Below are 114,471 nucleotides of genomic sequence, written 5' to 3'. Positions count from 1 at the left end.
CTGCCGAGCTATCTGATCGGCCGGGATCTGGCGTGCGGGCGACTGGTGCCGCTGCTTGGCGATTACCGTTTGCCGCAGGTCGAGATCACGATTGCCTATCCGAGCCGGCTGCATCTGCCGGCAAAGGTGCGTACGTTTATCGATCACCTCGTCGAGCATTACCAGCAGGCCGGTGATCACGCGCGGGATGCGCGGATCGTGACGATGGCGAACGCCGTTGCTGGCGTGTCCGCCGAGAGGAATGAAGTGGCGTTGCCGCGCGAGGTGGCGCGCCGCGTACCCAAGGCGGTACGCACGCGGGTCGTGGCGGCGTCGCAGGTTTGAGGGTGACTGCGGCTTGGGTCGGGCGCGGCGCCCCGCCGCCCGCTTAAGCCCCCAGCCCCGGACCGTAATTGCCGCTGATCAGACGCGTGACGGACGCAATGTCCGCGTAATCCTGCTCCGGCATTCCATCGAGCATAGACAGCACTTCGTTGCTCGCGCCGGCTTCGCGTGCGGCGTCGACCAGCGCGTCCTTATTGGTCGGGAAATGGACTTCGCTGAGAAGGTCGGTGATCTGCAGGTCGATCGATTCACCGGGGATAGCCGAGGCAGTCATGCAAATGCTCCTGTGAGAACGCGATTGGAATCAGTTGTTGGGAGTGTTGGCGCTGACGCAGGCGCGGGACAGCAAAGGCACAAAAGAACCGGCCCGTTCGGCGCCGCCAGCCATTTAAGTCGTGCACGCTCATGACCTGCACCGCGCGGCGCATGAAAGGCTAACGAAGGGTTCACGACAACCGCCGCGACACACAAGCGCCCATGACCACGACGTCGCGAGCGCGGCGTCGCCAGGACACCGGCCGCCGTCAGGTCTGCAAATGCTCGTTCTTCCCCATGACGCTACGATCCAGATGTCGAGACTTCGGCAGCGCGATGTGCTGCCATTGCTGCGGCCGGTTATTGTCGATGGCGGCGACATCCGGCGCTGCGGGGGCGACCGGTGCGGCGTTGGCGCGTTCGGCAAGGCTACTCGCATTCGTGCTGTCGACGGCGGTATGAACCGGCGCGGCAAAACACGAGGCGGACAGCGTCACCATGATCAACAGTGTCGAGGTTTTCATCGCCCGACCTCCTAAGCTCATGCGGCGCTGACAATCAAGCAAACGCTGTGCCGTCCCCGCGTCGAAAGGACGGCGCAAGCTACACGCGGCACTGCGATGCGCGACCTGCATCTACCTACCATCTTAGATGGCAAATACTGCAACGCGCGGACATTTGCGACAAAACGGTATTGCTGTTTGGAGATGATCGCACGAACGCAATGACGGCGGGGTGTCCGGCTGGGTGGGGCCTCTGGCGGGGAAGTGTGGTGCGGAGCGGCTCGGCGGGCTCGGCGCAGCGCCTCGCCGCAGACCCGCGCCCCCGTCGGCATACCCCTATCGCAACACATCAAACCGCGTCCACGGCCACGACGGCCGGTCGCGCATATACCCGTTCAGCCAGTTCCACTGCGGATGCCGCTTCATGAACGCCTGCGCGTCGAACGGCCGTCCGCACGGATGACCCCAGCGTGCGGTGAACGCCATCGCGCGTGCCATCTCGCTATCGACCACCTTGCCGTCGTTGGCCCCCCAGGGATTGAACGGCCCATGATCGGTGCCGCCAAATCGCGCGTCATCCAGTTCCAGATGGCCGCAGATGGTGCGCGAGCAGGGGTTGTCGTTGCGGTCGAGATAGACGTCGTGATGATCGGCGATCATCTCCTTGGCGAGTTCCACGTCGATCCTGCCGCGATGCATTTCCTCGAGCTGCATGAAACGCAAGCGCCGCGCGCCGTTCTTGCGCACGTCCGTGTAGTCCTCGCCTTCGCCGATGCATTCCTGATTGCGAATCTTGAGGTCGGTCGCCGTGTTATAGCCGCTGTAGAAACCATCCTTCGTGGTCTCGAAGCCCGAATAGTGCAGCCCCAGTTCGTAACGCGCGATCTCGCCGGTCTTCGCGTCACCGAGCAGCCAACTGTTCGCATAGCCGCCGTTGTTCGCGAGCGCGAACATCTCGCACCATTCGCCAATGCTGTTCGCATACTGCGACGCGCGCCGCGAGCGGTAGAACTCGGGTGCGCCTGCCGCGTTGTAGCCGACGAAGTTGGAGATCGTGGTTTCGGTCACCATCAGCCCGGCGGCCGTGACCCAGAAGTCGGTGAGGCTGGAGATGCAGCCCGGCAAGCCCTGCATCAGGATGCGGTTGCCGCGGTCCGGCACGATGTCGAATACGACGTTGAACGCGTCGCCCGCCGCGTAGCGGTCCCAGGAGTTGTGCGCCATCACGATGCGGCCGTCGCGCGTCGCGTTGCCGGTGGCGATGAACGCGCTGCAATGGTGCCCGCGCCGGCCGCGCCACGGCTTCACGCCGAGCTGCGGCTGCTGCCGCGCCGCGTGGCTCGGCCACCAGCTTTGCAGCAGATCCATGTAGCCGTTCCACGCCAGCACTTCGGCGAACGGCAGCTTCGCGCCGTCGGCGATGCCCTGGATTTCGTCGGCAAATTCGGTGTCGAGCTTGCTGGCGAACTGGGCGCTCGCGGCATCGACGAAGGTGTCGAACTCTTCGCCCGTGTCCCACTTTGCGAGATAGCGGGCGGTATGGATCGCGTTGCGGATTTCGGCGGCGAGCAGCTGGCCGTGCTGCTCGCCGCGATCGTAGGGCTCGCCTTCGATATGCAGGAAGATCCAGCCTGCCTGGTCGCGGCGCACGGCATCGAGGGACGGTTCGCTCATCTTCGCTCCGATCGCACGGCGGGCGTCTCGGCGCGCCCGTCCTGACGTCACGCGCGCTGCGGTATCGGTGGCGAAAGCGTGCCGGTTTTGTGCCGCAGCGATCTCCCCATTGTAGAGAATTTGCGGCGCTTTGCACGGCGCCGCCGGGCCGTGCGCCGGACGGGGTGACGCCGCCTAGTGGGTCGGATTCATGCGGAAATAGGCGTCGAGCAGCGAGGTTTTGTAGACCACGCCGGCGAGCTTCGGATGCGCGGCGCTTTCGACCACCGGCAGACGCTCGCCCTGAAACGCCATGAAGTGCTGCAGCGCGACGCCGAGCGACATGTCCGGCGTGAGCACGTCGAAGTGCGGCTGCAGATAGTCCGCGGCGGTTTTCGCCGACGTATCGCTTTTGTCGAGCAGATCGGACGTGATGTCCTTGAGCGCGACCACGCCGAGAAACGCGCCGGACTCGTTGGCGACGTACAGATACTTCACCGGATATTCGAGGAACACGCGCGTCATGTCCTGCACCGTCGCGTTCGGCAGCACGACGGTTTCGGCGGGGCGGATCAGCTCGCGCATCTGGGTGGCGCGCAGGCGCGTGCGCTCCTGTTCCTCGCGGTTGCGGTGCAACGTGATTTCGTACATCGAGGTCTTGCCGATCGCACGCGCGATGAAATAGGCGACCACGCACGAGAGCATCAGTGGCAGCACGACCTGGTAGCTGAGCGTCATCTCGAAGATCATCAGGATCGCCATCAGCGGCGCCTGAGTCGCGCCGGCGAGGAACGCGCCCATGCCGACCATCGCGTACGCATACGGCTCCGAGGTCGCGTGCGGCCACAGCGCGTGCATGCCCTGGCCGAACAGCGAGCCGACCGCCGCGCCGACGAACAGGGTCGGCGTGAAGACCCCGCCGACCGCGCCGGAGCCTGCCGTGGCCGCGGTCGCGGCGAGCTTGAACACCAGCACGAGGACGAGCGCGGTCCAGGTCCACGGCGAATGCAGAATCGAGTTCACGACGCTATAGCCGTTGCCCCACACCTCGGGTGTCCAGATGGAGATGACGCCGACCACGAAGCCGCCGAGCGCGAGCCTGACGGGCAGCGGCACCGGCAGTTTGCGAAAGGCGGCCTTCGACGCGTCGAGCAGCCGCAAAAACTGCGGCGCGGCGAGCCCGCACAGTGCGCCGAGCGCGACGAACAGCAGCACTTCGAGGCCCGCCACCGCCGGAAACACCGGCATCTCGTACGGCGGCTTGTAGCCGGCGAATTCGCGCATCGTGATATTGGCGACCACGGCCGACACCACCACCGGCCCGAAGCTCTCCATCGCGATCGAGCCGAGCACGATCTCGGTGACGAAAAACGCGCCCGCGATCGGCGCGCTGTACGCCGAGGTAATCCCCGCCGCCGCGCCGCAGGCGACCAGCAAACGCAGCCGCGACGGATCGAAATGCACCCAGCGTCCGATCAGCGACGAGGCGAGTGCCGCCAGTTGCACCATCGGCCCTTCGCGGCCGATCGAGCCGCCGCTCGCGATCGTGAACAGCGACGACACGCTGCGCCACAGGCTCAGCTTGACCGGCACCACGCCGTCGCCGATCGCGACCGCTTCCATGTAGTCGACGTGATTGCATTTGTCGGCGTGACGCTGCGCGATCAGCAGAAAGAAGCCGGCGATCAGACCGCCGGCGGCCGGCAGCCAGATCCGCACGGTCCACGGCAGGCTGCGCGCCATCTCGACGAAGCTGCCGGCGCGGCCCGCCACCAGCAGTTGCAGCAGCGCGATGGCTTCGCGAAACAGGATCGTCGCAAAGGCGCCGGCGATGCCGACCACCACCGACCAGACCAGCATCGTGTGGGCGTCCGAGAGACGGAACAGGTTTTGGGCGCGGGTGCGCAGCTTCAGCAGGAATGAAAGCACGTCGACGGTACAGGGCGTGGGAAAGGATTCGGGAACGCGCCCGGCGACAGCAACGCGCCCGCTGCGCACGGCGGGCGCGTTGCTGTCGTTGGGCGAAGGGGGGCGGCGCGGCTCAAGTCGCCGCCTTGTCGAGTTCCGGATAGTGCCGGAAGATGCAGGCCTCGTTGTGTTCGATGCGCCGCTCCGACTGCAGATACGCGGCGATGTTCGGTCGCGCGATCACCGCGTCGTGCAATGCGGCGAGCCGCGGATAGTGCTCGCCGAAGCGCTTGAGCGCGCGCGGAAACGCGTACAGCAGGCCGTCGATCAGCTGGAACATCGACAGGTCCACGTAGCTGAGCGCGTCGCCGACCAGGAAGGTATCGCCGGCCGGATTCTGCTTCAGCACGCGCTCGAAATACGACATGAACTTCGGAATCCGGTTGTCGATGAAGTCGTGCGCGCGCACTTTGGCGGCGTCTTTCTGGTCTTCGTAGTAGAGGCCGCTCGCGAGCGGATGGTGCGTGTCGTGCGCTTCGGTGACCACGTCGGCGACCGTCAGTTGCAGGCCGTTGGCGACGTAGCGCAGGCTGTCGACCGACGGCGCGAGGTTCAGCCGCGGTCCCAGATAGAACAGGATGTTGGCGGTCTGTGCGATCACCAGATCGCCGTCTTTCAGAAACGGCGGCGCGAACGGCGGATGGGGCTCGTCGCGGCTTTTCATCAACTTCATCATCGCGCCCGTGCCCAGGCCTTCCGCCTCGTCGCCGCGCGCCACTTCCACGTAGTCGGCGCCGGCTTCCTCCAGCGCGAGCCGCACGAATTCGCCGCGGCCTTGCAGGCCGTCCCAATAGTAAAGTTCCAGGCTCATCGATTGATCCTCATTCCGGTCGCTCATGCGCGCAGCATGAGCGGATTGCAGGAGCAGGTGACGCCAGCAACCAGTATGCCGCGCGAGCGCGCCCGATGGGTCGCCAGAATGCGCAAAACCCCGCGCGCGGCGGGGTGGGTTCGAAGGCGGGGGCGGTTTAGCCGAGCAGGTGCTGGACGGTCCATGTAATTCCCAGTCCGCCGGCAATCAGCCAGACATACAGGATCAGGCCGGTGGTCAGCGCACGCGGTCCGGCCTGACGGATCTGCGCGATGCGCGTTTCGATGCCGAGCGCCGTCATGGCCATGGTCAGCGCGAAGGTGTCGAGCGTGTTGAGCGTGCTGGTCGCGGTGTCCGGCAGCACGTGCAGCGAGTTGATCACGACGCAGGCGAGGAAGCCGAGCGCGAACCATGGAATCGCCAGCTTGCGCGGGGCAGCTTCGTGCGAGCCGTCCTGGGAACCCGCCGCCGCGGCGCGGCGCGCCGAGCGGTTCACCCACATGCCGACCACGAGCAGCACCGGCACCAGCAGCATCACGCGCGTCATCTTGACGATGGTGGCGATGTGCTCCGCTTCCGGGCTCACGTTGCTGGCCGCGCCGACCACCTGCGCCACCTCGTGGATCGTGCCGCCGAAGAACAGACCCGCGCCGACCGTGTCGAGATGCAGCCAGCCCGCGTTGAACAGGACCGGGTAGAGGAACATCGACAACGTGCCGAACAGCACCACGCTGCCCACGGCCATCGCGCTCTTGTGCGGCTTCGATTGCAGCGTCGACTCGAACGCGAGCACCGCGGCCGCGCCGCAGATCGCGCTGCCGGCGGCGGTCAGGAGCGCCGTATCGCGGTCGAGCTTCATGATTTTCATGCCTGCCCACGTTCCGATGACGAGCGTGCTGACCACGATCAACACGGATTCCGCGAGGCCGGGCAGGCCGACCTGGGCGATTTCCTGCAGGCTCACGCGCAGTCCGAAGAACGCGACCGCGATACGCAGCAGCTTGCGCGCCGAAAAGTTGACGCCGGCCGCCCAGCTCGCGGGCATGCCGTCGCGCAGCGCGTTGCCGTAAATGGCGCCGGCCACGATGCCGACGATCAGCGGGCTCAGGCCGAGGCCGGCGATCGCGGGAATCGATGCGATACGGGTCACAGCGGCGGCGAACAGCGCGACGAACAGAACGCCATTGAGCTGTCCGCGCGTGGAATGCGCTGCGGCGGGTGGGGCGGCGGTAGTCGCTGCGTGAAGCGGAACGGGTGTGGTGGACATAGTGCAGTCCTTGATGACTGACGGAATTCGATGGGGCTAATCCTAAATTAGATATATCGATATGAAAAATCATGATTTAGAATGTGAAGTATCAGATAGGCCGATATTTCAAACCCATGACCCCTGATCAACTTATAACGTTCGCCGCTGTCGCCGAGCACCGCAACATTAGCCGGGCGGCGGTGGCGCTGCATCTTTCGCAACCGGCGGTTTCCGGACAACTGCGGCAGTTGCAGGACGAATTCGGCGAGCCGCTGTACCAGCGCGACGGCCGCGGCGTGCGGCTGACGCCCGCCGGCGAGCAACTGGCGAACTACGCGACGCGGCTGCGCGAAACCTGGCGTCAGGCGCACGCGTACCGCGACGCGCTGCGCGGTCTCGAACAGGGCACGCTGCGAATCGGCGCGAGCACCACGCCAGCGAGCTACCTGCTGCCGTATCTGATCGCCGATTTCCATCGCCGCTATCCGGACGTGAGCGTGCATACCGCCGACGGCAACACCACGGAGATCGTCGGTGCGCTCGGCTCCGTCGACATCGCGATGATCGAAGGGCCGGCCGGCGCCGATCTGCCGCCGGACACCGCCGTGCACGCGTGGCGCGAAGACGAGATCGTCGCGATCGTGCCGCGCTCGCATCCGCTCGCGCAGGCGGCGCAGGAAGCACCGGAGGGCGCGTGCGGCCGCGTGGAGCTGGCAGCCTTCGGGGCGTATCCGCTGGTGTTGCGCGAGGCGGGCTCGGGCGTGCGGCAGAGCGTCGAGCGCGCGTTCGCGCGGGCGGGCGTGCCGATGCGGGTCGTCCTCGAGATTGCCGGCGTCGAAGGGGTGAAGGAGGCGGTACGGGCCGGCATGGGCATCGGCTTCGTCTCCGCGATGTCGATGCGCCACGAGAACGGCGCGTTGTGCATGTTGTCGCTAAGCCCGGAGCCGCTGACACGCAGGCTGTCGATTCTCGTGCCGTATGCGAGCGCGCCGTCGCGAGTGGTGGAGCAGTTCCTCGCGCTGTGTCTCGCGTACGGGGGCTGAGTGCTTCCACGCCGGCACGACACCGAGTGGAGATGCACGCTCCCACTCGCGGCGTCCCTCGCCCTCAGTCGCTCGCCACTGACGTAGGGCCCACCCCTTACCGTGCCCGCTAAGCCTGGGGATTTCCTCTATGGTGCGGGCCGCGACTCCCGGCGCACTATTCGGGCATCGCAAGCGCCTCGGCGCTTTTTTTTAAAACGCATCTGGAACCGGTTCCAGGCGTGGTTAAGCGGGCAGAACCGGGTAAATTCGACATGATTCCAGCAGTAGACATCGTGATCGTCGCAAGCGCATTCGGAATGGATGCGGTCCACGCGGACGGTCATCTGAAGTGGGCGCAAGCGAGCAAACGGGCCGGCGCAGCGGGTTTCGAAGTGCGTCGCGAGCTGTTCGCCGACGAGGCCGACGCCGCTGCGCCGCGTCTGCGCGCACTCGGCGAGGCGATCGTCGGGTTGGGCATGTGGGCTGTGTATTCGACGCCCGCGTCGCTGTATGCGTCGGACGGTCGGCTCGACGCCGCCGCACTGCGCCTCGCACTCGACGAAGCGGCGGCGCTCGGCGCGCGCGTCGTCAAGCTGCAACTCGGCGGCTTCGCCGGTGAAGCACACGGCGCGGCGATTGCTGCGCAAATGGATGGCTCGCACGTGCGGCTCGTCGTCGAGAACGGGCAACTGGCGGAAGGCGGCTCGCTCGCGCAATTCACCGGCCTCTTCGATGCGCTGGCGCGCGACGGCCGCGCCGGTTTGCTCGGCATGACTTTCGACATCGGCAACTGGGCCTGGCGCGGTGTCGCGCCGCTCGATGCCGCCCGGCTGCTCGCGCCGCACGTCGAATATATCCATTGCAAGACGACGGTGGGCGAGGGGGCGCGGCGCTTTCCCGCCGCCCCGGAGGCAGACGATGACCGGTTCATCGCGGTGCTCGACAGCTTGCCGCGCGATGTGCCGCGCGGCATCGAGTTTCCGTTCGATGCAAGCCGCCTTGAGGCGGACGCGGCGCATTACGTCGAATGGCTGGCCGCCGCGTCGACAGAACCCGTAGTAAAGGCAACACCCGCAACACCCGCAACACCCGCAACACCCAGGAGCCACGCATGAGCACCCCAGCCGCAGCACTCGATGTCATCACCTATGGCGAGGCGATGGCCATGTTCGTCGCCGCCGAAACCGGTCCGCTCGCGGGCGTCGGGCAATTTACGAAGCGCATCGCCGGCGCGGATCTGAACGTGGCGATCGGTCTGTCGCGGCTCGGCTTCAAGGTGGGCTGGATGAGCCGCGTCGGCAACGATTCGTTTGGCCAATACGTGCGCGACACGTTGACCCGCGAGGGCATCGACCAGCGCTGCGTCAGCACCGACGAGCGTTATCCGACCGGTTTCCAGTTGAAATCGAAAAACGACGATGGCAGCGACCCGGCGGTCGAATACTTCCGCAAGGGTTCGGCGGCGAGCCATCTGTCGCTCGCCGACTATGCCGCCGATTACGTGCTGCCCGCACGTCACCTGCATCTGACCGGCGTCGCGCCGGCGATCTCGGCGAGTTCGCGCGAACTCGCGTTTCATCTCGCGCGTGAAATGCGCGCGGCGGGCAAGACGATTTCGTTCGACCCGAATCTGCGCCCGACCCTGTGGCCGTCGCGCGCGGCGATGGTCGAAGGTCTGAACGCGCTCGCCGCGTTGGCCGACTGGGTGCTGCCCGGCATCGGCGAGGGCGAGATCCTGACCGGCTACACGCAGCCGGAAGACATCGCCCACTTCTATCTGGAGCGCGGCGCGCGCGGCGTGATCATCAAGCTCGGCGCGCAGGGCGCGTACTTTCGCACCGCCGACGATGCCGGCGTGATCGCCGGTCAGCCGGTCGCCAAAGTCGTGGACACGGTCGGCGCGGGCGATGGCTTCGCGGTCGGTGTGGTGAGCGCGTTGCTCGAAGGCAGGACGCTGCCGCAAGCGATCGCGCGCGGCAACCGTATCGGCGCGCTGGCCATCCAGGTGATCGGCGATTCGGAAGGCTTGCCGCAGCGCGCCGAGCTCGATGCGCTTGAGCGGGGCGATGTGGATGCGGATAAGGCCGGCGCATCGGCTGGCGCTGCGCGCATTGCAACTGCGGCCTGAACGCGCGCGTTATCGGCACGCATCTGGCCGCCTCGATAACAGCAAGAGCGCTCGACAGCGCCCCAGCACTGACCATCATTGTTTCAGGATGCCGTCAGTAACTATCTGCATGGACCAGAGCAGGCGCTAAAGCGCCGACTTCGGTCGACCGCTGTGCATGGGACCGGCGTAAGCGCTAAAGCGCCAGCGCCGGTCGACAAAGGAGACATTCATGACCTCATCGCTTGCGATTCGCCGTTGGTGGACGATCATGCCGATCGTATTCATCACGTACAGCCTCGCTTATCTCGATCGCGCGAACTTCGGCTTCGCGTCGGCCGCCGGCATCAATCAGGATCTCGGCATCAGCAAAGGGCTGTCGTCGCTGATCGGCGCGCTGTTTTTCCTCGGCTATTTCTTCTTCCAGATTCCCGGCGCGATCTACGCGGAACGCCGCAGCGTCAAGAAGCTGGTGTTCTGGAGCCTGATCCTGTGGGGCGGCTGCGCGGCGCTCACCGGCATGGTCAGCAATATTCCGTCGCTGATGGTGATCCGCTTCGTGCTCGGCGTCGTCGAAGCCGCCGTGATGCCCGCGATGCTGATCTTCATCAGCAACTGGTTCACCAAAAGCGAGCGCTCGCGCGCCAACACCTTCCTGATTCTCGGCAATCCGGTGACGGTGCTGTGGATGTCGGTGGTGTCGGGCTATCTCGTGCATTCGTTCGGCTGGCGGCAGATGTTCATCGCCGAGGGCGCGCCCGCGATTCTCTGGGCGGTGTGCTGGTGGTTCCTCGTGAAGGACAAGCCGCAGCAGGTCTCGTGGCTGACCCAGCAGCAGAAGGACGACCTTGCGCAAACGCTGCGCGCCGAGCAGGCCGCGATCAAGCCGGTGCGCAATTACAGCGAGGCGTTCCGCACGCCCGCGGTGATCAAGCTGAGCGCGCAATATTTCTGCTGGAGCATCGGCGTGTATGGTTTCGTGCTGTGGCTGCCGTCGATCCTGAAGAACGGCTCGACGCTCGGCATGGTCGAAACCGGCTGGCTGTCGGCGCTGCCGTATCTCGCCGCGACCATCGCGATGCTTGCAGCTTCGTGGGCATCGGATAAACTCAACCGCCGTAAAGTGTTCGTGTGGCCGTTCCTGCTGGTCGGCGCAGTGGCGTTCGCGGCGTCGTATGCGCTCGGCTCCACGCACTTCTGGCTGTCGTACGCCTTGCTGGTGATCGCGGGCGGCGCGATGTACGCGCCGTACGGTCCGTTCTTCGCGATCGTGCCGGAGCTGCTGCCGAAGAACGTCGCGGGCGGGGCAATGGCGCTGATCAACAGCATGGGCGCGCTCGGTTCGTTCGTCGGCTCGTACGTGGTCGGTTATCTGAACGGCGCCACCGGTTCGCCCGCGGCGTCGTATGCATTCATGAGCGTGGCGCTGCTCGCCGCCGTGATCCTGACGCTGATCGTCAAGCCGCAGCCGCGGACCGAAACGTCAACAGCGACGCGCACGCTCACCACACCGTTGCAAGGAAAATAAAGCTCATGAAGAAGATCGTCGCATGGAAGTCGCTGCCCGAAGATGTGCTCGCGTATCTGCAACAGCATGCGGAAGTGGTGCAGGTCGATCCCGCGCAACACGACGCGTTCGTCGCCGCGTTGCGCGATGCCGACGGCGGCATCGGCGCGAGTGTGAAAGTCACGCCGGCGATGCTCGAAGGCGCGAGCCGCCTGAAGGCGTTGTCGACCATCTCGGTGGGCTTCGATCAGTTCGACGTCGCCGATCTCACGCGGCGCGGCATCGTGCTCGCGCACACGCCGGACGTGCTGACCGAGTCCACCGCCGACACTGTGTTTTCGCTGATCCTCGCGTCGGCGCGCCGGGTCGTCGAGCTCGCCGAATGGGTGAAGGCGGGGCAGTGGCGCGACAGCATCGGAGCGGCCCAGTTCGGCGTCGACGTGCAGGGCAAGACGCTCGGCATCGTCGGGCTGGGACGGATCGGCGGCGCGGTTGCGCGGCGCGCGGCGCTCGGCTTCAACATGAAGGTGCTGTACACCAATCGCAGCGCGAACCCGCAGGCTGAGCAGGCGTATGGCGCGCGGCGCGTCGAGTTGGCGGAACTGCTGGCGACCTCGGATTTCGTCTGCCTGCAAGTGCCGCTCACGGCGGAGACGAGACATATGATCGGCGCGGCCGAACTCCGGTCAATGAAGAAGAGCGCGATCCTGATCAATGCGTCGCGCGGCGCGACCGTCGATGAACAGGCGCTGATCGAAGCGTTGCAAAACGGCACGATTCACGGCGCGGGGCTCGACGTGTTCGACACCGAACCGCTGCCGGCCGACTCGCCGTTGCTGAAGCTGGCGAATGTGGTCGCGCTGCCGCATATCGGCTCGGCGACGCATGAGACACGCCACGCGATGGCGCGAAATGCGGCGGAGAATCTGGTTGCGGCGCTAGACGGGACGCTGACGGTCAATGTCGTCAATCGGGACGTGTTGGGTAAGTGAGTTCGGTTGCGTGAGCGGGCTCAAGGGGAAGTGACGCGGATGGCCAATGCTCATGGGCCGACGCGTAAGCCCATGTGCATGGGCCCGGCGTGATTGGGCCAACACGAGCCCGCCCACGACTGTCAGGCGACACGAGTGGGTCGATATGTATGGACCGACGCGAGCGGATCGATGCGAGTGCGTCGGCACGCATCAGTCGACACGAGCGAACCCTCACACGTCAGGCGGGCTCCCGTGTGTCGACATGAGTGAGCCGCTGCGAGTGAATCAATACAAGAGTGAGCCACCACGAGCGGGCCGAGACGAATGAGCCAACATGAATGACCCAACGCGTGAATCGCCGCTGACCACTCCGCAGCCGCCACCGCGCCGCGCGACGATCACCGATGTCGCGCGCGAAGCCGGCACCGGCAAGACCAGCATCTCCCGCTATCTGAACGGCGAGACGAGCGTGCTGTCGGCGGAGTTGCGCGCGCGCATCGAAGCCGCGATCGCGCGGCTCGACTATCAGCCGAACCAGATGGCGCGTGGGCTCAAGCGCGGCCGCAACCGGCTGATCGGCATGCTGCTCGCCGACCTGACGAATCCGTACACCGTCGAAGTACTGCAAGGTGTGGAAGCGGCGTGTCATGCGCTCGGCCTGATGCCGCTGATCTGCCACGCGGCGAACGAAGTGGAGATGGAGCGGCGCTATCTGCAACTGCTGACGACGTACCGGGTGGAAGGCGTGATCGTCAACGCGCTCGGCGTGCGGGAGGAAACGTTGCGGCCGGTGGGCGGCGGGGGAATTCCGGCGGTGCTGGTCGACCGTTCGGTGGATGGACTCGTCGCCGACATGGTCGGGCTCGACAACCGGGCCGCGGCTGAACTCGGTACGCGTCATCTGCTGGAGCAGGGTTTTGACGACATCTGGTTCGTCGTCCAGCCGTTCGAGCAGGTCAGTTCGCGGCAGCTGCGCGAGGTCGCGTTTCGTGACGCGATGCGCGCTCAAAGCGCCGCACGCGGACATACGCTGGTGCTCGATCTCGCGGACGCGGCCGATGTCGAGCGCGGGCTGGCCAAATTGGACCGTGCAATCGATGCGGCTGGCGGCGATGGTGACGCGGCCAAGGCAACCGGCGCTGCGAACACAGCGAACACAGCGAACACAGCGAACACAACCAACGCGGCCCCCGCGGCCAATCCAGACCACCCGACCCCGTCCTCCCGCATCGCGCTGTTCGCCGCCAACGCCCCCGTCGCGTTGCGCCTCGCGTTGCATCTGAAAGCCCGCTACGGCGCCGACTGGCAAGCCCGCGTCGCGCTCCTCTCGATCGACGACCCCGACTGGGCGGAGCTGGCCGGCATCACGACGATCCGTCAGCCGACCTACGACATCGGCTATCGCGCGGTCGAGTTCCTGCACGAACGCATCGAAGGCGTTCAAACCACCGCGCGCGACTGTCTGCTGCCGGGCGAGTTGATCGTTCGCGCGTCAACTTCGCGCTGATCTGCGATCATTCGGGCTGCGGCGCGCAGCGGGTGCGCGCCGGTCATCGCAAGGAAACTCATGGTTGTTGCACCGCTTACCCTCTCGAGCCTCGCTGTCGCGACGCTGTTCGTCGCCGCCTTACCGTTCCTGATTTACCGGCGTCTGCGCCGCCCGCTCGCGCTCAAGCCGCGCGACGCAATCACCGGCATCGCCGTGTTCGCGCTGTTCGCGATGGTGATCGAGCGCGCGCTGAACGACTACGTGCTGCATCGGAACGCGGCGACGGCCACCTTCCTGTCGAATCCGCTCGCCTTCGTCATGTATGGCGCGCTGGCCGCGGGCATCTGCGAAGAAGTGGGGCGGTTCATCGGCATGCGCTTGCTGCTCAAGCGCGCCGCGGCGAAATCGCCGGCTGCCGCTCACGCCGCGCGCACCGACGACGGCACTGCGCTCACTTACGGTCTCGGCCATGGCGGCGCGGAAGCCTGGCTGGTCGGCGTGCTGGTGCAGATTCAATGGATCCTGTTCGCGGTGTTCGAGAACCGCGGCGAACTGGACAGCTACCTGAGCAATCTGCCGGCCGATTCACTGATGCGCATCCACCTGATTCTCGCCAGCCTGACGCCGCAGACGGCCGGCATTTTCGCGCTCGAACGGGTGGCCGCGCTGGTGTTCCAGATTGGTCTGTCGGTGCTGATGTGGCGCGGCGTGCGCGCGGGCTGGCGCGGTATCCTGCCGCTCGCAATCGTCCTGCACGCGCTGGTCGACGTGCCCGCCGCGCTGTTCCAGGCGCAGCTCGTGCCGCTAGCGGCCGTGGACGCGGTGTATGCGCTGGGCGCGCTGATCGTCGCGGGTCTGCTGTTCAGGACTTTCCGGCGTCCCGTGGCGGTGGTGTGATCCGGCGTCTCGCTAAAGTACCGGCCTTTGCCTAAAATCGGTTCCCTTTTCGGCATCACTTCTGGACCACGTCCGGCGGACCCATGGAAGCTTACCAATACGACTGCGCCAATCCCGAGTTCGAGGAGTTGGCGCGCGTCATCAGCGATCTGTTTCCCGAGCAGACGCAGTTCATCCAGCGCGCGGCCGAAGACGGCACGCCGACGCTGGCGATTCACTGGGTAGCGATGCGCTTCGGCGCGACCGCGCGGCGCATCGTGATGACGGTGGTGATCGCGCCGGCGGCGCTGGCGCGCTACCGTGCGTTGCCGGCGCGGCTGCGCGGCCGCGGTTTCGCGGTGTTGCGTGCGTATGTCGAAGCGAGCCTCGGCTCGCTCGAAGAGCAGTATGCGAACGGCGAGGCGGTGCCGCGCGAGGTCACCGTGGACCTCGGCGACGAGTTTGCCTGAGAGAGTCGTTTGAGACGGCCGGTTGAGGCGATTGCCTGAGACGGCTCATGAGATCGCTCATTGGCCCGCTCATGCAACGGCTCAGTCCGCGAGCCGGTAGACCTTCGCGAAGCGCGCGGCCTGGACCACGCCATAGTCGCCGGGCGCGTATTGCATGACCCAGTCGCCGGCGGCGCCGCGCAGCACGTCGCCGCCATTCGCGGAACGGGCGAGCGAGAACGCTTCGTTCATCTGTTTGGCCAGTACCACGGCGGGACGGTTGCGGTATGCGCCGGTTTCGCCGTGCGCGAGGGTGGCGTCGGCGGGAAGGTACTTGGCGTCGAAGCGCTCACGCGACACGACCCAACGGTCGCCCGTCGATCCGGTAATCAGCGCGTCGCCGCGCACGTAGCGGTTGGGGCCTTCGAGGCTCATCAATTCGCCTTCGGCAGCGGCGAATTCAACGCTCACGGTTTCGTCCTTGACGACGCGTCGAGCGCGCGCGTCAGTGCGCAGATCGAGATTCTTGAGTTCGGTCATGAAGCAGAGAGGAGTGGAAATATCGACGGCGTGCCGACGATGCGGACCGTGTGTCGGGGCAGAGCATGGGGACGTCATGTCCCGATGCCGCGAACCCGCATCATGCCAGATGCATCTGGCGACCGGCTGCTTTTGCACGCGCGACACGCTGGTTCGCTGCGCCTTTGGCGAGCTCGATCACGGCATACGGGGAGTAAGACGGGATTTGCCGCGTGATGGACACGTGGACACGGGGAGCGGGAGTCGGGTGGAACCTGGGCGAGACCCGGCGCGCGTCGTGCCTGCTTATCGCAAGTCCACTGCAAAGGATCGGCACGCGCAGCGCGACCCACCGCGCTGCGCGCAAGCAAGCTGCTTACGGCTTCACAATCGCGTCGCTAGCGGGCGTCGACTTGCCGACCTTGCCCTTGCCGTGGCGGTGACGATGGCCGCCATCGACCGCATCCGAATGATGGAACGTCGCATCGGCGAGCTTCTTCTGCTCCGGCGACAGGCTGCTGTACAGCGGATCGAACGCGTCGACCAGCTTCTTCATGCCGTCCGCATGCGCTTGCGCGATGGTCGCGTACTGCTTCATGTCGTCGAGCGCGGTGACGTTGGTGGCGGCCTTGCGTTGCTGGAACAACTGGCTCATCGTCTCGCCGTTGCCGCGCATCACGTCGGCGAAGGCATTCCATTGCGTTTCCTGCGCCGGCGTGATCTTCAGTTGCGCGTGCAGATAGGCGATGCGATCTTCGACGTTGCGCTCGTGGCCGGCCTTGCCCGCGGGCGCCGAGGCGGCGCTCGCCGGTGCCGGAGCGGGGGCGGGGGTTTGTGCGAACGCGCCGCTCATGGAAACTGCGGTAGCCAGCATGACAAGTGCTTTTTTCATCGAAACTCCTGATGTCTATTCGAATTGGGACAAGGCGTGTGGCGAGCGGCCGGGTTGCGTCAGCCATCGCGACGTACGGCGGCCGGCTGCCCCATTTCGCCGTCGCCGCTATTAGTATCACGATATCCCTACAATGCGGCTCCAATGCGACAAACGCTTACAACCGAAACGAACGGGAAATAGCCGGTGGATAAATTCGTCAGCATGGAAATTTTCGTCGCCGTGGTCGAGGCAGGGAGCCTGACGGCGGCGGCCGAGCGCTTCGACATTTCCTCGGCGATGGTGGGCAAGCATCTGCGCGCGCTCGAAAGCCGGCTGGCCGCGCGGCTGCTGACGCGTAGCACGCGTCGGCAAAGTCTGACGGAAATAGGCCGGCAGTATTACGAGCAATGCAGACGCATCCTCGCCGATGTGAAGCAGGCCGAGTCGCTCGCCGAGGCGATGACCGCCTCGCCGCGCGGCGTGCTCAAGGTGACGGTGCCGCTGACCTACGGCGTTGAAGTCTTCGCCCCGGCGATGACCGATTATCTGAGCGCGTGGCCCGACGTGAGTCTCGAACTCGATCTGTCGAACCGCATCATCGATCTGGTGGAAGAGGGCTTCGACGCGTCGGTGCGCATCGGTCAACTGGCGGATTCGAGTCTGGTCGCGCGGCCGCTTAAACCTTACCGGATGCGCGCATGCGCGTCGCCGGCGTACCTGGCGCGCGCTGGCACGCCGCGCACGCCGGCTGATCTCGTCCATCATGAATGCCTCGGTTTTCTGCACTGGGGCCGCGAAGGTCTGTGGCGTCTCGACGGCGAGAGCGCCGACGACAACCCGCTGCGCGCGGGCCGCTTTCGCGCGAACAACGGCCAGGCGCTGAAGGTGGCGGCGCTGCGCGGCTTCGGCCTGGTGCTGCAGCCGGAGGCGCTGCTCGCGCGCGAGATCGCCAGCGGCGAACTGGTGTCGGTGCTGGAGGACTATCTGCCCGACGGCGCGCCCGTGCATCTGATCTATCCGCGTGATCGCCAGCCCACGCCCAAGCTCACCAGCTTCGTCGATTTCGTGATCGAGCGGTTCGGGGCGTGAGTGCGGCGGCGCGGCCGCCAACGCCACTAGCGCCATCACACGCTCAAGACGCGCGATAATCCGCTCGACCACAGATCCACTCCACCCACTTCCCCAAGCCTCCCGATGAGACCTCCGCGCCTCGACCAGCTCGACGACCTCGACCGCAACCTCGTTGCACTGCTGCAAGCCAACGCCCGCGAAAGCGTCGCCAGTCTTGCGCGCCAGCTCGACGTGGCGCGCACCACGGTGATCGCGAGAATCGCGCGGCTGGAGCGCAGCGACGTGATCGCCGGCTATAGCGTGCGGCTCGGCCAGGACGTGCTCGATTCGAGCATCATGGCCTACGTCGGCATGATCATCGCGCCGAAGCACGGGCCGTCCGTGCAGAAGCGTCTCGGCAAGATGCCCGAGGTGCAGTTGCTGTGCGCGGTGAGCGGCGAGTTCGACTACGTCGCGTGGCTGCGCGCCGATTCGCCTGACCGGCTGAACGATCTGCTCGACCAGATCGGCGGCATGGAAGGCGTCGAGCGGACCACGACGTCGATCATCCTCGCGCGCAAGATCGACCGTGGGATGGTTTGAGTGCGGCGTGTGAACGCGCGCGGCCCGTCCAATCGGCGCTGGTTTTTACGTGGTTTTTATATCGTTTCGACAGTTCGACCAACATCTTCGTCATAACGTCGAAACCGGTGGTCATAACGCATCATTTTGCGCGTATGAACTGTTTTTGCTTCTCCCTAAACTGTTGCTCAAGGGTTCAGCCCGAGAGGCGCGGCGCCTAAGCGCAGCGCACTTCCCGAGCTGCACACAGCACACACATAACAAAGGAGAAGCGCATGAAAGTAGCCATTGTTGGTGCCGGTCTGATCGGACACACCATCGCGCATATGCTGCGTGAAACCGGCGACTACGACGTCGTCGCATTCGACCGCGATCAGCACGCGCTCGACAAGCTCGCCGCCCAGGGCATTCCGACACGCCGCGTCGATTCCGCCGATGCCGGCGCACTGCGCGCCGCGATGCAAGGCTTCGACGCGCTCGTCAACGCGCTGCCGTATTACCTCGCGGTGAACGTGGCCTCGGCGGCCAAGGGTGCGGGCGTGCATTACTTCGATCTGACCGAAGATGTGCGCGCGACCCACGCGATCCGCGCGATCGCCGACGACGCCGAGCATGCGTTCATGCCGCAGTGCGGTCTCGCGCCGGGCTTCATCGGCATTGCCGCGCACGAACTGGCGAACCGCTTTAGCGAAATCCGCGACGTCAAGATGCGCGTCGGCGCGCTGCCGGAGTTTCCGACCAATGCGCTGAAGTACAACCTGACCTGGAGCGTCGACGGTCTGATCAACGAATACTGCCAGCCTTGCGAAGCGATCCGCGACAGCCGCACGCAGTGGGTGCAGCCGCTAGAAGGCCTCGAACACTTTTCGCTCGACGGCACAGAATACGAAGCCTTCAATACGTCCGGCGGACTGGGCACGCTGTGCGAGACGCTGGCGGGGCGAGTCGAATCGCTCGACTACAAGTCGGTGCGTTATCCGGGCCACCGCAATCTGATGCAGTTCCTGCTCGAAGACCTGCGCCTGTCCGGCGACCGCGACACGCTAAAGACCATCATGCGCCGTTCGGTGCCGTCGACCGCGCAGGACGTCGTGCTGGTGTTCATCACGGTGAGCGGCATGCGCGACGGGCAACTGGTGCAGGAAGTGTTTACCCGCAAGATTTTCGCGAAGACGGTGTGCGTCGTGCCGATGAGCGCGATCCAGATCACCACGGCCGGCGCCATGTGCGCGGTGCTCGATCTGTTCCGTGAGCAGAAGCTGCCGCAAAAGGGCTTCGTGCGTCAGGAGCAGGTGTCGCTCACCGACTTCCTCGCGAACCGCTTCGGCAAACTGTACGAAGGACAGTCGCTGGAGGCGCTCGCTACGGCCTGAAGCGCGGCCGTCGCCGGTATGGCCGTGAGGCCGCAAACGAGGGCCGTGGCAAGGCGAGCTGGTGTGCGCCGCTGAGAGCCGCTGATGAGCGAGGAAGGTCCCGCAAGAGGACCGCTGAAATGAAAATGCCCCGTTTGACGGGGCATTTTCATTTCTGGCCGACGTGTGCCGTGCGCGGCTAAACGGGCAGCGGCGGCATCATCTTGCACGCCGGCTGCGGCTCGCCGATGATGCGCGCGAGCAGGCCCTCGTCGTCCGCCGGCGTGGGCGCGGTGTTGTCGAACATCAGCAGATCGTCGCAGGTCTCGCCCCCGGGCACGAAGCGGCGCTGCCGGTATTCGTCCCAATGCGCGAGCTTGTAGGCGTCGTTCGGATTCGCGCGCGCGACGATCCGCTGCCGCGCGACTTGGTCCGAGGTATGAACCCACACGACCCGCAGCGTCACGTCCGCCCCGACACCGAGCCAGGCGCGGTCGAACAGGCGCCGCTCGCGCACTTCACGCGAGAGCGGCGCGACCACCAGCGCGCTTACGCCGAGTTCGAGATTGTCGCGGGCGGTGTCGAGCAGGCCGCGGTACTCGGGGTCGCGCAGATGCTGCAGAAAAAGCGGGCTGTCGCGGTCGTTCGGGTCGCCGGTCAGCATGGCCATCGCGGCCGCGCTATAGCCGCCGAACAGCGTGTCTTTGTCGAGCAGGCAAAAGGGCGTGCCGCTCGCCTTCATCAGCGGACCGATCAGCTTTTTTGCGACCGTGGTCTTGCCGGTACCCGCATGACCGCAAAAGAAAACCAGAAACGTCACGAAGGCGTGCTTCCGTCAGGGGCGGGCGGCGTGCCGGCGGAGTGCGGATCACGGGCGAACTTGCCGTTGGTCTCCAGCCACATCACGTTGATGATGCCGAAGGCGAGCGCCACGCCGACGCCGAGAATCCAGGTGAAATACCACATCGCAGTCTCCTTGATCGTAGGTCCGGCGAAGCGGAGATACCGGCTCGCCATCGCGGCACGCGATCCAACCAGGGCTATATCCGTCGCGCGCAGTCCGCTTGGGTCGAACCCTTTGCAACGATCATGAAGAAGAACGCCGCGTCGTGCAAGGGGAGAGATGGTCGGCCGGGTTGGTCCCGCGTTGGCCGTTCGGCCAGGCTGGCGCGACAGCCGCGCGTTGCTATCATGCTTGGCAACGCGCCGGGCTGCGCCACGCAGGATCGCCAGGCAGCGCGTGAGCTGTCACGACAGGCGGGACCAGAATCGACGATGGGGAAGGACCAGCATGCCGATGCGCTTGCATTGCCACCGCAAGAGCGCACTCGCGGCACTCGCGGCGCTCATCATGCTCGCCTGCGCGGCGCTGGGCGGTTGCGCGTCGACACCGGCCGAGCCGGTGCCGTTCAAGCAGGTGCCGGCCGAGCGCATCGTGCGGCCCGGCTATACGGAACCGCTGGCGGGGCTCGTCGCCGTGGACGTGCGCCGCGAACGTTCGCGCGACGTGATCGTGCGGTTCCGCAATGCGCTGGTGTACGTCGACGGCGAACGGGTCACCGACCTGATGAACGGCGAGCACGTGGTTTTCTACCTCAGCCCGGGCGTGCATCGGATCGGCGTCTCGACGCAGTTCGATCCGGTGGTCGCGTTGGCCTTTCTGGTGACGGCCGACCCGCGCTTACCGCGCTCGCCGGCAAGGTTTAACAATTGGATACGTGACGTTTTCGCGCAGCCCCGTAACATGGCGGCTACGCTCATCCGTCAAACGCAGGCCCTGCGCGCGGCACACGCGCAGGGCGAGGCCGGGCGGTCTGTTTCCGTTTTCAAGGTAATCCGAACATGCTGATCAATTGCGCCGCCTATCAGGACGGTCGAAAGCTCGCTGACATCGACATCGATAGCATCAGCGACTACGTGGCGCGGCCCGAGTGCTTCGTCTGGGTCGCGCTGAAAGACCCGGGGCCGGGCGAGCTGGCCGTGATGCAGCACGAGTTCGGCCTGCACGAGCTCGCGATCGAAGATGCGCAGCATGGTCACCAGCGTCCCAAGATCGAGGAATACGGCGACTCGATGTTCGCCGTGATGCACACGGTCGAGATGGACGACGACGGCGAGTTGCTGATCGGCGAAGTCGACGTGTTCGTGGGGCGCAACTACGTGCTGTCGGTGCGCCGCGGCACCCGCACCGGGTTTCAGAACGTGCGCGCGCGCTGCGAGCGCGAGCCGCGTCTGCTGAAGGAAGGCTCGGCATTCGTGCTGTATGCGTTGCTCGACGATGTCGTCGATCGCTATTTCCCGATTATCGAGGCGATGAGCACCGAGATCGAAGAGCTCGAAGACCGCATTTTCGACTACAACAATTCGGCGCAGTCGCGCGCGATCATCCAGGATCTTTACTCGTTGAAGCGGCGCCTCGTGATCCTCCAGCACCATATCGTGCCGCTGCAGGAAGCCGTCAGCAAATTGACCGGCGGGCGCATTCCGAGCGTCTGCCAGGGCATGCAGGCGTATTTTCGCGACGTCTACGATCATCTGGAGCGGATCGTCAGAACCATCGAAGGGCGGCGTGAAATCGTCGTGACTGCCGTGCAGGTCAATCTCGGCATGATCTCGCTCGCCGAGAGCGAGGTGACCAAGCGGCTCGGTTCGTTTGCGGCGCTGTTCGCGGTGCCTACCATGATCGCGGGCATCTACGGGATGAATTTTCAGAACATCCCCGAGCTGCATTTCAGGTTCGGCTATCCGCTCTGCATCGCGGTCATGCTGACGGTCGATCTCGTGCTGTACCGGCGCTTTCGCAAGGCGGGCTGGCTGTAAGCAGGCCTGGCGGTTGCGCGATCCAACTCGCCTCCCTCGCGGGGGGCGTCCCGTCTCGCTCGCCTCGCGTTGTCCCCGCTTGCACCACGCGCAATAAAAGGCCAGCATAAGCGGCCCACCGGCTGCCCATCTTGCAGCCGGTGGCAAAACCCGCCATGCACGGACCGAGCGAGGGACCCTTGCCACACGCTGCCTGCCAGCGCGCTTACCCAGCGCGCCGGCCAGAACCGATCGAGCGCCCGGCACCGCCGCAGATTCGGCGCGCCGGTGCACTGCACCACTGCGTATCGTTGACATTCTGAAACGACTGCGTTGAGAATAGCCCTCGCAAACGTTTGCGCGCCACTAAAAATACGGCTCGATCCGAGCCAGAAAAACTTCGGAGATACGCATGAACCATCGCATCCGCCGTCGCATCCTTGCAGCCGCAGTGCTCGCCGCCGCCACCGCCGCGCTGCCGTTTTCCGCCGCGCACGCGCAGAACGCGCCGGCCCATAAGCCGAAGGTCGCGCTCGTGATGAAGTCGCTCGCCAACGAGTTCTTCCTGACCATGGAAACCGGCGCGAAGGAATATCAGAAACACAATCCCGGCCAGTTCGACCTGATCACCAACGGCATCAAGGACGAGACCGACACCGCCAACCAGATCCGCATCGTCGAGCAGATGATCGTCTCGAAGGTCGACGCGATCGTGCTCGCGCCGGCCGACTCGAAGGCGCTCGCGCCGGTCGTCAAGAAGGCGGTGGACGCGGGCATCATCGTCGTGAACATCGACAACCGGCTTGATCCGGACGTGCTCAAGTCGAAAGATCTGAACGTGCCGTTCGTCGGCCCGGATAACCGCAAGGGCGCGCAGATGGTCGGCGACTACCTCGCCAAGCGGCTGAAGGCGGGCGACGAGGTCGGCATCCTCGAAGGCGTGTCGACCACCACCAACGCGCAGCAGCGCACCGCGGGCTTCAAGGACGCGATGCAGACCGTCGGCGCAAAGGTCGTGTCGGTGCAGTCGGGCGAATGGGAAATCGACAAGGGCAATGCGGTGGCCTCGGCCATGCTCAATGAGTATCCGAACCTGAAGGCGCTGCTCGCCGGCAACGACAACATGGCGATCGGCGCGGTCTCGGCCGTGCGCGCGGCGGGCAAGCAGGGCAAGCTGCTGGTGGTCGGCTACGACAACATCAACGCGATCAAGCCGATGCTCAAGGACGGCCGCGTGCTCGCCACCGCCGACCAATACGCGGCCAAGCAGGCCGTGTTCGGCATCGACACCGCGCTGAAAGCGCTCAGCGAGCACAAGAAGCAGTCGCAGTTGTCGGGCGTGGTGGAAACGCCGGTCACTCTGGTGACCAAGTAAGCGCGCTTTCCCCAGGCCCGGAGCCGCACCGGGCCTGCGGATTCGAGCCTGCGCCGCTGCATGCCGCCATGCAGCGCCCAACGCGCGCATCCGCGCCTATTCAATAAACGCTCAATGAGCGCTCAAGAAACCCGCCGAGCCGCCGTTAATTCCAGAGATAAGCGTCATGACGGGGGCCGAACGGCGAGAGAGCGTTGCGCGGCCATTAGCGCCTGCGCATTACGCGCATTGGGCCGGCATGACGCGTGACGGCTGGACGTGGCTTCATTCGCATCAGCGTTTGAGCTCGCGCCGGCCGCCATAAAACCAGGATCGCGATGGATTCAACCGACCACGACGCCTTGCCTGTCGTACTGTCCGTCAGCGGCATCGGCAAGACCTATGCCGAGCCGGTGCTCGCCGACGTCTCGCTGTCGCTGCGCGCCGGCGAGGTATTGGCGCTGACCGGCGAGAACGGCGCCGGCAAGAGTACGCTCTCCAAAATTATCGGTGGGCTGGTCGATCCGAGCGCGGGCACAATGCGCCTCGCAGGCGACCCCTACGCACCGGCGAGCCGCACCGAGGCCGAGGCGCTCGGCGTGCGCATGGTGATGCAGGAGCTGAATCTGCTGCCGACCTTGTCGGTGGCCGAGAACCTGTTTCTCAACCGGCTGCCGCGCGCGGGCGCGTTCAGCTTCGGCTGGATCGACCGCCGCAGGCTGCGCGAAGACGCGCGCCACGCGATGGCGCAGGTTGGCCTCGACGCGATCGATCCCGACACGCTGGTCGGCGAACTCGGCATCGGCCATCAGCAGATGGTGGAGATCGCGCGCAATCTGATCGACGACTGCCGCGTGCTGATCCTCGACGAGCCGACCGCAATGCTGACCGCGCGCGAAGTCGACCTGCTGTTCGAACAGATCGACCGGCTGAAGTCGCGCGGCGTCGCGCTGGTCTATATCTCGCACCGGCTCGAAGAGCTGGCGCGGGTGGCCGAACGGATCGCGGTGCTGCGCGACGGCCGCCTCGTGCACGTCGACGCGATGGCCAACCTGACGAGCGAGCAGATCGTCACATGGATGGTCGGCCGCGAACTCGGCGAGCGCATCGATCTGGGCGTGCGCAACATCGGCGCGCCGCTGCTGAAGGTAGACCGGCTCGCGCGCGGCAAGGTGGTGCGCGACGTGTCGTTCGAAGTGCGCGCGGGCGAGATATTCGGCGTCAGCGGGCTGATCGGCGCGGGCCGCACCGAGCTGATGCGGCTGATTTACGGCGCGGACCGCAAAGACAGCGGCACGGTCGCGTTGGCCGCGACGCCGGGCGCGCCACCCACGCCGGTGCGGATCGACTCGCCGACCGACGCGGTGCGCGCCGGCATCGCGCTGATCACCGAGGACCGCAAGGGCGAAGGCCTGCTGCTGCCGCAGCCGATTGCCGCCAACGTGTCGCTCGGCAATATCGGCAGCGTCGCGCGGCACGGCATCGTCGACGCGAAGCGTGAGAACGCGCTCGCGAAGAAGCAGATCGATGCGATGCGCATTCGCAGCTCGGGGCCGGCGCAGATCGTCGGCGAGCTGTCGGGCGGCAATCAGCAGAAGGTCGTGATCGGCCGCTGGCTCGCGCGCGATTGCCGCGTGCTGTTATTCGACGAACCTACGCGCGGCATCGACGTCGGCGCGAAGTTCGATATTTATGGCCTGATGGGCGCGCTGGCTCGTGAAGGGCGCGCGCTCGTCGTGGTGTCGAGCGACCTGCGTGAGCTGATGCTGATCTGCGACCGGATCGGCGTGATGTCCGCGGGCAGCATGACGGGCGTGTTCGAGCGCGATAACTGGTCGCAGGATGCGTTGCTGGCCGCCGCGTTCGCCGGCTACCGCAGCCGCGAAGCCTTGCTGCACGCCCCCGACACCAACGAAGCAGGGAGTCTGTCATGACCGATCGATCGTTGCGCGACGCGGCGGGCGGCAAAGAGGACGCGGCCAGGGCCAATGCGGGCGCGAATGCGGTGCCGCCGGCCGATCCGTCGGCGCCGCTCGCGAGCGGCAAGCCGGCCGGCACGCGGCTGGGCTTTTCGAACTACCTGGGGCTGGCCGGTGCGCTGCTGGGGATGATCGTGCTGTTCTCGCTGCTGAGTTCGCACTTTCTGACCTACGACACGTTCAGCACGATCGCCAACCAGATTCCGGACCTGGTGGTGATGTCGGTGGGGATGACCTTCGTGCTGATCATCGCCGGGATCGATCTGTCGGTGGGTTCGGTGCTCGCGCTGGGGGCGTCGGTGGTGAGCGTGGCCGCGCTGAAGTGGGGCTGGGGGCCGTTGCCGTCGGCGCTGCTCGGGGTCGCCGCGGCGGCGCTGACCGGCACGATCACCGGAGCGGTGACGGTGGGCTGGCGGATTCCGTCGTTCATCGTGTCGCTCGGCGTGCTCGAAGCCGCGCGCGGCATGGCCTACCAGATGACGAATTCGCGCACCGCCTATATCGGCGACGCGTTCGACTTCCTGTCGAACCCGATCGCGCTCGGCATTTCGCCGGCGTTCCTGATCGCGGTCGCGGTGATGGTGATTGCGCAGTTGGTGCTCACGCGCACGGTGTTCGGCCGCTATCTGGTCGGCATCGGCACCAATGAGGAAGCCGTGCGGCTCGCGGGCGTCAATCCGCGACCGTACAAGGTAATCGTGTTCGCGCTGATGGGCGCGCTTACGGGGCTCGCGGCGCTGTTCCAGATTTCGCGTCTGGAAGCGGCCGACCCGAATGCGGGCGTCGGCGTGGAACTGCAGGTGATCGCGGCGGTAGTGATCGGCGGCACGAGTCTGATGGGCGGGCGCGGCTCGGTGATCAGCACGTTTTTCGGCGTGTTGATCATTTCGGTGCTGGCAGCCGGGCTCGCGCAGATCGGCGCGAACGAGCCGACCAAGCGGATGATCACCGGCGCGGTGATCGTGGTGGCGGTGGTGCTGGACACCTACCGGAGCCGGCGCAAGCGCGCCTGAGCCGAGGCGGGGAATGAACGACATGGCATTGACAGACTGATTAGCGGTACAGCATCGGTATTCATGGGTTGGATCTGTCTTCGAGGAAGACGTCCGGCGGGTCGCCAGGTGGCGCGGCCGGCGAAAAAACAGGCAGGGAGCAACAGGTTATGGCGACGATCAAGGATGTGGCGGCCGTGGCGGGCGTGTCGTTCACGACGGTATCGCACGTGGTGAACAACTCGCGGCCGGTATCGGCCGATGTGCGCGCGAAGGTCGAACACGCGATCCGTCAACTGCACTATGTGCCGTCGGCGGTGGCGCGCTCGTTGAAGGCGCGCGCGACGGCGACGATCGGGCTGGTGGTGCCGAACGCCACCAACCCGTATTTCGCGGAGCTGGCGCGTGGCATCGAGGACGGCTGCGCGCGCAACGGCTACTGCGTGTTCTTCTGCAACTCCGACGACGACCCGGCCAAGCAGCGCAACTATCTGCGCGTGCTGCAGGAAAAGCGCATCGATGGGCTGATCATCGCGTCCGCCGGCGACGACACGGTGCTCGCGCAGACGCTCGCCGACGCACACGAGCCCCTCGTGATCGTGGACCGCAATATCGAAGGCCTGAACGCGGACCTCGTGCAGATCGACCACGAGAAGGGCGCCTATCTCGCGACGCGTCATCTGCTGGAACTGGGGCACGTGCGGATCGGCTGCATCACCGGGCCGGTTCAGACGGCAGTCAGCGCAATGCGCGTGCACGGTTTCATCCGCGCAATGACCGAGCGCGGTATCGAGATTCCGCCGGGGGCGATCGTCGAAAGCGATTTTTCGGGTACGGGCGGCCATCGCGGCGCCTCGCAACTGTTCGATACGGTCAAGCCGTCGGCGATTTTTGCCGGCAACGACATGATGGGCATCGGCGCGCTGCGCGCCGCGGCGGAACGCGGCATCAGCGTGCCGCGCGACTGCTCGATCATCGGTTTCGACGACATCGAACTGGGACGCCTGACCTATCCGGCGCTCTCGACGGTCGGGCAGTCGGTGCGCGCGCTCGGCGATATGGCCGCGCAGACGCTGATCGAGCGGATCGCCGGAACCTCGGCGGGCCATGTGCGCGCGCCTGGGCCTGGGCGTCGGCGCGTGGTGTCGCCGCGGCTGATCGTGCGTGAATCGACGGCGACCTGGGCTGGTGCGGCGCAGCGTGATCTGGCGGCGTGAGGCCGTGGCGCTAATGGGCCTGCAGCGGGAAAGCGTCAAGTTGACGGGGCGAATAGTGGGGCACGCTCCGGCGTGATCCAGCGCGACACAACGTGATCTGGCCGCAAGAAGAGTCGGCGGCGCTTATGACCCCGCAGCGAGCAATCGAGGAGGCAGCAGTGGCAAGTAACGAAACGCGCTCACGCGTGGCGGTGGTCGGCAGCCTGAACATGGATCTCGTCGCGCGCGCGCCGCGTCTGCCGCATCCCGGCGAGACGCTCGCCGGCCGCACATTCGCGCAGGTCGCGGGCGGCAAGGGCGGCAACCAGGCGGTCGCGGCCGCGCGGCTCGGCGCACAGGTGTCGATGCTCGGCTGTGTCGGCGCGGACGGCAACGGCGCGCAATTGCGCGCGGGCCTCGAAGCGGAAGGCATCGACTGTGCGGCGCTCGAAACCGGCAAGGCGGCGACCGGGGTCGCGTTGATCATCGTCGACGATGCGAGCCAGAACGCGATCGTGATCGTCGCGGGCAGCAACGCCGAGGTCACGCCCGCGACCATCAGCCGTCACGAGTCGGTGCTGGCCGCCGCCGAGGTCGTGATCTGCCAGCTCGAAACTCCGCCCGATACGGTGCGTGCGGCGCTGGCTGCCGCGCGGCGGCTCGGCAAGACAGTGATCCTGAATCCCGCGCCGGCCACCGGGCCGTTGCCCGCCGACTGGCTGCCGCTGATCGACTATCTGATTCCGAACGAACTGGAAGCGGCGGCGCTGACCGGCTTGCCGGTCGACACCCCCGAGGACGCCGCCAGGGCCGCCGCCGCGCTGCGCGCGGCCGGTGCGCGCAACGTGCTGGTGACGCTGGGTGCGCGTGGTGTGCAGGCGACGCTCGACGGCGCGCTCGCCGCTACGCTGTACGAAGCGCCGAAGGTCAAGGCCGTCGATACGACCGCGGCGGGCGATACCTTCATCGGCGGATTTGCGGCGCAACTCGCGCAGGGCGCGAGCGTCGAGACGGCGATCCGGTTTGCGCAGCGCGCCGCTGCGCTCTCGGTGACGCGCGCGGGCGCCCAGCCGTCGATTCCCACGCGCGCCGAACTGGACAGTTCGGACTGATTGCGCGGCGCGGCGTCGTGCGCGCGGTTTTGTGTCGAATGCGCGTGCGACGCGCGTTGCTTCGTTTGAGTGTTGCACTGAGTTGTGTGGCACCGCTCCCGAGCGCTCCCGTTTTGGCCCACGTTTCCTTGCCGCCGGTCGTCGGCGCTCATGCCGGGCAGCCATTCTTCCCTATTGGCGTCAAAAATCCGCCAGCGCGGCTAAAACAGTGCCGGATGCATGGCATCTACATTGAAACACCCGTCCTGGCAAGGCCTCCGGCCCAATCTGCCTCTACGGGCGTCTCTTCGTGAATTCTCGAAAACAGCCTTCCAATTGCTTACAACGCCTTTCTTCATACTTTATAAATACTTCAAGTATGTATTTCCCTTGCCGTAAACGAGGTTATTAGAGCACTCATTCAAAAAGTGTCGCCACGCAGACGCCACACATTACTTAGCGCTGCGCATGCAGCCTCTCATTTGCAAAGCACAGGGAACGAACGAGCATGTTGAACAAAGGCATTACGATCAAGGCACGGATTGGCCTCACGATGGCTTTCCTCGCCGCGCTGCTGGTCGCCATTGGCGTCTTCGGTTTGTTCGGCATGAGCCGTTCGAACGATGCCTATAAGGACACCTTCACCAATGCAATGCCGAGCGCGGTCAATATCGGCAACGCAGAACTGTACGCGGCGCGCGAGCGCCTGGCACTCGATCGCGCCGCATTCATGGCCGGTACGCCGGAAGCCGCCGCGACGCTCGAGCGCGCGCGTGTGATGCGCACGACGTCCGACATGTGGTGGAAAAAGTATCTCGATCTGCCGCGCGAAGCCGAGGAAGACCGCCTCGCGCAGGACGTCGCCGCCAAACGGGACACGCTGCATCGCGAGATGGACGCCTTTGCGGCGATTGTCGCAGCGAACGATCCGAGCAAGATTCTCGACGGCGCCAAGCGCCTGCAGGCAACCTACAACGAACTCTCCGTCGCCGACGACGCAGTGCGCAAGCTCCAGTTCGAATCGGCGAAAAGCGGGTACGAGAATGCACAGGGCAATTTCGACGTGTTCCGCGTGGTCAGCCTCGGCGCCTTGGTCGTGGGCGTTCTGGCAGCGGTGTTTTCCTATCTGACGCTGAGCCGCGCGATCGCCCGGCCGCTCAATGAAGCGCTCGGCCATTTCGACGCGATCGCCGCCGGCGATCTGCGCCGTCCGGTGATCGTGACGTCGCGCGACGAAATGGGGCAACTGCTCGACGGAATCGCCAGAATGCAGCGCAGCCTCACCGAAACGGTGCGCACCGTGCGCAGCGGCAGCGAATCGATTGCGACCGCGACGCGTCAGATCGCGGCCGGCAATATCGATCTGTCGTCGCGCACCGAAGAGCAGGCTTCGGCATTGCAGGAAACCGCGTCGAGCATGGAAGAGCTGACCGGCACGGTCAAGCAGAACGCCGACAACGCCCGCCAGGCGAGCGCGCTCGCGGCCAACGCGTCGGAGATCGCCAACAAGGGCAGCGCGGTGGTCGGCCAGGTGGTCGGCACGATGGGCGAGATCAACCAGAGTTCGGCGAAGATCGCGGACATCATCTCGATCATCGAGGGGATCGCGTTCCAGACCAACATCCTCGCGCTGAACGCGGCTGTCGAAGCGGCGCGCGCCGGTGAAGAAGGGCGCGGTTTCGCGGTGGTGGCGGGCGAAGTGCGCAGCCTCGCGCAGCGTTCGTCGGCGGCGGCCAAGGAGATCAAGGAACTGATCGACACGTCGGTGGAGCGGGTGCAGTCCGGCTCGGCCCTGGTCGACGAAGCCGGCCGCACGATGACCGAGATCATCGGCGCGGTGCAGCGCGTGACCGACATCATGGGCGAGATCGCGGCGGCTTCGGAAGAGCAGAGCGGCGGCATCGACCAGGTCGCGCGCGCGGTCACGCAGATGGACGAAGTCACGCAGCAGAACGCGGCGCTGGTCGAGGAAGCCGCCGCAGCCGCGTCCTCGCTCGAAGACCAGGCGGGCAAGCTGCGCACCGCGGTCGCGGTGTTCCACCTCGAAGAAGGCGGTTATAAGGCGCCGGCGAGCGCCGCGCCGGCTCGCGTGGCAACGCCGGTGCGCTCGACGGCTGCACCTGCGCGCAAGGCCTCGTTCGCCGGTTCTACGGTGAAGGCGCCGGCCGCAACCGGCGCGACGCCGCAAGCCGCCGCTGCGCCGACACGCGCTCCGGCCAGAGCAACGGCGACGGCGGCAACGGCAAGCGCGACCGCAAGCGCCGGCGGCGACCAGGATTGGGAGACGTTCTAACCGGCCTCAGGCGGTTCCGAACCAACCCGTAGTACGTCGCAACAATCATTCCCGTCGAAGCAGCCACGCACGATGCTTTGCCGTGAATGAGCGCCTCACCCCCGCAAGACCGCGATTGCTCACGCATTCGCGGTCTTTTTTTATAGTGTGCGCATCAACTAACGTTTGCGCCGACAGTCCGCCCCCTGGCGCGTGTCACGATCCGGTACATTGAGGGTCGCGGCCATTGCTTGTCGCGGCGGCATGGCTTGTGCAGCGCGGCGATCAGGCACGCGCGAGCGCCGACTTTTGCGTCGCGGCCATGCCAGCGCCTTTCCCAACCTCACGCCACCATGAACCGCTCAATGCGCCAGCCAGAAAGGACCGACATGACGCCACACGATCTCGCGCACCGCCTCGTCGAAGCACGCCGGCTGCATCGCCCGATCGATGCGCCCGCACCCGACAGCCTGCCGCCCGATGCCGCGACCGCGTATGCGATCCAGCAGGCCGTGATTGCGGGCTTGGGCGACTCGACCGGTGCCTGGAAGATCGGCGCAAGAGCCCCGGGCGGGGCCGCCGCGGGTGCGCCGATCCCGGCTTCGCTGGTGCTGCCGTCGCCGGCGCGGGTCGCGCATGACGGATTTTTCCGGGTGCTGGTGGAGCTCGAAATCGCTTTCCGTTTCGCCGAGGCGATCGAGCCGCGCGGCCGCGCCTACGCGCGCGACGAGGTCCTCTCGAAGGTCGGCGTCGTGCTGCCCGCCATCGAGATCGTCGATAGCCGCTTCAGCGAATGGCCGAACGTTGCGCCGCTCGCGCAACTGGCCGATGCGCAGAACAACGGCGCCTTGATCACCGGCCATCCGCTCGCCTATGCGGGTCTCGCGCGCGGCTTCGATTTCGTTTCGCCGGAACTGGAGTTGAGTTTCGACGGCAACTCGCTGGTGCCTGACGCGACCGGCAACCCGGCGGGTGATCCGCGCGAACTGCTGGTGTGGTTCGTCAACCATTGCGCCGCCATGGGCATTACCATCGAGCCCGAATGGACGCTCACCACCGGTTCGTACGTCGGCGCGCACAGGGTGCACAAGGCGGGCATCGTGCGCGGCCATATCGACGGTCTTGGCGAAGTGGAGATTGAACTGACCTGACGCCATCGCGACATTGCTCGTGTTGCACGTCATCGCGCATTGCTTGTAACAGTACATTACGACGCGTCATGCTTCATTCAAACGGCTGCCTGGGGCGGCCGTTTTCTTTTTGTCGCATCCGCGCGAGCGGCTTTGCCGTATACACCTATGAAAACAATTCGTTGCGTTGTCGTGATACAGGCAGGCACGCGGCAACCCTGCGGGCGACGCGGTTAATCCAAACGGCGAGCAGCGCGTCGCTCGCTCAACGAATCATCGTGTGCCCGTCGGATGGAGCGGAACCAAATGGTGTCGCGCGTTGACGAACCGCCTGACGATGGATGAGCGCACATGTAACAGTCGCGTGCGCGTGTCGACCGGATGCAAGTGCCGCGCGTTGAATGAAAAAAGCGACCGGGCATGAAAAACGCATGACGTCTGTGCGTTCAGTAAGAAAGTGTGCGTACGCAGACAGCATGTCCGATGCTGCAGCGAAATCGTTCGATCACGACGATGAAGTGGAGCAGTGGAGTCGTGCAGGAGCACTGAGCAGAAATGTGCGGACCGGAAGGCCGACGCATGACCATGACGACGGGTGCAGCAGGCGTGTCACATGAGGCCAGAATTGCTGCGATGTGAGTGCAAGATTGTAGGTGGTCGAAACTTGGTTTCCAAGTGATGAATGTCGGGAGGCGGGTACGGCGCGATTTTCGCAACGTAGTTCGTGAAAAAAAATTTAAAAGGGTTTAGGATGAATTCGAGCGATGTCGTTTCCGAATAGCGCGCCGCGCACGACATCGGTCTAGACTTCGGCGAGGAGGTAGCATGGATATCTACGGCAGTTTCGCGACCCGCTTCGAGAAAACGCGAGAGGATGAACTCTCGCTCGAGGAGTATCTCGCGCTCTGCAAAGACAATCCCGCCGCGTACGCCACGGCTGGCGAACGCATGTTGACGGCAATCGGAGAACCGGAACAGATCGACACTCGCAACGATCCGCGCCTGTCGCGCATCTTCGCGAACAAGGTCATCAAGGTATACCCCGCATTCCGTGAGTTCTACGGAATGGAAGAGGTGATCGAGCAGGTGGTCGCCTACTTCCGGCACTCGGCCCAGGGGCTCGAAGAAAAGAAGCAGATTCTGTATCTGTTGGGACCGGTCGGCGGCGGCAAATCGTCGATCGCGGAACGTCTCAAGCAGCTCATGGAACGCGTGCCGTTCTACGCGATCAAGGGCTCTCCCGTGAACGAGTCGCCGCTCGGTCTGTTCGACTACGAGGAAGACGGCCCGATTCTCGAAGAACAATACGGCATTCCACGCCGCTACCTGAAAAGCATCCTCAGTCCGTGGGCGGTCAAACGCCTGCACGAATACAACGGCGACATCCGCAAATTCCGCGTGATACGTCGCTACCCGTCGATTCTTCGCCAGATCGGTATCGCCAAGACCGAGCCGGGCGACGAGAACAATCAGGACATCTCGTCACTGGTCGGCAAGGTCGACATCCGCAAGCTCGAACAGTATGCGCAGGACGACGCGGACGCTTACAGCTACTCCGGCGGCCTGTGTCTCGCCAATCAGGGCCTGCTCGAATTCGTCGAAATGTTCAAGGCGCCGATCAAGGTCCTGCACCCGCTGCTTACCGCGACCCAGGAAGGCAACTTCAAGGGCACCGAAGGCTTCGGCGCGATCCCGTTCGACGGCGTGATCCTTGCGCACTCGAACGAGTCGGAATGGAAGGCGTTCCGCAACAACCGCAACAACGAAGCCCTGCTCGACCGGATCTTCGTCGTGAAGGTGCCGTACTGCCTGCGCTACGGTGAAGAGATCAAGATCTACGAGAAGCTGCTGCGCAATTCGTCGCTGGCGAATGCGGTGTGCGCGCCGGGCACGTTGAAGATGATGGCGCAAATGTCGGTGCTCACGCGTTTGCAGGAGCCCGAGAATTCCAGCCTGTTCTCGAAGATGCAGGTCTATGACGGCGAGAATCTCAAGGACACCGATCCGAAGGCCAAGTCGTATCAGGAGTACCGCGACTTCGCGGGCGTCGATGAAGGGATGACCGGCGTGTCGACCCGCTTCGCGTTCAAGATCCTGTCGCGCGTGTTCAACTTCGATTCGACCGAGGTCGCGGCCAATCCGGTGCACCTGATGTACGTGCTCGAACAGCAGATCGAGCGCGAGCAGTTCCCGCCGGAAACCGAGCAGAAGTATCTGTCCTTCATCAAGGACGTGCTGGCGTCGCGCTATGCGGAGTTCATCGGCAAGGAGATTCAGACCGCGTATCTGGAGTCGTATTCCGAGTATGGTCAGAACATCTTCGATCGCTACGTGACGTACGCCGACTTCTGGATTCAGGATCAGGAGTTCCGCGACCACGACACCGGCGAAAGTTTCGACCGCGCGGCGCTGAACGCCGAACTGGAGAAGATCGAGAAGCCCGCGGGCATCAGCAACCCGAAGGACTTCCGCAACGAGATCGTGAACTTCGTGCTGCGTGCGCGTGCTGCCAACGCGGGGAAGAATCCCGCATGGATCAGCTACGAGAAGCTGCGCGTCGTGATCGAAAAGAAGATGTTCTCGAACACGGAAGAACTGCTGCCGGTGATCTCGTTCAACGCGAAGGGCTCGGCGGAAGAGCAACGCAAGCACGAAGACTTCGTCAATCGCATGGTGACGAAGGGCTATACGCCGAAGCAGGTGCGCTTGCTGTGTGACTGGTATCTGCGCGTGCGCAAGTCGTCATGACGGGCGTGGCGTGCCGCCCGCGCGGTCCTGTTGCGCGGGCACCCTGCGAGGCGCAAGCTGCATGGACATAGCGTTGCTGACGCTGCACCAGGCGGCGTGTGTCTCGCGCACCGGAAATTACAGTAGCTGCGTGGGATGGGAGCAAGTGCTTTGCAGGTGACCGGAGTGACGCGCTAAAGCGCAAACACTGGTCGACGGCTAAAGCGCCGACTCCATCGACGTGCGCTGCATCGGACCGGAGTCAGCGCCAAAGCGCTAGCTCCGATCGACAGGGAGACCGGGCGTGCTTCATCAAATCATCGACCGCAGGTTGGCTGGCAAGAACAAGAGCATTGCAAATCGCGAGCGTTTTTTGCGCCGCGTCAAAAACTACATTCGTCGCGCCGTGTCGGAAGCGGTGCGCGACCGCAGCATCAAAGACATCCAGAACACCCAGAGCATCACGATCCCGCGCAAGGACATCGCGGAGCCTTCGTTCCGCCACGGTCCTGGCGGCAAGCGCGAGATGGTGCATCCGGGCAACTCGGACTACATCCGCGGCGACAAGATCCAGCGCCCGCAAGGGGGCGGCGGCGGAGGCGGGGGCAACCAGGCCAGCAACGAAGGCGAAGGTCAGGACGACTTCGTGTTCGAACTGAGCCGCGAAGAATTCATGCAGTACTTCTTCGACGACCTCGAACTGCCGCGTCTCGTCAAAACCCATCTGATGGCCGTGCCCACGTGGAAGAGCATCCGCGCGGGCTGGGCCGCCGAAGGCACGCCGAACAACATCGACGTGGTCCGTTCGTTGCGCAGCGCGCTCGGCCGGCGCATCGCGCTCGGTGCGCCGCTCGTCAACCAGCTGCACGAAATGGAGCGGCAGCTCGAGGCGATGAAGGCCGATCCCGCGGATCGCCGCGACGAGATCAAGCTGCTCGAAGAGGAAATCCATCATCTGCGCGGCCGAATCTGGCGGATTCCGTTCATCGATCCGTTCGATCTGCGCTATGTGAACCGCGTGAAGCAGCCCACGCCGTCGAGCCAGGCGGTGATGTTCTGTCTGATGGATGTGTCCGGTTCGATGGACGAGCAGCGCAAGGATCTCGCCAAGCGCTTCTTCATCCTGTTGTATCTGTTCCTCAAGCGTAACTACGAAAAGATCGAAGTGGTCTTCATCCGTCACCACACGCGCGCCGAGGAGGTCGACGAAGACACGTTCTTCCATTCGACCGAAAGCGGAGGCACGGTGGTGTCGAGCGCGCTCGAACTGATGCAGAAGGTGATGGACGAGCGCTACTCGCCGACTGAATGGAATATTTACGGGGCGCAGGCATCGGACGGCGACAACTGGACCGACGACTCGCCCAAGTGCCGCAAGATACTCGCGGATGACATCCTGGAGAAGGTGCGCTATTTTGCGTATATTCAGGTCACGCCGGAGGAACAGAATCTGTGGCTCGAATACGCGCAGCTGGCGCTGAGCCAGCCGCACATGGCGATGAAGAAGGTCGAAACCGCGGCCGACATTTATCCGGTGTTTCGCGAGCTGTTTGAAAAGCAGGTGGCGTCCTCATGACGAACGAGCACCTGCACAACGAAGCGCGCGGCTATCAGCCGGAGCGCGGGAAAGGCGTGCCGCAGCAACAGTCGGGGCATGCCGAGGCCGGGGCGGACCATGCTGGCGCCGCCGCGGCCGCAGCAGTCGACAGCGCTGCAGCACGGGGACACACCGGAACGCCCACTGAGGGGCAAAGGGAAGTCCGTATGAACGTAGCCGATAGACGGCCTCTGCCGTGCCCGTCCGACTGGACCTTCGAATTGATCGAAGAGTACGACTCGCATATTGCCCGTGTTGCAGAGCAATATGAACTCGACGTGTATCCGATCCAGCTCGAACTCATCAGCGCCGAACAGATGATGGATGCGTACGCGTCCGTCGGTATGCCGGTGAACTACCGTCACTGGTCGTTCGGCAAGCACTTTCTCTCCACCGAAAAAAGCTACCGTCGCGGGCAGATGGGGCTGGCGTATGAGATCGTCATCAACTCCAATCCCTGCATCGCGTATCTGATGGAAGAGAACACGATGACGATGCAGGCGCTCGTCATCGCGCATGCGGCTTACGGGCACAACTCGTTCTTCAAGGGCAACTATCTGTTCCGGCTGTGGACGGATGCGCATGCGATCATCGACTACCTCGTCTACGCGAAGAACTACATCGCCGAGTGCGAGGAGCGCTTCGGGCTCGACCGCGTCGAGGAGCTGCTCGATTCGTGCCATGCGTTGATGAATTACGGCGTGGACCGTTACAAGCGTCCGCAGAAACTGTCGCTCGAAAAGGAGTTTGCCGCGCGCCGTGAACGCGAAGCCTATCTGCAATCGCAGGTGAACGAACTGTGGCGCACGCTGCCCACGCGCCATACGCCGCTGCCCGAAGAGATCGAGGAGCGCTATCCGCCGGAGCCGCAGGAAAATCTGCTGTATTTCGCGGAGAAAAACGCGCCGCTGCTGGAGCCGTGGGAGCGCGAGGTGATCCGCATCGTGCGCAAGGTCGGTCAGTACTTCTATCCGCAACGGCAGACCCAGGTGATGAACGAAGGCTGGGCGACCTTCTGGCACTACACGCTGCTCAACACGATGTACAACCAGGGCAAGCTGGAAGACGGCTTCATGATGGAGTTTCTCCATTCGCACAGCAACGTGGTCTATCAGCCGCCGGTGACGAAGCCGTATTACAGCGGCATCAATCCGTACGCACTCGGCTTTTCGATGATGAGCGACATCCGCCGTATCTGCGAATCGCCCACTGAAGAAGACCGCAGGTGGTTCCCGGAACTGGCCGGCAGTCCGTGGCTGCAAGCGATGCACTACGCGATGCGCAACTTCAAGGACGAGAGTTTTGTCGCCCAGTATCTGTCGCCGCATCTGATCCGGGAAATGCGTCTGTTCTCGGTGCTCGACGACGACATGCGCGATGCGCTCGAAGTGTCGGCGATTCATGACGACAGCGGTTATCAGTACGTGCGGCAGGCGTTGTCACGGCAGTACGACATGCATCATCGGGAGCCGAACATCCAGGTGTGGGCGGTCAACACGCGTGGCGACCGGAGCCTGACGCTGCGGCACTTCATGAGCGACAACCGGCATCTGTCCTCCGATAGCGACGAGGTGCTCAAGCACATGGCGCGTTTGTGGCAGTTCGACGTGTTTCTCGAAAGCGTCGACGAGAACGGCACGGTGCGCAAGCGCTACGAATGCCGGTACGTGCCGCCCATTGTGAGAGTGTGAAATACGCGGGATTGGCGGCCGGTCGAACGCCATTCGATGTCTGTTCCCAAGCCCCTGACGGTCGCCAGACTGCCAGGGGCTTTTCTCATCAGGCCATGGCGCAGGCGCACTCGCACGGCCATGCGCCGAACCTCGTCATAAGATTGACTGACAAACACCCATCTTCCGCTTGCAATTCTGTAAAATTCGCGCACGCGCACGGCTAGCACCTCGCGGCGCACGTTGTGAAGGCGGCGACACGACCGCCATCTTCGTTTCAAGACAAGGACAGACACCAGCAATGACCGACCTAACCGACCAATCCGTGGCCTCGGCTCACGACACACGGCGCCGCATCTTCGCGATCGTTGGCGCTTCATCGGGCAATCTCGTCGAGTGGTTCGACTTTTACGTCTATTCGTTCACCGCGCTGTATTTCGCGCCGGCCTTCTTCCCGAGCGGCAACACCACCACGCAGCTGCTCAACACGGCCGGCGTGTTCGCGGCGGGCTTCCTGATGCGTCCGATCGGCGGCTGGTTCTTCGGCCGCCTCGCCGACAAACACGGCCGCCGTACCGCGATGATGATCTCGGTGTTCATGATGTGCGGCGGCTCGCTCGTGATCGCGATGCTGCCCACCTACGCGCAGATCGGCGCGCTGGCGCCGACGCTGCTGCTCGTCGCGCGGCTCTTCCAGGGGCTGTCGGTGGGGGGAGAATACGGCACCAGCGCGACTTACATGAGTGAGGTCGCGCTCAAGGGCCGGCGCGGTTTCTTCGCGTCGTTCCAGTACGTGACGCTGATCGGCGGCCAGTTGTGCGCGCTGCTAGTGATCGTGATCCTTCAGCAGGTGCTGTCGCCTGCAGAAATCAAGGCGTGGGGCTGGCGCGTGCCGTTCGTGATCGGCGCGATCGCCGCGTTGATCGCGCTGTATCTGCGCAAATCGCTCGACGAAACCACCACCGCCGCGACGCGTCAGCGCAAGGAAGCCGGCACGCTGCGCGGCCTGTGGGTGCACAAGGGCGCGTTCATGACGGTGCTCGGCTTCACGGCTGGTGGCTCGCTGATTTTCTACACCTTCACGACCTACATGCAGAAGTACCTCGTCAACACGGCGGGCATGCAAACGAAAACGGCCAGCTCGGTGATGACCGCGGCGCTGTTCGTCTACATGCTGATGCAGCCGGCGTTCGGCGCGCTGTCGGACCGTATCGGCCGGCGTCGTTCGATGCTGCTGTTCGGCCTGTTCGCGACGATCGGCACCGTGCCGCTGCTGCATGCGCTCAAAGACGTGACGAGCCCGTATGCGGCGTTCGGCTTCGTCGTGCTGGCGCTCGCGATCGTCAGCTTCTACACGTCGATCAGCGGCCTGATCAAAGCGGAAATGTTCCCGCCGGAAGTGCGCGCACTCGGCGTGGGCCTGTCGTACGCAGTGGCCAACGCGATCTTCGGCGGCTCCGCGGAATACGTGGCGTTGTGGCTGAAGTCGGTCGGTGTCGAGACGATGTTCTTCTGGTACGTCACGGTGATGTGCGCGATCGCCGGCATCGTGGCGCTGCGTATGCGCGATCCGTCGACGGAAGGGTACTTGCGTCACGAACCTTGAGCGTCCACGGGACAGCAGGGCCGCGCACGGGAGTGAGCGGTTGAAAAGCGGCGGCCTGGGGCGACCCGGCCGCCGTTTTCATTGCATGAACGAAGCGGCCGGTGACACGCTCAACTGACGACGATCTCCGTGCCCCATGCATGCAACAGATCGCGCAGCGCCTCCGCCTGCGCCATCTTCGTGCCGCTGCGCAAATGAATCTGCAGCGCGCGACCCGCGATGCCGTCGACGGGCTGCACGAGCCACAACTCCACCGCAAGCCCCAATCCTTCCGGCTGATCGACGACCACCGGTTCGATCACACGCGGCTTGAAACAGGCACTGTCCGACATGGCGAATCACCTCCGGGCTGATGACGGTTCGAGCTCATCGTAATCAGCGTCCTGCGCCGCACCAAGCAACAAATACGCGTTTGCTAAGCAGAGGATGCTTAGCAGGATATGCGCATAGAGGTGGGGTCGGCGGCGGTGGGGCACGAGGCCGCGTGGTGAGAGACGTGCGGCGAAAAACGCGTAACGGCTAGCTGCGCCACGCGCGCGCATCCTCAGTTGTGCTGACGGCGACGACCGCGGCGACACGCAACCGATGCGCCATCGCCACGTCAGCACCTGCGCACCGCGAATCACACCGGCTCGGATCGATCCGTCACGAGCTCGTTGACGAGCTCCTCGACGACGGCCGCCGGATCGGCCACCACCGCGGGCGCGGCAGCCACTGCCGCCGCCGTAGCCGCTGCAACGGCCTGTTGCTGCGCGCTCAAGGACCCCCGTGCAAGCATCAGAAGGTGATAGTAGAACCGCGCACTGAGCCCATAGTTGTACGCGTACAGATGGGCGAGCGCGATCTGCAGACCGCGCAATGGCTGGCGGTTGCGCGCATGAACCGACACGACGATCGGCGCGAGACGCCGCAGCGCAAGCTTGCGCGACGGCTCCAGTTGCGGCGGCAGTGGTAACGCCTTCACGAACGCATACGCGCTGACCGTCGCCGCCGTCTCTGTGCCGCGCGTGCTGCGCGAGATCGAGGTCGCGGTCTTGCGATACACCGACACATAGTCGTGCAGATAGAACACTTCGCGCGCCGCGAGACAGAGCTCGGTGCCGAACACGAAATCGCAGCACGTGCCGTACTGATCCTTGTAGCCGATCCGCTTCACGAGACGGGCGTCGGCCATCCAGCCGTTGTTCGGGAACATCTGGATCAGGCCGGTTTTGCCCGGCAGCGGTTGCAAGCCTTCGGCGTCCTTCGTGCGCCGGAACGCCGCATTCAGCCGCGTGCTCGCGTCTAAGTCGACGGCGCCGTCGTGATCGGCTTCGTACTGGTCGCCGAAAGCGGCCCCGAGTTGCGGATGGCGTGTCCACAGCGACACGAGTTTTTCGACGCCGTCGGTGGTGAGCAGATCGTCGTCGTGAATCAGCAGGATCTTGTCGCCGCTCGCGCGCTCGAACAGGCTCGCGACGTTGCGGGCCTGGCCGAGCGGCGGCTGATTCAGCGTGTAGCGCACGCGCGGCTCCCGCCCATAGCGGGCCGCGATCAGTTGCTGGGTGCGGGTGTCTTTCGAATCGTCGCCGATCACGATTTCCAGATTGCCGTAGCGCTGACCGAGGCACGAATCGATGCAATCGGCGATCAGCTCGGGGCGATTGCAGGTCGGCAAGCAGATCGAGACTTTGGCGAGACGGGGAGGAGCCTGGGGGATGGACATGGGCGTCGCCTTTTTTATGGATTAAGGGGCGGCAGCCGGTTCGCGTGGCGCGCGTATCGCTGCAAGCAGCAAAATAGTCCATTATGCGAAAAAAATATTCGGTAAAAATCAGGAAGAAATGTTTGCCTTCCGAAAGCCGATGAAAGGGAAAAAATTGACGCGGCTTCGCTGCCGAATTACAGCAAAGCCGCTTGACAAAACGCGCTTATTTTTTTAACTGACCGAGGGCTCGCCCTCGCCGGGCTTCTTGCCGGGACGGTCCGCGGGAGACTGGTCGCGGCCCTCGTCGTGGCGTTCGGGCAGCTTGCTCTTTTCGTTATCGCTGTGCTTGACGGGCTGCGGGTGTTCGATGTCAGCCGGTTTGCCCGCTGCATGTTGCTGGGTTTCGCTCATTGCCGCTCTCCTGGGTGGAAGACAGCTTTGATGCAGCAAGGCGCAGGCCTGGTGCCGCGCGGCTGCTTCATGCAGCCGCGTCGCGCGGCGCACCGCCCGTCAGCGAAACGATGAATTCGAAAAACGCCCGCACCTTGGCCGGCGGATGATGCCGCGACGGATAGAGCGCATACAGCGGATACACCTCGTCGCCCCATTCGGGAAACAGCTCGACCAGCTTGCCGCTCGCCAGCAACGACTCCGCGCCGAGCGACAGAATCTGCGCGACGCCCTGGCCCGCCGTGCACACGCTATGCAACGTGCCTACGTCGTTCACCGTCAGGCGGCCTTGCGGCGTTATCACGAGCTTCTTGCGGCCGCGATGAAACTCCCACGCGAACGGGTAGCCGGTCAACGGATCGCGGAACTTGATGCATACATGCTGGCCGTTTTCGAGTTCGGCCGGGTTGGCCGGATGTCCATGTTTCTTCAGGTACGACGGCGCCGCCACCGTCAGAATGCGCGTGTCCAGCAGCTTGCGAGCGATCAGCGTCGACACCGGCGGATCGCCGAAGCGGATCGCGAGATCGAAACCGTCGGCGACCATATCACCCAACTGATCGCGCGTGATCAGTTCGAGTTGCAGATCTGGATGCCTGTCGATGAAACCGCCGAGGCGCGGTCCGAGCACGAGGCGCGAAAAGAATGGGTCCATGTTGACGCGCAGGCGTCCGCGTACGGCGGTCGCGCCGTGAGCGGCTGAAGCCGCCGCTTCTTCGAGCCCGCCGAGCAGCGGCACGATCTGTTCGTAGAAGCGCCGGCCTTCATCGGTCAGCATGACCGAGCGCGTGGTGCGATCGAACAGGCGAATGCCCAGGCGCGCTTCGAGCCGTGCGACCGAACGGCTAACCCCGGATTGCGACATGTCGAGCGCTTCGCCGGCCGCCGCAAAACTGCCGCAATCGACGATCGCCGTGAGCACGCCCATGCCGTTCAGCATGCGCTCGTCAAATGGCATGTGAATTTCCTTTTGTTATGACTAATGGACGACATGCTAACGCGAAATTCTGTTTGAATTCATGCCCTCGCGCAGGGGCGTAAGGGCTGTCGAGACCAATAAATGATCGCGTGTCATGAATGCAATGATGGCGACGCTATTGCGTCAGTCGCGCTGTCGCCGTTGATTTGCGCGAGCGCAACCCGGAAACACGATGGGATGCGTTTCTCGCTATGCAGTGCACATATTTTGTCGCGGCAACGGAGGGCGCAACGTGTCGCGGCCGTGCAGGAGGGCGCGGTTCAGGCGTGCGATGGCTTTGCGGCTATCCATAGTTTGCCGGATAGGGGAAGGAGGGGATAGCAGGGCACCGGATCTATGCAATCAGATCAGGCCCGGCCAGTTGCGGCGACATGCGCCACGGGTTGGTGAACCGGCGGCGATCGACAAGCCGCCGACCGGCAATCACGAAGAATGAGACAGGGAACAGAGAACGCCTCACCGCCCCGCGCTCGGCGCCGCCTGTCCCCGCACGACGCGCGTGCCGGACGGCTCGTCGAGATGACGGAACACCCACGCCGACAGCAGCGTGATCACGCCGACGCACACGAAGGCGAGGCGAAACCCCAGCGCGCCCGAGCCCGATTGCGCGGAGAACAGATTCACCAGCCCGCCGCCGATCGACACGCCCAGCCCGATCGCCAGCATCTGCACCATCGAGAAGAGACTGTTGCCGCTGCCCGCATCTTCGTGCGAAAGATCCTTCAGCGTGACGCTGTTCATCGCCGCGAACTGCATCGAGTTGGCGGCGCCGAACACGGCCAGAATCGCGATCTCGATCACGAGCGGCGTGCCGCGCGAGATCAACGCGAACCCGACGATCGCCGATCCGACGATGATCGTGTTGACCAGCAGAAACGTGTCATAACCGTAGCGGCGCACGAGCGGCGCGATCCAGCGTTTGGCGAGCGTGCCGGCAAGCGCCGCGGGCAGCATCATCAGACCCGAGTGCAGCGGCGAGTAGCCCAGCTGCAGCTGCAACAGCAAGGGTACGAGAAACGGCACGGCGCTCGAGCCGACCCGGCACACGAGGTTGCCGATCAGTCCCACGCTGAAGTTCGGCTCGCCGAAGAGCGACAGCTTGAAGAGCGGATCGCGCCGCGACCGGGCGTACGGAATGTAGGCGAGTGCGCTGGCGACGGCGAGCGCGAACAGCCCCGCCGACCAGGCCGCGCGATGCGAGGGAACCGGCGCGTCGATGGCAAGCGAAAACGCGATCATGCACAGCGACAGCAAACCGCAGCCGATGAAATCGAACGGCGGCGCCTGCGTGGTGTCGTGCGACGGCAAAAACCGCTGCACCGCATACAGACCGGCCGCGCCGATCGGCACGTTGATCAGGAAAATCCAGTGCCACGTGATCGCCTGCACGAACCAGCCGCCGAGCGTCGGTCCGGCGATCGGCCCCAGCTGGCCGGCAATCGAAATGAACGCGAGCGCCGACACGTATTGCTCGCCGGACACGCTGCGCAGCACGGCGAGCCGGCCGATCGGCAGCAGCATCGAGCCGCCGAGACCTTGCAGCACCCGCGCCAGCACCAGTTGACCGAGCGTGTGCGCGCTCGCGCAGCAGACCGAGCCGAGCACGAACACGAGGATTGCGACGAAATAGACGCGCCGCGTGCCGAAGCGGTCGGCGAGCCAGCCGGAGGCGGGCGTGAGCATCGCCATGGTGAGCGTGTAGGCGACGACGATCGGTTGCATCGCGAGGGGCGCGACGTGCAGGCTGTTGGCGATCGACGGCAACGCGGTGTTGACGATCGTCGTGTCGAGCGACTGCATGAAGAAACCGGCGGCGACGATCCAGAGCAGCGCGGTGTGGGCGGAATCCTTGGTCATCTTTTTTTCACGGGCGAAGCGGGCTGAGGGCGCTCGCGCGGGGCAATCATGCGGGGAATTCCGTCATCATATTGACATCGTCGTCAATCGGGAACCCCACTAGGGACGCTGACTGTTATCGACTTTGCCGATAAGCAGCGCGACAATGCCGCATGCTCAATCCCATCTGGCTCAAGACTTTCGCGACCGTCGCCGCCTGCCACAGCTTTACCGAAGCGGGACGGCGGCTGAACCTCACACAGTCGAGCGTCAGCGAACACATCCGGCGGCTCGAAGAGAGCGTGGGCCGGCGCCTCTTCGTGCGCGACACCCATTCGCTCGCGATGACGCCGGACGGCGAGGCGATGCTCGCGCATGCCAGCGTGATTCTGCAGGCGCTCGCGCGAGCCGAGTCGCAGTTTCGCGCGCCGCGCCTCAAAGGCCGCGTGCGCCTCGGCTCCTCGGACGACGTCGCGCTCGGGCCGTTGCCCACGGTGCTGGCGGCGTTCCGCGACGCGCATCCGGACGTCGAACTGGAGATCACCATCGGTATGACCGGCAAGCTGTACGAACTGCTGGACGCGGGGTCGATCGATCTGCTGGTCGGCAAGCGGCGGCTCGGCGACCGGCGCGGCGTGCCGCTTTTCACGGGACGGCTGGAGTGGCTCGCGCGCGCCGGCACGCTGGTCGATCTGAGCCAGCCGCTGCCGCTGATTCTGGTCGCCGAGCCGAGCGTGACGCGCGCGGTCGTGCTCGACGCGCTCGCCGAAGCGGGCTTCAGCTGGCAGGTGGTCTGTACGAGCAGCAGCCACGCGGGCTGTATCGCCGCCGCGCGCGGGGGCCTGGGCATCACGGTGCGTCCGCAGTACCTGGCCGCGCGGGGGCTGGCGCCGCCGCTGAATGCGGCCGGTCTGCCGGCATTGCCGTCGGTGGAGTTCATCGCGCTGGCGGCGAAACGGCTGAGCCGCCCGGCCGGCACGCTGCTGCAATTGCTGCATGACAGCGATCTGCGCGGGTCGTGGATTGGCGAATGACGACGGCGGCGGGCGCGCTCGGGTGATGTAGGGCGCGGCCGGGTCGGTTCTGCTTCGGCTGCGACAACGCCGCATCATCCTTCAGCGTCACGATCTCAAACGCCGAGTTCGTCAAGCAAGACGGCCGCCGCGCGGCGCCATAGCTCGTCGAAGACACAAGCAGCCGTTGCACCGCGTTCTGCGCGCCCCCTCTCTCTGTGCGCAATCACGCGCCACCCACCTGTTGCGCGTTTACGTCGCGTGTCTCCGATTTATTTTGTCACCTAAGCGCCCATCGCTATACTTTCCATATGTGGTTATATGTTCCATATAAGGAACATAAAGCTGCCCAAAACGACAATACATGGACCATGAGAAAGGCGCCGGAGACCGTCCGCCTTTCGCCCGTGCGCCGGGGCCGCACATCATGAGCCAGAGCGCGAGACCAGCCAGAACGACAACCACCACGATGACCAAAAACCTGACGATCAATCTACGGATCGCGATCACGATCGCGTTTCTCGGCGTGCTGCTGATTGCCACCGGCGCGCTCGGCATGCTCGGCATGAGCGAAAGCAACCAGGCGCAGCGCGATGCGTACACGGTGCATTTCGCGTCGGTGGTGGCGCTGGGCAAATCGGGCACGGCGATGTCGCGGGCACGCTTCGGGCTCGACTGGGCGATGAGCAATCCGCATTCGCCGCAGTTGGATGCGCAACTCGAACGTGCGCGCATGCTGCTCGGCGAGTCGGACAAGTGGTGGAACACCTTCCGCGATCTGCCGAAAACGCCCGAACTGCAACGTCTCACCGGCGACCTCGACACGAAGCGCACCGCCGTGCGGCGCGACGGCATCGACAGACTGATCGAGGCGATCCGCGGCGGCGACGCGAGCTGGATGGACGAAAGCCGCGCGAATCAGCTGATCGGCCTCTATACGGCGATGAATACGAGCCAGGGCGCGCTGGAAGACTATCTGAACCACCAGGCGAGCGACGCGAACGAGCGCTCGGCTGCGCTCTTTCATGCGCTGCTGCTCGCGTGCCTTGGCAGCGTGCTGGTGGGGTTGACGGTGGCGTTCATCAGCTGGCGCATGCTGCGCCGCGCGATCATGACGCCGCTGAACGACGCGCTGCGCCAGTTCGATGCGATCGCCGCCGGTGAGTTGACGACCCGCGTGCCGATTCGTTCGAACGACGAAATGGCGATGCTGCTGCGCGGCGTCGCGTCGATGCAGGACAAGCTCGGCGCGACTGTCACCACCGTGCGCGCCGGTTCGCATTCGATTGCCTCATCGACGCAGCAGATCGCCGCGGGCAATCTCGATCTGTCGCAACGCACCGAGGAGCAGGCCGCGTCGCTCGAACAGACCGCCGCGGCGATGGAGCAGCTCACCTCCACCGTGCAGTTGAACGCGGAGAACGCGCACCACGCGAGCGAACTGGCGTCGCGCGCGTCGGAGATGGCCGCGCGCGGGCGCGATTCGGTCGGCAGCATGGTCGAGACGATGCGGGTGATTCACGCGGGTTCGTCGAAGATGACTGGCATCATCACCGCGATCGAAGGGATCGCGTTTCAGACGAATATCCTCGCACTGAATGCCGCGGTCGAAGCGGCGCGCGCCGGAGAGGAAGGGCGTGGTTTCGCGGTGGTGGCAGGCGAGGTGCGCAGCCTCGCGCAACGCTCGGCGGCGGCCGCGAAGGAAATCGGCTCGCTGATCGCGGAGTCGACCGCGCGCGTGCAAAGCGGCGCGGGCCTCGTCGACGAAGCCGGCGGCACGATGCAGGAGATCGAAGCCGCGATCGGGCGTGTCGCGCGTATCGTCGGCGAGATCGCGGCGGCGTCGAAAGAGCAGAGCGAGGGTATCCGCCAGGTGAGCCTCGCCGTCACGCAGATGGACGAGGTCACGCAGCACAATGCGGCGCTGGTCGAGGAAAGCGCCGCGACCGCGAACTCGCTCGCGGATCAGGCGCGGCAATTGAGCGAATTGACCGCGGCCTTCAAGGTCGCGAATGAGGCGGCGCTGCGCGAACCGTCGTTCTGAATCTCGCCGTCGTAGAGATGCAGCGACGCAGCGACGTAGCGATGTAGCGACGTTCAGACCACCGCCGCTTCAGCCCGGCAGCTTGCGAAACGAAATTGCAAAGCGGTTCCACGCGTTGATCGCCGACACCAGCAGCGTCAGGTCGACCAGTTCCTCGTCGCTGAAATGCGGGCGCACTGCGTTCCACACCGCGTCCGGCACATGCTCTTGCGACACCAGCGTCAGCGCCTCGGTCCATTCGAGCGCGGCGCGTTCGCGATCCGTGAAGAACGGCGTTTCGCGCCATACCACCACGGTCGCGAGACGGCGCTCGGTTTCGCCGCCCTTGCGGGCATCGGTGGTGTGCATGTCGACACAATACGCACAGCCGTTGATTTGCGACGCACGCAGACGCACCAGTTCGGTCAGCGATTTTTCGAGCGCCGATTTGCCGATGCGCTCTTCGACGCCGATCAGCGCCTTGATCGCGGCGGGGTTGGCTTTGTAGAAGTCGAGACGTTGTTCCATGATTCACTCCTGAGTCGGGTTGGACGCATTCCGTGGTGCGATGGAGGTAGCTTAGTCCGATGACTGGATTCTCAAAATGACCGATTCTGGTTATTTTTAGGTGACCACTTGAGACTGACGCCAGCGCGCCGCCGCGGCCTGCGAGCGTCCTTGCCCCTTATCGCGGCAAACCACCGGAATGAGGAGAGTCGTGAGATTCGCTGTCAGTCACAGACTTTCGGAGCTCTCATGGTGGGGCGGACCGACGATTGTGAAGACGCGTTGCTCGCCGGGAAAGTCTGCTTTTTGACTTCTGGCAGCTGGCATTTCCCTGGCGAAAGCCGATACCTGAGCTGCGCAGCTAGAGTGCAGTTTTCCGATAAGGAAGCTGAGTATCGAGTCGATATTGCCGGCCGCTTTGGATTGGCTAGGGATGTGCGGCACGACGGGACGGGGGATGCCTGCCGACGAACTTCAGGAATCGGCCATGAAGGGACACTCAACCTCGGCGCGGAAACCGTTGACAATTCTGCCGCCTGCGAACGCCGATCGGCGGCACCGAACTGACGGTTGCAGGCTTCGTTAAAATTACTGTCGTATCCGCGCCTCTTATGCGCGACTGGGGCGATGCTGTGCCGACAACTGAAGTGGTAAAACTATACGGAGCCGCATGGAGTGTCTATGTGCGGATCGTCCGGCTTGCGCTGGAAGAGAAGCAGGCCAAATATGACCTGGTCGAAGTGGATGTCTTCGCGGAGACGGGAGTTCCGCAGGAGCATTTGACGCGTCACCCGTTCGGCCGTATTCCGGCCTTCGAGCATGGCGATTTCCAACTTTACGAGACAGGCGCGATTGTTCGCTATATCGACGACGCTTTTCCCGGATGCAAACTGCAACCGACAGATCCGAGAGACCGCGCCAAGGTAAACCAGATCGTTGGAATCCTGGACGCCTATGCATATCGAACGCTAGTTTGGGACATATACGTTGAACGCGTGGTTTCAGCTCGCGAAGGCCGGTTAGCAGATGAGCGGAAGATCGCCGCCGCCCTGCCGCGTGCCGCAGTATGTCTAGCTGAATTGACCCGGTTGTCCGACGACAGAGAGTTTCTGATCGGCAGTGACGTGACAATTGCCGATCTGTACGCCGCACCAATGTTCGCATGCTTCATGCAGGCACCTGAAGCCGTTTCATTAATGGAAGGGCACGAAAAATTGACTTGCTGGTGGCAGCGATTCGCCGCTCGCCACAGCATGTCCCGAACAACGCCATGAGCAGCCACGTGCGGCGCGCAACGGCCAATAGCCGTCATTCGAGGCGTCCGCCTAGATCGTCGACGATCGGCCGATGTAAGAATGGGCCCGTCTTGCTCGCGTTTCGCATTGCCATAGAATGGACTTCCTAGATCACTCCGGTAGAGGGAAAATACGATGAGCATTCGCGTTGGGGTTGTGGGGATCAGCGGCTTTGGCGGTGGTGAGGCGATGCGTCTCATCGCAAGCCACCCGTCTTTCGAGCTAGTCTACGCCGCGGGCGAAGGCAGCGCGGGTAGCCGGTTGGCCGACCGTTTCCCCGGTGTGCCGGCGAGGCTCGCCGAGCTAGTTATCCAGAAGTGGGATCCGGCGACCCTGCCAAAACTCGACGTACTGTTTGCGTCTCTGCCCACGGGTGCGTCGGCCGAGGCGCTGGCTCGCGTTCCACGCGAGGTGAAGATCGTCGACATTGGCGGTGATCACCGATACGTCGAAGGTTGGGTGTATGGCCTCGCCGACGTCTGGCCAAGCCAGATAGAGGGGCAGCTCCGCATCGCCAAACCCGGCTGCTTCCCCGTGGCCACGCTGAATGCCTTGGCGCCCCTTCTTGTGGACAAGCTGATTGAGCCTGCGAATATTGTGATTGATGCCAAGACCGGCATCTCGGGTGCTGGTCGGGGAGGCGCCGACAGCAAGTTCGGCTACGCGGAGACCAACGAAAATTTGGTGCCCTACGGTCTGCTTAAGCACGTCCATATGCCCGAGATTGCCAAGACGATTGAGCAGCTGAGTGGCGGCAGTGCGGCCGGATTAGTCTTCACGCCACACTTAGTGCCGATGACTCGCGGCGTGCTCGTGACCGCCTATTGCCGTGGCCGCGCGACCACGGAACAGTGCCTGGATGCAGCCCGACGCTTCTACGCTGGGCGCGCGCTCGTCCGCGTGACCGACAAGCCGCCGCAGACCAAATGGGCTACCGGTTCGAGCCTCGCGTTCGTCAGCTACGCTGCTGACCCAGAACGCAACTTGGTGATCGCTATGGGCGTGGTCGACAATTTGGGTAAGGGCGCTGCCGGTCAGGCGGTTCAGAACGCGAACCTAATATGCGGCTTGCCCGAAACCGCAGGGCTGGACGGCGTACCTGTCTGGCCGTGAGCAACGTCTGTTGCCGCAGGCTCTTCAGAGCAGTAACGCAGACGAGAAGCAGAACCGCCGAATCGGGCGCAGGTATGATCCCACTTTAAACCCGCTCAATTTCGGCATGCTTGCGCTCAAACTCACGCTTGTCCCGCTGTTCTTGCTTGTCGTTTCGATGTCGGGTAAACGGTGGGGGCCATCGATTGCAGGCTGGTTGGCCGGTCTGCCTGTGGTTGCTGGCCCCATACTCTTCATCCTCGTGCTCGCGCATGGCCCAGTCTTCGGGGCGCGTGCTGCAACGCTTTCCCTCTCCGCGATCCTCGCGTCAGAAGCATTCAATTTCGCGTATGCGTGGACCTGCCGCTCGCGTACGTGGCCAGTTGCACTAGTTGTCGGGCTCACCGCGTGGTTTATATCCGCCTGTGGTCTATCAACGTTGCCAACTTCACCTACGTGGGCCGCAATCGCCGCCCTCGCGGCCGTGTGCTTCGGTCAGTCGTTCTTGCCGCGCAGCTCGACCATCGCAGCGGGCGCACCACTCACCCGTTCCGACCTGATAGGTAGGATGGTTGCCGGCGCGGTTCTGACCGTACTGGTTACCTCGTTGTCCGGATGGGCAGGGCCGGCATGGAGCGGTCTGCTCGCAGTATTTCCACTGCTTGGAATCGTCCTATCGGTGTCGTCACACCGTGCACATGGGTCCGCGTTTGTGATTTCGCTGCTTCGGGGCATGGTGCTTGGCAGGTTCTCGTTTGCAGCATTTTGTCTGCTGCTTTCATTCTGTCTGCCTTACCAGCGTCCACTTGTGGCCTTCGCCGAGGCGTCAGCCTTGGCAATGATCGTGCAATGGAGCACCAAGCGAATGGCAACGATGCAGCGCGTAAAAATCGTGAAGCCGGACGTCGTTGCTACGGACTGAGGTTTCAGCATAGCTGCTCTGGTCGAGTGCCCGCTGAGCGTCCGTTCTGAGGTAAATCGACCGTCCCTTGTGGGTCGCTCTATGCCGCTTGCATGGAAGGCCGCACCTGCGGCGATCGCCACGCTTGGTCGTCGGGCGCTACCGGCCATTTCCGGACACTCGGCAGTACTGGTTAGATCGTGAGCAATCGGTTATCGTCAGAGGATAAAACGACGAAACTGAGGGTTCCCCATTTGCTTGAAGCAGATACAAAGATAAAAAAACTTTGAAAGCCAAGGAGCATTGGTGACTAACGACATGACAGAGACTGTGTGGGCAACGGCAACATCACGGAATGCAAGCAATGGTCGCATAATCATCCTTCGATACATCAACGATTTTGGAAAAACTTTCGATCGTCTCGATTATCCGATCCGAGTCATAATTGCGTGGCAATACGAATCGGAAACAGGAATGCCGTCGACCGACGTGCGAGAATGGATGGACGCCACGGAGGACGCACTGAATCCAGTAGTTGAAAAAGATAGGTTTGCAACCCTCGCTCTCGTTTCTACCGGAGAAAACTTGAGAGAGTGGACATACTACGTGTGCTCTGAAACCGAGTTTCTGGCTAGCCTTAATCAGGCATCGGCTGATCGTCCAACTGTTCCCATCGATATTCACATCTGCGAGGACAAACAATGGGCGATGTACGATGAATTCAAGCGCAACGTACGGGAGTAATTCTCTCCGGCGGGATTGTCCCAATGTCTGACCTCAGAATTGCAGTTGTCTGTTAAGGATCGAACGGAGCCAATATGCCTCGGACAGAATTCGGCCAGAGAGGGACACTCGACGACCTGGGACAGATCGTCGACAATCGATCACCAGCCGAATTATTGATCACGCCGTATTACATTTTTCGCCGATACAAGAAATCGTAGAGACGCTCGATGACCAAATATCAGCCACTTGCAGAACACTTGGCCGCGCAATCCGTCAGTGAAGTGACACTCTCGTTTAATGATGTGGAGAAAATAATCGGCGAGGAACTGCCACCGACCGCTGACCGATTTAAACCATTTTGGGCAAACTCTCGAACCAAGGATGGTCATCCGGGGCGATTCTGGATGGAGAAAGGCTGGCGGCAGGTAGGGCTGGACCAAGCCAATCGACTCGTCACATTCAGACGATCAGATGCCTGGCCAACAGAATCACTGGAGAGCCTTGAGCCAGTATCGAAGGACACGCTTTACGATCTTTTACGCGAAGCAGGCGTGTCGACTGATGGTTGGAATGAAGACTTCAAGTCAAATCCTAATTTTTGCTACGAATGGTGCTTCGGATCGTTGACCGAAGGCTTCGTGCTTTGTCTCTGGTACAGCGAATTCAAGATCAACGAGGACGGGTGGATTTACTTCGATCGGAATGCTCGTGTTGAGAAAGAGGAACGGACCAGAATAGCCAGCAATCCCGGACTGGATACAAAGGTGCGCAATCGGGCAAAGACCCAAGCGCAGCGCGGAGCGGCATTGGACGATGCCATTCGGGAGTCTTATGAGCGGCGACTTCCAGTGCGAGTAATTGTTGGCGCGGGAAAACGCCCAGAGGGCGAAGAGCGGGCCGAGCGCGCAGCGAAGGTTGAAAAGCGCTATCTAGACGGCCAGGAGTGGTACGTTCACTCTTACGATTTTTCCAGCGGGGCATGCGTGATCGTACGTGGGATCGAAAAGCCCGTCGATGGCAATGTCGATCAAACCAACAAAGACGAGGGCCCTTACGACGAGGTACAGAACCGCGCCATCAAGACACGCCGTGGTCAGGCAAAATTCCGACGCGCGCTTTTGGACGCGTATCGAACGCGGTGTGCCGTCACGGGCTCACGGATTGAGGAACTTTTGGAAGCTGCGCATATCGTCCCACACTCGTTGGTCACGGACTACAACTTGCGCAATGGACTGCTACTCAGAGCAGACATCCACACTTTGTTTGACCTCTATCTGCTGTCCGTCGATTCACGATCGATCGTTCATGTCGCACCCCAGCTCCGACTGACTGACTATGGGAAGTACGACGGTAAGTCGCTAGCGGTCGTACCAGATCGCTTCACTGACGCTCCTGCTGCGGACGCGCTCGACAAGCACTATTCGGCGTATGTAGAGATGCAGCGGCAAAAAAGGGCAGTGACTTAGCGACCGAGAGTTCGGCTGGGTAAAATTTTCATAGGGAAAACCGGACGGGACCAGGATGATCGAATTTCAACCTCTCGAAATCATCGAGTATCTTTTAGACATCACCAGAAACTACGCGCCAAGATGAACTCAATCAAAAAAATGCCGACGATTAAGTACATTCCTGATCTTCTTGGAAATATCGAGGGATTAAAGCGGCATTCATTTATTTGTGTATTCGTTCAAGACCCAGCACTGTCTGAAGATGATAGAAAGTTACGATCATGGCTTCTTCATACAGTGTCGAGCGCATCAAGACATTACTCGAAAGCTTGAGAACTAGTCGAGCGGCAAGATAATGCGGATCAGTCAAGAGATGGAGGTGCAGTATTCCATATACTTGATGTCTCGGAGCAGATAGAGGATTGTGTTACTGCTACGTTTCGAGCTTGCATGGCAATCATGAGGTTAGATTCGTCGCAAGCAGCTCAGGAATTTTGTAAGCATCACAAAAATTCAATTGCGGAATTGCGCTCCATACGAAACCAGTTTGACCACATGCATTCTCAAGTCACTGCCGGTGAAACTGGCGGCGGCCCAATATCCATTATTTTCGCCGACGAGGGAAAATCTATCAGATTTAGAAAACTGAGCATGGAAACTTCTGCGCTTCATTCGATTATTGATGGAACATTTCGAGTAGTGGCTAGCCTGTACCCTGCCTTTAACGTGAATTCGGCAAAAGAAGCTGGAGGACCAATGAAACTTACCATGAGCGCCTCTATTACGATCACGGATGCCAACGGGACCCAACGACAAATTGGCTAGTGCGTCACCGGATAGTCTTTCGGCGCAAATGGTGCGCTCCTGCCGCGAGCGGACACGGTGCCTCTATTGCGGACTAAAACAACATCTGCGGTCAGGCAACTACTCACCGAAGTCGGGTTGCGAACGCCAGCTTTCGAGACAGGCGAATGTCCCTTGTGGGTCGATTGTCGACTCCAGGCCAAGGCAAGCCACACCATGTCAGGGTTCCGCTAATAACTCTGGATGCCGCTAACTTCGGCTCCCGACCCGATATCCAAACCCAGTTTTTTTTAACCGTCAGTGCCCACACTCATAACGCCAGCCCGCCAGCCCGCCAGCCCGCCAGCCCGCCAGCCCGCCAGCCCGCCAGAGCGTGAACCTCGAATCTTACTGTGGGAATGGCACGATCAGCACCGCCGTGTAGCTATGCTTGAGAGCATTGGGTCCATTGATTCGCGCGTAGGAGCGTAGAAGGCATCCGTAGAGACCTGTTGGGCCTACCAGCAAGGTCACGACTCACCCGTTTACGCCAGCACATCGAATGGCCTGAACAGGAGAGTTGTCCGTAAAAACGCTCCGCCGGCTCACCGAAGTCAACAGGACCTAGACAGAGTCAGCGGAATCAATCACGACTTTTTCCGAGCTGCAATGGTGTTCCTGTCTCAGCACGTACATAGATTTGTTGGTTGGTTCATCGGTTTTCAGTTGATACAGGAAAGCGGTCTGAGCATGCCAATTAAAACCGCCGTCCCCCGGCGGGGTACGGCGTACGTCGAACGGTCCTGAAGAAACGGCCGTCAGGCGCTCTTTTCCGCAGCGCCCGGAAACGGCAAGCTGTGAAGCCGTTTGCCCGTGGCTGCGAAAATCGCATTCGCGACCGCCGGCCCGACCGGCGCGACCCCCGGCTCGCCGACGCCGGTCGGCGCTTCGCCGGACTGCACGATATGTACTTCGACCTTCGGCATTTCGGCAATCCGCAGCACCTGGTAGCCGTCGAAGTTGTTCTGCTCGACCTTGCCGTCCTTCAGCGTGATCGCGCTGTGCAACGCCGCGCCGAGACCGAAGCCGATACCGCCTTCCATCTGTGCGACGATGACGTCGGGATTGATCGGTGTCCCGCAATCCACCGCACAGACGACGCGTTCCACTTTCACGTTACCCTCGTTGTCGACGGAGACTTCCGCGACCTGCGCGACGAACGTCTTGAACGCCTCGGCCACCGCGATGCCGCGCCCGCGGCCTTTCGGCAACGGTTTGGCCGGATCCCAGCCCGCTTTCTCCGCGGCGAGTTCGAGCACGGCGCGCATGCGCGGTTCCTGAACGAGCAGATCGCGGCGGAAGACGAACGGGTCCTTGCCCGCGGCGTGTGCGGCTTCGTCGATGAACGCCTCGACCGCGAATGCCGTGTGCGAGCTGCCCACTACCCGCCACCACAACACCGGCACGCCGGTCTGCGTGGTCGTCAGTTCGACCGAGATGTTCGGAATCGCGTAGGCCACGTTAGCGGCCCCCTCGACGGACGTCCCGTCGATCCCGTTTTTGACCATCACGCTTGCGAACGGCGTGCCTGCAAGGATCGACTGACCGACGATGCGATGTCGCCAGGCGATGAGCTTGCCGTCGGCGCTCAGACCCGCGTCGAGCTTGTGGAAGTACATCGGCCGGTAGAGGCCGCCGTGGATATCGTCCTCGCGGGTCCACTGCAGTTTGACCGGTGTGCCATTCGCACCCAGCGCCTTCGCGATCGACACGGCCTCGACGATATAGTCCGACTGCGTATTCGCGCGCCGCCCGAAGCTGCCGCCCGCATACAGCGTGTGAATCTTCACCTGCTGCGGATCGAGCCCGGCCGTGCGCGCGGCGTTGCCCTGGTCGACCGTCTGGAACTGGTCGCCAGCCCAGATCTCGCAGCTGCTGGCAGTGAGCTTGACGACGGCGTCGAGCGGCTCCATCGGCGCATGAGCGAGATACGGGAACGCGTAAGTAGCGGAAACCTTCTGCGCCGCGCCCGCGAGCGCCTGTGTCGCATCGCCTTCCTTGCGGGCAGATGCGCCGGACTGCTCGGCGAGTTGCCGGTACTCGGTCATGATCGCGTCCGAGCTGCGCTTTTCGGCCTTCGAATCTTCCCATTCGACCTTCAGCGCATCGCGGCCCTGCTTCGCCGCCCAGAAGCCCTTCGCGACCACGGCAACGCCGCCCGGCACTTGCACGACCGAGACGACGCCCGGCACCGCTTTCGCGGCCGACGCATCGAATGACTTGACGGTCGCACCGAAAAGCGGCGGACGCTGCAGCAGCGCGACCAGCATGCCGGGAAACGTCACGTCGAGCGTGAATTGCGCGGTGCCGTCGGTTTTCGGCGGCACGTCGACGCGCGGCAACGGATGGCCGATCAAACGAAAATCCTTTGGCGATTTGAGTGTGACCTTGTCCGGCACCGGCAAGCGGGCGGCGGCCGACGCGAGCGAGCCGTAGGTCGCGGTCCGGTTCGTGGCCGCATGATGAACGCTGCCGTCACGCGTCGTCAGATCGGACGCGGGCACCTGCCACTGCGCAGCGGCGGCGGAGACCAGCATCGCGCGCGCTTTCGCGCCGGCTTCGCGCAATTGCATCCACGAGTTGGCCATCGCCGAACTGCCGCCCGTGCCCTGGATCGTACCGAACGCGAGATTCGCGTAGCGCTTCGCATCGGCGGGCGCGCTTTCGACACGCACGTCCTGCCAGTCCGCATCCAACTCTTCCGCGACGATCGTCGCGATGCCGGTGTACGCGCCCTGGCCCATCTCGACATGTTTGGCGATGACCGTGACGCTGTTGTCGGGCGCGACGCGCAGGAACGCATTGGGTGCGAACGTCGCCTCGGGCATCGTGGCAGCGAGCGCACGGCGCCCCGTGCCCGCCCACTCGAAGCCGACGGTGAGCCCGACTGCCGCGACGGAGCCGGCTGCTTTCAGAAAGGTCCGGCGGGATGGGCGTACCGCATCCGTAAGATCGAGATCGGTCGTCATGGTCAGGCCTTCAGGGTGGCAGCGGCTTCGTGGATGGCTGCGCGAATGCGGACATAGGTCGCACAGCGGCAGAGATTGCCGTTCATTGCGGCGTCGATGTCGGCGTCGGTGGGCGTGGCGTTATGTTCGAGCAAGGCCGTCGCGGACATGATCTGTCCGGACTGACAGTAGCCGCACTGCGGGACCTGCAGCTTGACCCATGCGGCCTGAATGGCTTTGGCGGGCCGGCTTTCGATGCCTTCGATGGTCGTGATGCGCTTGCCCGCGACGGCGGCGAGCGGCAGCACGCACGAACGGGTGGCTTCGCCTTCCAGATGAACCGTGCAGGCGCCGCATTGCGCCATGCCGCAGCCGAACTTCGTGCCGTGCAGGCCCGCGTTTTCGCGGATCGCCCAGAGGAGCGGCGTAGTAGGATCGGCATCGAGCGTAATGTTCTTGCCGTTGAGGACAAACGATGTGGACATGGAACCTCTCCGTGGGGAAAGCCCGAGCTTGGCGCCGGGTGTACGCGGCAGTGTGACCGACCGTCTGCCGTTACGCTTACACAATCCTGCAAAAATAGTGAACAATCCTGCAAATCGAGCAGGCCGGCGGTGGCTACCCGGCAGCGGCTCGGTATGCTCGATTCCATCAACGGGGTTCAATGCACATGAAACAGAATCCTTCCAGGCTCGATCCTTCGGCGTCGCACGAAACGGCACGCCGCGAACTCGCCGCGCTCATCAGCCGCTTCGCGCCGGTGGACGGCGCGCATCAGACGGCGATACCGTCGCTGACCTTCTACCGGTACGCGGCACCCGCGGATCTCGGTTGCGGCGTGACGAGCCCCGCGTTCGTGTTCGCGGCGCAAGGCGCCAAGCGGGTCGTGGTCGCGGGGCAGGCATACGAATACGATCATCTGCATTGCCTCGTGACGTCCGTCGATTTGCCCGTGATGTCGCGGGTGACACGGGCGTCGCCCGAAGCGCCTTATCTATGTGTGAAGTTCACGCTCGATCCGCAGCGCATCGTCGAACTGGCGACGCAGGTGCATCTGCCGGAACCGGATACCGCGTCGGCGGGCGAAGGCATCGCCGTAGGCTTGCTGTCGGCGCCGGTTTTCGATGCGGCGCTGCGGCTCGTGCGATTGCTCGATACTCCGGATGACATCCCCGTTCTCGCGCCGCTCATCGAGAAGGAATTGCTCTACCGGCTGATGACAGGCGAACAGGGGAAGCGACTGCGACAGATCGCCGTCAACGGGAGCCAGACGTACCGGATCGCGCGGGCGATCGAGTGGATCCAGAATCACTACACCGAACTGTTGCGGGTGGAGATGCTGGCGCAGCAGGTGAATATGAGCGTGTCGTCGCTCCATCATCATTTCAAGACCGTCACGACGCTGAGTCCGCTGCAGTATCAGAAGCAACTGCGGCTGCACGAGGCCCGGAAATTGTTACTCGGACAGCTCGGGGATGTCGGGTCGGTGGCGATCAGGGTCGGGTATGACAGCCCGTCGCAGTTCAGCCGTGAATATAGCCGGCTGTTTGGGGCGCCTCCGCTTCGCGACGTGGTGCAGCTAAGGCGCCGGAACGTGGTCGGGTTTGGAGAGTAGGGCTGGCGGTACCCAGAACCGGAATTTTTTGGAGTCGAAGCGATGGCCTCACGGCCCGATCAGGAAGAGAACGCCCCCTATCATGCGAGCGAAGAGGGTTGCTCACGATTCGCTTTAGTAACTTGACGACGAGCGGGCCAGGAAATACATAAGCTTTGCGTCACTTTTGGCGACGTCGTCGCTGCCGCTCGCTGCTCCGGCTTTTGTCAGACCGCTTCGAGTTGTCGTGCGATCGCTCGTGCCTGGGATAGCACGCCTTCGCCTATTCGCACCGACAGCGTTGCTCGACTTGAAGTTAGCGTTGCAGCGCTTCTTCCGGCAATGCGCGACGTTGCGCGCGATAACGCGTCATCTCCTCGTCCAGCCATGCGGCGAAGGCGACGAATGGCGCCCAGTCGCGCCGCTGCTCCGGGAACATCAGATAAGTCTTCTGCGCGTTAATGGCTGCATACCCGCCGACGCGCACCAACTGGCCCAACGCCAGCTCCTGCTCGATCAGCACGCGCGGCAATAGCGCGAGGCCCAGGCCCGCGACTGCTGCTCGAATCGCCATGATGAAGAAATCGAAGGAATGGTCACTGCCTTCGCGCGGCGTGTGTTCCGTGGCTTCATGCGCGGCGGCTTCGCTCCACGTCATCCACGCGGCGGGCAGATCGCGCGTGTGGATCCACGGCATCGCGACGATGTTCTGCGTGGCGAGTTCATCGGCCATCGATGGTGAGGCGACCATCCACACTTCGTCATCCGCCATCAGCACCTTGCTCGCGAGTCCCGGCAGCGGCGACTGCTCGAAGTGAATGGCGGCGTCGAAGTTGAGGTCGTGGAAGTACGTGGGTTGATCGCGGCCCGTGAGCCGCACCTGGATAGTCGGCTGCGCACGATGAAAACCCGGTAGCCGCGGCACCAGCCATTGCGCGCCGAAGGTGACGCCGACCGCGACGCGCAGAGTTGAGCGTTCGCGATTAGCGACGAGTTGCTGCGTGTCCTGACGAATCTGCTCGAGATTCACGCGGATGCGATGCGCGTAATCGGCGCCCGCATCGGTGAGCACCAGACGCTGGCTGACGCGCCGGAATAGTTCCACACCGAGGCTGGCTTCGAGCTCGTTGACCTTCTTGCAGATGGCGCCGTGCGTCTGCTGCAGTTCAGCGGCGGCCTTCGAGAAGCTTTGATGACGCGCCGACGCCTCGAAGGCCTGTAACGCCGTTAGGCTGGGAATTCCTCGACGCAATGACACGGGCGGATCTCCATGGGAAGTCCACTCATTTTAGCGCCATACTTGCGGCGGGCTCGCGGCGACGTTCGGGGTCGAGCGCGATCGCGAGCGCGGCGCCGATGGCCATCGCCACCGCGATGCCGATGAACGCGAGCTGAAACGTGCCGGTCGTATCGCGCACCCAGCCGATGAAATACGGCATCACAAAGCCCGACGATACGCCGATGCTCGTGATGAGCGCGATGCCCGCCGCCGCTGCGCGATCGGTGAGGATGTTTCGCGGCAACTGCCAGAATGTGCTGATGCTGCAGAAGCACGCGGACGTACCGATCGCCAGCACCGCGATGGTTGCGAGCGGCGACGAGAGATAGAGTGCACTGGCGAGCGCGACTGCCGACAGCAACATCGGCCCGGCGACGTCGCGCGCATGAATGCGCTTGTGACTGACGATGCGTCCCCACACGATCACGCTGACTACCGCGACCGCGAACGGCGCGGACGTGATCAGGCCGATCTGTGTGAGCGAGAAGTGCGCGCTGCCCTTGAAGGTCTTCACGACTTGCGGCAGGAAATAGAGCAGCCCGATAATGCCCGAGTTGATGCCGAAGTAAACCAGGCCCAAGCCCCAGACCTTGGGATTGGTGAGCGCGCGGCGCGCACTGCCAGGCTGCACGGCGGCGGACGCGGCCTGCTCTTCGCCCGCGAGCGCTGTGCGGATCGTCTGGCGCTCTTTCTCGCTCAGGCGTCGCCATGCGTGCGGACCGTCCGGCAGATAGAACCAGGCAACCACGCCGAGCACGATGGCGGGAAGGCCTTCGAGCAGGATCATTGCGCGCCAGCCGGTGACGCCGAACACGTTCGCATGCTCCATGATCCACGTCGACACGGGCGCGCCGATCATGCCGGTTAGTGGAATCGACATCGTGAAGAGCGACATCATCCAGACGCGATTGCGCGCGGGCATCCACAGCGTCAGGTAATAGACCATGCCGGGATACAGCCCCGCCTCGAACACGCCCAGTGTGAAGCGCGCAACATACAGCCATTGCGCGTTCGGCACGAAGCTCGTGAGCGACGACAGCAGACCCCAGCTCACGAGTATGCGCGCCATCCAGCGCCGCGCGCCGAAGCGATGCATGCACAGGTTGCTCGGCACTTCGCACAGGATGTAGCCCAGAAAGAACAGGCTCGCGGACAGCCCGTATTGCGCGGCGCTCATGCCGAGCTCGGCGTTCATCGTCAATGCCGCGTAGCCGACATTGGCGCGATCGAGCTGGTTGGCGACGTACATGAGCACCATCAGCGGCGCGAGCCGCCACACGATGCGCTTCATCAGATCGGGCGGCAACGCGCTCTGGGTATCGAGGGTCTGCATGTGGGTTGTCCGGGCAGGGGTGTTGTCGTAGCCTCATTTAGCACTAGTCGAATTTCCGTGACAATCCACGAAAAGTATCTGTCCTGTGACGCTTCGGCATAACCTCGCCCGAAGCCATGCGCGACGGGCCTTCGTGGCTCATGGTGCCGAAATTTCACATGACATTGCGCAAACCGCCATGGACGGCGGCACTTTTGGCGCACCAGAATGAGCATGTCCCGTTCCTTTCATCGAGAGTGCCGCATGTGCCTGGCCGACTCCAACGAGTATCAGATTCCCACTCCCATTGGCGGAGCGCTGCCCGTTCCGCGTGTCTATGAAGACCTCGAGACCGAGCGGCGGCATCGCAAGCTCAAACTCGCGGCGGCGTTCCGGCTGCTGGCGCGCTTCGGGCTGACGGAAGGTATCGCCGGTCACGTGACCATGCGCGATCCCGAGCATCACGACCGCTACTGGGTCAATCAATATGCGCAGCACTTCTCGATCATCCATCCCGACGATCTCATGTGCATCGACGACAAGGGCGCGGTGCACCACGGCAGTGGGCCGGTCAATGCGGCGGCGGTCGCGATTCATTGCGGGCTGCATCGCGTGAATCATGCGGCGGCGGCCGCCGTGCACACGCATACGACCTATGGACGTGCATTCGCCGCGCGCGAACGGCTGCTTGCGCCGATCAATCAGGAAGCGTGTCTGTTCTTCGAAAATCACGTGGTGTTTCGCGGCGATATCGTTGTGCTCGCCACCGACGAGGGCGCGCGTATTGCGCAGACAATGGGCGACTGCAAGGCCGCGATCCTGTTGAATCATGGCTTGCTAACGGTGGGATCGAACGTGGATTCGGCCGTGTATCGCTTCATCGCGATGGAGCGATGTGCGCAGGTGCAGTTGCTGGCCGAGGCGGCCGGCCCGCTCGAGCCGCTGAGCGCGGAGGAGGCGCGCGCGACGCGCCGGCATCTGGCGTCCGACTACGTCGCCTGGCTCGGCTTTCAAGGTTTATACAAGCAGATGCTGCGTGAACATGCGGACCTGAGTGACTACGCGCGCACGCTCGACGCCTAGTCGCTCATCAATGCGACGCGGCGCCCGGCTTATGTCCGGAGTGGCGCCAGGCTTCGATGCGGCCTGGACCGTGTGTTGTCCCTGGGGCGAAGACCTATCGCTTTGAAACGTTACCCGCGACGAGCTTGGCAGGGTCGACGAGTCGGTCGTATTCATCGCCGTCGAGAAGGCCGAGCGCAATCGCTGCCGCGCGAGGTGTGATGCGGTCGCGCAACGCCGTCTGCGTAATCTGCGCAACGCGGTCGTAACCGAGTACCGGATTGAGCGCAGTTACAGCGAGCAGTGACCGGTCGACGTTAGTCGCAAGCTGTTCACGATCCACTTCGATGCCGCGGACAAAGCGCCTTGCAAAAAGGACGGAGGAATCGGCAAGAACACGCAACGACTGAAGCAGGTTGTAGACGAGTACTGGTTTAGCGACGTTCAGCTCGAAGTTCCCGGATGCATTGGCTATGGTGATCGTTTGGTGGTTGCCGATGACCTGGAAGCACGCCTGCACGAGAACTTCCGCAATCGTCGGGTTGCGTTTGCCCGGCATGATCGAAGACGTCAGTCCGTCATCGGGAATCAGCAATTCTCCGAGACCACAGCGAGGGCCGGAAGCGAGGAACCGCATGTCGTTCGCGATTTTCAGAAGCGAAGTCGCGATCGTGTTCAATGCACCTGACAATTCCACCAGCGCGTCATGTGCCGCCATGCCCTCGAATTTATGTGCATTAGGGACAAACGATAAACCCGTAGTCTCCGCGAGCGTCGCACAGAAGAAACTGTCGAAGCCCGCGGGAGCGTTCAGTCCAGTGCCGGCAGCGGTGCCGCCTTGAGGCAGAACCAGGAGCCGGGGCAACGCATCGTCGATGCGAGCAAGCGCATGTGCCAGTTGGCGCTCGAAGGTGCCGAATGTCTGCCCCATCGTCATCGGCACGGCGTCCATCAGATGGGTGCGGGCGACTTTCAATACGTCGGCGAAGGCATGGCTGCGCTCGGCAAGCGCAGACCGGAGTTCATCCAGCGCTGGCCGCAAACGCCCGTTGACCTCGATCGCGGCTGCCACGTGCATCACCGTTGGAAAGCTGTCGTTCGATGATTGCGAGCGGTTGACGTGATCGTTGGGATGCACCGGCGTCCTGGTCCCAAGCGGTTGTCCGAGCAACTCGTTTGCCCGGTTCGCGATGACCTCGTTTGCGTTCATATTGGTCTGCGTACCGGACCCCGTCTGCCAGATCGTCAAGGGAAAATGGTCGTCCCATTTCCCCTCGTGCAGTTCAATCGCGGCCTTTTCGATCGCCGGGGCAAGCTCCGGTGCGAGCGCTCCACACTGCACGTTTGCACGTGCGGCCGCGTACTTCTGCAAGCCGAATGCGCGTATCAGTACAGTCGGGAAGCGCTCTTCACCGACTTCGAACAGACCGAGGGCGCGCTGCGTCTGTGCTCCCCAGTATCGATCCGACGGAATCTCGACGGGACCGAATGCGTCGTGTTCGATTCGCGATGGTGTGGTCATAGTTCGTAGCACAGTCTCATGATCAAGTTGAGCGGGGCACAGGCCCGCGCACCGCGGCGATGCGACATTCGATCAACGCGTGTGTCGGGCGCCTTTGAACGAAACGCCGTGAGGATGCTTTGCATCGTTCATGTCTTCGGGCAGCAGATTGCCGCCGGCAAGGCTTTCATCGGCCCGCGCAATTTCAGGGTAACGTTCAGGATGCAGATGTCGCTCAGCGATTGCCTCATCAAGGGTCCGCGACCACTTGGCGACGACTACCGTCGCCAGGCTGTTGCCGATCGTATTGCACGTGGCGATCGCCATCGACATGAAGCGGTACACGCCGAAGATCAACGCAAGGCCTTCGACGGGAAGGATGCCCGTCGACGTGACCGTCGCTGCAAATACGACGAATGAGCCCCCGGACACCGTGGCGGCGCCCTTCGACGTCAGCAGCATCAGCAGCAGAATGCCGATCTGATGATCCAGCGGGATGGGCACGCCGTACGCGTGAGCGATGAACATCACGCCCATCGACATGAAGATCGACGTACCGTCGAGATTGAACGCATAGCCGGTAGGCAACACGAGCCCGACCGTTTGCTTCGCGCAACCGAGCCGCTCGAGTTTAATCAGAAGACGCGGCAGGACGCTTTCGGATGACGCCGTACCGAGCACAATGAAGATTTCGTCCTTGATATAGCGGAGAAAGCGCCACAGACTGAAACCCGAGAGTTTCGCGATCACGCCCATCACAACGACGATGAACAGCACGATCACTGCATAGAAGCTCAACACGAGCTGCGCGAGCGCGATCAGCACCGCCGTGCCGTTGCTTCCCACCGAGAAGGCGATCGCGCCGAGCGTGCCGAGCGGCGCGAGCTTCATCACGAGATTGATGAACGAGAAGAGCACTTCGGAGATCAGATCCAGCCCTTCGTTGACGCGCACGCGTCGGTGCTCCGGAATGGCGAGAATGCCGATGCCGACCATCACCGCGAGCACGACAACTTGCAATAGCTCGCCCTTCGCAAACGCGCCGATGAAGTTGTCCGGCACGATATGCATGACGAACCCGGTAAAACTCTGCGGTGCAGCTTTGGTCGCGATCGCGGGCACGGCGCCGGCGGTGACGGACGTCATCGCCTTGCCCGTCTGTAGCAGATTGCCGGCGAGCAGCCCGAACGCGAGCGCGATGGTCGAGACGACTTCGAAGTAGACGATCGAGCGCCAGCCCACACGTCCCGCGCTTTTCACGTCGCCCGCCGAAGCGATGCCATGCACGATCGTGAGAAACACGAGCGGCGCGACGCCTGCCTTGATGAGTGCGAGAAAGATATCGCCGAGCACCTTGAGTTGCGTGCCGAACTTCGGGAACAACAACCCGACCGCAATGCCGGTCACGAGCGCGAGCAGCACCTGCATGCCGAGCTTGCGGTACCACGGCAGCTTCTTCGTCGTGGCGACGGTCGCGTCGCCGTGTGATACGTGTTCGTTATGCATCGCGTGTTCCTTCTCGATTCTTCAGGTTCAGATTTCGCGCGACAGTGCGACGGCCTGGTCCACCATCTGCGGTGCAAGACCGAGATAGTTCGCGGGATCGGTCATGCGGTCGATTGCGGCGCGGTCGAAGTGCTTCGTGACTTCGGGCAGCGCATTAAGCGCTTGCGCAAGCGTGCCGCCATGTTCGTTCACCGTGCGGCATGCGTCGTACACGATGTCATGCGCCTGCTGACGTCCGGTGTAGGGCGCCATGCCCATCATCACGGCTTCCGCGACGATCAAACCCTTGCTGATGCCGAGGTTGTGCTTCATGCGCGCTTCATCGACGATAAGGCCGCCTAGCGCGAACTTCGCTTGATGCAACGCGCCCGAGGTGAGAATGAAGCTTTCGGGAATGGCGATCCACTCAGCATGCCACGGGCCGGTGGCGCGCTCGAAGTCCTGAATCATCGCGTCGATCATCAGGCCCGCATGCTGGCGCACTGCCTTTGCCGCCGCCAGCATGAGTTCGCTGGAAATCGGATTGCGCTTCTGCGGCATGGTGCTGCTCGCGCCGCGTCCCTTCACGAACGGCTCGTAGACCTCCGCGAACTCAGTGGACGCCATGATCATGACGTCGAGCGCGATCTTGCCGAGCGAGCCCGTTATCAGCGCGAGCAGGTTCACGGCTTCGGCGAAACCGTCGCGCGCGACGTGCCATGTCGTTGCAGGCACGCCGAGTTTCAGTTCCTCGGCGAGCGCCTTCTGCACTTCGAAGCCCTTGTCGCCAAGCGATGCAAGGGTGCCCGCCGCGCCCCCGAATTCGACCACGGCCACGCGTTCGCGCATCTCCTTAAGCCGTACCTGATGACGATCGAACATCGCAAGCCAGATCGCAACCTTGTAGCCGAACGTCACCGGCAGCGCTTGCTGCAGGTGCGTGCGGCCGGCCATCGGCGTGTCGCGATGCTTCTTCGCCAGATCCGCGAGAATCGTGCGCAACTCCCGGATATCGTCATCGATCGAATCGAGTGCGTCGCGCACTTGCAGCGCGACCGCGGTGTCCATGATGTCCTGCGTCGTCGCGCCCCAATGAACGTAGCGGCCGGCGTCCCCACACATCTCGACCAGTTGATGCACTAGCGGCAGAATCGGATAGCCGACGATATCGGTCTCTTCGCGCATGTGATCGAAATCGATGCGTTCGATCGTCGACTCACGCGCAATCACTTCGGCTGCATCGCTGGGAATCACGCCTGCGCGCGCTTCTGCTTTAGCCAACGCAACCTCGACATCGATATAGCGTTGGATCAGCGCGTGATCGGAAAACACTGCGCGCATCCTGGCGGTGCCGAAAGCGTCGCGAAACAGAATGGAATCGACCACGGTGCTGGCCATCGGAACGGTGACATGTGTCATTGCGACCTCGAGAATTCGAACTAAGAGAGGGCGGACAGGGAAAAGTGGCAGCTGATAAGTCCGGACATATAGAGATTAATATGTTCGGACATGTCGAGGCAAGTTATGATTTACCCGTAGCAGGCAGAACGAAGACATTCCCAGAGACGACAAGATGAATCGACCCCATTACGCGGAAATCGCGCGCGAACTCACCGAAGCGATTGCTTCCGGGCAATATCCCGTCGGCACCGTCCTGCCGACCGAGCTGGAATTGCGGGATCACTACCGCACGAGCCGCCATACCGTGCGCGCAGCGTTGCATGAACTCCAGCAGCTGGGTCTGGTTTCACGCCGCAAGAACGCGGGAACTCGCGTCGAGTCGTCGCGCCCCAGGACTGAATTCCGGCCGACGCTTGCCTCCGTCGAAGACCTGGCCCAGTTTGGCTCGGAGCATCTGCGGCTCGTGCAATCGACAGAGATGGTCGTCGCGGACCGCGATCTGGCCAAGACGCTGCAATGTGCCGAAGGGGCGCGGTTCCTGCGCATTTCGAGCCTGCGCATCGATGGAGGAAAAGGCCGCGCGCCGGTCGGATGGACTGACGTGTACACCGCGCCCGAATATGCTGACGTGGCGGATGTTGCACGGGAGCAGCCCGACCAGTTGATCAGCTCCTTGATCGAGGAGCGGTACGGGCACAGCATTACGGAGATCCAGCAGGGGATTCAGGCGGTGTTGCTTTCGGAAGAGATGGCAAAGCGGCTCCGCGTGGAACACGGAGCCGCGGCGCTCAGGATCGTCCGGCGCTATCTGGACTCGGCGGGCGATTGTTTCGAGACGTCAGTCAGCATACATCCCGCCGAACGTTTTTCAATCGCGATGCGGCTTAAGCGCTCAAGTACCTGACGCATTTCATCATCCACTCGAATGTGCCGCCATTCGAACACTGCTCGATGCGGGAACCAACTACGACGGAAATCGCCAGCAGACCTTGCTTATCGCCGCGGCCCATTGCTGCAAAAAAATCCTTCACAATCTGGACATTCTCTAGCGTGCTCATCGAAATCTCTCCATTTCTGCGACGTCAGATCGTTTCCGATCCAGTCGGATACGATCTGAATAAATCCGCGACTGGAGCAAGGGAGGGAACGATCGCGTCCCTGAAGTCGGACGGTCTCTACTCCCTTGATCTGCCGCAGGGTTTTCAGGCCAAGCCGCAGCGTTTAGCTCCCACGCTCTTCGCCACGATTTCATGTGGTCGAAAAGCCGCCGTCGATAAACAACTCAACTGGAGTGGGTTGATGAGAACGACGTGAGAGATAACTTGCTCCCAATGGGGTTGTGGACCTGCCGGTGAGGACGCGGCGTCGGTGATTCAGCCGATCTCGACGTTCAAGGCGATATCCCAGGTGCCGGCGCCGTTTTTCGCCAGGCCGATCATCATCAGACCGAGCGCCTCGAGCGTCGAGGCCATGTGCAGGCCACCGACATCCAACGGACGCAGTCCGAGACTCTCGATGAAGGTCGAGACGCGCGCCTTGGCCTGCGCATCGTCGGCTGCGATGAACGCGTCGAAGCGTCCGTTCCTGGCAAGGACGTGGCCAAAGACGGTGTTGAACGCCTTTACGACGTGCGCGGTGGCGGGAAGACCCTTGGCGATCTCCTGCGCGCCGGAACTGCCGTGCGGGGTGACGAGGCCGGAAAGGTCCGGGGCAACCGGATTGGTGATGTCGATGATCACCTTGCCTTCGAGCGCGTCTCCGTAATCGGCCACTACCGCCGCCGCACTGCCGTACGGCACGGCGAGGATGACGATATCGCCTGTCGGCGCGGCGGCGTAAGTCCCTGTGGTCGCCCCCGCTGAGAGCTTATCGACCAGCGCCCGCGCTTTGGCTGGGTCGCGGCTCAGAACCTCGACGGTATGTCCTGCCTTGGCAATACGGCCGGCGACCGCCGTGGCCATGCCTCCTGCGCCAATGATGCTAATAGTGCTCATGTAAAATATCCTTCTGAGCTGGGGTATGCCCGTAATCTGTACGGGGCTTTCGCCCATCATGTTTTTCGTGTGCGCCAAGCCACTTGCGTCACCCTCCTATCACTCCGGGAGGATAGTGTCCTGGTCGGGCGCGCCGTGATGTGGGAGTCCCTGTCGTCCGTTTAGCTCAGCTGGCAGGGAAGTAGTGGCCATTGTCCATATCGGCAAACAGGCCGGGCTGCGTGGGTGTCCAGCCGAGCGTCTGGCGCGTGATGGCATTCGATGCCGGGGTATCCAGCGTGACCAGATTCGCAAGGAACCCGAAATACCCCGGTAGCATCAGCACGTCCGCGGGAATGGGCACGGCGGGCAGCTTCAAGCGACTGCCGATGGCCTCGGCGATCTCGCGGTATGGAATGCTCTCGTCTGCAACCGCGTGCCAGCTTCTGCCGGCGGCGCCCTTCTCAAGCGCCAGGCGGAACACGGTGGCGAGGTCGCGGGTGTGCACGGCGGCCCACCTGTTCGCTCCGTCTCCAGGGTAACCGACGAAACCCTTTTCCTTCGCCAGCCCGATCAGCAGCGGAAGGAAGCCGGCGTTATCGGTCGCGCTGTGCATGATTTCAGGAATCCGAACGACCGAAGACCGCACACCTTTTTCGGCGAGGCCGATTACAGTGGTTTCCACGATGTTACGAACCCGCAAGGTGTACTTGTATGGATCGCCGCCGGGAAGAGGCGGATCCTCCTCGGTGGCCGGCCGACCCAGGTCTTCCCAGCCGGGCGAGCCGATGCTTCCCGATGAGACCAGCGGCTTTCCGGTTCCGGCCAGCGCCTCGCCATATGCGAGCATGATCTGAAGCTCCGCATCGGCCACGGCGTTGATCCCGCCCACCGGAATCAGGTCTTGCCGGTGTGCGACATGGATGACACCGTCGGAGGCGGCCGCCGCTTCTTTAAGACCGTCAAGATCCTCGAGGCTACCGAGACGCGCCTTCGCACCGAGTGCGGACACCGCAGCCGCCGCCTTGTCTGAACGAGCCAGGGCGGTGACCTCATGGCCGGCGGCGATGAGGTCGGAGATGATGTACGGACCGGAATGGCCGGTCCCGCCAGTGACGAATACGTGCATGTGAATGTTCCTTATGAGTAATGTGATGCGGGAAGCGATGGTACCGGTGCACTCAGCCGAGAAGGCTGACGCCGATTGAGAAGTTGGTGTGCTTGACGGAGTGGGTGAGGAGGCCCAGCGACAGCAGGCAGGCGTGCTCCAGTGTCCTCGCCATGGACAGCGGCCCGGTATCCATTGGACGCAGTCCGAGGCTCTCGATGACGCGTGCTTTCGTGTGCTCGTCGTCCCCGGCGATGAACACGTCCAATGGGTGGCCCGGGACGGGACCGACCGCCAGGACGTGGGAGAACTGGGTGTTGAACGCCTTGACGACTTTCGCACCGGCAGGGGCGGCCCTGGCGATCTCCTTCGCGCCGAAACTGTCTCCAGGGGTCACGAAGCTCGTGTGGTCGGAGGCGACCGGATTGGTGATGTCGACAAGAACCTTGCCTGCCAGCTCTTCGCCATACTGCTTCACCACGTCAAGAACGGCGGAGTAGGGAACCGCCAGGATGACAATGTCCCCGGGCGGGGCGGCGCCGAACGTACCTGTCGTCGCACCGGCTCCGATCTGCTCGGCGAGCGCCCGCGCCTTGACGGCGTCGCGACTCATCACCTCGACGGTGTGTCCGGCCTTGGCGGCAAGGCCGCCGATCGCTGCGGCCATGCCGCCTGTGCCGATGATGCTGATAGTGCTCATGTGCAGCCTCCTGGTTTGTTGGGTGCTGCTCGTACTCCCGGACAACCATGCTAGACATTTTACTTGCAAAAAACAAGTAAACAACGGAATTTACTTGCGATATGCAAGTGATGTTAATATCTCGCCATGAAGACGACATCTAAAGAAGACATTCGGTCTCATTGCGCAGTGAACTACGGCGTGGAAATCTTCGGCGACCGGTGGTCGCTCCTGATCATTCGCGACATCGTTTTTGTTGGCAAAAAGACGTATGGCGAGTTCCTGAAATCGGAAGAGGGAATCGCGACCAATGTCCTGGCTTCCCGTCTTGCCTTTCTTGAGGAGCAGGGAATCCTCTCGAGGACACCGAGCGCCGACGACGGGCGCAGGGACTTTTACAGGCTGACCGAGAAGGGCCTGGACCTCATTCCCATTGTCCTTAACATAGTCCTTTGGAGCGCAAAGCACGATTCGAAGTCGTACGTGCGGCGCCGTAAGGAGTTCGTTGCTCGATTAAGTCAAAGCCCCTTACAGGTGAGCGAAGAGGTGAAGGCGCTGGTCCGCAATGGCGGATGCATGTTTCCTGAGAGCAAGGAATGAGCAAGACGGCAAGCGCGCCCTGTCACGTCGCACGAACGATATGCACACACCACCGGCTACGAGGTGCAGCGAATAGCGGGGGCCGTTGTCCGAAACGGTCCTGGAAGCTGCCATTAATGTTTCACCAACCCCAGCGGCGGTTCAGGGTCGATTTCGGTCCGACGAGCGATGCGTGGTCTGCGAGTTCACCGTGCCAGGCGTCGGGCAGGGTTCTGCCACTACCAGCGGTCCAGTGAGCGGGGATACGTGCCTTTTGAACGGCTGCAACACCCACCGAACGGCCCTTCGATTCGCGACGCGTCTTCGACGCTCAAGTCGTGCGTTCGTTTGACTTCCAGAATTAGCCGTTCGACTTCGAGGTCGCCGCGATAGCGTTCCGTCGCGGAGACGCGACAGAGGCTCCGAAAGTGCCTGGCTGGCTGACCGGCAGTACGCCCCGCGCATTTCTCAACGCCACGGCCCTTTCAGCAGGCAAAGCGGTGCCCCATCAGTAGTCACTCTTCAGTGCATCGGTATAGGCGCAATGGAGGTGACGCTTTCGCGCGTCGCATGGTTCGACGTTGACTGCGTCCATGCTTCTTCCGAGCATGAGCATTCGCATACCGCAGAAAAATCAGGAACTTCCTTCTTCGCTCGAAGCTGCCGCACGTGTAAGAGTCGCGTGCTCATCCTGAAGCGATGCTGCCGCTTCATGTGGAACCTCCGCGCGAGGTGGCCGTGCGGCGGCAGCGTGTTCGTTCGCCAATCCGCTGAGCGAACGCGCGTAATACGCCACCGCTTTGCGCAGAATATCGTTCACTTCCTTGAGCGCCGCGTTCTCCTGTTCCAACTCATCGATACGCTGAAGCCGTGTATCCATGTCAGCGATGCGAAAGCGCCTGCGCCGACTGAAGTAGATCGTCCAGCATCGACCGACGGCGTTCGGGGTCTGTGTCGCGGCCCGTCATGAAGCACAGCGCGGCGATCGGCGTGCCCGCGCGGTCGCGAACGGGCGCGGCCATGCAAAGCCGGAACGCGTTGGACAGGCCTTCCGTGCAGCAATAGCCAAGCGCTTTCGCGTACTGCACATCGCGCATGAATTCATCGAAATCGATGCGCACGCCGTTGTCGAGCACGAAGTCATCTGCAGGAATCAGGGTGCGGATGGCGTCGGCGTTCATGTGACCGAGCAGCAGGCGTCCGGTCGCGGTCCACGGAATCGGCACACGCACGCCGATATCCGAGCTGATGTTGAACGGCCGCGCACTGTTCTCCGATAGCACGACCGAGTACTTGTTCCCTTCAAGCATGCACAACTGCGTGGTCTCGTCGTACTTGCGAACGAGCGCGAGAATAGACTGATGCGCGCGGCTGATGAGGTCGTTGTGCGTCGCGTAGTCCGAGCCGTAGTAATGCATCTCGCGTCCGAAGAACACATTGCCATCCGCCGATGTTTCGAGCCAGCCCACTTCGGTGAGAATGGCGACGAGTTCGTAGATGCTTGAACGCGGTGAGCCGGTCGCTTCGATTAGCTCGCGCATCGTCATGGGCCGCTGCGCGTGATGCAGCTTCCTGAAGATATCGATGACACGGTCCACGCCTCGCGCGCGCGACGATTCCGTTACTGACATTCGTTCACCCTTCAATGGTCGAGCACACGGCTGAGAAACTGTCGCGTGCGTTCGTTCGACGGGTTGACGAAGATTTGCTCCGGGTCGCCTTGCTCTGCAATCACGCCCTTGTCCATGAACACGACGCGATCCGCCGTCTTCCGCGCAAAGCCCATTTCATGGGTCACGACGACCATCGTCATGCCGTCGCGCGCGAGGCCGCGCATCACTTCCGTCACTTCGCCAACGAGTTCGGGATCGAGTGCGGATGTGGCTTCATCGAAGAACATGATGCCGGGTTCGACCGCCAGCGCCCGCGCAATGGCGACGCGCTGCTGCTGTCCGCCCGACAACTGGCTCGGATAATGCGACGCGCGGTCCGCGAGACCCACGCGGTCGAGCGTATCCATTGCGCGTTTGCGGGCATCGGCGGGCGACATGCCGCGCGCCTTGATCAGCGCGAGGGTGACATTGCCGAGCGCGGTCTTATGCGGGAACAAGTTGAACTGCTGAAACACCATGCCGACGTGGCCGCGAATTTCGCGCGCGCGCTTCGGATCGTGCAGGGGCACTTCGTTGACCCACACTTCGCCGGAGTCCGTCGTCTCCAGTCCGGCCATAATGCGCAGCACAGTGCTCTTGCCCGAACCGGATGCGCCGATCAGCACGAGCACTTCTCCTGCGCGCACGTCGAGATTGATCTCGTTGAGAACGCGCGTCGCGCCGAATGCCTTGCTCACGCCCGACAGCGAAATGACGGGCTTGTTCTGGATGGAATCGCTCACGTAAGTCTCCGGCGGTCATGATGGCGCACCCATTGCGAAAGCGGGAAGCACACGACGAAATAGATCAGCGCGACGAGTCCGTAAATCTCGACCGGCTTGCCGATGCGATCCACGATCGACTGGCCACCGTGCATCAGTTCGGACATGCCGATCATGCTGACGATTGACGTATCCTTGATGAGGGACAGATACTGCCCGACGAGCGGCGGCAACACGATGCGTCCGGTCTGCGGTAACACGACTGAGGCGAAGGCCTGTGTGCGCGATAGACCGAGAATCTGCGAGACTTCCCACTGTCCCTTCGGCACTGACTCGATGCCCGAGCGAAAGATTTCCGCGATATACGCGCCCTGATACACGCTCAAGCCGATCACGCCCGCTGCAAAGACATCGATTGCATAGCCGAAATACGAGACGCCGAAGTAGATGAACATCAGCGTGATGAGTACGGGAGTACCGCGAAACAACTCCGTATAGAGCTTCGCGATTCCGTTCGTGCCCCACGGCCCGAACGTCCGCAACACAGCGGCGAGCAGGCCGATGAGCGTGCTCCCGACGATCGCCGCGACCGACAAGAGCAGCGTCGTCACGAGACCTTGCAGCAAAATCGACAGACTGTTTTTCAGCAATTCGAGTGACATGGCTCAATCCCTCATGCACGATTCGCACGACGCAGCGTGAATCCAACCCAACGCGCACCCGGCCTCACGATGAGCGGCGGATGAAACATGCGTGCGCCGAGTTGACTGGCAATCCACGACAGCACATTGCTCAGCACCAGATACGCGACGAGCACGACCGCGAACGTCTGGACATACAGGAGCGTGCGCGAATTGATGACGGTTGCGGTGCCGGTGAGTTCGGGCAACGCAATTGCCGACAACAGCGAAGTACCGAGCAACAACTGAATCAGATAATTGACGATGGCCGGATACACCGCACGCGCTGCCTGCGGCAACACGATCTCTTTGAAAATCTGCCCGCTTTCCAGCCCAAGAATGCCGGCGGCTTCAACCTGTCCGCGCGGCACCGACTGCATGCCCGCGCGAAACACTTCCGACAGATACGCGCCCACGTTCACGCCCAGCGCGATGACACCGGCCCAATATGCATCGAGCGCAATGCCCATCGACGGCAAGCCGAAGAACACGATGAAAATCTGCAGCAGCACTGGCGTATTGCGAAAGGCTTCGACGTAAGCCCGCGCGATGAACCGCACGATGGCCGACGGCGACATGCTGGCAAGCGCCGCGATCAGACCGAGCGCGAGCGCCAGCACGAACGACAGCAACGTGACCTGCAAGGTCAGCCAGCCGGCCTTCAGAAACTCGGGGACATAGCCCCATAGAGTCAGCCATTGATAGCTCATCTGCGCCTCCGCTTCAGAACTGCGGATTGAGCGGATATCTCGGATCGACGCCGAACCACTTCTTGTACAACTGCGCATTCAGCTTCGATGCATTGATGTTGAACAGGAACAGGTTCAGATAGTTGAGCCACGCCTGGTCGCCCGCCCTCACGCCGAACGCGTTGTACTCGAGCGGTACGAGTGCTTCGTTCGTCACGGCCAGTTCCGGATCGAGCTTCGCCTGATACGCAAGGAAGTTGTTGTCCTCGATCATCGCATCGGCCTGGCCCTGCTTGACGGCGAGAATGGCCGCCTGCGAACTGTCATATTCCTGAATCTTGACGGGGATGCCCATCGAGCGGACTTCGTCGCCGTTGGTCGAGCCTTTCACCGTGGCAATGGTGCGCCCGCTCATGTCCTTCGCCGACTGGATGCCGCTGCTCTTCTTCACGAGCATCGCTTCGCTGGCGACAACGTACGGCGACGTGAATTCGACGACCTTCGCGCGTTCGAGGTTGCGCGTGAAGTTGCAGAACACGACATCGACCTTGGCGGTCTGCAGGTTCGGGATGCGGTTCGCGCTAGTGGTGTTCACGACTTCGAGCTTCACGCCCATTTGCTTCGCCAGTTCCTTGGCAAGGTCGACGTCGTAGCCGTCCGGATTGCCGTCTTTGTCGTAGAAGCCGAACGGCGCGAACGTGAGGCAGTCGCCGACGCGCAGCGTGCCGCGCTGAAGCACGGCCTGAAGCGTCGATGCAGGCGCCGCTGCCGCTGGACCCTGTTCGGGCGTCGCCACTTTCGTGCAGGCGGAGAGCGCGAGTAGTCCGCTCACGGCGGTTGCGGCAAACAGCAAGGCGGCCTTGGCGCCCTTGGTGGCGAACTTCATGTTCAGATCCTGATGAGGGTTGGTCTGAGAAACCGCTCCCAGCTGGGCCTCGCGTTCGCGACATTTACCGTCGAAACACTAGGATGTCCGATATACCGGACAGTTATCTGGCGAGCCGGATTGATGGCAAAGTGTTGGACGCTAAAATAGGCCGCGCAAGCAGCCAGAACCCTTATTGCTTCCAGAATTTTGTCGGGCTAGCCAACGATCGCGTTCGCGTGTTCGTCCACGGAGCGGTAACGATTTTTTGATTCTGCCGGCGAATGCGTTGCCCGCGCGGTCCGACAACGGCACGGTTTCCTTCCGTGGGACCAGACATGCCAGCAATGCGCCCGCGCGCGAAGTTCCGGGCATTGACGCAGTTCAGTAGTCGCGCGGCGTGAACGGAGGCCGGGATCAAGACGGCACCCAAGTGGCATGCAGCCGCCGCACGGTGCTTGAGCGTCGAGCATCCGCAACGGGACCGCCGGAGAAGGCGGTTTGAATGACCGGGCCGCTTCGTTACCCGTCTTTGGCTCGTTGGCGACACGACCGTCGGCAACGGGTCGAACAGCGCCACTGACCTTGCAGCAAAGTTCTACCAAAAGCCATCAATTACCCCTACCTTATTTCAGACACGCAAACAAAGGCCGGCCCCTCCAGGGGCCATTTGAAGCCGCATACGTCGCATGGTCCGCTGAGGGCACAGTCATTCCGACACGGAGAACGGTCTCGCCCGTCTTGCGATCGACGTCACAAACACCCTTTCAGCCCGAATCTGCCCCCTCGCTAACACTCGCGCTATCCACGATCACAGGCCTCCCGCAGATCCACACCATGGGCCAATTCCAGAAAACTTCTAACGATCGGATTCGGCTGCTGCAACTGCGGGCAAACCGTGAAACCGCGAAACATCACATCGGGTGAAAACGGCCGGAACGTGATCTTCGCGGGGTTGGCACCGTAAGTCGCCAGTGGATTCACCACGCCAATGCCCAACCCGCGCGACACCATCGCGCAAATCGTCGCGCCGTACGGCGTTTCGATGGTCGGCACCTGGGCGACGTCGGCCTGCCGCAGCACCCGATCCAGCGACGAGCGCGTATCGTCCGCATACGACGGCAGAATCAGGCTCTGGTCCCGGAGGTCGCGCGCCTCGATGTGCTCGCGAGCCGCGAGCGGATGACCTGCAGGTAGCGCGCACACACCTGCCAACCTGTACAGCTCGGCGCTCGTGACGCCGAACACATCGGGCGTGGTCGTCGCGAATCCAACGTCGCAATGCGCCGACGACGCCCAGCGCTGAATAGTCCCTTCGCTTCGCATCTCCAGCGAGATCGCAATGCGTGGATACGCCGCCAGGAAGCGCTCAATCACCATCGGCACGAAGGACAACGCCAGCACCGGCGCGGCGACGAGGCGCAAGCGTCCGCTGCCGAACTGGCGAATTTCCCGCGCCGAATGCGCGAGTTTTTCAAGGCCGACGAAGCTGCGATCCACCTCGCTGTAAAACGCGCTGCCAGCATCGGTTGCCTGAATCCGCCCGCCATTGCGCGTGAACAGCGCAAGCCCCGTCGACGCTTCCAGCTCCGAAATCAGCCGGCTGATGCTCGGCTGCGAAGTGCCAAGTTCTTCAGCGGCAGCAGTCATCGAACCGCGCAGGATCACCAGTCTGAATGCTTCGATCTGTCTTTGATTCATCGGCTCCATTCATCCCACATCTGCAATCTAATCTTTAGCTTGCCATACCAAAAATGAATAGCAGGCGTTTTTGGCCGTATTTGACCGGATAGCCGACGCAAACCTAGACTGGCTTCAACCTGTCACCGGCCCTGAACGATGCGCTCCGATGCTCTCCTGTTCGACCCCGATTTTCGCGTCACTCCGTACTGGTGGGATGCTGCACCGCCGGAGACCGCTCGCGACGCGTTGCCGGCAAGCGTCGATGTCCTGATTGTGGGCAGCGGATATTGCGGCTTGTCTGCAGCGGTGCAGGCCGGGCGACTCGGCGCCAGTGTGGCCGTCCTCGACGCCGAAGAGATAGGCGCAGGCGGCAGCACGCGCAGCGGCGGCATGGTGTCGAGCGGACAAAAGCTCGCCCTGACCAATGCGATTCGCGGCGTGTCCGCGGAGCGCCTCGGACGTCTGATGCATGAATCGATGGCGAGCTTCGACTATCTGAAGCGTCTCGTCGCCGACGAGTTGCTCGACGCCGACCTGCAGATCACCGGCCGCTTTTTCGGCGCTTTCACGCCGCGCCATTTCGACCGCCTGCGCCGCCAGGGTGACCTGCTGCGCGAGAAGACCGGCGTCACCGTGACCGTCGTGCCGCGCACGGAACAGCACGCGATCATCGGCTCTGACTACTACTACGGTGGCATTCTCGTCGACGAATATGGCGGCCTGCATACGGCCAAATATCATCGCGCGCTGCGCGATCTCTCACGACGCAGCGGCGCGACGCTGCACTCGCATGCGGGCGTCGAAGAGATCGAGCGCACGGGCACGGGCTTTCGGGTTCACGCCACGAGGGGCAAGGTCAACGCAAAGCATGTTCTGGTCGCGACCAATGGCTATACGGGGCGCCTGCTGCCTTTCTTCTCGCGACGCGTGCTGCCCGTCGCGAGCTACCAGATTGCAACGGAGCCGTTGCCGGTCGGCCTGATGGCCGTGCTCAACCCTGGCCGCCGGATGATCAGCGACTCCAAACGCAACCTGTTCTACACGCGGCCCTCGCCCGACGGCACGCGGATGCTGTTCGGCTCCCGGCCGGCTTGCCGTGAAGTCGGCGAGCGCGACGCTGCACGGATGCTGCACGCGAAGATGATCGAACTGTGGCCCGCGTTGCGCGATGTTCGCATTACTCACGCGTGGAAGGGTTATGTCGCAATGACGGGCGACAGGCTCGCGCATATCGGCACACAGGACGGCATTCATTACGCGCTCGGCTGCAACGGTAATGGCGTCGCGTTGATGAGCTATCTCGGCACACGCGTGGCCAGACACATGCTCGGACTCGATCCGCTGCCGGGCGCCTTTGGCGAAGGAGCGTTTCCTGTGAGCCCGGCGCGCATCGCCAGCCGTCTGAGCGTGCCGGTCGGCACCGCGCTCTACACGTTCGACGATTTCTGGAGCGGTCGCGTGCGCGCGGCGCTCTCGTGAGGTCGCGCCAGACAGTGCCGAATGCAGTTCGGACAACGAATCATTCAAGGTCCATGGGAGTTGCTGATGATTTCAATGCGCAATGTTTCGAAGTGGTATGGCGAGCACCGCGTGCTGACCGACTGTTCGACTGAGATCGGTCGCGGCGAAGTGGTGGTGATCTGTGGGCCGTCCGGCTCCGGCAAGTCAACGCTTATTAAAACGGTCAACGGACTCGAACCGGTTCAGCAAGGCGAGATCGTGGTGGACGGCACGTCCGTCGCGGCCCCCCATGCCAGACTGCAAAAGTTGCGCGCACGGGTTGGCATGGTGTTCCAGCACTTCGAACTGTTTGCGCATCTGAACCTCCGTCAAAACCTGACGCTCGCGCAGGTCACCGTGTTGCACCGCAGCCGGGACGAGGCCTCGGAAAGAGCGCGCACGTTGCTGCAACGCGTGGGACTGAGGGCACACGAAGACAGGTTTCCTTCGCAGCTTTCCGGCGGTCAGCAACAACGCGTCGCGATTGCGCGAGCGTTGTCGATGGATCCGGTTGCCATGCTGTTCGACGAACCCACTTCGGCGCTCGATCCGGAGATGGTCAACGAAGTCCTCGACGTGATGACGGGTCTCGCGCAAGAGGGCATGACCATGTTGTGTGTGACGCATGAGATGGGTTTTGCGCGCCGGGTGGCCGATCGCGTCGTCTTTATGGATCAGGGCGCGATTATCGAGGACGACAGCAAGGATGCCTTTTTCGACCGGCCGCGCTCCGCGCGCGCCCGCGATTTTCTTTCCAGGATTCTCCACTAAACGCCTGACCGGCTGAACTTTCCCCCTAACGTACATCATTCATTCCATCGCAAGCCCTCTCGACGGAGCACCCTCATGCGCATTCGCCATCTTCTCAGCCTCATTGCAGTAGTCGTGCCGCTATCGCTTACGTTGACAGGCGTCGCCCGCGCCGACGATGTCGGCACGCTGACGCCGGGCAAACTGGTCGCCGGCGTCGATGCGAACAACAAGCCGTATTCGTATATCGACAACGGCAAAATGACGGGTTTCGACGTCGAGCTGTTGCGTGCGATTGCAACGAAGCTCGGCCTGAGCGCCGAATTCCGCGCGCAGGATTTCAGCGGACTGCTGCCAGGCGTGTCAAACCAGCAGATCGATCTGGCAGCCGGGTCCATTTCGATCACGAAGGAACGGCTGAAGATGGTCGATTTCTCGGAGGGCTATCTGACCGGGCTGCTGAGCGTTGCAACCTTGCCCGATAGCACGATCACCAGCGATCCGGCCTCGGTAAAGGGCAAACGCATTGGTGTCGTGCAAGGCACGATCGAGGACACGTATTCGGACAGCTATCTGCCGGGCGCGCAGATCGTGCGCTTTCCGAATCTGAATGCAGGCTTCCTGGCGATGCGCTCGAAATATATCGACGGTTACTTCGTGGATAAAACACTGGTCGAAGGGCTGCAAGGCAAGTACCCGCAGATGAACATCGCCGACAAGCTGGATATCTCCGCCGTCAATCTGCCGGCCGGTTTCCCGATCCACAAGGGCAATGCGAAGCTCGAAGCGGCGGTTAACAAGACCATCGACGAACTGGTCGCCGACGGCACGTGGACCCGGCTGTATCTGCAATTCCATCCGGGTTATCCGAAGCCCGCGAGCCTGCCGCCGTACGCAATGAAGAGCGGTAGCTAGGGTGGCGCTACCGAAGCCCGGCAACCTGGGTCAGGTTGCCCGACGACTGGTGGCCGCCTGCTGCCGCTCAACCAGGACCGCATCATGAATGCTTTCTTGCAAAACTTTCTCGACTGGCCGTTGCTGACGTCGTCGATGCCATCGTTGCTGTGCACGGGCCTCGTCAACACGCTTGTGCTGTCGGTGTTTTCTACCGTGCTGGGCATCGTCGTGGGTATGGTGCTCGCGTTGATGGCGGTATCGCACACGCGCTGGCTGATGTTGCCCGCCCAGGTATTCATCGACGTCTTTCGCGGCCTGCCCGCTGCCCTGGTGATTCTGCTGGTGGGGCAGGGGCTCGCGCCGTTAGGGCTGGCGCTGTTCGGGCCGAATCCATATCCGCTCGCCATCGTCGCGCTCGGGCTGATTTCGTCCGCGTATATCGCCGAGATTTTCCGCTCGGGCATTCAGAGCGTCGGGCGCGGGCAACTGTCCGCCTGTCAGGCGCTCGGCATGACGTACTGGAGTGGCATGCGTCACGTGATCGTCCCGCAAGGCGTCCGACGCATCCTGCCCGCGCTCGCCAACCAGTTCATTTCTATCGTCAAGGATTCGAGTCTCGTCTACTTCCTCGGTCTGCTGACGTCGCAGCGCGATCTGTTCACGATCGGCCAGAATGCCTCGGTGAATACCGCGAACCTGTCGCCGCTCGTCGCGGCGGGCGTCGTCTATCTGCTCGTCACGATACCGCTCACGCACGCGATCAATCACATCGACCGCTGGACCAACCGGCATTCAAATCCGACGCGCGGCCACGCGAAATCCAACTCACGCCGTCAGCGCGATGCACAAGCCAGCGGGGCATCGGCCGCGACCGGCATCGCCGATCAACATAACTAGTCTTCACGGGCAGGATATCCACTATGGGACCCAAAGTTGACACAGTCGCCGACGACACCAGCTTGCCCGCGCAAGTCGATGTCGTCGTTATCGGTGGCGGCATTATCGGGGTGAGCACGGCCCTTTATCTGAGCGAAAAAGGCTTGCAGGTTGCGCTGTGCGAGAAAGGTCATATCGGCGGTGAGCAGTCGAGCCGCAACTGGGGCTGGGTACGCGTCACGCATCGCGACATGCGCGAATTTCAGTTGAGTATCGAGAGCCTGAAGCTGTGGCGCAATCTCGATGCGAAGCTCGGTATCAATACCGGTTTCACTCAATGCGGCATTCTCTATATGACCGCCGAGGACGACGCGATGGAAAAGCATCGCGTATGGCTGGACAAGGCGCGCAATCTGGCGGGTGATGCTTTCGACACGCGCGAAGTGGAGGGCAAGGAGGTCGCTAGTCTGTTGCCTGGTTCGTCGCGGAAATTCAAAGGCGGTCTCTACACGCCGGGTGACGCCCGTGCCGAACCGCAGCAAGCCGCGCCCGCGATCGCCAATGCGTTGCGCAAGCGTGGCGTCAAGATCCTGACACCGTGCGCTGCGCGCGGCATCGAAACGAGCGGGGGACGCGTCAGCGCCGTGGTCACCGAACATGGCACGATCCGCTGCGACAGCGTGGTCGTGGCGGGTGGCGCGTGGTCGCGGCTCTTTTGCGGCAACCTCGACGTGGACATTCCGCAGTTGATGGTGAAGGCGTCGGTGCTGCGCACCGAGCCCCTTGAAGGCGGCCCGACCTGCAGCGCGAGCGACAAGCGTTTCGCGTTTCGCAAACGCGCCGACGGTGGCTATACGATTGCCGCCGGCTTTCGCACCTATAGCGATCTCACACCGGACTCGTTCCGGCTGTTTTTCAAATACATCGAAGCGCTGAAGAGTCAGATTGGCTCGTTGCGAATCGGGATTGGCGAGCGGTTCTTCGAAGAGTTGCGCCGTCCGCGGCGCTGGGCGTTGGACCGGCCTACCGTGTTCGAACAGGTTCGAACACTCGATCCAGCGCCGATCAGCGAATACACGGATGCGGGCTTGCGTGAATTCACGAAGGTCTTTCCGCATCTGTCGAACGCGCGCGTGGCGCAGCGCTGGGCGGGCAATATGGACGTCACGCCCGACGCGATTCCTGTGATCTCCGGCGTCGATACGGTGCCAGGCATGTTCATCGGCACGGGCTTTTCCGGACATGGATTCGGTATTGGTCCGGCGGCGGGCAAGCTGATAGCCGATCTCGTAGCCAACGACACCCCACTCGTCGATCCCAACGCGTTCCGGCTCAACCGTTTCAGCGACGGCACGAAAATCGTCATCGACGCCGGCTTCTAGCGCACTACGGCAACGGAGTTTTCAAGCAAGAAAGGAGCGATGATTTCCGGCGGCAAGCGCGGCATCGGCCTCGCAGTCGCAACCGAACGGTCACGACGCGGCCATCTGCTGTCTCTCGGCGTGCGCGAGCACCTTTCCCATGGGGTTCGACCGATAAAGGCGATTTTCCAGGTGGCATGTTTCGCAGGGAAACGGTTGCGGATACTGACTAGATGTACTTTACGGTGTAACCGCCGGCGAACACCTTAGCGTCGAGCGCATTATCGATTGAATCGTCATAAAAGTATCTGATCGATAACGCGCTGATTGCCGAGCGAGTTCTCAAGAGTGAAAGCCAGATTCGCCTTCTGACCGAGCACCACTCTCGAAAAATCTTCAACCATAAGTTGGTATTGGTCGACATCGCCGAACTCAATGGTGCGTGTTTGACCTGTCTCGTCCGAACGATGGCGAATTTGAGCGGGACCGTAGACGCCTGGATTGAAGGGGGCATCAACGCTCAACCAGCCTTTCGTTCCGTGAAAGATCATGTGCTGCCGGCGCGACAGTTGGGTGCCGCAGTAGAACGTCATTGAGAAATCCGTGAAGTCAGCGGTGCATCGCGCGAACCGGTCCGTGCCGAAGCGGGGATCGAGCAGAACCTCGGCATGCACACCGGTCGGTTCACGTCCTGTCGCGAGACGCGTAGTCACGACCGGGTACACGCCGATATCGCGCACTCCGCCACCGCCGAGTGACAGATTATTTTTCAGCGCATTGGGGTCGTCGTTGAAGTAGGTGAACGATCCTTCGATCAGTTCGAGTTCGCCGAGCATCCCCGAAGCAACGCTCTCGCGAACAAAATCCCACTGCGGATGATGCGCCACCATGAATGCTTCGCCGCATACCAGGGCCATTTTGTCGCGTAAGGCGATCAGATCGAGCACCTCGCCAGCATTCATTGCGATCGGCTTTTCACACAGGACGTGTTTTCCGCCGAGCAAGGCTTTCTTGCACCATTCGACATGGCTGGCCGTGGGCAACGGGATATAGACCGCGTCTACGTCGCGACTTCCGATCACCTCATCGTAGCTCGCCGACACATGCTCAATGCCGTGCCTGCTCGCGAATGCCTGCGCGCGTTCATGGTCGCGGCTGGCGACGGTGGTCACCCGGCCGTTGGACGAGCGTTGGATAGCAGGCACGACAAAGTTATCGGCGATCTTTGCGGCACCTAGTACACCCCAGCGAATCTTTTCAGTCATTTTGTCTCCGTGTATTCGTTTCGTTCAACGTGGCGCTGTTAGCAAACGGTCTGAAGACGTTCGGCGCAGATGGCGAGTACTTCGTCCGGCTCACGTCGCCACCAGTTTTGCGCCGAAAAGATCTCGGTTTCGACCAGGCCGTCATATCCGGCGCGCTCGACACAGGACCGCACCGCCGGTAGATCGACGACACCGTCACCCATCATTCCGCGATCGAGCAGCATGTCACCTGTTTCGTGCAACCAGTCGCAGACATGGTAAGCCATGAGGCGTCCCGCCTGCCCGGCCGCCGCGATCGACGCCGTCAATTCGGGATCCCACCAGCAGTGGTAAATGTCAACCGCAATGCCGACCAGCCCTGTGCGGTCCGGGTCCACGGTTTCACAAATAGTCAGAGCCTGCGCGACGGTGTTGACCACGGCGCGATTGGCCGCATACATCGGATGAAGAGGCTCGAGTGCGAGCGGCACGCCGCAGTCACGCGCTGTCTCCATCAGCATGGATATTCCGTCAATGACCTGGGCCCGTGCACCTTCCAGATCGCGGCTCCCGGGCACGATTCCACCGACCACCATCACAAAGCAACGTGCTCCGAGCACGGCCGCATCATGCAAGGCAGCCCGGTTTGATTCGACATTCGCATTGAATTCGGCTGAAGTCGCAGCGGGCAGATAGGTCGAGCGGCAGTAGCCGGTGACGGTCAGATCGAGCGCTTTGATCTGCCGCGCAAACAGCGCGACGTCGCCTTCCTCTACCTCGCGACGCCATGGCGCTATCCCGCCAAAGCCAGCTCGCGCAATGCGCTCAATCGTGCGACTGAGCGGCTCCCGATGGCCCAGCGTTGCGGTATTGATGGAGCACAGGTCGAGTCTTCCCTGAAGGTTTCTCATGAGTTTCCAGATCGATATCGAACACGAGCAAGCCTTGCGCGCCGTCTTCGAGTGCATCGAGAAGATGCCCCAATGGCTTGATGCGTGGGGTGCGCCAGGTAGGCGAAGCAGTCGTCGCGGCTCGCGAAATCCATCATGAAGCCGTCGGAGAACGACATGCTATAGCCTTCCGGCGACACATTGGGCCCGCATTGAAAGTTGTCAAACGCAATGCCGGGTACTTCCGTCAGTCGCCGGATCTGCTCGAAGAACGCAAGGCGGCCTGTCGGCGTCACTTCGTGCCGGAACCGGCAAAACACGATGTGCCGTACGGGTCCCCCAGATCGGGCCATGATCAGTTTCCGCATCCTAGTGGCGCCATGACCTTGCGGATGCGGATGACTGCATCTCCCGGATCGCGCAACAGGCCGGCCTGGTCGGCAAGGCGGAACACGTCGGCAAGATAGGCGGGTGGCCGCATACCGTGATGACCGCCCGGCATGAAGAAGTGATCCTGGAAGCCGTTCAGGTAGGCGAGGAACACCACGCCCGTCTTGTAGTACTGCGTGGGTGCGCGAAAAATGTGACGCGAAAGCGGTACCGTTGGCCCCAGCAACCTGTTGAAGGTCGCGACGTCGCCTGCGGAGAGGGCCGCCAACGCCTGAGAGGCCGCAGGTGCAATGGCGTCGAAAATGCCGAGGAGAGCATGCGAGAAATGGGTGCCGTCGCCGGCGATTAGCGCGGGATAGTTGAAGTCGTCGCCGGTGTACATCTTCACGCTTTGCGGCAGACGACGGCGGAACGTGATCTCCTTCTGCTCATCGAGCAATGAGATCTTGATGCCATCCACCTTGGCCGCGTTGGCCTCGATGATGTCGAGGCACACTTCGGCTGCATCTGGAAATGCGCTTGCGCCCCAGTAGCCCGCGAGTTCGGGGTCGAACATGTCGCCGAGCCAGTGGAGGATCACCGGTTGATCGCACATGGCGAGTACTTCGCGATAGACGCGACGGTAGTCGTCCGGTGAGCGGGCGACTTTCGCGAGCGCGCGGCTCGCCATCAGGATCACACGTCCGCCTACGCGTTGTACGGCTTCGAGTTGCTCCGCATACGCGCGGATCACCTGATCGCAATTCGTTACCGAAGCCGGCGTGATGTGGTCAGTGCCGCAACCGGAAGCGATAGCCGCCCCGGCAATATCCCGCGTGCCTTCGATGCTGCGCGTGATCAGTTCAAGTGCCGTGCTCCATGGCAGTCCCATGCCGCGCTGCGCAGTGTCCATGGCCTCCGCGATGCCTAGCCCCTGTTCGAGCAGATAGCGGCGATAAGCAATCGTGCGGTCCCAGTCGATGGCGGGCGCGGCGTTCAGTTCACCCGCGCGCAGCGGATCGGCCACCACGTGCGCGGCCGAGTACGCAATGCGGTTGAAGTCGCGCGCAGGTGGCCGCACCTCGAGTGGCGTGCCCTGCACGAGATACGTTTCCAATGCGCCGGACGCGGCCGGCAGTCTGATTGACAGGTTCATAGGTAGCTCAATATTTGGTGACGAGCAGGCCGCCGTCGACACGGATTGCCTGGCCGACGCTGTAGGGGAGGCCGCCGGTGGCAAGCGTGCGTACGGTGGTTGCGACTTCCTGCGGTGTGCCCCAGCGTTTGATGGCGGTCAGTCCCTGCTCGATCTGCGTGTCGTAGCGCGCGCGGGACGGCGCGGTCATTTCTGTCTCGATCAAACCGGGCTGCACTTCATACACGCTGATACCGTGGTCGGCGAGACGCAGCGAGAAGAGCGTGTTCGCCATCGACAGGCCTGCCTTGGATACGCAATATTCACTGCGTAAAGGCGAGGCTGCGATCGCATTGGACGACGTGATCGTGATGATCGACGGATGCGGAGCTACCGGGGCGACCTGACGCGCGAGGCAATGTTTCGCGAATGCCTGCATGAGAAAGAACGTGCCACGCGTATTCACGGCAACACAGCGGTCGAAACTTTCCGGCGTGACGTCGAGCAGGTCGCCGCGCGACATCACGGAAACGCCTGCGTTGTTCACGAGGCAGTCGATCTGACCGTCGAGAGCAGCTTCGATGGCGCGCAACGTTGACGGATGCGAATCGATATCGGCGAGGTCGGAGAGTGTCGCGATCGCACGAGCGCCGGTCTTCTGAACTTCGCTCACGGCACCGTCGAGCTCGTCCGACGCTACGGCATCGGTCAGCGCAATGTCGAAACCGGCGCGACCGAGTTCGATCGCGATCGCGCGCCCGATGCCACGCCGGCTGCCCGTCACAAGAGCGATGGGACGCGCGCTCATAACGCGGCTCCGTTGGCGAGCAGATCGCGTGCAACGATCGTGCGCTGGATCTGGTTGGTGCCTTCGTAGATCTGCGTGATCTTGGCGTCGCGATATAGGCGCTCGACTTCGTAGCCGCGAATGTAGCCGCTGCCACCGAAAATCTGCACGGCGTTCGCGCTGTGCTTGACGGCGGTGTCGCCCGCAAAGCACTTTGCCATTGAACAGGCAATGCTCGCGCGGTCGCCCGATTCGAGCCGTTCGGCGGCGTCGAGGACGAGCAGGCGCGCGGCCTGAATATCCGTCGCCATATCCGCGAGCATCCATTGAATGCCCTGTAGCTCGGCGATATGACTGCCGAACTGTTTGCGCGTTTGCGCGTATTCGAGCGCCGCTTCGAGCCCTGCCTGCGCGATGCCTACCGCCAGCGAAGCGATCCCCACACGGCCCTTGTCGAGCGCGCTCATCATCATGTGAAAGCCACGGCCTTCCGTGCCGAGCAGCGCGTCACGCGGCAACTTCACCCGGTCGAAATTCAATTCGCCCACCTGCGACGCTCGCTGCCCCATCTTGTGCTCCTTGGGGCCTTTCGATACACCCGTCAATGAACAGTCCACGATGAAGATACTCATCCCACGCTTGCCTGCCGAAGGATCGGTCCGGGCGAGTACGAATGCCACGTCGGCAACCGGCGCGTTGTGAATCCAGAGCTTTGCGCCGTTGAGTTCCCAGCCCTCACTCGTGCGCGTCGCGGTGGTGCGGATGCCGGAGACGTCGGTGCCTGCGTCGGCCTCGGTGATGCAATACGCCGGCCTTAGTTTCGCGCGCAGCAATGGCGCCATGTAGGTCGCGCGCTGCTCGTCGGTGCCGTGGACGGAAAGAAGGGTGCCGACCAGTTCGAGCAGCCCGCACTGGTCCGCTACGGACGCGTAACCGCGCGACAGTTCTTCCATCACGAGCGCATATGCCGTGACGTCGAGTCCGGCGCCGCCGAATTCTTCCGGCACGGTGATGCCGAACAGTCCCAACTCGCCCATCTGCGCGTAGATCTCCGCCGGGAAGCGCTCTTCGCGGTCGAGTTCCTCCGCGATGGGGCGGATCACTTCCTGTGCGAAGCGCCGGGTGGTTTCACGAATCTGCTGATGCGTTTCCGAGAGTTTCATGCTGTCTCCGTCCTCATGATCGGCACCTGTTTTGTGCCTGGTTTGTGCTGTGCAGGTAAACCCGAGCGTCGCGTATCACCGCTTGAATTACGTGATTTCCTGTGCCAACATTGGCAACAAGTAACCATCTGGATGGTTATTTAAAACCAACGAATCACCGATGTCAACGAGCTTTGTGGCCGATCGGACTGGAGGGTAGTTTGAAAAACTGGATGCAAGCCGAAGAGGCGGTCGAGCAGATCTTCGATGGGGCGACAATCGCGCTGGCCAGTAACGGCGGCGGGATGCTCGAGCCGGACGCCGTGCTCGCGAAACTGGAGCAGCGCTTCCTCGAGACTGGCCATCCGCGCGATCTGACGGTGGTGCACGCGCTCGGAATCGGCGACGGCAAGGGCAGCGGTCTTGGCCGCTTCGCTCATCCGGGGATGGTGCGGCGCGTCATCGGCGGGCACTGGAGCTGGTCGCCAGCCATGCAGCAACTGGCCAAAGAGAATGCGTTCGAAGCGTATAGCTTTCCCGCAGGCGCAATCTCCACGCTGTTGCGCGAGATCGGAGCGGGACGGCCGGGGCTCGTCACGCACGTCGGGCTGCGTACGTTTGTCGATCCGCGTATCGACGGCGGCAAAATCAATGCACGCGCAACCGAGGATCTCGTTGAGCTGGTCGAACTCGATGGGCGTGAATATTTGCGCTACAAGCCGTTCAAGGTCGATTTCGCGATCGTGCGTGGTTCATCGGCGGATGCGGCGGGCAATGTCACGTTGCGTCGTGAGCCCGTCGACCTCGACACATATGCAGCGGCTCTGGCTGCCCACAACAGTGGCGGTCATGTGATCGTGCAGGTGAGGGAGCGCGAGCCGGCAGGCCACGTGCCGGCGCGACTGGTGCGTATTCCGGGTGTACTGGTTGACACGCTCGTCGAGACGCCAGCAGCGCCGCAGTGTGCTATCGCGGATTACGACCCCGCGCTGAGCGGCGAATCGCTCGGAACGATCGCTGACGGCTTTTATGAAGTGCCGACCGGCATTCGTCGCATCATCGCGGCGCGCGCTTCGCATGAATTGCATGCTGGGCATTCGGCGAATTTCGGTTTCGGCATCCCCGGAGGTATTCCTGGATTGCTCGCGCAGGCGGGGCGCCTCGGCACATTCTGGGGAACGGTCGAGCAGGGCATTCACAACGGCGCGATGGTCGATGGCCCGATGTTCGGCTCCGCGCGCAACGCGGACGCGATCCTCTCAAGCGTCGATCAATTCGATTTCTACAGTGGCGGCGGCGTCGATATCTCGTTCCTCGGCATGGGAGAGATGGACGGCGATGGGAACATCAACGTCTCGAAACTGGGTTCCACCGTGGTGGGGCCCGGCGGCTTTATCGACATCACGCAAGGCGCCCGCAAGATCGTTTTCTGCGGCAGTTTCGAAGCGAAAGGTCTGCAGGTCGAGCAGGTCGGCGAGGGGCTGACTATCGTGTCGCCGGGCAGTGTGCCGAAGCTCGTCGAGCGCGTTCAGCACATCACGTTCAGTGGCGTGCAGGCGCGTATCGCGAAGCAGGAAGTGCTGTACGTGACGGAGCGTGCCGTTTTCAGGCTGGAAGAAAACGGCGTTCGGCTGATCGAAGTGTCCGAAGGTGTCGATATCGAACGGGATGTGCTTGCGCGGATGGGCTTTCGTCCGCTGGTCGACGACGCATTGCTCGCCCGCAGCAGGGGCGGTGCAGACAAGCCGCGGGAACAGGCGGCCTGATGAACGGCCGCGCAATCCGAAGCGCCGGCGCCCGGCAATCCGTGCGCCGGCATTCAGGCGCGCACGAGCCGGAGAACGGTTTCGATGTTGAAGTCGAGACGATTTTTCAACGCCTCCTTGCTCATGAAGTCGATGTCGAATATCACGCCGCTGGTGAAGCGGTTGGTCAGATAGTAGTAGCCGACGGCCGCCATTGTGATGTGCAGTTGCCGGGCGTCGACACCGGTGCGAAACACGCGTGCCTTGACGCCGCGATCGAGTATGCCTTGCAACATCGAGATGAAGCCGTGATGCAATTCCTTGAACCGTTCGGAATTCTTGACGTGACGCGCCTTATGAAGGTTCTCGCTGTTGACGAGTGTCATGAACTCGGGATTCTTCAGGTAGTAGTTCCACGTATGCGTGGTGAGCGCAACGAGGGCGTCTTCCGGCGAGAGGTGTTCGAGGTTGAGCTTCTGTTCGGCGTGGCGGATGTCGGCGTAGGCATCTTCGAGTACGGCCTGAAAGAGTTCCTCCTTGCTGCCGAAGTAGTGATAGATCATCCGCTTGTTGGCTTTCGCACGGGTCGCGATGGCTTCGACGCGGCCACCGGCGAGGCCGAGCTTGGCGAACTCTTTTTTAGCGGCCTCGAGAATGCGCGCCTTGGTGACTTCGGGGTCGCGCTGACGCGGTTGCGCTGCGCCGGCGACGGCGTTTTTCAGTGCCCGGCTGGGGGGCGTGCTCGCAAGAGTCATAACGGATTTTCGCTGCAATAAATGAGTGGGAACGGTCGTTGCCGATTTCGCGTCGTGGCACCGACTATAGACCAAAAAAGCATTGCCCGGAAGTAACCGGATGGTGCAGAATGGGGCGCAAAAATGTAAAGGGCATCGCGGCGGCTGAGCGATTGCCCTACGCCTGCGATGCGTCAGTTGGCGCGCGTGGGAGCAAACACTGGAGGCAGGAATGAGCAATCTGAACGAACTGGCAGCATCGCTTCGTCTTCCGTCGGAACCTGTGCGCACGCCGATGTTCATCGACGGCAAGGACTACGTCGCGTCCGCTGGCGAATTCGTGACGCGTAAGAGTCCGGGCCACGGCGTGCCGGTGACCTCCACGGCGCGTGCGTCGGTCGAGGATCTGATCGTGGCCGTTGCTGCTGCGCGCCGTGCCTTCGATGACGGGCGCTGGTCGCGTCTGTCGGGTGAACAGCGCTCGACGGTGCTCCTGAAAACCGCGAGCCTCATCCGGGAAAACGTGGAGACGCTCGCGTACCTGGAAACCCTCGAAAGCGGCAAGCCGATCGGCCAGTCGCGCGGCGAGGTCAACGCTGCGGCAGGCATCTGGGAATACGCTGCCGGCCTTGCACGGGTTGCGCACGGCGATTCGCACGACAACCTGGGCAGCGACATGTTTGGCCTTGTCGTGCGTCAGCCTGTCGGCGTGGTGGGTATCGTCACCCCCTGGAATTTCCCCTTTTTCATTCTGTCCGAGCGTCTGCCGTTCGTGCTGGCGGCGGGGTGCACAGCGGTGGTTAAACCCGCCGAGCTTACCTCCACCACGACACTCAAACTCGCTGCGCTGCTCACGGAAGCCGGTCTGCCGGACGGCGTCGTGAACGTGGTGACGGGGCTCGGCTCGAAGGTGGGTCAGGCACTCGCGGAACACATGGACGTCGACATGGTGTCGTTCACCGGCTCGACGCCAGTGGGCCGCTCGGTGTTGACGGCAGCGGGCGGTAACATGAAGAAGGTCGGACTCGAACTCGGCGGCAAAAATCCGCAAATCGTGTTCGCGGACGCCGATCTCGCCGATGCCGCCGACGCCATTGCCTTCGGTATCTGCTTCAACGCGGGCCAATGCTGTGTGTCGGGCAGCCGGCTCGTCGTGCATCGCTCGGTGGAAGAAGAACTCGTCGCGCGGGTCAAGAGCGTGCTCGAGAAGGTGCGGGTCGGCGATCCGCTTGATGCGTCGAACCATGTCGGGGCGATTGTCGAAGCGCGTCAGTTCGACAAGATTTGCGGTTTCATCGAAGCGGGCAAACGCGACGGCGTGCAACTGGTGCATGGCGGCACGTCGAGCCAGGAGGGCGAGCGGTTCTTTATCCAGCCCACCATGTTCCGCAACGTCGAGCCGCACAGCGCGCTGGCGCAGGAAGAAATTTTCGGACCGGTGCTGTCGGTCACGTCGTTCGATACTTTCGACCAGGCCATCCAGATTGCGAACGGCGTGCCGTACGGCCTTGCCGCCAGCATCTGGACGCGCGATCTGCAAGGTGCGATCAAGAGCTTCCGCGAGGTGCAGGCTGGCCGCATCTGGGTCAACTGCACCATCACCGGCGGCCCGGAAATGCCGATTGGCGGCATCAAGCAGTCGGGTATCGGTCGTGAAACGGGACGCTACGGGGTCGAGGAATACACGGAACTGAAGTCGGTTCATGTCCAGTTGGGCAATCGGCCGCGCTGGATCGGCTGATCCGGCCAGGCTCGATCAAACGGCCGTTAAGAGCCGTTGTACAAGCGTCAGGAATAACGGAGTCGCACGCAGCAACGTGACTGCAGAACAGTATCGGAGACAGCAATGTATGACTATGTGATCGTAGGGGGCGGGGCCGCGGGTTGCGCGCTGGCGGCGCGTCTGAGCGAAGATGCGGGCAACCGGGTGCTGCTTCTCGAAGCCGGACCGGCCGATACGGATCCGTACATCCACATGCCGGTTGGCTTCTTCAAGATGACGTCCGGTCCTTTGACATGGGGTTATCGCACGGCTGCGGCGGCCGAAACCCAAGGGCGGCAGATTCCGTTCGCACAGGGCCGCGTGCTCGGCGGTGGCGGCTCGATCAATGCCATGGTCTACACGCGTGGACAGCCGTCGGACTATGACGGCTGGGAGCGCGACGGCTGCACGGGCTGGGGCTTTCGCGATGGCGTGCTGCCGTACTTGCGCCGCATGGAAGACAACGAACGTCTGTGCAACGAGTATCACGGCGTGGGTGGCCCGCTTGGCGTGTCGGATCTCATCAGCGTCAACGAATTGACCAAGGCGTTTGTCCTGGCAGGGCAGGAAGCGGGCATGCCGCACAACAGCGACTTCAATGGCGCACAGCAGGAAGGCGTGGGCGTGTACCAGGTCACGCAACGCAATGGCAAGCGCTGCAGCGCGGCGGTCGGCTATCTGCGCGATGCTCGCTCGCGGCCGAATCTGACGGTGCGCACCGGGTGCCTCGTTTCGCGTGTGGTCGTCGAAAACGGCCGCGCAATCGGCGTTGAATTTGCGCCGGGAGACGATCGCTCGAATGTGACGATTGCGCGTGCCGAACGCGAAGTGATCGTGACCGCTGGCGCGATTGGTTCACCGAAACTGCTGATGCTCTCGGGCATCGGACGCGCCGAAGACCTGGAGCGCGCCGGCGTGAAACCCATACATGTGCTGAACGGTGTCGGACAGAACCTGCAGGATCACTTCGATATCGACATCGTCTACGAGTTGAACGGCGCGTACAGTCTGGACAAGTATTCGAAGAAGCACATGATGCTGCTCGCCGGCCTCGAATACAAACTTTTCAACAAGGGACCGGTCACGTCCAACATCGCCGAAGGCGGCGCCTTCTGGTATTCGGACAGCAGCGTACCGACGCCCGACCTGCAGTTTCACTTCCTGCCCGGCGCAGGCGTCGAGGCCGGCGTGCCGCCGGTGCCGTCGGGTTCGGGCTGCACGCTGAACTCCTATTTCCTGCGGCCGCGCAGCCGCGGCAGCGTCACGCTGCACAGTGCCGATCCCGCCGACGCACCGGTCATCGATCCTGCCTATATCCGTGACCCATATGATCTGAAGGTGGCCGTCGACGGGATTCGTCAGAGCCGCGAAATCATGAGTCAGAAGGCGCTGAGCAAATACATCAGGAGCGAGCACTTTCCCGGCGGCAGCGTGCGCACGCAAGCCGAGTACGAGACCTACGCACAGCAGTACGGACGCACCGGTTACCACCCGGTTGGCACCTGCAAGATGGGCATCGACGAACTGTCGGTTGTCGATCCGCAATTGCGCGTGCACGGCATCGCTGGACTGCGTGTCGCGGATTCGTCGGTGATGCCGCGTATCGTGAGTTCCAATACGAACGCGCCGACGCTGATGATCGCGGAGAAAGCGGCAGATCTGATTCGCGGTCTGGCGGCAACGCCTCGCCCCGTGGTGGGCAAGCTCGCGAGCACCTCAGGTCGTGCAGCGCTCGAGGCCGCAGCGACAGTTTGACGTCGGACCAGGACGGTTGGTGAGGAAAGCCCGGAAAATCTGGGCTTTCCTGTCCTAATCGTAAATATCTGGTTATTTATTTCTAGCCCTGGTGAAAAGGGTCTTTCTGACTCGGAGGAGACATCATGTCGAAACAGGATCAACACACAGGTGTATCGCGTCGCGACTTTATCAAGCTCGGCGCAGGCACGGCCTTCGCCGTCGCGAGCGGCGGCATGTCGGGGCTATCGTTCGGCGCCGGGCAGACGACGCTCGCCTGCTCGTTCCGCTCGCTGACCAATCCGTATTACACCGCGTTCAACAAGGGCGCACAGAGCTTCGCAAAGAGCATCGGGTTGCCGTACGTACCGCTCACCACCGAAGGCAGCTCCGAAAAAGGTATCGCGGATATTCGCGCGCTGCTGCAGAAGACCGGCGGCAACCTGGTGCTGAACGTCGACCCCAACGACTCCGCCGACGCGCGCGTGATTGTCGAGGCCTGCTCGAAAGCCGGTGCTTATGTCACGACGATCTGGAATAAGCCGAAGGACCTGCATCCGTGGGATTTCAACCCGAACTACGTGGCCCACATGTCGTTCGACGGTGTCGCATACGGCGAGGCGACGGCCACTGAGTTGTTCAAGGCGATGGGGGGCAAGGGGGGCGTCGTCGCGATTGGCGGTATTTTCAGCAACGTGCCCGCCATCGAGCGTAAGGCGGGTTTGATGGCTGCATTGAAGAAATTCCCCGACATCCAGTTGCTGGACTTCCAGGTGGCGGATTGGGATTCGCAAAAGGCTTTCCCGATCATGCAGGCCTGGATGACGCGCTTCAATTCGAAGATCAAGGGTGTGTGGGCGGCGAACGACGACATGGCGCTGGGTGCGATCGAAGCGCTCCGCGCGGAAGGGCTGGCCGGTCAGCTGCCGGTCTCCGGCATGGACGGCACGCAGCCGGGACTCGCCGCGATCAAGGTCGGCGAACTCGTGACGACGGTGGATTGGGACCCGTACTGGCTGGGTGGCATTGGTCTCTCGATGGGCCTTCAGGCGCAGCAGAAGAAGTTGCAGGTCGCTTCCTTGCCCAAGGATCAGCGCGAATCGTTCTGCAAGGCGACGCTCGTGAACAAGTCGAACGTGCAGACGGTCATGGCGCGCGAATCGGCGCCTAACGCCGACTGGAACAATCTCTACGCCCGCGTCGCGGGGCCCGTGGTGTATCGATGAGCAAACTAACCGCAGCGCCTACCCGGCAGGCCGTCAGCACAACAACAACCGGGATCGGGTTCATGTCGATGCATTCCCTGCTGCAGCGCTTTGCGCCGCTGCTGGTCTTGCTGGCGCTCGGCCTTTGCATCGGTGCGGTCAATCACGATTTCTTCGATCCGATGAATCTGGCGCGAATCGCGATTTCTGCCGCGATTCCGCTCACCATCGCGCTCGGCGGAACGTTCGTGATTCAACTGGGCAGCATCGATCTGTCGGCGGAAGGGATTGTCGCGGTTTCCGCCATCACTGTGTCGATGCTGGTCGAGAACTCGTACAACGACAATCACTACGGCCTGTGGGTGCTGGCCGTGGCGATCGCCGCCGGCACGGTGCTGGGGTTGGCCAACGGCATGTTGCACGTGTTCCTGCGGATTCCGTCATTCATCGCCACGCTCGCAGTCGGCTTTGTGGCAACGGGAATCGGCACGGCATGGCTATCGGGCAACACGATCCGCGTGAGCGATACAGCGCTGCGTTCGATTGCGATTACGCGCTACGCGGGCTTGCCGCTGTCGGTATGGATCGGCTTGCTTGCGCTCGCGCTCGCGTGGTTCATCTACCGCCATACGTTGCTCGGGCGTCACACGCTGGCGATCGGCGGCGGTGAGGATCTCGCGCGTCTGAACGGGGTGCGGGTGCGACGCGTGCGGATTGCGATCTTCGCACTCGCAGGTGCTTTCTATGGTGTGGCCGGCATCCTCGCCGTCGCGCAATATGGGCAGGGCCACGCGCTCATCGCAGACGGCCAGTTGTTTGTCGCGATCACGGCCATCGTAGTAGGCGGCACGTCGCTCGCAGGTGGCAACGGCAGTCCGTTGAACACGCTGATCGGTACGTTGATCGTCGTGGTGCTCGGCAACGGCATGGTGCTGCTCGGCGTGCCGCCATACGTGCAACAGGGCATTCAGGGCGTGCTGATCATCGTAGCCGTGACGCTTGCGCTCAATCGCTCGCACCGGCGCATCGTCAAGTAAGCCTGGGAGATTCGACATGCTGAAACTCAAGAACATCACTAAACGCTTCCCAGGTGTGCTCGCACTGGACGACGTGTCGGTCGAAGTGCGGCCCAATGAAATCGTCGGCCTGATTGGCGAGAACGGCGCAGGCAAGTCGACGCTGATGAAACTGCTGACCGGCGCGTACCGTCAGGACTCCGGTGAAATCACGCTCTCCGGCCAGCCGCTCGTGATTCGCAATCCCCGCGACGCTACCGCGAAAGGCATTGCGATGGTGTACCAGGAGCAATCGATCCTGCCCAACCTGACCATTGCCGAAAACCTGTTCCTCGGCCGTGAAGAAGATTTCACGACGTTCGGCCGGATGAACTGGTCGAAGCTCAAACGCGCAGCGCAAGCTGAACTTGCCACCGTGCATCTCGACATCGATCCGTTGACGGTTTGCGAAGACTTGTCATTCGGCCAGCGTCAGATGGTGGAGTTGGCGCGTGCGTTGTCGCTGGCGAGTCGCACGGGCGGCACGCCGATCATCCTGCTCGACGAACCGACTTCCGTTCTGGAGGCCGTCGAAATCGAAATCCTGTTCAGGCTCGTGCGCGAACTGAAGTCGCGCGCGTCGTTTGTGTTCGTCTCGCATCGTCTGGACGAACTGCTGTCACTGAGCGACCGCGTGTACGTGATGAAGGACGGCAAGGTGGTGGCGGAGATGGCGTCGGTGGAAGCCTCCGTCAAGCAGCTTCATGAGTTGATGGTAGGCCGCTCGATGAACGGCGAGTACTACCGCGAGAACCTGCAAAAGCCATGTCGCGATGAGGTGGCGCTTTCGGTTCAACATGCGTCGCTCGGTCATGCGTTGAACGATGTGTCGTTCGAGTTGCGCCGTGGCGAGGTCTTCGGTGTCGCAGGCGTGGTGGGCTCGGGGCGCGAAGAACTGTGCCGCGTGATCGCCGGACTTGAAAAACTCGATTCAGGCGAAGTGCGGATTGGCGGCACGCTGCTCAGGCCGCAGGCGAACCACGCGGTCGCATTGGGGGTGGGCTATGTGCCCCGCGAGCGCAAGGTGGAAGGACTCGTGACACAGATGAGCGTAGCGGAGAACCTGACGTTACCGCGACTGAGCGCGGTGAGCCGGGGCGGCGTAGTGCGCAAGGCAAGCGAACGCAAGATCGCCGACGAGTGGATCCAGCGTCTGCATATCAAGACGCCTGGGCCCGATGCGTCCTGCCGCAATCTGTCGGGCGGCAACCAGCAGAAAGTCGTACTCGCGAAATGGCGCTTTGCCGGCAGCCGGATTCTCGTGCTCGACCATCCGACTCGCGGCCTCGATGTGGGCGCGAAAGAAGAGGTCTACCAACTGATTCGCGAGTTGACCGCTGAAGGGGTGGCCGTCGTGCTGACGGGCGACACGCTCGAGGAAATTCTGGGCCTCAGCCACCGCGTCATGGTGATGCGCGATGGCCGCGCGCAAAAGGTTCTGCCATGCGAAGTGGGCTCGAAGCCATCGCAGGTTGAAATCGTCGAACATATGGTGTGAGGCTGCTATGTCATTACTGAAATCACCTTCGCGGGCAACGCTTCGCGACAACGCGCCAGTGGCTGCGTTAGTGGCGTTGTACATGTTGATCGAAATCGCGCAGCCGGGTTTTATGGCGTTATCGACGCAACTCGGCCTGCTCGCAGACAGTTCCACGTTGTTCATCATGGCGGCCGGTACCACCTTTGTGGTGCTGCTTGGCAGTATCGATCTGTCGCTGCAGGCAGTCGCATCGCTGGCAAGCGTGATGGTCGCGCTGTTCCTGCCTCGCTACGGCGCGTGGGCGGCTGTCATTGCACTAGGGGCGTCGTTTGCGATCGGCCTCATGAGCGGCGTGATCCAGACCGTGCTGCGGATTCCTTCGTTCATTGCGACGCTCGCGATCAGCGGCATTGCCGCGGCTGCGGCGCTCACGCTGTCAGGCACACGTTCGATTGCGATCAGCGATGACATGCGCAACGCTTCGCTTGGCTGGACGACGGGGACTTCGTTCGGCATCCCGCATGAGATTTTGCTGGCCATTGCGGTGTTTGCGTTCTGCTGGTTTCTGCATCGTTCGACTGTCTTTGGTCGTCACACCGATGCAATCGGCGCAGGCGAGCCGGCCGCCATTGCATCGGGCGTGCGCGTTTCCGTGACCAAATGCCTGGTGTTTGCGACCTCGTCGTTTTTTGCCGGCCTTGCCGGTGTCGTAATGGCGGGACGGCTTGGCAGTGGCTCGCCTACGTTGGCCAATCAGTTTCTATTGCCGGCAATCGCTGCGGTGATTGTCGGCGGAACGGCGTTGACCGGTGGCTCAGGTGGCATCGTGCGCACGCTGATCGGTGCGTTGCTGGTGTCGGTCGCGCGCGTGGGCATGACGTTTGTCGGCATCAGCGTGTTTGCACAACAGATCGTGTTCGGCGTGATCCTGATTGTCGCTGTGACAGTGGCTTTCGATCGCTCGAAGGTGTTGGTCATCAAATAGGTTCAAGCGTGGTCAGTCTGGACTGACATGGACAATCTGGCGGAGAAGGGTGGTTACGAAATGAAAGTGCTAGTAGCAGTCAAGAGAGTGGTCGATTACAACGTGAAGGTTCGGGTGAAGTCGGACGGCACGGGTGTCGACATCGCGAACGTGAAGATGTCGATGAATCCGTTCGATGAAATCGCAGTGGAAGAAGCGGTGCGTCTGAAGGAAGCCGGTGTGGCGACCGAAGTGATCGCTGTGTCCGCAGGCGTCACGCAAGCGCAGGAAACGCTGCGCACGGCGCTGGCGATCGGCGCGGATCGCGCGATCCTGATCGAGTCGACCGAAGAACTGCAGCCGCTGGCGGTTGCCAAGCTGCTGAAGGCGCTGGTGGACAAGGAGCAGCCTTCGTTGATCATTCTCGGCAAGCAGGCCATCGACGATGATTCGAACCAGACCGGCCAGATGCTCGCCGCGCTGGCTAATCTGCCGCAAGCGACGTTTGCATCGAAGGTTGTCGTGGCTGACGGCAAGGCAACCGTGTCGCGCGAAGTGGACGGCGGCGCCGAAACGCTGTCGCTGACGCTGCCGGCCGTGGTCACCACCGACCTGCGCCTGAACGAGCCGCGCTATGTGACGCTGCCGAACATCATGAAGGCAAAGAAGAAGCCGCTCGAAACGATCAAGCCCGCAGACCTGGGCGTGGACGTCACGCCGCGCCTGAAGACGTTGAAAGTCGCCGAGCCGCCGAAGCGCTCCGCCGGTGTGAAGGTGCCGGACGTGAAGACGCTGGTCGAGAAGCTGAAGACTGAAGCCAAGGTGCTTTAAGGAGACGGACGAAATGACGAATCTTGTTAATCTTGTAATAGCAGAACACGACAGTGCGTCGATCAAGGCCGCGACGCTGAACACGATCGCAGCGGCGCAGAAGATTGGCGGTGACGTTCACGTGCTGGTCGCGGGTCACAACGCACAAGCTGCTGCCGATGCGGCTGCGAAGATCGCGGGTGTGTCGAAGGTGCTGCTGGCCGACGCGCCGCAACTCGAAGCGGGTCTCGCGGAAAACGTCGAAGCGACGGTGATGAACATCGCGAAGGACTACACGCATATCCTGGCGCCGGCGACCGCTTACGGCAAGAACATCGCGCCGCGTATCGCCGCGAAACTCGACGTCGCGCAGATCAGCGACATCACCGCCGTGGATAGCGCCGACACGTTCGAGCGTCCGATCTATGCGGGTAACGCAATCGCAACGGTGCAATCGGCTGATCCGATCAAGGTCATCACGGTGCGCTCGACCGGCTTCGATCCGGTGGCAGCAGAAGGCGGCAGCGCGAGCGTGGAAAAGATCGAGGCGGCAGCAGACGCGGGCGTTACCCAGTTCGTGAGCCGTGAAGTGACGAAACTGGACCGTCCGGAACTGACGTCGGCGAAGATCATCGTGTCGGGTGGCCGCGGTCTGGGCAATGGCGAGAACTATACGAAGGTTCTGGAGCCGCTGGCCGACAAGCTGAACGCGGCGCTGGGCGCTTCCCGCGCAGCCGTCGATGCGGGCTTCGTGCCGAACGACTATCAGGTCGGCCAGACCGGCAAGATCGTTGCGCCGCAACTGTACGTGGCCGTCGGCATCTCGGGTGCGATCCAGCATCTGGCCGGCATGAAAGACTCGAAGGTGATCGTCGCGATCAACAAGGACCCGGAAGCGCCGATTTTCAGCGTCGCCGATTATGGTCTCGTGGGCGATCTGTTCGAGGCAGTGCCGGAATTGACCGGGTCCGTTTGAGCCTGCCAGATAGGGAGTCTAAAGTGCGCAAGACGCGGATTGCAATTATCGGTGTTGGGCTCGCGGCCACGCCGCACGCGCTTGCTCTGAACGATTTGCGTGAAGAAGTTGATGTGGTCGGTGTGCTGGGACGCTCGCGCGAGCGGCTTGAGTCGTTCGCGAACCTGTATGGTTTTCCGCTCGCTGAGTCGCTCGAGTCTGTGCTCGGAGATCCATGCGTCGACGCCGTCCTGGTGTTGACACCGCCGCACACGCATCTTGATATAGCCCTGCAAGCTGCGGCTGCCGGCAAACACGTGCTACTGGAGAAGCCGCTCGATATCTCGACGCAACGCGCAGAACGGATAGTGCAAGCGTGTCATGACGCCAATGTGCGGCTCGGTGTGGTATTTCAAAACCGCTTTCGTCCGGCGGTCCAGCGGCTTGCCGGTCTTGTGCACAGCGGTGCGCTTGGCCCGCTCGCTTACGCGGGACTAGATCTACGCTGGTGGCGCCCGCAGTCTTATTACGATGAACCGGGCAGGGGCACCTACGCACGCGATGGCGGCGGCGTACTGATGACGCAAGCGATCCACTCCCTCGACCTGCTCATGTGGCTCGCAGGTGATGCGTCATCGGTGTCAGGAACGACGGTGACCACGACATTGCACTCGATGGAAGCGGAGGACTTCGCAAGCGCTACGCTCAACTTCAAAAGTGGCGCGGCTGGCTACCTGCTTGCAACCACCGCTGCGTTTCCAGGTTTTCCCGAGCGCATTGAACTGGCCGGCACGCACGGCACGGCTGTGCTCGAGGGCGGGGCTTTGCGGGTGTTCTTTCACGATGGCGGCAAGCATGAATTTGACGATCCGTCTTCGACCGGCTTCGGTGCGAAGCCGATGGATTTTTCTCACGTTGCACATCGGGAGCTGATCCGGGATTTTTGTGCTGCGATCCGGGAGGATCGGGCACCGGCAGTCGTCGGCGACGATGGGTTGCGGGTGCAACGGTTGATCGAACGCATCACACGTGGACGTGGAGGTGACTTTTGAGGCAGATCGATGGCGAAACAAAAATCGTCGCCATTCTGGGTGACCCTATCGCACAGGCGAAATCGCCCGAGCTGTTCAATGCGCTGTTCGAACGTCATGCAGTGAATGCCGTGCTGATTCCAATGCACGTACCGCCTGCTCAACTCGGTGCGGTACTCAACGGCCTGCGCGGTATCGTCAACCTTGCGGGCGTCGTGGTGACGGTGCCGCACAAGTTTGCTGCCGCTGCATATGCGGCGAACTTGTCCGATTCGGTTCGGCAAACGGGCGGCGTGAACTGCCTGCGCCGTGAAGCGGACGGCACGTGGTCTGGTGCCATGTTCGACGGTAGCGGCTTCGTGAAAGGCCTCGCCGCATGTGGGCAGGTGGTGCGCAACAAGTCGGTGCTGCTGGTCGGAACCGGCGGGGCAGGCACGGCAGTCGCACATGCGCTTCTCGATGCCGGTGTTATATCGATCGACCTGTACGATGCCAATCTCGAGTCGATGGGACGTCTCGAAGACGCCTTACGTTCGCGCCGAAGCGCCGCGTCGATACGTCGAGGCGTGGCATCCGCGCAAGCAACACACGACCTGATCGTCAACGCAACCCCGTGTGGGATGCGCGCCGGCGATCCCTCGCCGATCGACCTGACTTGCGCCAGTCAGCAGGCGGTCGTTGCCGATCTCATCATGAAGCCCGAGCAGACGCCGCTGTTGAACGCGGCCAAAGCGCGAGGTCTAACGGCCCATTCTGGTCGCCATCTTCTCGAAAGCTCTGTTGAAACGATGGCCGCATTTCTGCGACTCATGGCCTGACTCCGTCCAGCGTAGGAATGCTGTAATCGCTGCGCCGCAATGTTTCGCACAAACGGTGGAAACGCCAGGGAAAACCCGCTTGATCGATATTCGAGTCAGGCCTAATATCAACTTTAAGTAACTATCCGGTGAGTTACATAGAAGCGGGTAAGCAGATTAATTAGATAATTCCCGCATACACCTCGAATAAATTCGGAGTTGCTCCCAGGCGCTGACTCTGGTCGATACAGGAGACGAAAGATGGATCCGGTGGCAAAGCGAAAATGGCCGCGTTCAGGGCTCGAGACAACCATGATGGGCTTCGGCGCTGCGCCGATTGGCAACATCTTCAGGCCGATCAGCGAAGAAGATGCCGCGACGCTGATCAAGGCTGCGTGGGACGCAGGAGTCCGTTACTTCGACACCGCCCCGATGTACGGCCACGGTCTGAGTGAGGCGCGTTGCGGGCAAGGGCTGCGGTGGTATCCGCGTGAGGAGTACGTGCTCTCGACGAAGGTAGGACGGCTGCTGAAGCCGCGCAAACGCGCGGAGATCAACTTCGCGCCATGGGTGGACGGTCTGCCGTTCGAACCCGTATTCGATTACAGCTACGACGGCACGATGCGTTCGATCGAGGACAGTCTGCAGCGTCTGGCGTTGGAGCATATCGATATCGCGCTGATTCACGACATCGACGTGTTTACGCACGGCGAGCGTCAGCCCGAGATGTTCGATGCTGCGATGAAGGGTGCGTCGAAAGCGCTGCTGAAGCTTCGCGACGAAGGTGTCGTGAAAGCGGTGGGCCTGGGGGTCAACGAGTGGCAGGTTGCCCACGAAGCAATCCGTCAGCAGGATTTCGACTGCCTGTTGCTGGCTGGCCGCTATACGCTGCTCGAGCAGGATGCGCTGGACGGCTTTCTGCCGCTGTGCGAAGAGAAGCAGGTGTCGGTGATTCTCGGCGGCGGCTACAACAGCGGCATTCTGGCGACGGGCGCCGTGCCGGGAGCGAAGTACAACTATGCACCCGCACCGGAAGCGATTCTGGAACGCGTACGCAAGATCGAACAGGTCTGCCGGGACTACTCGGTGCCGCTCAAGGCCGCGTCGCTGCAGTTCGTTCTCGGCCATCCGGCGATTCCGACCAACATTCCCGGCGTGCGCACGGTGGCGCAACTGGAAGACAACCTGCAGACCTTCCGCGCTGACATTCCAGCGGAATTCTGGGCCGAATTGAAGCGCCGAGGGTCGATCCGCGAGGACGCGCCGACGCCGCTTTAAGGTCCAATAAGGTCATTGCCGCGCACTCACGCTCTGCGCGGCACGCGACACACTCAACAAGCAATGCTGCCACGGTTCGCCATGGCGGAGGGGCTGTTTCGTCCCCGCGTTCACCTCGTTCACCGTTAGTGAGAAAGCCATGAAAGCTGCTGTACTAGTCGCTCCGAGGCAGTTCGAATTGCGTGACGTGCCGATTCCGGAATGCGGTGCATCGGATGTATTGATCAAGGTGGAGCGCTGCGGTATCTGCGGCACCGACCTGCATATCTATCACGGCAATTACTCCGCCGATCGCCTGCCGTTGATTCCGGGTCATGAGTTCTCCGGGACAATTTCGGAGATCGGTTCCGATGTGAAAGGACTGCGCGTCGGCCAGCCGGTGACAGCGGATATCAATCTGGGTTGCCGTAGCTGTTTCTATTGCCGCAAGAACGAAATCCTCAACTGCACACAGATGGTTCAACTCGGGATCCACGCAAATGGCGGCATGGCCGAGTACGTGCGGGTGCCGGCCTATGCCGTCGTTCCGCTGCCGCCGTCGATGCCGATCGAAGAAGGCACGATGGTCGAGCCGTTGTCATGCATCGTGCGCGCGTTTCGCAAGAGTCATCTGCGTCTCGGCGAGAGTGTCCTGATCATCGGTGCAGGTCCGATTGGGCAGTTGCACCTACAACTCGCGCTGCGTTCGGGAGCGGCGCCGGTGGTGGTGATGGAACCGAACGCGCGGCGCGCCCAACTGGCCAAGGAACTGGGCGCGGACTTCGTCGTGACCGATGCGGCGGAGCTGGAGGCCACCGTGCGGACCGCCACCGACGGAAGAGGTGTCGATGTCGCGATCGAGAGCGTCGGTCTCACCGAACTCTACGAACGGGCACTCGCGCTTATCCGTCCGGGTGGTCGCGTGATTGCCTTCGGCATCGCCAAACCGGGTCACACGTTCCGCATTTCAGCGCTCGATTTCGTTCTGCGCGAGCAGGGCGTCCAGGCGAGCGTAGCGGGAATGGGTGACGACATGCACGAGGCCGCGACACTGCTCGGCTACAAACGTATCGCTGTCGCGCCGTTTCTGACGACGATCTATCGGCTCGAGGATGTCGAGCACGCCTTTGCGCGTCTCGCCGAAGACAAAAGCGTACTCAAGATCCAGTTGCAGGTCGCCTGAACGAGCGCTTTGCCCGCGTCGTCAACTCAAGAGGTGCGCGATGAATGCCCTTGAAGTACGAGGAATCAGCAAGACTTACCCGGGCGTGCGTGCGCTCGATCAGATCGCCTTCACCTGCAGCAAGGGCTCCGTTCACGCATTGGTTGGAGAGAACGGAGCAGGCAAGTCGACCCTCATCAAGATTCTGAGTGGCGCGATTGCACCGGACGGCGGGGAGTTGCTGCTCGACGGACAGCCCTACGCGCCACAGTCGCCGAGCGAAGCGGCTATCGCCGGGGTCTCGACCATTTACCAGGAGTTCAATCTGATACCGGGATTGAACGTGACGGAGAACATCTTCCTCGGACGCGAGCGGATCGCAAACGGACTGCTCGACAGCCAGTTCATGCGCAAGCAAGCGCAGGCGCTACTGGAGCGCATCGGTGCGCCGATCGATGTGCGTCGGCGGGTTGGCACTCTTTCGGTCGCCGAGCAGCAACTCGTTGAAATCGCCAAGTCGTTGGCCATATCGGCGCGGGTGCTGATCATGGATGAACCCTCGGCAACGCTGTCCGACCACGAAATGACGTTGCTTTATAACGTGGTCAGAAAGCTCTCCACCGAGGGCGTGACGATCATCTATGTGTCGCACCGCATGGATGAAATCTTCGATCTTTGCGATACCTGCACGGTGATGAAGGACGGCCGCTCGGTATGCACACGGCCCGTCGGCGAATTGAGCCGGGACGCGCTGATCCAGCTCATGGTCGGCCGCGAACTCGATACGCGCTTTCCCGACAAGCGGCCGGCGGCGACCGGCGAGATCGTGCTCGAAGTCGAGGGTTTGCGCCTCGAACAACGCGTGCGCGACGTCAGCTTCTCCGTTCGTGCCGGCGAGGTCGTCGGCCTCGCCGGACTCGTGGGCGCGGGTCGAACCGAAGTGGCGAGAGCGATTTTCGGTCTCGAGAATGTCACCGGTGGCCGCATTTCGCTCCGAGGCCGCAGTCATCGGCCCGAATCGCCTTCGCAGGCGATTGAAGCGGGCATCGCGCTAGTTCCTGAAGACCGCAAGACCCAAGGCCTGGTGCTGGGACTGAGTATTCGCGAGAACGCTATCTTGCCCACGCTGAAAAGCATCTGCCGGTTCGGCTTCGTCGACGGCCGCAAGGAGCGGGCGCGCGTCGCGAAAGTCTACAAGCAACTCGCGGTGTCCGCTTCCAGCGTCGAGGTGCCTGTCGTGACACTGTCCGGCGGAAACCAGCAGAAGGTGGTTTTCGGCAAGTGGATGGCGCATTCGTTTTCGTTGCTGATTCTGGACGAGCCGACTCGCGGTGTCGACGTGGGCGCGAAAGCAGAGTTCTACAAGCTCATCGATGAAGTTGCGCGCTCAGGCAAAGCAGTGCTTCTGATCTCTTCGGAATTACCGGAACTTATCGGCATGGCCGACCGCATCGTCGGCGTGCGCGACGGTGTCGTGACAGGTGAGGCCATTGCGCTCGGCGCAACCGAAGAGTCCGTCCTACAAATGATTGCGAGGTAATCATGGCTATTGCCGAGTCGATGTCGAATATCAGTTCCAGCGAGCGCTTTTCGAATAACGCCTATCGGAGAATCGAGCTCGTTCAGCGTTACGGGATTCTGGCCATCTTTCTGCTGCTCTGCATGACAGCGGCCTTCTCGTCACCGTTCTTTCTCACGCCTGACAATCTGCTCAACGTCGTGAGACAGGTGTCGGTAGTCGGGCTGACCGCGCTCGGCATGACGTTCGTGATTTTGACTGCAGGTATCGATCTGTCGGTCGGTTCCATCCTCGCCTTGACGACCCTGGCGGTTGCGGGGCTGAAACCCTACGGTCCTGTCGCGTCGCTTGCCGGCGGTTTAGGGGTGGCAGTGGCATGTGGGTGGTTGAACGGTTTTATCACCACGAAAGGACGCATCCAGCCGTTCATCGTCACGCTCGGCATGATGACTGCGTTAGTCGGTGTTGGGCTCGCCTATTCCGATGGTCAACCTGTCATCGGTGTGCCCGTGTCTCTCGGATGGATCGGTCGCGGTCGTGTCGGTGGTGTCCCGGTGCAGGCCATTCTTTTTATTCTGATGGCGCTGGTTTCGATGTTGATTCTGAAGAAGACGCGCTATGGACGTCACGTCTACGCAGTGGGCGGCAACATCGAAGCAGCCCGTCTGTCGGGCGTTGCGGTGGATCGCGTGCGGGTCATCGCGTACGTGCTGTCCGGTCTTTTCGCTGGTCTCGGTGGCATCGTCATGGCCGCGCAATTGAACATCGGCGAAGCGAATCTTGGAAAGGGTCTCGAACTGGATGCCATTGCGGCGGTTGTGGTGGGTGGCACGAGTCTGGCCGGTGGTGCTGGTGGAATCGGCGGCACGATCATCGGGGTACTCCTGATCGGCGTGCTCAACAATCTGCTTAATCTTTTGAACATTCCTGCTTATACGCAATTGATTGTGAAGGGCGCCATCATCGTGATAGCCGTCCTGATTCACGCTCAGCTTAGTCGTTCCAAGGGCCGCTAGGCTATACGACACAAAGGAGACAACATGAAAACATCGAAAATTACACTGACCTTGACTACGGTGGCACTGTGTTTCAGTGCAATGAACGCCGCATGGGGCGCTTCGGAAACCATCGGACTGTCTCAGGAGAGCCTCGACCATCCGTGGCTCGCGACGCAGCGCAAGCAGATCGAAGCCGGTTCCAGCGCGGCCGGCATCCGTCTGCTGGCCACCGACGGACAGGGTAATGTGGCGACCCAGATTGCCGGCATCGAGGACATGCAATCGAAGGGCATCAAATTGTTGCTGGTTCAGGCGGGCAAGGCGGAGGGGCTGCGTCAGGAGCTGGCAAGTCTGAAAGAGCGCGGCGTCCCGTACATGTTCGTGGGCAAGCCAATTGAAAATGCCGGTGCGATCACGATGGTGTCTGGAGATAACCGTGCATTGGGTGTCGACGCTGGCCAGTTCATCGTCGACACCTTGACGCAGAAGAACGGTAAGCCGAAGGGTAATGTGGTCGTTCTCGAAGGGATTCCGGGAGACGAGACGTCGCTGAATCGGGTGGGCGGGGCGGTGTCGGTCATCAAGAAATATCCGGACATCAAGATCGTTGCGTCGCAACCTGGCGATTACCGTCGTCCTAAAGCGTATTCGGTAATGCAGAACATCCTTCAGGCACATCCGCCAGGCACGCTCGATATCGTTTTTGCCGCAAATGGAGAGATGGCGCTGGGCGCTATTCAGGCGATCAAGGAAAGCGGGCGGTCCAAAGAAATCAAGGTGACCGGGCTTGACGGACAGAAAGAAGAGTTGGACGCAATTCGGGCCGGCGATGAAGCCGCCACGTGGCTCTATCCGCCAGCTGGCACTGAGGGCATCGCAGTCGCGCTGAAAATCCTGAAGGGTGAAAAAGTCCCGCCGAAGATTGTCCTGCCGACGGTGCGTGTGACGAAAGACAATGTGGATACGGTCAAGCCCGCATTCTAATCCTGAGTACTTCTCTCATTCCGATACGAACTATCTGGCGGAAAACAGACGATGAAATTTCTCGGCATGGAACACGTTGGCTTCACGGTTCCCAATCTCGACGAAGCCGTGCAATTTTTCGAAAAGGCCTTTGGGGCGGTCACGGTGTTGGAAACGGGACCGGTCGTTGCGGACAACGCGTATATGGTGCGGCGTCTCGGCGTGCCCGAACATTGCCGCATCGAGAACATCAAGGTGCTGCGCTGCGGCAGCGGCGCGAATCTCGAGCTATTCGAATACTCGGGAGAACCTGCGCAATCGGCTCTCAAACGCAACAGCGAGGTGGGTGGCTTCCACATGGCCTTTCAGGTCGAAGATGCTACTGCCGCGGCCGCTCGCCTGCGAGAGATCGGCGTGGACGTGCTGGATGGGCCGACCTATGTCGACTCCGGTCCGATGAAGGGACTAACGTGGGTTTATTTGCGCACGCCGTGGGGGCAATTCCTGGAAGTGGTGAGCAGAAGCGGTCCGCTCGGATATGAAGAGGCAGGCGGCCCGACTCTTTGGGCGCCGCAATCCGCATAAGACAGGCGAGGGTAGGCAGCGGTGTTCAGCTCGATAGGTGTCGGCTGTCGTCTTCGAAATTCAGTGTCACGCCGGTACGGCGGTGCTGTCGTCCGCTGGGAGACATCAAATGCAAGAGATGGAAATCTGCTTCCCCGCGAAGGAGCAATTCGTTCTGCAACCCTGCGAACCGTCGGAGGCGTTACTCCCGAACGAGGTCCGTGGACGCACGGTTGCCACTCTCGTGAGTCCCGGGACGGAACTGGCGTGGGCGAGCGGAGAGGACTTTCCTGTCAAGCCGGGCTACTCGGCGGTGTTCGAAGTTCAGGAGCGTGGCGCAGAAGTAAATGGCGCGGCGGTGGGTGATCTGCTGTTCTGCATGGGCAGCCATCGCACCTACCAGCAGGTCGACGTAGCCCACACTGTTGCGATACCGTCCGGAATGAATGCGGAAACTGCGCTGCTGGCGCGCCTCGTCGGAGTATCGATGACAACGTTGATGACGACGAAAGCGCGGCCAGGCGACCCCGTTGTGATTTGCGGTGCGGGTCCGGTCGGCTATCTGGCCGCGCATATTTTCAGGATCAGCGGCGACGAAGTCACGGTCGTCGAACCGGATGCGAAGCGACGCGCGCAGGCAGAGCATTCGGGCTTGCGATCGGTGCTGCCGGCATTTCCTTTCGACCGTGTCGACCTTGCAGGTCAGGTTGCCCTGGTGGTCGACTGCTCCGGCCACGAGCAGGCGGTGCTGGACGGTTGCCGGATGGTCCGTCAGAACGGCGAAGTGGTACTGGTCGGCGTGCCCTGGCGGCGTCAGACGGATCTGTCCGCTCACGAGTTGCTCAATGCGGTGTTCAACGGTTTCGTGGAGTTGCGCAGCGGCTGGGAGTGGGCGTTCCCGTTGGTCTCCCGCAGTTTCAAGTGGGAAGAACTGCTCGGGGGCTACAACAACAGTGCGCAGAGCATCATGGCGGGCTTTCGCAAAGCGATGAAATGGCTAATGGAGGATCGCATTCCCTTGGCAGGGATGGTGCGAGTCGAATCGCCCGAAGCACCTGAGAAAGTCTATCGCGAGCTACTGGCGCGAAGCATCGATGAACCTTTCGTTGTGTTCGATTGGCGCAAGCTTCACATCGAGCATTGAGTTTCTTTCCTTACGCTAAGCGATTGCGGCAGATGGAATTGGTTTCGGGATACACGGGACCCTGGGGAGTTCATTTAAAGGAACAGCGGTGGGTAATTCCAGCTATAGATGGCGTATTTGCGCGCTGCTATTTTTCGCAACAACAATTAACTACCTGGATCGGCAGGTTCTCGGACTACTCAAGCCTGACCTTGCCGCCCGGTTTCATTGGACCGAAGCCGAATACGGCTACATGGTGGCGGTCTTTACGGCCTGCTATGCGTTCGGACTTATCCTGTCGGGCAAACTGATCGACCGATTTGGTGTCAAGGTCGGCTATGGAGTCTGTGTATTGGTCTGGAGTCTGGCTGCCTGCGGGCATGCTCTGGTGCGCAGCACGTTGGGGTTTGTGTTCGTGCGGTCGTTGCTGGGCCTGACCGAGTCGGGAAATTTTCCGTCGGCGGTGAAGTCGGTCGCCGAGTGGTTCCCTCGAAAAGAGCAAGCGCTGGCAGTGGGAATTCTGACGTCCGGGACCAGCATCGGCGCCGTGGCCGCGCCTGCCATCGTGCCGCGGCTTGCGGCTGCCTATGGCTGGCAGGCTGCCTTTCTTATAACGGGGCTTACGGGCTTCATCTGGCTGGGTCTCTGGTATGTCATGTATTACGCGCCGCAAAAACACCGCAGGGTTACGCCGTCGGAATTGAAGTACATCGAGGACGACCGTAGCGCGAACGAAGGTGCGGGCAAAGTCGTGGACTGGTTGTCTCTGCTGAGATCGCGAAAGACCTGGGCCTTCATTGTAGGGAAGGTGCTAACAGATCCCATCTGGTGGTTCATGTTGTTCTGGCTCCCGTCGTATTTTTCCACCCGCTATCACCTCGACTTGAAAAACCTCGGATTGCCGCTTGTCGTCGTCTACTTCTCGACCTCGATCGGAAGTATCTTTGGCGGCTGGCTTTCTTCGCAATTGATCACGCGGGGGTGGACGGTGCAGCGTGCGCGACAGAGCGTCATGCTGGGCCTGGCATTTCTGGTCGTGCCGATCGCTTTCTCACCATGGATCGATAACATGTGGGCAATGGTTGGACTGCTCAGTCTTGCGGCCGCAGCACATCAGGGATGGTCAGCTAATCTCTTTACCACGGCATCCGACATGTTTCCTCGAGCGCTGGTTGGGTCGGTAGTTGGCATCGGCGGCATGGCCGGAGCGGTAGGAGGCACGGTGTTTCCATTGTTCGTCGGGGCACTCCTCGATCGTTTCGTCGCGCTTGGCCGAATCAACTCGGGATACAACATTCTCTTCATCGTATGCGGCTCGGCGTATCTCGTAGCCTGGGGCGCGATGTTTCTGATCCGATCGTCGAAGCGACAACTGGACGGTGCTTTGGGGCAATCGCTTGGACTCTGATTTCTATCTGAAAGTTGGTGACGAGGTCATTTTGACGAAAGCGGTGACGGCTCAAGTCATCGACGCTTTTGCACGAATAAGCGGCGACTTCTCACCGGCTCACATGAGCATGGAGATCATGTCGCGATCGCCGTACAAAACACGTATCGCTCACGGTGCACTGCTCGTTGCATGGATGTCGCACTGCTCGACCGAGGTCGTGGAGCGACTATCGGGGCTGCGAGATGCGGGTGAAACGCCCGTGTCGCTCGGGTATGACCGGGTCCGTTTTCTCAAGGCCGCCCTTATCGGGGACATTTTGACGTACACGTATCGCGTGCAGGCCGTCGATCTGAAGCGGCGGCGTTCGGTTTCGAAACTGGACGTGGTCAATCAAACGGGAGAACTCGTCTGCGTGGCCGAGCACATCCTGAAGTTCGTTCCGCTGGTTGGCTAAGCGATACCCGGCTGGTGCTTTTCCAATAACTTTACTGGATTGCGGACTCGCTCCGCTTATATCGTCATGACTATTGCCGAAGACCTTCAGTTGATTTCGCAGCAGGAAAAGCTGCTGGTAGCACCCCGTTTCGACGCCGATTTCGGCTGGCAGATTGGGGCGCATCTACATGAAATTGCCAGGACACGAGGGCTACCGATTGCGATCGACGTGCGTACTTTCGGCCAGCCCATCTTCTACAGTGCCCTTACCGGGACAACGCCTGACAACGGAGACTGGGTGCGGCGAAAAAACAATACTGTCGCGCATTTCCGTTGCAGTTCATACGCGGTCGGCCTGCGACTGGCGGAATCCGGAGCAACGTTGAGCGACAAATTTGGTCTGTCGAACGCCGACTATGCGACGCATGGTGGTGGTTTTCCGCTGGCTGTTCAGGGTGCGGGCATCATCGGTTCGATTACCGTGTCCGGGTTGCCACAGCGTGACGATCACGGTCTGATAGTCGAGGTATTGTGCACGCTACTCGATCACGATCCCACGACGTTGCGGCTCGCTCATCAGGAAGGTGAACAGGAATCGTAGATCCGGTGACGGACGCCGACCCCGACTCTCCGTAGAGGACTTCCCGTTCAAATGTCTGATTCCACGATTATCTTCGACATCGACGCTGGCATCGCAACGATTACACTCAACCGCCCCACGCGGCACAATGCGCTGACGTTGGAGATGCTGGCGAGAATCGATCGTGCCGTCGCGCAAATTGAAGAAGCTAAGACGTTAGCGTCGTGCTGATCCGCTCGGCAAGTACACCTTATTTTTGTAGTGGTGCGGATATCGGGGAGTGGGGCGATATCGACGCTGAAGCGATGGGAAGCCGGTTCATTCGGGCCGGAAATCGCGTGTTCCGGCGTATTGCGGAACTTGATGTCCCGACGATCTCGGTGCTTTTCAGGAAATGCGCTCGGCGGTGGTCTGGAACTGGCGCTGTCGTGCGACTTCAGATAGCCGTGGTTCCAGTCGTCGGAGGACGCTATTAGCTTGAAATCTTGCGGCAGACCACTGGGAGTATGGGCGGTACCGAACGGAAGACATGGCCACTCACCGCGCAACGCTCGCATCAGTCCAGGCCATCGCGCATCGTCGCCCCATGGCGCAATATGTAGCGGCGATATGCTTCGACTCCCGCCGAGTTCGAATCGGACGGGCCCGAGCATCGGATCAGACCGGCCTCCAGATTGTCGATGCCAGCCGTTGTCAGCCGCCGTTGCGTCGCATCGTACCGACAACGGCTCGGTAGCGGCACCATTGAAAGCGAGACTTCTACGAAAAAAAAAGCCCGCACGAATGGCGGGCTAAATCCATATCCACAGAGACATGGAGGAGACTTCTTTAAAGTCTATCGAGGTCCCACAGAAGACCTTGCATAGATTCGATTCTCGTCAGGTCGAGAGGCTCACACCTATTTAACTTTTGCTGCCGCGGCTAACTTACGCACTCCCTCTTGCGGGTCTTCATTCGAGTTCATGAATTCAGTCACGACATCGGTAATTGCGCCTTCGGTGGCCGACGACTGAACATCGCCAAACGCCAACGACGGAAAGAACGAGTTGGACTTGATTGTGGCCTGTTCATCCGCGCGTGATTTCCTGGCGCAGGCGTCGAACTTATCCATGGGAACATCCTGCCGGACAGGGATTGAACCCTTGTAGAGGCTGAACTGTTCCTGGAAATCTGGAGTAGCCCCCTGAAACACCGGACACAGTCTCCCACTTAAAATAACGGGTAGGCATAAGACTGTGTTTTTGACTAACACCAGGCAGGAAATG

The 114,471-nt window shown here is 62.2% G+C and carries 105 protein-coding genes and 1 pseudogene (1 of these 106 only partly in view); 65 read left to right on the top strand and 41 right to left on the bottom strand.

Features of this window, described 5'->3' with window-relative positions; genetic code table 11:
- Positions 1-324, top strand: partial view of a LysR family transcriptional regulator gene (locus ACZ9H4_RS20150; protein WP_476120503.1) — the final stretch only. Its footprint begins 717 nt before the window's first position; 324 of the gene's 1,041 nt are visible here — the last part of the coding sequence; its start codon lies beyond the left edge, outside the window; it ends in the stop codon at positions 322-324.
- A 43-nt stretch (positions 325-367) separates the two neighbouring features.
- Here the strand turns inward: ACZ9H4_RS20150 and ACZ9H4_RS20145 are convergent, their stop codons facing one another.
- From ACZ9H4_RS20145 to ACZ9H4_RS20120, 6 genes are all read right to left on the bottom strand, one after another.
- Complete coding sequence (locus tag ACZ9H4_RS20145; RefSeq protein ID WP_408153735.1) at positions 368-598, bottom strand: DUF2795 domain-containing protein; 231 nt, start codon at positions 596-598, stop codon at positions 368-370.
- Between the two features lie 250 nt (positions 599-848).
- Entirely contained in the window at positions 849-1,103 is a 255-nt protein-coding gene (locus ACZ9H4_RS20140) for a hypothetical protein (protein WP_408143818.1), read from the bottom strand.
- Between the two features lie 315 nt (positions 1,104-1,418).
- The gene (locus ACZ9H4_RS20135; protein ID WP_476120500.1) at positions 1,419-2,756 is read right to left on the bottom strand and encodes a C45 family autoproteolytic acyltransferase/hydolase; all 1,338 of its coding nucleotides are present in this window, start codon (positions 2,754-2,756) and stop codon (positions 1,419-1,421) included.
- Positions 2,757-2,930: 174 nt separating this feature from the next.
- Complete coding sequence (locus tag ACZ9H4_RS20130) at positions 2,931-4,664, bottom strand: ClcB-like voltage-gated chloride channel protein (RefSeq protein ID WP_408143814.1); 1,734 nt, start codon at positions 4,662-4,664, stop codon at positions 2,931-2,933.
- 112 nt (positions 4,665-4,776) lie between these two features.
- Positions 4,777-5,514 (bottom strand): glutathione S-transferase, encoded by a 738-nt coding sequence (locus ACZ9H4_RS20125; protein WP_408143812.1) that lies wholly within the window; start codon positions 5,512-5,514, stop codon positions 4,777-4,779.
- 157 nt (positions 5,515-5,671) lie between these two features.
- Positions 5,672-6,781: a YeiH family protein gene (locus ACZ9H4_RS20120; protein WP_408143810.1), complete on the bottom strand. Its 1,110-nt coding sequence runs from the start codon at positions 6,779-6,781 to the stop codon at positions 5,672-5,674.
- 116 nt (positions 6,782-6,897) lie between these two features.
- Here ACZ9H4_RS20120 and ACZ9H4_RS20115 point away from each other — a divergent pair, with 116 nt between their 5' ends.
- The 8 genes from ACZ9H4_RS20115 (at position 6,898) to ACZ9H4_RS20080 (ending at position 15,211) form a co-directional block, all read left to right on the top strand.
- A complete protein-coding gene (locus tag ACZ9H4_RS20115; RefSeq protein ID WP_476120497.1) occupies positions 6,898-7,806 on the top strand; it encodes a LysR family transcriptional regulator in 909 nt (302 codons plus the stop codon).
- A 254-nt stretch (positions 7,807-8,060) separates the two neighbouring features.
- The gene (locus ACZ9H4_RS20110) at positions 8,061-8,903 is read left to right on the top strand and encodes a TIM barrel protein (protein WP_476120495.1); all 843 of its coding nucleotides are present in this window, start codon (positions 8,061-8,063) and stop codon (positions 8,901-8,903) included.
- On the top strand, positions 8,900-9,916 hold the full coding sequence (locus tag ACZ9H4_RS20105; protein ID WP_408326239.1) for a sugar kinase: 1,017 nt from the start codon (positions 8,900-8,902) through the stop codon (positions 9,914-9,916). The genes ACZ9H4_RS20110 and ACZ9H4_RS20105 overlap by 4 nt, the downstream gene beginning before the upstream one ends.
- 211 nt (positions 9,917-10,127) lie before the next feature.
- Positions 10,128-11,423 (top strand): MFS transporter, encoded by a 1,296-nt coding sequence (locus ACZ9H4_RS20100; protein ID WP_408153723.1) that lies wholly within the window; start codon positions 10,128-10,130, stop codon positions 11,421-11,423.
- A 5-nt stretch (positions 11,424-11,428) separates the two neighbouring features.
- Complete coding sequence (locus ACZ9H4_RS20095; RefSeq protein ID WP_408143800.1) at positions 11,429-12,394, top strand: 2-hydroxyacid dehydrogenase; 966 nt, start codon at positions 11,429-11,431, stop codon at positions 12,392-12,394.
- Positions 12,395-12,710: 316 nt separating this feature from the next.
- A complete protein-coding gene (locus ACZ9H4_RS20090; protein WP_408326234.1) occupies positions 12,711-13,883 on the top strand; it encodes a LacI family DNA-binding transcriptional regulator in 1,173 nt (390 codons plus the stop codon).
- Positions 13,884-13,943: 60 nt separating this feature from the next.
- The gene (locus ACZ9H4_RS20085) at positions 13,944-14,762 is read left to right on the top strand and encodes a YhfC family intramembrane metalloprotease (RefSeq protein WP_408143796.1); all 819 of its coding nucleotides are present in this window, start codon (positions 13,944-13,946) and stop codon (positions 14,760-14,762) included.
- 83 nt (positions 14,763-14,845) lie between these two features.
- Complete coding sequence (locus tag ACZ9H4_RS20080) at positions 14,846-15,211, top strand: DUF3022 domain-containing protein (RefSeq protein WP_408143794.1); 366 nt, start codon at positions 14,846-14,848, stop codon at positions 15,209-15,211.
- A gap of 81 nt (positions 15,212-15,292) precedes the next feature.
- Here ACZ9H4_RS20080 and ACZ9H4_RS20075 read toward each other — a convergent pair whose 3' ends face one another.
- The gene (locus ACZ9H4_RS20075) at positions 15,293-15,730 is read right to left on the bottom strand and encodes a PGDYG domain-containing protein (RefSeq protein WP_476120491.1); all 438 of its coding nucleotides are present in this window, start codon (positions 15,728-15,730) and stop codon (positions 15,293-15,295) included.
- 355 nt (positions 15,731-16,085) lie between these two features.
- Positions 16,086-16,601: a Spy/CpxP family protein refolding chaperone gene (locus ACZ9H4_RS20070; RefSeq protein WP_408143790.1), complete on the bottom strand. Its 516-nt coding sequence runs from the start codon at positions 16,599-16,601 to the stop codon at positions 16,086-16,088.
- A gap of 186 nt (positions 16,602-16,787) precedes the next feature.
- Between ACZ9H4_RS20070 and ACZ9H4_RS20065 the strand changes: the two genes are divergently transcribed.
- The 3 genes from ACZ9H4_RS20065 to ACZ9H4_RS20055 all read left to right on the top strand — a co-directional run bounded on the left by ACZ9H4_RS20065 (position 16,788) and on the right by ACZ9H4_RS20055 (position 19,588).
- A complete protein-coding gene (locus tag ACZ9H4_RS20065) occupies positions 16,788-17,672 on the top strand; it encodes a LysR family transcriptional regulator (RefSeq protein ID WP_408143788.1) in 885 nt (294 codons plus the stop codon).
- A 105-nt stretch (positions 17,673-17,777) separates the two neighbouring features.
- Positions 17,778-18,236, top strand: a complete 459-nt coding sequence (locus ACZ9H4_RS20060; protein WP_408326230.1) for an Lrp/AsnC family transcriptional regulator — start codon at positions 17,778-17,780, stop codon at positions 18,234-18,236.
- 254 nt (positions 18,237-18,490) lie between these two features.
- Positions 18,491-19,588 carry a saccharopine dehydrogenase family protein gene (locus tag ACZ9H4_RS20055; RefSeq protein ID WP_476120488.1) on the top strand — a complete coding sequence of 366 codons (1,098 nt, stop codon included), beginning with the start codon at positions 18,491-18,493 and terminating at the stop codon, positions 19,586-19,588.
- Between the two features lie 178 nt (positions 19,589-19,766).
- Here the strand turns inward: ACZ9H4_RS20055 and ACZ9H4_RS20050 are convergent, their stop codons facing one another.
- Positions 19,767-20,387, bottom strand: coding sequence for a P-loop nucleotide/nucleoside kinase family protein (locus tag ACZ9H4_RS20050; protein WP_408326225.1), 621 nt, complete (start codon positions 20,385-20,387; stop codon positions 19,767-19,769).
- Complete coding sequence (gene cydX / locus ACZ9H4_RS20045) at positions 20,384-20,533, bottom strand: cytochrome bd-I oxidase subunit CydX (protein ID WP_408143782.1); 150 nt, start codon at positions 20,531-20,533, stop codon at positions 20,384-20,386. The genes ACZ9H4_RS20050 and cydX overlap by 4 nt, the downstream gene beginning before the upstream one ends.
- A gap of 385 nt (positions 20,534-20,918) precedes the next feature.
- Here cydX and ACZ9H4_RS20040 point away from each other — a divergent pair, with 385 nt between their 5' ends.
- The 13 genes from ACZ9H4_RS20040 (at position 20,919) to ACZ9H4_RS19980 (ending at position 39,980) form a co-directional block, all read left to right on the top strand.
- On the top strand, positions 20,919-21,416 hold the full coding sequence (locus ACZ9H4_RS20040; RefSeq protein WP_408326222.1) for a hypothetical protein: 498 nt from the start codon (positions 20,919-20,921) through the stop codon (positions 21,414-21,416).
- Complete coding sequence (gene corA, locus ACZ9H4_RS20035) at positions 21,410-22,387, top strand: magnesium/cobalt transporter CorA (RefSeq protein WP_408143779.1); 978 nt, start codon at positions 21,410-21,412, stop codon at positions 22,385-22,387. Before ACZ9H4_RS20040 ends, corA begins: the two co-directional genes overlap by 7 nt.
- Positions 22,388-22,778: 391 nt before the next feature.
- Positions 22,779-23,741, top strand: a complete 963-nt coding sequence (locus tag ACZ9H4_RS20030) for a sugar ABC transporter substrate-binding protein (RefSeq protein ID WP_408326219.1) — start codon at positions 22,779-22,781, stop codon at positions 23,739-23,741.
- A 317-nt stretch (positions 23,742-24,058) separates the two neighbouring features.
- Positions 24,059-25,654, top strand: a complete 1,596-nt coding sequence (locus ACZ9H4_RS20025) for a sugar ABC transporter ATP-binding protein (protein ID WP_408326216.1) — start codon at positions 24,059-24,061, stop codon at positions 25,652-25,654.
- The gene (locus ACZ9H4_RS20020; protein ID WP_408153707.1) at positions 25,651-26,712 is read left to right on the top strand and encodes an ABC transporter permease; all 1,062 of its coding nucleotides are present in this window, start codon (positions 25,651-25,653) and stop codon (positions 26,710-26,712) included. The genes ACZ9H4_RS20025 and ACZ9H4_RS20020 overlap by 4 nt, the downstream gene beginning before the upstream one ends.
- A gap of 149 nt (positions 26,713-26,861) precedes the next feature.
- On the top strand, positions 26,862-27,908 hold the full coding sequence (locus tag ACZ9H4_RS20015) for a LacI family DNA-binding transcriptional regulator (RefSeq protein WP_408143771.1): 1,047 nt from the start codon (positions 26,862-26,864) through the stop codon (positions 27,906-27,908).
- Between the two features lie 158 nt (positions 27,909-28,066).
- On the top strand, positions 28,067-28,999 hold the full coding sequence (gene rbsK, locus ACZ9H4_RS20010; RefSeq protein ID WP_408326214.1) for a ribokinase: 933 nt from the start codon (positions 28,067-28,069) through the stop codon (positions 28,997-28,999).
- Between the two features lie 487 nt (positions 29,000-29,486).
- Complete coding sequence (locus ACZ9H4_RS20005; RefSeq protein ID WP_476120483.1) at positions 29,487-31,271, top strand: methyl-accepting chemotaxis protein; 1,785 nt, start codon at positions 29,487-29,489, stop codon at positions 31,269-31,271.
- A 368-nt stretch (positions 31,272-31,639) separates the two neighbouring features.
- Positions 31,640-32,401, top strand: coding sequence for a hydratase (locus ACZ9H4_RS20000; protein ID WP_408153701.1), 762 nt, complete (start codon positions 31,640-31,642; stop codon positions 32,399-32,401).
- Between the two features lie 804 nt (positions 32,402-33,205).
- Entirely contained in the window at positions 33,206-35,128 is a 1,923-nt protein-coding gene (locus tag ACZ9H4_RS19995; RefSeq protein ID WP_408143763.1) for a PrkA family serine protein kinase, read from the top strand.
- 283 nt (positions 35,129-35,411) lie between these two features.
- A complete protein-coding gene (locus ACZ9H4_RS19990) occupies positions 35,412-36,683 on the top strand; it encodes a YeaH/YhbH family protein (RefSeq protein ID WP_408143761.1) in 1,272 nt (423 codons plus the stop codon).
- The gene (locus tag ACZ9H4_RS19985; protein ID WP_408143759.1) at positions 36,680-38,395 is read left to right on the top strand and encodes a SpoVR family protein; all 1,716 of its coding nucleotides are present in this window, start codon (positions 36,680-36,682) and stop codon (positions 38,393-38,395) included. The genes ACZ9H4_RS19990 and ACZ9H4_RS19985 overlap by 4 nt, the downstream gene beginning before the upstream one ends.
- A gap of 280 nt (positions 38,396-38,675) precedes the next feature.
- Positions 38,676-39,980: an MFS family transporter gene (locus ACZ9H4_RS19980; RefSeq protein ID WP_408143758.1), complete on the top strand. Its 1,305-nt coding sequence runs from the start codon at positions 38,676-38,678 to the stop codon at positions 39,978-39,980.
- A gap of 110 nt (positions 39,981-40,090) precedes the next feature.
- On the opposite strand, the gene ACZ9H4_RS19975 is transcribed toward ACZ9H4_RS19980, so the two are convergent.
- The 5 genes from ACZ9H4_RS19975 to ACZ9H4_RS19955 form a co-directional block, all read right to left on the bottom strand.
- Complete coding sequence (locus ACZ9H4_RS19975) at positions 40,091-40,312, bottom strand: hypothetical protein (RefSeq protein ID WP_408143756.1); 222 nt, start codon at positions 40,310-40,312, stop codon at positions 40,091-40,093.
- A gap of 290 nt (positions 40,313-40,602) precedes the next feature.
- Complete coding sequence (locus tag ACZ9H4_RS19970; protein ID WP_476120479.1) at positions 40,603-41,685, bottom strand: glycosyltransferase family 2 protein; 1,083 nt, start codon at positions 41,683-41,685, stop codon at positions 40,603-40,605.
- Positions 41,686-41,898: 213 nt separating this feature from the next.
- Positions 41,899-42,078, bottom strand: a complete 180-nt coding sequence (locus ACZ9H4_RS19965) for a hypothetical protein (protein WP_408153695.1) — start codon at positions 42,076-42,078, stop codon at positions 41,899-41,901.
- 67 nt (positions 42,079-42,145) lie between these two features.
- Positions 42,146-43,075: a LysR family transcriptional regulator gene (locus tag ACZ9H4_RS19960; RefSeq protein ID WP_408143750.1), complete on the bottom strand. Its 930-nt coding sequence runs from the start codon at positions 43,073-43,075 to the stop codon at positions 42,146-42,148.
- A 477-nt stretch (positions 43,076-43,552) separates the two neighbouring features.
- The gene (locus ACZ9H4_RS19955; RefSeq protein ID WP_408153693.1) at positions 43,553-44,953 is read right to left on the bottom strand and encodes a DHA2 family efflux MFS transporter permease subunit; all 1,401 of its coding nucleotides are present in this window, start codon (positions 44,951-44,953) and stop codon (positions 43,553-43,555) included.
- Positions 44,954-45,105: 152 nt separating this feature from the next.
- On the opposite strand from ACZ9H4_RS19955, the gene ACZ9H4_RS19950 reads away from it, so the two are divergent.
- Together ACZ9H4_RS19950 and ACZ9H4_RS19945 are read left to right on the top strand one after the other, a co-directional pair.
- Positions 45,106-45,966: a LysR family transcriptional regulator gene (locus tag ACZ9H4_RS19950; RefSeq protein WP_408143746.1), complete on the top strand. Its 861-nt coding sequence runs from the start codon at positions 45,106-45,108 to the stop codon at positions 45,964-45,966.
- Between the two features lie 448 nt (positions 45,967-46,414).
- Positions 46,415-47,989, top strand: a complete 1,575-nt coding sequence (locus tag ACZ9H4_RS19945; RefSeq protein WP_476120476.1) for a methyl-accepting chemotaxis protein — start codon at positions 46,415-46,417, stop codon at positions 47,987-47,989.
- 69 nt (positions 47,990-48,058) lie between these two features.
- Here ACZ9H4_RS19945 and ACZ9H4_RS19940 read toward each other — a convergent pair whose 3' ends face one another.
- Positions 48,059-48,496 (bottom strand): carboxymuconolactone decarboxylase family protein, encoded by a 438-nt coding sequence (locus ACZ9H4_RS19940; RefSeq protein WP_408143745.1) that lies wholly within the window; start codon positions 48,494-48,496, stop codon positions 48,059-48,061.
- Positions 48,497-49,086: 590 nt separating this feature from the next.
- On the opposite strand from ACZ9H4_RS19940, the gene ACZ9H4_RS19935 reads away from it, so the two are divergent.
- The 6 genes from ACZ9H4_RS19935 to ACZ9H4_RS19910 all read left to right on the top strand — a co-directional run bounded on the left by ACZ9H4_RS19935 (position 49,087) and on the right by ACZ9H4_RS19910 (position 54,762).
- On the top strand, positions 49,087-49,749 hold the full coding sequence (locus tag ACZ9H4_RS19935) for a glutathione S-transferase family protein (RefSeq protein WP_476120474.1): 663 nt from the start codon (positions 49,087-49,089) through the stop codon (positions 49,747-49,749).
- 156 nt (positions 49,750-49,905) lie between these two features.
- A complete protein-coding gene (argC, locus tag ACZ9H4_RS19930; RefSeq protein WP_476120472.1) occupies positions 49,906-50,883 on the top strand; it encodes an N-acetyl-gamma-glutamyl-phosphate reductase in 978 nt (325 codons plus the stop codon).
- 106 nt (positions 50,884-50,989) lie between these two features.
- Positions 50,990-51,784 carry a hypothetical protein gene (locus ACZ9H4_RS19925; protein WP_476120806.1) on the top strand — a complete coding sequence of 265 codons (795 nt, stop codon included), beginning with the start codon at positions 50,990-50,992 and terminating at the stop codon, positions 51,782-51,784.
- 285 nt (positions 51,785-52,069) lie between these two features.
- Positions 52,070-52,507, top strand: coding sequence for a DUF695 domain-containing protein (locus tag ACZ9H4_RS19920; RefSeq protein ID WP_476120470.1), 438 nt, complete (start codon positions 52,070-52,072; stop codon positions 52,505-52,507).
- A gap of 209 nt (positions 52,508-52,716) precedes the next feature.
- Positions 52,717-53,955: an HNH endonuclease gene (locus ACZ9H4_RS19915; protein ID WP_476120468.1), complete on the top strand. Its 1,239-nt coding sequence runs from the start codon at positions 52,717-52,719 to the stop codon at positions 53,953-53,955.
- 432 nt (positions 53,956-54,387) lie between these two features.
- Positions 54,388-54,762, top strand: coding sequence for a hypothetical protein (locus ACZ9H4_RS19910; RefSeq protein ID WP_476120466.1), 375 nt, complete (start codon positions 54,388-54,390; stop codon positions 54,760-54,762).
- Between the two features lie 776 nt (positions 54,763-55,538).
- On the opposite strand, the gene ACZ9H4_RS19905 is transcribed toward ACZ9H4_RS19910, so the two are convergent.
- Both ACZ9H4_RS19905 and ACZ9H4_RS19900 read right to left on the bottom strand, forming a co-directional pair.
- Positions 55,539-57,749, bottom strand: a complete 2,211-nt coding sequence (locus ACZ9H4_RS19905) for a xanthine dehydrogenase family protein molybdopterin-binding subunit (protein ID WP_476120464.1) — start codon at positions 57,747-57,749, stop codon at positions 55,539-55,541.
- Positions 57,750-57,751: 2 nt separating this feature from the next.
- On the bottom strand, positions 57,752-58,213 hold the full coding sequence (locus ACZ9H4_RS19900; RefSeq protein ID WP_331601960.1) for a (2Fe-2S)-binding protein: 462 nt from the start codon (positions 58,211-58,213) through the stop codon (positions 57,752-57,754).
- 185 nt (positions 58,214-58,398) lie between these two features.
- Here ACZ9H4_RS19900 and ACZ9H4_RS19895 point away from each other — a divergent pair, with 185 nt between their 5' ends.
- Positions 58,399-59,343 carry an AraC family transcriptional regulator gene (locus ACZ9H4_RS19895; protein WP_476120461.1) on the top strand — a complete coding sequence of 315 codons (945 nt, stop codon included), beginning with the start codon at positions 58,399-58,401 and terminating at the stop codon, positions 59,341-59,343.
- Between the two features lie 295 nt (positions 59,344-59,638).
- Here ACZ9H4_RS19895 and ACZ9H4_RS19890 read toward each other — a convergent pair whose 3' ends face one another.
- Positions 59,639-60,580: a LysR substrate-binding domain-containing protein gene (locus tag ACZ9H4_RS19890; protein ID WP_476120458.1), complete on the bottom strand. Its 942-nt coding sequence runs from the start codon at positions 60,578-60,580 to the stop codon at positions 59,639-59,641.
- Between the two features lie 25 nt (positions 60,581-60,605).
- Positions 60,606-61,934, bottom strand: a complete 1,329-nt coding sequence (locus tag ACZ9H4_RS19885) for an MFS transporter (protein WP_408143728.1) — start codon at positions 61,932-61,934, stop codon at positions 60,606-60,608.
- Positions 61,935-62,177: 243 nt separating this feature from the next.
- On the opposite strand from ACZ9H4_RS19885, the gene ACZ9H4_RS19880 reads away from it, so the two are divergent.
- Complete coding sequence (locus tag ACZ9H4_RS19880) at positions 62,178-62,996, top strand: class II aldolase/adducin family protein (protein ID WP_408143726.1); 819 nt, start codon at positions 62,178-62,180, stop codon at positions 62,994-62,996.
- A gap of 94 nt (positions 62,997-63,090) precedes the next feature.
- On the opposite strand, the gene ACZ9H4_RS19875 is transcribed toward ACZ9H4_RS19880, so the two are convergent.
- From ACZ9H4_RS19875 to pcaB, 3 genes are all read right to left on the bottom strand, one after another.
- Positions 63,091-64,497, bottom strand: coding sequence for a class II fumarate hydratase (locus ACZ9H4_RS19875; RefSeq protein WP_476120456.1), 1,407 nt, complete (start codon positions 64,495-64,497; stop codon positions 63,091-63,093).
- Between the two features lie 72 nt (positions 64,498-64,569).
- Positions 64,570-65,982, bottom strand: coding sequence for a cation:dicarboxylate symporter family transporter (locus tag ACZ9H4_RS19870; RefSeq protein ID WP_476120454.1), 1,413 nt, complete (start codon positions 65,980-65,982; stop codon positions 64,570-64,572).
- 27 nt (positions 65,983-66,009) lie between these two features.
- Positions 66,010-67,380: a 3-carboxy-cis,cis-muconate cycloisomerase gene (gene pcaB, locus ACZ9H4_RS19865; protein ID WP_408143721.1), complete on the bottom strand. Its 1,371-nt coding sequence runs from the start codon at positions 67,378-67,380 to the stop codon at positions 66,010-66,012.
- A gap of 154 nt (positions 67,381-67,534) precedes the next feature.
- Here pcaB and ACZ9H4_RS19860 point away from each other — a divergent pair, with 154 nt between their 5' ends.
- Complete coding sequence (locus ACZ9H4_RS19860; protein ID WP_408143719.1) at positions 67,535-68,266, top strand: GntR family transcriptional regulator; 732 nt, start codon at positions 67,535-67,537, stop codon at positions 68,264-68,266.
- Here the strand turns inward: ACZ9H4_RS19860 and ACZ9H4_RS19855 are convergent.
- Positions 68,247-68,420, bottom strand: coding sequence for a hypothetical protein (locus ACZ9H4_RS19855; RefSeq protein WP_476120452.1), 174 nt, complete (start codon positions 68,418-68,420; stop codon positions 68,247-68,249). The genes ACZ9H4_RS19860 and ACZ9H4_RS19855 overlap by 20 nt on opposite strands.
- Here ACZ9H4_RS19855 and ACZ9H4_RS19850 point away from each other — a divergent pair.
- Positions 68,413-68,676, top strand: a complete 264-nt coding sequence (locus ACZ9H4_RS19850; protein WP_476120450.1) for a hypothetical protein — start codon at positions 68,413-68,415, stop codon at positions 68,674-68,676. The two genes, ACZ9H4_RS19855 and ACZ9H4_RS19850, sit on opposite strands and share 8 nt — an antisense overlap.
- 59 nt (positions 68,677-68,735) lie before the next feature.
- Here the strand turns inward: ACZ9H4_RS19850 and ACZ9H4_RS19845 are convergent, their stop codons facing one another.
- From ACZ9H4_RS19845 to ACZ9H4_RS19835, 3 genes are all read right to left on the bottom strand, one after another.
- A complete protein-coding gene (locus ACZ9H4_RS19845; protein WP_476120804.1) occupies positions 68,736-69,356 on the bottom strand; it encodes an NADPH-dependent F420 reductase in 621 nt (206 codons plus the stop codon).
- A 166-nt stretch (positions 69,357-69,522) separates the two neighbouring features.
- Positions 69,523-70,464, bottom strand: a complete 942-nt coding sequence (locus ACZ9H4_RS19840) for an SDR family oxidoreductase (protein WP_476120448.1) — start codon at positions 70,462-70,464, stop codon at positions 69,523-69,525.
- 52 nt (positions 70,465-70,516) lie between these two features.
- On the bottom strand, positions 70,517-71,143 hold the full coding sequence (locus ACZ9H4_RS19835; protein WP_476120446.1) for an NADPH-dependent F420 reductase: 627 nt from the start codon (positions 71,141-71,143) through the stop codon (positions 70,517-70,519).
- Between the two features lie 126 nt (positions 71,144-71,269).
- On the opposite strand from ACZ9H4_RS19835, the gene ACZ9H4_RS19830 reads away from it, so the two are divergent.
- A complete protein-coding gene (locus tag ACZ9H4_RS19830; RefSeq protein WP_408143709.1) occupies positions 71,270-71,722 on the top strand; it encodes a winged helix-turn-helix transcriptional regulator in 453 nt (150 codons plus the stop codon).
- Positions 71,723-72,582: 860 nt separating this feature from the next.
- Here the strand turns inward: ACZ9H4_RS19830 and ACZ9H4_RS19825 are convergent.
- From ACZ9H4_RS19825 to ACZ9H4_RS19800, 6 genes are all read right to left on the bottom strand, one after another.
- Complete coding sequence (locus tag ACZ9H4_RS19825) at positions 72,583-73,332, bottom strand: IclR family transcriptional regulator (RefSeq protein ID WP_476120444.1); 750 nt, start codon at positions 73,330-73,332, stop codon at positions 72,583-72,585.
- Between the two features lie 11 nt (positions 73,333-73,343).
- Entirely contained in the window at positions 73,344-74,096 is a 753-nt protein-coding gene (locus ACZ9H4_RS19820) for an amino acid ABC transporter ATP-binding protein (protein ID WP_408143705.1), read from the bottom strand.
- Positions 74,093-74,737, bottom strand: coding sequence for an amino acid ABC transporter permease (locus tag ACZ9H4_RS19815; protein ID WP_476120441.1), 645 nt, complete (start codon positions 74,735-74,737; stop codon positions 74,093-74,095). Before ACZ9H4_RS19815 ends, ACZ9H4_RS19820 begins: the two co-directional genes overlap by 4 nt.
- 11 nt (positions 74,738-74,748) lie before the next feature.
- A complete protein-coding gene (locus ACZ9H4_RS19810; protein WP_408143702.1) occupies positions 74,749-75,465 on the bottom strand; it encodes an amino acid ABC transporter permease in 717 nt (238 codons plus the stop codon).
- A 13-nt stretch (positions 75,466-75,478) separates the two neighbouring features.
- Positions 75,479-76,330 (bottom strand): ABC transporter substrate-binding protein, encoded by an 852-nt coding sequence (locus ACZ9H4_RS19805; RefSeq protein ID WP_408143700.1) that lies wholly within the window; start codon positions 76,328-76,330, stop codon positions 75,479-75,481.
- Between the two features lie 780 nt (positions 76,331-77,110).
- Entirely contained in the window at positions 77,111-78,010 is a 900-nt protein-coding gene (locus ACZ9H4_RS19800; RefSeq protein WP_476120438.1) for a LysR substrate-binding domain-containing protein, read from the bottom strand.
- Between the two features lie 138 nt (positions 78,011-78,148).
- Here ACZ9H4_RS19800 and ACZ9H4_RS19795 point away from each other — a divergent pair, with 138 nt between their 5' ends.
- The 5 genes from ACZ9H4_RS19795 to ACZ9H4_RS19775 all read left to right on the top strand — a co-directional run bounded on the left by ACZ9H4_RS19795 (position 78,149) and on the right by ACZ9H4_RS19775 (position 83,397).
- Positions 78,149-79,471 carry an NAD(P)/FAD-dependent oxidoreductase gene (locus ACZ9H4_RS19795; protein ID WP_408153669.1) on the top strand — a complete coding sequence of 441 codons (1,323 nt, stop codon included), beginning with the start codon at positions 78,149-78,151 and terminating at the stop codon, positions 79,469-79,471.
- A 66-nt stretch (positions 79,472-79,537) separates the two neighbouring features.
- Entirely contained in the window at positions 79,538-80,263 is a 726-nt protein-coding gene (locus ACZ9H4_RS19790; RefSeq protein ID WP_476120436.1) for an amino acid ABC transporter ATP-binding protein, read from the top strand.
- Between the two features lie 75 nt (positions 80,264-80,338).
- Positions 80,339-81,157, top strand: coding sequence for a substrate-binding periplasmic protein (locus ACZ9H4_RS19785; protein WP_408143694.1), 819 nt, complete (start codon positions 80,339-80,341; stop codon positions 81,155-81,157).
- An 84-nt stretch (positions 81,158-81,241) separates the two neighbouring features.
- A complete protein-coding gene (locus tag ACZ9H4_RS19780; RefSeq protein ID WP_408326151.1) occupies positions 81,242-82,036 on the top strand; it encodes an amino acid ABC transporter permease in 795 nt (264 codons plus the stop codon).
- A 23-nt stretch (positions 82,037-82,059) separates the two neighbouring features.
- A complete protein-coding gene (locus tag ACZ9H4_RS19775; protein WP_476120433.1) occupies positions 82,060-83,397 on the top strand; it encodes an NAD(P)/FAD-dependent oxidoreductase in 1,338 nt (445 codons plus the stop codon).
- 275 nt (positions 83,398-83,672) lie between these two features.
- On the opposite strand, the gene ACZ9H4_RS19770 is transcribed toward ACZ9H4_RS19775, so the two are convergent.
- The 6 genes from ACZ9H4_RS19770 to ACZ9H4_RS19745 are packed head-to-tail and all read right to left on the bottom strand — an operon-like array spanning position 83,673 to position 88,964.
- The gene (locus tag ACZ9H4_RS19770) at positions 83,673-84,641 is read right to left on the bottom strand and encodes a Gfo/Idh/MocA family protein (RefSeq protein WP_476120430.1); all 969 of its coding nucleotides are present in this window, start codon (positions 84,639-84,641) and stop codon (positions 83,673-83,675) included.
- 38 nt (positions 84,642-84,679) lie between these two features.
- The gene (locus ACZ9H4_RS19765) at positions 84,680-85,531 is read right to left on the bottom strand and encodes a sugar phosphate isomerase/epimerase family protein (protein WP_476120428.1); all 852 of its coding nucleotides are present in this window, start codon (positions 85,529-85,531) and stop codon (positions 84,680-84,682) included.
- A complete protein-coding gene (locus tag ACZ9H4_RS19760) occupies positions 85,528-85,863 on the bottom strand; it encodes a Dabb family protein (RefSeq protein WP_476120802.1) in 336 nt (111 codons plus the stop codon). Before ACZ9H4_RS19760 ends, ACZ9H4_RS19765 begins: the two co-directional genes overlap by 4 nt.
- A gap of 2 nt (positions 85,864-85,865) precedes the next feature.
- Complete coding sequence (locus tag ACZ9H4_RS19755; protein WP_408143683.1) at positions 85,866-87,035, bottom strand: dihydrodipicolinate synthase family protein; 1,170 nt, start codon at positions 87,033-87,035, stop codon at positions 85,866-85,868.
- 7 nt (positions 87,036-87,042) lie between these two features.
- Entirely contained in the window at positions 87,043-87,822 is a 780-nt protein-coding gene (locus ACZ9H4_RS19750) for a 3-ketoacyl-ACP reductase (protein ID WP_408326140.1), read from the bottom strand.
- Entirely contained in the window at positions 87,819-88,964 is a 1,146-nt protein-coding gene (locus tag ACZ9H4_RS19745; RefSeq protein WP_408153654.1) for an acyl-CoA dehydrogenase family protein, read from the bottom strand. The genes ACZ9H4_RS19750 and ACZ9H4_RS19745 overlap by 4 nt, the downstream gene beginning before the upstream one ends.
- Before the next feature lie 212 nt (positions 88,965-89,176).
- On the opposite strand from ACZ9H4_RS19745, the gene ACZ9H4_RS19740 reads away from it, so the two are divergent.
- Positions 89,177-90,709 carry an acyl CoA:acetate/3-ketoacid CoA transferase gene (locus ACZ9H4_RS19740; RefSeq protein ID WP_476120800.1) on the top strand — a complete coding sequence of 511 codons (1,533 nt, stop codon included), beginning with the start codon at positions 89,177-89,179 and terminating at the stop codon, positions 90,707-90,709.
- Positions 90,710-90,762: 53 nt separating this feature from the next.
- On the opposite strand, the gene ACZ9H4_RS19735 is transcribed toward ACZ9H4_RS19740, so the two are convergent.
- Positions 90,763-91,443: a TetR/AcrR family transcriptional regulator gene (locus ACZ9H4_RS19735; protein WP_408153652.1), complete on the bottom strand. Its 681-nt coding sequence runs from the start codon at positions 91,441-91,443 to the stop codon at positions 90,763-90,765.
- Positions 91,444-91,654: 211 nt separating this feature from the next.
- Between ACZ9H4_RS19735 and ACZ9H4_RS19730 the strand changes: the two genes are divergently transcribed.
- From ACZ9H4_RS19730 to ACZ9H4_RS19630, 21 genes are all read left to right on the top strand, one after another.
- Positions 91,655-93,163, top strand: a complete 1,509-nt coding sequence (locus tag ACZ9H4_RS19730) for an aldehyde dehydrogenase family protein (protein WP_476120425.1) — start codon at positions 91,655-91,657, stop codon at positions 93,161-93,163.
- Between the two features lie 105 nt (positions 93,164-93,268).
- Positions 93,269-94,939, top strand: a complete 1,671-nt coding sequence (locus tag ACZ9H4_RS19725) for a GMC family oxidoreductase (RefSeq protein ID WP_476120423.1) — start codon at positions 93,269-93,271, stop codon at positions 94,937-94,939.
- A 125-nt stretch (positions 94,940-95,064) separates the two neighbouring features.
- Entirely contained in the window at positions 95,065-96,144 is a 1,080-nt protein-coding gene (locus tag ACZ9H4_RS19720) for a sugar ABC transporter substrate-binding protein (protein WP_476120420.1), read from the top strand.
- Positions 96,145-96,206: 62 nt separating this feature from the next.
- The gene (locus ACZ9H4_RS19715; protein ID WP_408143669.1) at positions 96,207-97,160 is read left to right on the top strand and encodes an ABC transporter permease; all 954 of its coding nucleotides are present in this window, start codon (positions 96,207-96,209) and stop codon (positions 97,158-97,160) included.
- A gap of 16 nt (positions 97,161-97,176) precedes the next feature.
- Positions 97,177-98,676, top strand: a complete 1,500-nt coding sequence (locus tag ACZ9H4_RS19710; RefSeq protein WP_408326131.1) for a sugar ABC transporter ATP-binding protein — start codon at positions 97,177-97,179, stop codon at positions 98,674-98,676.
- A gap of 82 nt (positions 98,677-98,758) precedes the next feature.
- A complete protein-coding gene (locus ACZ9H4_RS19705) occupies positions 98,759-99,643 on the top strand; it encodes an ABC transporter permease (protein ID WP_408153646.1) in 885 nt (294 codons plus the stop codon).
- 60 nt (positions 99,644-99,703) lie between these two features.
- Positions 99,704-100,453 (top strand): electron transfer flavoprotein subunit beta/FixA family protein, encoded by a 750-nt coding sequence (locus tag ACZ9H4_RS19700; RefSeq protein ID WP_476120798.1) that lies wholly within the window; start codon positions 99,704-99,706, stop codon positions 100,451-100,453.
- 13 nt (positions 100,454-100,466) lie between these two features.
- A complete protein-coding gene (locus ACZ9H4_RS19695) occupies positions 100,467-101,408 on the top strand; it encodes an electron transfer flavoprotein subunit alpha/FixB family protein (RefSeq protein WP_476120417.1) in 942 nt (313 codons plus the stop codon).
- A gap of 23 nt (positions 101,409-101,431) precedes the next feature.
- Positions 101,432-102,439: a Gfo/Idh/MocA family protein gene (locus ACZ9H4_RS19690; protein WP_476120415.1), complete on the top strand. Its 1,008-nt coding sequence runs from the start codon at positions 101,432-101,434 to the stop codon at positions 102,437-102,439.
- Positions 102,436-103,236 carry a shikimate dehydrogenase family protein gene (locus ACZ9H4_RS19685; RefSeq protein ID WP_476120413.1) on the top strand — a complete coding sequence of 267 codons (801 nt, stop codon included), beginning with the start codon at positions 102,436-102,438 and terminating at the stop codon, positions 103,234-103,236. Before ACZ9H4_RS19690 ends, ACZ9H4_RS19685 begins: the two co-directional genes overlap by 4 nt.
- 240 nt (positions 103,237-103,476) lie before the next feature.
- Complete coding sequence (locus ACZ9H4_RS19680) at positions 103,477-104,493, top strand: aldo/keto reductase (protein ID WP_476120411.1); 1,017 nt, start codon at positions 103,477-103,479, stop codon at positions 104,491-104,493.
- Between the two features lie 139 nt (positions 104,494-104,632).
- A complete protein-coding gene (locus tag ACZ9H4_RS19675; protein ID WP_476120409.1) occupies positions 104,633-105,655 on the top strand; it encodes a zinc-dependent alcohol dehydrogenase in 1,023 nt (340 codons plus the stop codon).
- Positions 105,656-105,695: 40 nt separating this feature from the next.
- Positions 105,696-107,174, top strand: coding sequence for a sugar ABC transporter ATP-binding protein (locus tag ACZ9H4_RS19670; RefSeq protein WP_408328901.1), 1,479 nt, complete (start codon positions 105,696-105,698; stop codon positions 107,172-107,174).
- A gap of 2 nt (positions 107,175-107,176) precedes the next feature.
- Entirely contained in the window at positions 107,177-108,169 is a 993-nt protein-coding gene (locus tag ACZ9H4_RS19665; protein WP_408143651.1) for an ABC transporter permease, read from the top strand.
- Between the two features lie 24 nt (positions 108,170-108,193).
- A complete protein-coding gene (locus ACZ9H4_RS19660; RefSeq protein ID WP_408143649.1) occupies positions 108,194-109,135 on the top strand; it encodes a substrate-binding domain-containing protein in 942 nt (313 codons plus the stop codon).
- A 51-nt stretch (positions 109,136-109,186) separates the two neighbouring features.
- A complete protein-coding gene (locus ACZ9H4_RS19655) occupies positions 109,187-109,699 on the top strand; it encodes a VOC family protein (protein ID WP_476120406.1) in 513 nt (170 codons plus the stop codon).
- A 37-nt stretch (positions 109,700-109,736) separates the two neighbouring features.
- On the top strand, positions 109,737-110,822 hold the full coding sequence (locus ACZ9H4_RS19650; protein ID WP_476120404.1) for a zinc-binding dehydrogenase: 1,086 nt from the start codon (positions 109,737-109,739) through the stop codon (positions 110,820-110,822).
- Between the two features lie 88 nt (positions 110,823-110,910).
- Positions 110,911-112,209, top strand: coding sequence for an MFS transporter (locus tag ACZ9H4_RS19645; protein WP_476120401.1), 1,299 nt, complete (start codon positions 110,911-110,913; stop codon positions 112,207-112,209).
- On the top strand, positions 112,199-112,645 hold the full coding sequence (locus ACZ9H4_RS19640; RefSeq protein WP_408143644.1) for a MaoC family dehydratase: 447 nt from the start codon (positions 112,199-112,201) through the stop codon (positions 112,643-112,645). Before ACZ9H4_RS19645 ends, ACZ9H4_RS19640 begins: the two co-directional genes overlap by 11 nt.
- Positions 112,646-112,711: 66 nt before the next feature.
- Complete coding sequence (locus ACZ9H4_RS19635) at positions 112,712-113,227, top strand: heme-degrading domain-containing protein (protein WP_476120399.1); 516 nt, start codon at positions 112,712-112,714, stop codon at positions 113,225-113,227.
- A 51-nt stretch (positions 113,228-113,278) separates the two neighbouring features.
- Complete coding sequence (locus ACZ9H4_RS19630) at positions 113,279-113,437, top strand: enoyl-CoA hydratase/isomerase family protein (RefSeq protein ID WP_408143641.1); 159 nt, start codon at positions 113,279-113,281, stop codon at positions 113,435-113,437.
- A gap of 667 nt (positions 113,438-114,104) precedes the next feature.
- Here the strand turns inward: ACZ9H4_RS19630 and ACZ9H4_RS19625 are convergent.
- Positions 114,105-114,471 (bottom strand): annotated as a pseudogene (locus tag ACZ9H4_RS19625) (hypothetical protein); the annotation flags it as partial.

Source organism: Paraburkholderia sp. TE9906, assembly GCF_056279605.1.
The sequence above is the reverse complement of the archived record's forward strand: the minus strand, read 5'-3'. Positions and strand labels throughout refer to the sequence as shown.

What these genes read in the sequence shown, in the direction of transcription:
- ACZ9H4_RS20145 (WP_408153735.1), bottom strand. Translation starts at nt 598, where the DNA reads ATGACTGCCTCGGCTATCCCCGGTGAATCGATCGACCTGCAGATCACC.
- ACZ9H4_RS20140 (WP_408143818.1), bottom strand. Translation starts at nt 1,103, where the DNA reads ATGAAAACCTCGACACTGTTGATCATGGTGACGCTGTCCGCCTCGTGT.
- ACZ9H4_RS20135 (WP_476120500.1), bottom strand. Translation starts at nt 2,756, where the DNA reads ATGAGCGAACCGTCCCTCGATGCCGTGCGCCGCGACCAGGCAGGCTGG.
- ACZ9H4_RS20125 (WP_408143812.1), bottom strand. Translation starts at nt 5,514, where the DNA reads ATGAGCCTGGAACTTTACTATTGGGACGGCCTGCAAGGCCGCGGCGAA.
- ACZ9H4_RS20120 (WP_408143810.1), bottom strand. Translation starts at nt 6,781, where the DNA reads ATGTCCACCACACCCGTTCCGCTTCACGCAGCGACTACCGCCGCCCCA.
- ACZ9H4_RS20115 (WP_476120497.1), top strand. Translation starts at nt 6,898, where the DNA reads ATGACCCCTGATCAACTTATAACGTTCGCCGCTGTCGCCGAGCACCGC.
- ACZ9H4_RS20110 (WP_476120495.1), top strand. Translation starts at nt 8,061, where the DNA reads ATGATTCCAGCAGTAGACATCGTGATCGTCGCAAGCGCATTCGGAATG.
- ACZ9H4_RS20105 (WP_408326239.1), top strand. Translation starts at nt 8,900, where the DNA reads ATGAGCACCCCAGCCGCAGCACTCGATGTCATCACCTATGGCGAGGCG.
- ACZ9H4_RS20100 (WP_408153723.1), top strand. Translation starts at nt 10,128, where the DNA reads ATGACCTCATCGCTTGCGATTCGCCGTTGGTGGACGATCATGCCGATC.
- ACZ9H4_RS20095 (WP_408143800.1), top strand. Translation starts at nt 11,429, where the DNA reads ATGAAGAAGATCGTCGCATGGAAGTCGCTGCCCGAAGATGTGCTCGCG.
- ACZ9H4_RS20090 (WP_408326234.1), top strand. Translation starts at nt 12,711, where the DNA reads ATGAATGACCCAACGCGTGAATCGCCGCTGACCACTCCGCAGCCGCCA.
- ACZ9H4_RS20085 (WP_408143796.1), top strand. Translation starts at nt 13,944, where the DNA reads ATGGTTGTTGCACCGCTTACCCTCTCGAGCCTCGCTGTCGCGACGCTG.
- ACZ9H4_RS20080 (WP_408143794.1), top strand. Translation starts at nt 14,846, where the DNA reads ATGGAAGCTTACCAATACGACTGCGCCAATCCCGAGTTCGAGGAGTTG.
- ACZ9H4_RS20075 (WP_476120491.1), bottom strand. Translation starts at nt 15,730, where the DNA reads ATGACCGAACTCAAGAATCTCGATCTGCGCACTGACGCGCGCGCTCGA.
- ACZ9H4_RS20070 (WP_408143790.1), bottom strand. Translation starts at nt 16,601, where the DNA reads ATGAAAAAAGCACTTGTCATGCTGGCTACCGCAGTTTCCATGAGCGGC.
- ACZ9H4_RS20060 (WP_408326230.1), top strand. Translation starts at nt 17,778, where the DNA reads ATGAGACCTCCGCGCCTCGACCAGCTCGACGACCTCGACCGCAACCTC.
- ACZ9H4_RS20055 (WP_476120488.1), top strand. Translation starts at nt 18,491, where the DNA reads ATGAAAGTAGCCATTGTTGGTGCCGGTCTGATCGGACACACCATCGCG.
- cydX (WP_408143782.1), bottom strand. Translation starts at nt 20,533, where the DNA reads ATGTGGTATTTCACCTGGATTCTCGGCGTCGGCGTGGCGCTCGCCTTC.
- ACZ9H4_RS20040 (WP_408326222.1), top strand. Translation starts at nt 20,919, where the DNA reads ATGCTCGCCTGCGCGGCGCTGGGCGGTTGCGCGTCGACACCGGCCGAG.
- corA (WP_408143779.1), top strand. Translation starts at nt 21,410, where the DNA reads ATGCTGATCAATTGCGCCGCCTATCAGGACGGTCGAAAGCTCGCTGAC.
- ACZ9H4_RS20030 (WP_408326219.1), top strand. Translation starts at nt 22,779, where the DNA reads ATGAACCATCGCATCCGCCGTCGCATCCTTGCAGCCGCAGTGCTCGCC.
- ACZ9H4_RS20025 (WP_408326216.1), top strand. Translation starts at nt 24,059, where the DNA reads ATGGATTCAACCGACCACGACGCCTTGCCTGTCGTACTGTCCGTCAGC.
- ACZ9H4_RS20020 (WP_408153707.1), top strand. Translation starts at nt 25,651, where the DNA reads ATGACCGATCGATCGTTGCGCGACGCGGCGGGCGGCAAAGAGGACGCG.
- ACZ9H4_RS20015 (WP_408143771.1), top strand. Translation starts at nt 26,862, where the DNA reads ATGGCGACGATCAAGGATGTGGCGGCCGTGGCGGGCGTGTCGTTCACG.
- ACZ9H4_RS20005 (WP_476120483.1), top strand. Translation starts at nt 29,487, where the DNA reads ATGTTGAACAAAGGCATTACGATCAAGGCACGGATTGGCCTCACGATG.
- ACZ9H4_RS20000 (WP_408153701.1), top strand. Translation starts at nt 31,640, where the DNA reads ATGACGCCACACGATCTCGCGCACCGCCTCGTCGAAGCACGCCGGCTG.
- ACZ9H4_RS19995 (WP_408143763.1), top strand. Translation starts at nt 33,206, where the DNA reads ATGGATATCTACGGCAGTTTCGCGACCCGCTTCGAGAAAACGCGAGAG.
- ACZ9H4_RS19985 (WP_408143759.1), top strand. Translation starts at nt 36,680, where the DNA reads ATGACGAACGAGCACCTGCACAACGAAGCGCGCGGCTATCAGCCGGAG.
- ACZ9H4_RS19980 (WP_408143758.1), top strand. Translation starts at nt 38,676, where the DNA reads ATGACCGACCTAACCGACCAATCCGTGGCCTCGGCTCACGACACACGG.
- ACZ9H4_RS19975 (WP_408143756.1), bottom strand. Translation starts at nt 40,312, where the DNA reads ATGTCGGACAGTGCCTGTTTCAAGCCGCGTGTGATCGAACCGGTGGTC.
- ACZ9H4_RS19970 (WP_476120479.1), bottom strand. Translation starts at nt 41,685, where the DNA reads ATGTCCATCCCCCAGGCTCCTCCCCGTCTCGCCAAAGTCTCGATCTGC.
- ACZ9H4_RS19965 (WP_408153695.1), bottom strand. Translation starts at nt 42,078, where the DNA reads ATGAGCGAAACCCAGCAACATGCAGCGGGCAAACCGGCTGACATCGAA.
- ACZ9H4_RS19960 (WP_408143750.1), bottom strand. Translation starts at nt 43,075, where the DNA reads ATGCCATTTGACGAGCGCATGCTGAACGGCATGGGCGTGCTCACGGCG.
- ACZ9H4_RS19955 (WP_408153693.1), bottom strand. Translation starts at nt 44,953, where the DNA reads ATGACCAAGGATTCCGCCCACACCGCGCTGCTCTGGATCGTCGCCGCC.
- ACZ9H4_RS19950 (WP_408143746.1), top strand. Translation starts at nt 45,106, where the DNA reads ATGCTCAATCCCATCTGGCTCAAGACTTTCGCGACCGTCGCCGCCTGC.
- ACZ9H4_RS19945 (WP_476120476.1), top strand. Translation starts at nt 46,415, where the DNA reads ATGACCAAAAACCTGACGATCAATCTACGGATCGCGATCACGATCGCG.
- ACZ9H4_RS19940 (WP_408143745.1), bottom strand. Translation starts at nt 48,496, where the DNA reads ATGGAACAACGTCTCGACTTCTACAAAGCCAACCCCGCCGCGATCAAG.
- ACZ9H4_RS19935 (WP_476120474.1), top strand. Translation starts at nt 49,087, where the DNA reads ATGCGCGACTGGGGCGATGCTGTGCCGACAACTGAAGTGGTAAAACTA.
- argC (WP_476120472.1), top strand. Translation starts at nt 49,906, where the DNA reads ATGAGCATTCGCGTTGGGGTTGTGGGGATCAGCGGCTTTGGCGGTGGT.
- ACZ9H4_RS19925 (WP_476120806.1), top strand. Translation starts at nt 50,990, where the DNA reads ATGCTTGCGCTCAAACTCACGCTTGTCCCGCTGTTCTTGCTTGTCGTT.
- ACZ9H4_RS19915 (WP_476120468.1), top strand. Translation starts at nt 52,717, where the DNA reads ATGACCAAATATCAGCCACTTGCAGAACACTTGGCCGCGCAATCCGTC.
- ACZ9H4_RS19910 (WP_476120466.1), top strand. Translation starts at nt 54,388, where the DNA reads ATGGCAATCATGAGGTTAGATTCGTCGCAAGCAGCTCAGGAATTTTGT.
- ACZ9H4_RS19905 (WP_476120464.1), bottom strand. Translation starts at nt 57,749, where the DNA reads ATGACGACCGATCTCGATCTTACGGATGCGGTACGCCCATCCCGCCGG.
- ACZ9H4_RS19900 (WP_331601960.1), bottom strand. Translation starts at nt 58,213, where the DNA reads ATGTCCACATCGTTTGTCCTCAACGGCAAGAACATTACGCTCGATGCC.
- ACZ9H4_RS19895 (WP_476120461.1), top strand. Translation starts at nt 58,399, where the DNA reads ATGAAACAGAATCCTTCCAGGCTCGATCCTTCGGCGTCGCACGAAACG.
- ACZ9H4_RS19885 (WP_408143728.1), bottom strand. Translation starts at nt 61,934, where the DNA reads ATGCAGACCCTCGATACCCAGAGCGCGTTGCCGCCCGATCTGATGAAG.
- ACZ9H4_RS19880 (WP_408143726.1), top strand. Translation starts at nt 62,178, where the DNA reads ATGTGCCTGGCCGACTCCAACGAGTATCAGATTCCCACTCCCATTGGC.
- ACZ9H4_RS19875 (WP_476120456.1), bottom strand. Translation starts at nt 64,497, where the DNA reads ATGACCACACCATCGCGAATCGAACACGACGCATTCGGTCCCGTCGAG.
- ACZ9H4_RS19870 (WP_476120454.1), bottom strand. Translation starts at nt 65,982, where the DNA reads ATGCATAACGAACACGTATCACACGGCGACGCGACCGTCGCCACGACG.
- pcaB (WP_408143721.1), bottom strand. Translation starts at nt 67,380, where the DNA reads ATGACACATGTCACCGTTCCGATGGCCAGCACCGTGGTCGATTCCATT.
- ACZ9H4_RS19860 (WP_408143719.1), top strand. Translation starts at nt 67,535, where the DNA reads ATGAATCGACCCCATTACGCGGAAATCGCGCGCGAACTCACCGAAGCG.
- ACZ9H4_RS19855 (WP_476120452.1), bottom strand. Translation starts at nt 68,420, where the DNA reads ATGAGCACGCTAGAGAATGTCCAGATTGTGAAGGATTTTTTTGCAGCA.
- ACZ9H4_RS19845 (WP_476120804.1), bottom strand. Translation starts at nt 69,356, where the DNA reads ATGAGCACTATTAGCATCATTGGCGCAGGAGGCATGGCCACGGCGGTC.
- ACZ9H4_RS19840 (WP_476120448.1), bottom strand. Translation starts at nt 70,464, where the DNA reads ATGCACGTATTCGTCACTGGCGGGACCGGCCATTCCGGTCCGTACATC.
- ACZ9H4_RS19835 (WP_476120446.1), bottom strand. Translation starts at nt 71,143, where the DNA reads ATGAGCACTATCAGCATCATCGGCACAGGCGGCATGGCCGCAGCGATC.
- ACZ9H4_RS19830 (WP_408143709.1), top strand. Translation starts at nt 71,270, where the DNA reads ATGAAGACGACATCTAAAGAAGACATTCGGTCTCATTGCGCAGTGAAC.
- ACZ9H4_RS19825 (WP_476120444.1), bottom strand. Translation starts at nt 73,332, where the DNA reads ATGTCAGTAACGGAATCGTCGCGCGCGCGAGGCGTGGACCGTGTCATC.
- ACZ9H4_RS19815 (WP_476120441.1), bottom strand. Translation starts at nt 74,737, where the DNA reads ATGTCACTCGAATTGCTGAAAAACAGTCTGTCGATTTTGCTGCAAGGT.
- ACZ9H4_RS19810 (WP_408143702.1), bottom strand. Translation starts at nt 75,465, where the DNA reads ATGAGCTATCAATGGCTGACTCTATGGGGCTATGTCCCCGAGTTTCTG.
- ACZ9H4_RS19805 (WP_408143700.1), bottom strand. Translation starts at nt 76,330, where the DNA reads ATGAAGTTCGCCACCAAGGGCGCCAAGGCCGCCTTGCTGTTTGCCGCA.
- ACZ9H4_RS19800 (WP_476120438.1), bottom strand. Translation starts at nt 78,010, where the DNA reads ATGAATCAAAGACAGATCGAAGCATTCAGACTGGTGATCCTGCGCGGT.
- ACZ9H4_RS19795 (WP_408153669.1), top strand. Translation starts at nt 78,149, where the DNA reads ATGCGCTCCGATGCTCTCCTGTTCGACCCCGATTTTCGCGTCACTCCG.
- ACZ9H4_RS19790 (WP_476120436.1), top strand. Translation starts at nt 79,538, where the DNA reads ATGATTTCAATGCGCAATGTTTCGAAGTGGTATGGCGAGCACCGCGTG.
- ACZ9H4_RS19785 (WP_408143694.1), top strand. Translation starts at nt 80,339, where the DNA reads ATGCGCATTCGCCATCTTCTCAGCCTCATTGCAGTAGTCGTGCCGCTA.
- ACZ9H4_RS19780 (WP_408326151.1), top strand. Translation starts at nt 81,242, where the DNA reads ATGAATGCTTTCTTGCAAAACTTTCTCGACTGGCCGTTGCTGACGTCG.
- ACZ9H4_RS19775 (WP_476120433.1), top strand. Translation starts at nt 82,060, where the DNA reads ATGGGACCCAAAGTTGACACAGTCGCCGACGACACCAGCTTGCCCGCG.
- ACZ9H4_RS19770 (WP_476120430.1), bottom strand. Translation starts at nt 84,641, where the DNA reads ATGACTGAAAAGATTCGCTGGGGTGTACTAGGTGCCGCAAAGATCGCC.
- ACZ9H4_RS19765 (WP_476120428.1), bottom strand. Translation starts at nt 85,531, where the DNA reads ATGAGAAACCTTCAGGGAAGACTCGACCTGTGCTCCATCAATACCGCA.
- ACZ9H4_RS19760 (WP_476120802.1), bottom strand. Translation starts at nt 85,863, where the DNA reads ATGGCCCGATCTGGGGGACCCGTACGGCACATCGTGTTTTGCCGGTTC.
- ACZ9H4_RS19755 (WP_408143683.1), bottom strand. Translation starts at nt 87,035, where the DNA reads ATGAACCTGTCAATCAGACTGCCGGCCGCGTCCGGCGCATTGGAAACG.
- ACZ9H4_RS19750 (WP_408326140.1), bottom strand. Translation starts at nt 87,822, where the DNA reads ATGAGCGCGCGTCCCATCGCTCTTGTGACGGGCAGCCGGCGTGGCATC.
- ACZ9H4_RS19745 (WP_408153654.1), bottom strand. Translation starts at nt 88,964, where the DNA reads ATGAAACTCTCGGAAACGCATCAGCAGATTCGTGAAACCACCCGGCGC.
- ACZ9H4_RS19740 (WP_476120800.1), top strand. Translation starts at nt 89,177, where the DNA reads ATGCAAGCCGAAGAGGCGGTCGAGCAGATCTTCGATGGGGCGACAATC.
- ACZ9H4_RS19735 (WP_408153652.1), bottom strand. Translation starts at nt 91,443, where the DNA reads ATGACTCTTGCGAGCACGCCCCCCAGCCGGGCACTGAAAAACGCCGTC.
- ACZ9H4_RS19730 (WP_476120425.1), top strand. Translation starts at nt 91,655, where the DNA reads ATGAGCAATCTGAACGAACTGGCAGCATCGCTTCGTCTTCCGTCGGAA.
- ACZ9H4_RS19725 (WP_476120423.1), top strand. Translation starts at nt 93,269, where the DNA reads ATGTATGACTATGTGATCGTAGGGGGCGGGGCCGCGGGTTGCGCGCTG.
- ACZ9H4_RS19720 (WP_476120420.1), top strand. Translation starts at nt 95,065, where the DNA reads ATGTCGAAACAGGATCAACACACAGGTGTATCGCGTCGCGACTTTATC.
- ACZ9H4_RS19715 (WP_408143669.1), top strand. Translation starts at nt 96,207, where the DNA reads ATGTCGATGCATTCCCTGCTGCAGCGCTTTGCGCCGCTGCTGGTCTTG.
- ACZ9H4_RS19710 (WP_408326131.1), top strand. Translation starts at nt 97,177, where the DNA reads ATGCTGAAACTCAAGAACATCACTAAACGCTTCCCAGGTGTGCTCGCA.
- ACZ9H4_RS19705 (WP_408153646.1), top strand. Translation starts at nt 98,759, where the DNA reads ATGTTGATCGAAATCGCGCAGCCGGGTTTTATGGCGTTATCGACGCAA.
- ACZ9H4_RS19700 (WP_476120798.1), top strand. Translation starts at nt 99,704, where the DNA reads ATGAAAGTGCTAGTAGCAGTCAAGAGAGTGGTCGATTACAACGTGAAG.
- ACZ9H4_RS19695 (WP_476120417.1), top strand. Translation starts at nt 100,467, where the DNA reads ATGACGAATCTTGTTAATCTTGTAATAGCAGAACACGACAGTGCGTCG.
- ACZ9H4_RS19680 (WP_476120411.1), top strand. Translation starts at nt 103,477, where the DNA reads ATGGATCCGGTGGCAAAGCGAAAATGGCCGCGTTCAGGGCTCGAGACA.
- ACZ9H4_RS19675 (WP_476120409.1), top strand. Translation starts at nt 104,633, where the DNA reads ATGAAAGCTGCTGTACTAGTCGCTCCGAGGCAGTTCGAATTGCGTGAC.
- ACZ9H4_RS19670 (WP_408328901.1), top strand. Translation starts at nt 105,696, where the DNA reads ATGAATGCCCTTGAAGTACGAGGAATCAGCAAGACTTACCCGGGCGTG.
- ACZ9H4_RS19665 (WP_408143651.1), top strand. Translation starts at nt 107,177, where the DNA reads ATGGCTATTGCCGAGTCGATGTCGAATATCAGTTCCAGCGAGCGCTTT.
- ACZ9H4_RS19660 (WP_408143649.1), top strand. Translation starts at nt 108,194, where the DNA reads ATGAAAACATCGAAAATTACACTGACCTTGACTACGGTGGCACTGTGT.
- ACZ9H4_RS19655 (WP_476120406.1), top strand. Translation starts at nt 109,187, where the DNA reads ATGAAATTTCTCGGCATGGAACACGTTGGCTTCACGGTTCCCAATCTC.
- ACZ9H4_RS19635 (WP_476120399.1), top strand. Translation starts at nt 112,712, where the DNA reads ATGACTATTGCCGAAGACCTTCAGTTGATTTCGCAGCAGGAAAAGCTG.
- ACZ9H4_RS19630 (WP_408143641.1), top strand. Translation starts at nt 113,279, where the DNA reads ATGTCTGATTCCACGATTATCTTCGACATCGACGCTGGCATCGCAACG.